The 113,968-nt window shown below is 71.0% G+C and carries 102 protein-coding genes and 1 pseudogene (1 of these 103 cut by a window edge); 47 read left to right on the forward strand and 56 right to left on the reverse strand.

Going from position 1 to position 113,968, the window contains the following annotated elements:
* Positions 1-128: 128 nt before the first annotated feature.
* Positions 129-1,535 carry a MocR-like pyridoxine biosynthesis transcription factor PdxR gene (gene pdxR / locus GQQ95_RS07200; RefSeq protein WP_157426994.1) on the reverse strand — a complete coding sequence of 469 codons (1,407 nt, stop codon included), beginning with the start codon at positions 1,533-1,535 and terminating at the stop codon, positions 129-131.
* Between the two features lie 46 nt (positions 1,536-1,581).
* On the opposite strand from pdxR (GQQ95_RS07200), the gene GQQ95_RS07205 reads away from it, so the two are divergent.
* Entirely contained in the window at positions 1,582-2,067 is a 486-nt protein-coding gene (locus GQQ95_RS07205; protein WP_157426995.1) for a carboxymuconolactone decarboxylase family protein, read from the forward strand.
* A 117-nt stretch (positions 2,068-2,184) separates the two neighbouring features.
* Positions 2,185-3,642 carry an amidophosphoribosyltransferase gene (purF, locus tag GQQ95_RS07210; protein WP_157426996.1) on the forward strand — a complete coding sequence of 486 codons (1,458 nt, stop codon included), beginning with the start codon at positions 2,185-2,187 and terminating at the stop codon, positions 3,640-3,642.
* Positions 3,643-3,740: 98 nt separating this feature from the next.
* Here purF and GQQ95_RS07215 read toward each other — a convergent pair whose 3' ends face one another.
* The 3 genes from GQQ95_RS07215 to GQQ95_RS07225 all read right to left on the reverse strand — a co-directional run bounded on the left by GQQ95_RS07215 (position 3,741) and on the right by GQQ95_RS07225 (position 5,233).
* The gene (locus GQQ95_RS07215; protein WP_157426997.1) at positions 3,741-4,166 is read right to left on the reverse strand and encodes a hypothetical protein; all 426 of its coding nucleotides are present in this window, start codon (positions 4,164-4,166) and stop codon (positions 3,741-3,743) included.
* A gap of 63 nt (positions 4,167-4,229) precedes the next feature.
* The gene (locus GQQ95_RS07220; RefSeq protein WP_157426998.1) at positions 4,230-4,613 is read right to left on the reverse strand and encodes a sterol carrier family protein; all 384 of its coding nucleotides are present in this window, start codon (positions 4,611-4,613) and stop codon (positions 4,230-4,232) included.
* Between the two features lie 59 nt (positions 4,614-4,672).
* On the reverse strand, positions 4,673-5,233 hold the full coding sequence (locus GQQ95_RS07225) for a signal peptidase II (protein ID WP_246205241.1): 561 nt from the start codon (positions 5,231-5,233) through the stop codon (positions 4,673-4,675).
* Positions 5,234-5,330: 97 nt separating this feature from the next.
* Here GQQ95_RS07225 and purD point away from each other — a divergent pair, with 97 nt between their 5' ends.
* The gene (gene purD / locus GQQ95_RS07230) at positions 5,331-6,638 is read left to right on the forward strand and encodes a phosphoribosylamine--glycine ligase (RefSeq protein ID WP_157427000.1); all 1,308 of its coding nucleotides are present in this window, start codon (positions 5,331-5,333) and stop codon (positions 6,636-6,638) included.
* A gap of 11 nt (positions 6,639-6,649) precedes the next feature.
* A complete protein-coding gene (locus tag GQQ95_RS07235) occupies positions 6,650-7,597 on the forward strand; it encodes a phosphoribosylaminoimidazolesuccinocarboxamide synthase (protein ID WP_157427001.1) in 948 nt (315 codons plus the stop codon).
* Positions 7,598-7,681: 84 nt separating this feature from the next.
* Here GQQ95_RS07235 and GQQ95_RS07240 read toward each other — a convergent pair whose 3' ends face one another.
* Positions 7,682-8,209: a DUF1269 domain-containing protein gene (locus GQQ95_RS07240; protein ID WP_157427002.1), complete on the reverse strand. Its 528-nt coding sequence runs from the start codon at positions 8,207-8,209 to the stop codon at positions 7,682-7,684.
* Between the two features lie 197 nt (positions 8,210-8,406).
* Between GQQ95_RS07240 and GQQ95_RS07245 the strand changes: the two genes are divergently transcribed.
* On the forward strand, positions 8,407-9,258 hold the full coding sequence (locus GQQ95_RS07245) for a VOC family protein (RefSeq protein ID WP_157427238.1): 852 nt from the start codon (positions 8,407-8,409) through the stop codon (positions 9,256-9,258).
* 47 nt (positions 9,259-9,305) lie between these two features.
* Here the strand turns inward: GQQ95_RS07245 and GQQ95_RS07250 are convergent, their stop codons facing one another.
* Complete coding sequence (locus GQQ95_RS07250) at positions 9,306-9,956, reverse strand: TetR/AcrR family transcriptional regulator (RefSeq protein ID WP_170297003.1); 651 nt, start codon at positions 9,954-9,956, stop codon at positions 9,306-9,308.
* A 226-nt stretch (positions 9,957-10,182) separates the two neighbouring features.
* Between GQQ95_RS07250 and kynA the strand changes: the two genes are divergently transcribed.
* From kynA to GQQ95_RS07285, 7 genes and pseudogenes are all read left to right on the forward strand, one after another.
* A complete protein-coding gene (gene kynA, locus GQQ95_RS07255; RefSeq protein ID WP_157427004.1) occupies positions 10,183-11,061 on the forward strand; it encodes a tryptophan 2,3-dioxygenase in 879 nt (292 codons plus the stop codon).
* A gap of 3 nt (positions 11,062-11,064) precedes the next feature.
* The gene (locus GQQ95_RS07260) at positions 11,065-12,072 is read left to right on the forward strand and encodes an amidohydrolase family protein (protein ID WP_157427005.1); all 1,008 of its coding nucleotides are present in this window, start codon (positions 11,065-11,067) and stop codon (positions 12,070-12,072) included.
* Positions 12,073-12,104: 32 nt separating this feature from the next.
* Entirely contained in the window at positions 12,105-13,328 is a 1,224-nt protein-coding gene (locus tag GQQ95_RS07265) for a kynureninase (protein WP_157427239.1), read from the forward strand.
* A gap of 159 nt (positions 13,329-13,487) precedes the next feature.
* The gene (locus GQQ95_RS07270; protein WP_157427006.1) at positions 13,488-13,871 is read left to right on the forward strand and encodes a hypothetical protein; all 384 of its coding nucleotides are present in this window, start codon (positions 13,488-13,490) and stop codon (positions 13,869-13,871) included.
* Between the two features lie 197 nt (positions 13,872-14,068).
* Positions 14,069-14,341, forward strand: coding sequence for a phosphoribosylformylglycinamidine synthase subunit PurS (gene purS / locus GQQ95_RS07275; protein ID WP_170297004.1), 273 nt, complete (start codon positions 14,069-14,071; stop codon positions 14,339-14,341).
* Between the two features lie 4 nt (positions 14,342-14,345).
* The gene (gene purQ, locus GQQ95_RS07280; protein ID WP_157427007.1) at positions 14,346-15,044 is read left to right on the forward strand and encodes a phosphoribosylformylglycinamidine synthase subunit PurQ; all 699 of its coding nucleotides are present in this window, start codon (positions 14,346-14,348) and stop codon (positions 15,042-15,044) included.
* A gap of 382 nt (positions 15,045-15,426) precedes the next feature.
* Positions 15,427-15,522 (forward strand): annotated as a pseudogene (locus tag GQQ95_RS07285) (phosphoribosylformylglycinamidine synthase subunit PurQ); the annotation flags it as partial.
* A gap of 255 nt (positions 15,523-15,777) precedes the next feature.
* On the opposite strand, the gene GQQ95_RS07290 reads toward GQQ95_RS07285, so the two are convergent.
* Positions 15,778-17,043 carry a mechanosensitive ion channel family protein gene (locus tag GQQ95_RS07290; protein WP_157427008.1) on the reverse strand — a complete coding sequence of 422 codons (1,266 nt, stop codon included), beginning with the start codon at positions 17,041-17,043 and terminating at the stop codon, positions 15,778-15,780.
* Between the two features lie 140 nt (positions 17,044-17,183).
* Positions 17,184-18,329: a M14 family zinc carboxypeptidase gene (locus tag GQQ95_RS07295; RefSeq protein ID WP_157427009.1), complete on the reverse strand. Its 1,146-nt coding sequence runs from the start codon at positions 18,327-18,329 to the stop codon at positions 17,184-17,186.
* Between the two features lie 244 nt (positions 18,330-18,573).
* Here GQQ95_RS07295 and GQQ95_RS07300 point away from each other — a divergent pair, with 244 nt between their 5' ends.
* Positions 18,574-20,169: an AMP-binding protein gene (locus GQQ95_RS07300; RefSeq protein ID WP_157427010.1), complete on the forward strand. Its 1,596-nt coding sequence runs from the start codon at positions 18,574-18,576 to the stop codon at positions 20,167-20,169.
* 141 nt (positions 20,170-20,310) lie between these two features.
* Complete coding sequence (locus GQQ95_RS07305) at positions 20,311-21,333, forward strand: DUF389 domain-containing protein (RefSeq protein ID WP_157427011.1); 1,023 nt, start codon at positions 20,311-20,313, stop codon at positions 21,331-21,333.
* Positions 21,334-21,370: 37 nt separating this feature from the next.
* Here GQQ95_RS07305 and GQQ95_RS07310 read toward each other — a convergent pair whose 3' ends face one another.
* The 3 genes from GQQ95_RS07310 to GQQ95_RS07320 all read right to left on the reverse strand — a co-directional run bounded on the left by GQQ95_RS07310 (position 21,371) and on the right by GQQ95_RS07320 (position 24,035).
* Entirely contained in the window at positions 21,371-22,867 is a 1,497-nt protein-coding gene (locus GQQ95_RS07310) for a catalase (RefSeq protein ID WP_157427012.1), read from the reverse strand.
* 125 nt (positions 22,868-22,992) lie between these two features.
* Positions 22,993-23,436 carry a Fur family transcriptional regulator gene (locus GQQ95_RS07315; RefSeq protein ID WP_157427013.1) on the reverse strand — a complete coding sequence of 148 codons (444 nt, stop codon included), beginning with the start codon at positions 23,434-23,436 and terminating at the stop codon, positions 22,993-22,995.
* A gap of 65 nt (positions 23,437-23,501) precedes the next feature.
* Complete coding sequence (locus tag GQQ95_RS07320; RefSeq protein ID WP_157427014.1) at positions 23,502-24,035, reverse strand: adenine phosphoribosyltransferase; 534 nt, start codon at positions 24,033-24,035, stop codon at positions 23,502-23,504.
* Positions 24,036-24,138: 103 nt separating this feature from the next.
* On the opposite strand from GQQ95_RS07320, the gene GQQ95_RS07325 reads away from it, so the two are divergent.
* Positions 24,139-24,606, forward strand: coding sequence for a DUF3817 domain-containing protein (locus GQQ95_RS07325; protein WP_246205243.1), 468 nt, complete (start codon positions 24,139-24,141; stop codon positions 24,604-24,606).
* Positions 24,607-24,655: 49 nt separating this feature from the next.
* Here the strand turns inward: GQQ95_RS07325 and GQQ95_RS07330 are convergent, their stop codons facing one another.
* Positions 24,656-25,855, reverse strand: a complete 1,200-nt coding sequence (locus GQQ95_RS07330; protein ID WP_157427016.1) for an MFS transporter — start codon at positions 25,853-25,855, stop codon at positions 24,656-24,658.
* 258 nt (positions 25,856-26,113) lie between these two features.
* Here GQQ95_RS07330 and purL point away from each other — a divergent pair, with 258 nt between their 5' ends.
* Together purL and GQQ95_RS07340 are read left to right on the forward strand one after the other, a co-directional pair.
* Complete coding sequence (gene purL / locus GQQ95_RS07335) at positions 26,114-28,456, forward strand: phosphoribosylformylglycinamidine synthase subunit PurL (protein ID WP_246205245.1); 2,343 nt, start codon at positions 26,114-26,116, stop codon at positions 28,454-28,456.
* Positions 28,457-28,505: 49 nt separating this feature from the next.
* Entirely contained in the window at positions 28,506-29,072 is a 567-nt protein-coding gene (locus tag GQQ95_RS07340; protein WP_343032762.1) for an NUDIX hydrolase, read from the forward strand.
* A 9-nt stretch (positions 29,073-29,081) separates the two neighbouring features.
* On the opposite strand, the gene erm is transcribed toward GQQ95_RS07340, so the two are convergent.
* On the reverse strand, positions 29,082-29,930 hold the full coding sequence (gene erm / locus GQQ95_RS07345) for a 23S ribosomal RNA methyltransferase Erm (protein WP_157427019.1): 849 nt from the start codon (positions 29,928-29,930) through the stop codon (positions 29,082-29,084).
* 302 nt (positions 29,931-30,232) lie between these two features.
* Between erm and GQQ95_RS07350 the strand changes: the two genes are divergently transcribed.
* Positions 30,233-30,493, forward strand: coding sequence for a hypothetical protein (locus tag GQQ95_RS07350; RefSeq protein ID WP_157427020.1), 261 nt, complete (start codon positions 30,233-30,235; stop codon positions 30,491-30,493).
* A gap of 45 nt (positions 30,494-30,538) precedes the next feature.
* Here GQQ95_RS07350 and GQQ95_RS07355 read toward each other — a convergent pair whose 3' ends face one another.
* The gene (locus GQQ95_RS07355) at positions 30,539-30,802 is read right to left on the reverse strand and encodes a hypothetical protein (protein ID WP_157427021.1); all 264 of its coding nucleotides are present in this window, start codon (positions 30,800-30,802) and stop codon (positions 30,539-30,541) included.
* 98 nt (positions 30,803-30,900) lie between these two features.
* Between GQQ95_RS07355 and GQQ95_RS07360 the strand changes: the two genes are divergently transcribed.
* Positions 30,901-31,080, forward strand: a complete 180-nt coding sequence (locus GQQ95_RS07360) for a hypothetical protein (RefSeq protein WP_157427022.1) — start codon at positions 30,901-30,903, stop codon at positions 31,078-31,080.
* A 186-nt stretch (positions 31,081-31,266) separates the two neighbouring features.
* Here GQQ95_RS07360 and GQQ95_RS07365 read toward each other — a convergent pair whose 3' ends face one another.
* From GQQ95_RS07365 to GQQ95_RS07395, 7 genes are all read right to left on the reverse strand, one after another.
* On the reverse strand, positions 31,267-31,737 hold the full coding sequence (locus GQQ95_RS07365; RefSeq protein ID WP_212275338.1) for a GNAT family N-acetyltransferase: 471 nt from the start codon (positions 31,735-31,737) through the stop codon (positions 31,267-31,269).
* Positions 31,738-31,830: 93 nt separating this feature from the next.
* The gene (locus GQQ95_RS07370; protein ID WP_157427023.1) at positions 31,831-32,322 is read right to left on the reverse strand and encodes a hypothetical protein; all 492 of its coding nucleotides are present in this window, start codon (positions 32,320-32,322) and stop codon (positions 31,831-31,833) included.
* Between the two features lie 146 nt (positions 32,323-32,468).
* Complete coding sequence (locus GQQ95_RS07375) at positions 32,469-34,085, reverse strand: MFS transporter (protein ID WP_157427024.1); 1,617 nt, start codon at positions 34,083-34,085, stop codon at positions 32,469-32,471.
* Between the two features lie 5 nt (positions 34,086-34,090).
* Positions 34,091-34,603: a DUF1003 domain-containing protein gene (locus GQQ95_RS07380; RefSeq protein WP_343032764.1), complete on the reverse strand. Its 513-nt coding sequence runs from the start codon at positions 34,601-34,603 to the stop codon at positions 34,091-34,093.
* Positions 34,604-34,643: 40 nt separating this feature from the next.
* Positions 34,644-36,173 (reverse strand): carboxylesterase/lipase family protein, encoded by a 1,530-nt coding sequence (locus GQQ95_RS07385; RefSeq protein WP_157427025.1) that lies wholly within the window; start codon positions 36,171-36,173, stop codon positions 34,644-34,646.
* Positions 36,174-36,206: 33 nt separating this feature from the next.
* Entirely contained in the window at positions 36,207-36,728 is a 522-nt protein-coding gene (locus GQQ95_RS07390) for a hypothetical protein (RefSeq protein ID WP_157427026.1), read from the reverse strand.
* A 79-nt stretch (positions 36,729-36,807) separates the two neighbouring features.
* Positions 36,808-37,275 carry a hypothetical protein gene (locus GQQ95_RS07395; RefSeq protein WP_157427027.1) on the reverse strand — a complete coding sequence of 156 codons (468 nt, stop codon included), beginning with the start codon at positions 37,273-37,275 and terminating at the stop codon, positions 36,808-36,810.
* 133 nt (positions 37,276-37,408) lie between these two features.
* Between GQQ95_RS07395 and GQQ95_RS07400 the strand changes: the two genes are divergently transcribed.
* The 3 genes from GQQ95_RS07400 (at position 37,409) to GQQ95_RS07410 (ending at position 41,246) form a co-directional block, all read left to right on the forward strand.
* Positions 37,409-38,473 (forward strand): alpha/beta hydrolase, encoded by a 1,065-nt coding sequence (locus GQQ95_RS07400; RefSeq protein WP_157427028.1) that lies wholly within the window; start codon positions 37,409-37,411, stop codon positions 38,471-38,473.
* A gap of 155 nt (positions 38,474-38,628) precedes the next feature.
* Positions 38,629-39,276, forward strand: coding sequence for a CPBP family intramembrane glutamic endopeptidase (locus tag GQQ95_RS07405; protein WP_157427029.1), 648 nt, complete (start codon positions 38,629-38,631; stop codon positions 39,274-39,276).
* The gene (locus tag GQQ95_RS07410; RefSeq protein WP_157427030.1) at positions 39,273-41,246 is read left to right on the forward strand and encodes an ABC1 kinase family protein; all 1,974 of its coding nucleotides are present in this window, start codon (positions 39,273-39,275) and stop codon (positions 41,244-41,246) included. Before GQQ95_RS07405 ends, GQQ95_RS07410 begins: the two co-directional genes overlap by 4 nt.
* A gap of 156 nt (positions 41,247-41,402) precedes the next feature.
* Here GQQ95_RS07410 and GQQ95_RS07415 read toward each other — a convergent pair whose 3' ends face one another.
* From GQQ95_RS07415 to GQQ95_RS07455, 9 genes are all read right to left on the reverse strand, one after another.
* Entirely contained in the window at positions 41,403-42,569 is a 1,167-nt protein-coding gene (locus GQQ95_RS07415) for an IS30 family transposase (protein ID WP_425482562.1), read from the reverse strand.
* Positions 42,570-42,833: 264 nt separating this feature from the next.
* Positions 42,834-43,253 carry a pilus assembly protein CpaE gene (locus tag GQQ95_RS07420; RefSeq protein WP_157427031.1) on the reverse strand — a complete coding sequence of 140 codons (420 nt, stop codon included), beginning with the start codon at positions 43,251-43,253 and terminating at the stop codon, positions 42,834-42,836.
* Positions 43,254-43,343: 90 nt separating this feature from the next.
* Positions 43,344-43,961, reverse strand: coding sequence for a hypothetical protein (locus GQQ95_RS07425; protein ID WP_246205249.1), 618 nt, complete (start codon positions 43,959-43,961; stop codon positions 43,344-43,346).
* 39 nt (positions 43,962-44,000) lie between these two features.
* Positions 44,001-45,167 carry an alcohol dehydrogenase catalytic domain-containing protein gene (locus GQQ95_RS07430; RefSeq protein ID WP_157427245.1) on the reverse strand — a complete coding sequence of 389 codons (1,167 nt, stop codon included), beginning with the start codon at positions 45,165-45,167 and terminating at the stop codon, positions 44,001-44,003.
* Between the two features lie 12 nt (positions 45,168-45,179).
* Entirely contained in the window at positions 45,180-46,121 is a 942-nt protein-coding gene (locus GQQ95_RS07435; RefSeq protein WP_157427032.1) for a phosphonatase-like hydrolase, read from the reverse strand.
* Entirely contained in the window at positions 46,118-47,275 is a 1,158-nt protein-coding gene (locus tag GQQ95_RS07440) for a TIGR03364 family FAD-dependent oxidoreductase (protein WP_157427033.1), read from the reverse strand. Before GQQ95_RS07440 ends, GQQ95_RS07435 begins: the two co-directional genes overlap by 4 nt.
* Positions 47,272-48,993, reverse strand: coding sequence for a phosphonate ABC transporter, permease protein PhnE (gene phnE / locus GQQ95_RS07445; protein ID WP_246205253.1), 1,722 nt, complete (start codon positions 48,991-48,993; stop codon positions 47,272-47,274). The genes GQQ95_RS07440 and phnE overlap by 4 nt, the downstream gene beginning before the upstream one ends.
* Positions 48,994-49,085: 92 nt before the next feature.
* Positions 49,086-49,910 (reverse strand): phosphonate ABC transporter ATP-binding protein, encoded by an 825-nt coding sequence (phnC, locus tag GQQ95_RS07450; protein WP_157427035.1) that lies wholly within the window; start codon positions 49,908-49,910, stop codon positions 49,086-49,088.
* 82 nt (positions 49,911-49,992) lie between these two features.
* Complete coding sequence (locus tag GQQ95_RS07455) at positions 49,993-50,922, reverse strand: phosphate/phosphite/phosphonate ABC transporter substrate-binding protein (RefSeq protein ID WP_157427036.1); 930 nt, start codon at positions 50,920-50,922, stop codon at positions 49,993-49,995.
* A gap of 240 nt (positions 50,923-51,162) precedes the next feature.
* Between GQQ95_RS07455 and GQQ95_RS07460 the strand changes: the two genes are divergently transcribed.
* Entirely contained in the window at positions 51,163-51,918 is a 756-nt protein-coding gene (locus GQQ95_RS07460; protein ID WP_170297005.1) for a GntR family transcriptional regulator, read from the forward strand.
* A complete protein-coding gene (locus tag GQQ95_RS07465) occupies positions 51,915-53,276 on the forward strand; it encodes an alpha-D-ribose 1-methylphosphonate 5-triphosphate diphosphatase (protein ID WP_246205254.1) in 1,362 nt (453 codons plus the stop codon). Before GQQ95_RS07460 ends, GQQ95_RS07465 begins: the two co-directional genes overlap by 4 nt.
* Here the strand turns inward: GQQ95_RS07465 and GQQ95_RS07470 are convergent.
* The 9 genes from GQQ95_RS07470 to GQQ95_RS07510 form a co-directional block, all read right to left on the reverse strand.
* A complete protein-coding gene (locus tag GQQ95_RS07470) occupies positions 53,198-53,431 on the reverse strand; it encodes a hypothetical protein (protein ID WP_157427038.1) in 234 nt (77 codons plus the stop codon). The genes GQQ95_RS07465 and GQQ95_RS07470 overlap by 79 nt on opposite strands.
* Positions 53,428-54,348: an SDR family NAD(P)-dependent oxidoreductase gene (locus tag GQQ95_RS07475; protein WP_157427039.1), complete on the reverse strand. Its 921-nt coding sequence runs from the start codon at positions 54,346-54,348 to the stop codon at positions 53,428-53,430. Before GQQ95_RS07475 ends, GQQ95_RS07470 begins: the two co-directional genes overlap by 4 nt.
* Complete coding sequence (locus tag GQQ95_RS07480) at positions 54,345-54,698, reverse strand: chorismate mutase (RefSeq protein WP_157427040.1); 354 nt, start codon at positions 54,696-54,698, stop codon at positions 54,345-54,347. The genes GQQ95_RS07475 and GQQ95_RS07480 overlap by 4 nt, the downstream gene beginning before the upstream one ends.
* A 97-nt stretch (positions 54,699-54,795) precedes the next feature.
* Positions 54,796-56,121 carry an FtsX-like permease family protein gene (locus GQQ95_RS07485; RefSeq protein WP_157427041.1) on the reverse strand — a complete coding sequence of 442 codons (1,326 nt, stop codon included), beginning with the start codon at positions 56,119-56,121 and terminating at the stop codon, positions 54,796-54,798.
* A complete protein-coding gene (locus tag GQQ95_RS07490; protein WP_157427042.1) occupies positions 56,118-56,834 on the reverse strand; it encodes an ABC transporter ATP-binding protein in 717 nt (238 codons plus the stop codon). Before GQQ95_RS07490 ends, GQQ95_RS07485 begins: the two co-directional genes overlap by 4 nt.
* A gap of 157 nt (positions 56,835-56,991) precedes the next feature.
* The gene (locus GQQ95_RS07495; RefSeq protein ID WP_157427043.1) at positions 56,992-58,365 is read right to left on the reverse strand and encodes a lytic polysaccharide monooxygenase; all 1,374 of its coding nucleotides are present in this window, start codon (positions 58,363-58,365) and stop codon (positions 56,992-56,994) included.
* A 230-nt stretch (positions 58,366-58,595) separates the two neighbouring features.
* A complete protein-coding gene (locus GQQ95_RS07500; protein ID WP_157427044.1) occupies positions 58,596-59,363 on the reverse strand; it encodes a hypothetical protein in 768 nt (255 codons plus the stop codon).
* Positions 59,360-60,265, reverse strand: a complete 906-nt coding sequence (locus tag GQQ95_RS07505; RefSeq protein WP_157427045.1) for an ABC transporter ATP-binding protein — start codon at positions 60,263-60,265, stop codon at positions 59,360-59,362. Before GQQ95_RS07505 ends, GQQ95_RS07500 begins: the two co-directional genes overlap by 4 nt.
* The gene (locus GQQ95_RS07510) at positions 60,262-60,621 is read right to left on the reverse strand and encodes a GntR family transcriptional regulator (RefSeq protein ID WP_157427046.1); all 360 of its coding nucleotides are present in this window, start codon (positions 60,619-60,621) and stop codon (positions 60,262-60,264) included. The genes GQQ95_RS07505 and GQQ95_RS07510 overlap by 4 nt, the downstream gene beginning before the upstream one ends.
* A gap of 183 nt (positions 60,622-60,804) precedes the next feature.
* Between GQQ95_RS07510 and GQQ95_RS07515 the strand changes: the two genes are divergently transcribed.
* From GQQ95_RS07515 to GQQ95_RS07525, 3 genes are all read left to right on the forward strand, one after another.
* Entirely contained in the window at positions 60,805-62,109 is a 1,305-nt protein-coding gene (locus GQQ95_RS07515; protein ID WP_157427047.1) for a cation:proton antiporter, read from the forward strand.
* 9 nt (positions 62,110-62,118) lie between these two features.
* Positions 62,119-62,415: a Dabb family protein gene (locus GQQ95_RS07520; RefSeq protein ID WP_157427048.1), complete on the forward strand. Its 297-nt coding sequence runs from the start codon at positions 62,119-62,121 to the stop codon at positions 62,413-62,415.
* 81 nt (positions 62,416-62,496) lie between these two features.
* On the forward strand, positions 62,497-63,933 hold the full coding sequence (locus GQQ95_RS07525) for a DUF1254 domain-containing protein (protein ID WP_212275340.1): 1,437 nt from the start codon (positions 62,497-62,499) through the stop codon (positions 63,931-63,933).
* Between the two features lies 1 nt (position 63,934).
* On the opposite strand, the gene GQQ95_RS07530 is transcribed toward GQQ95_RS07525, so the two are convergent.
* Complete coding sequence (locus GQQ95_RS07530) at positions 63,935-64,834, reverse strand: DMT family transporter (RefSeq protein ID WP_157427248.1); 900 nt, start codon at positions 64,832-64,834, stop codon at positions 63,935-63,937.
* Positions 64,835-65,314: 480 nt separating this feature from the next.
* Between GQQ95_RS07530 and GQQ95_RS07535 the strand changes: the two genes are divergently transcribed.
* The 3 genes from GQQ95_RS07535 to GQQ95_RS07545 are packed head-to-tail and all read left to right on the forward strand — an operon-like array spanning position 65,315 to position 67,868.
* Complete coding sequence (locus tag GQQ95_RS07535; protein ID WP_157427049.1) at positions 65,315-66,214, forward strand: carbohydrate kinase family protein; 900 nt, start codon at positions 65,315-65,317, stop codon at positions 66,212-66,214.
* 9 nt (positions 66,215-66,223) lie between these two features.
* Positions 66,224-67,624 (forward strand): dihydrolipoyl dehydrogenase, encoded by a 1,401-nt coding sequence (gene lpdA, locus GQQ95_RS07540; protein WP_157427050.1) that lies wholly within the window; start codon positions 66,224-66,226, stop codon positions 67,622-67,624.
* A gap of 46 nt (positions 67,625-67,670) precedes the next feature.
* Positions 67,671-67,868 (forward strand): hypothetical protein, encoded by a 198-nt coding sequence (locus GQQ95_RS07545; RefSeq protein ID WP_157427051.1) that lies wholly within the window; start codon positions 67,671-67,673, stop codon positions 67,866-67,868.
* Positions 67,869-68,052: 184 nt separating this feature from the next.
* On the opposite strand, the gene GQQ95_RS07550 is transcribed toward GQQ95_RS07545, so the two are convergent.
* Together GQQ95_RS07550 and GQQ95_RS07555 are read right to left on the reverse strand one after the other, a co-directional pair.
* Positions 68,053-69,684, reverse strand: coding sequence for a solute symporter family protein (locus tag GQQ95_RS07550; RefSeq protein ID WP_157427052.1), 1,632 nt, complete (start codon positions 69,682-69,684; stop codon positions 68,053-68,055).
* The gene (locus tag GQQ95_RS07555; protein ID WP_157427053.1) at positions 69,681-70,052 is read right to left on the reverse strand and encodes a DUF485 domain-containing protein; all 372 of its coding nucleotides are present in this window, start codon (positions 70,050-70,052) and stop codon (positions 69,681-69,683) included. Before GQQ95_RS07555 ends, GQQ95_RS07550 begins: the two co-directional genes overlap by 4 nt.
* Positions 70,053-70,253: 201 nt before the next feature.
* On the opposite strand from GQQ95_RS07555, the gene GQQ95_RS07560 reads away from it, so the two are divergent.
* The 5 genes from GQQ95_RS07560 (at position 70,254) to GQQ95_RS07580 (ending at position 75,053) form a co-directional block, all read left to right on the forward strand.
* Positions 70,254-71,483, forward strand: coding sequence for a sensor histidine kinase (locus GQQ95_RS07560; RefSeq protein ID WP_157427054.1), 1,230 nt, complete (start codon positions 70,254-70,256; stop codon positions 71,481-71,483).
* Positions 71,480-72,229 carry a LytR/AlgR family response regulator transcription factor gene (locus GQQ95_RS07565; protein ID WP_157427055.1) on the forward strand — a complete coding sequence of 250 codons (750 nt, stop codon included), beginning with the start codon at positions 71,480-71,482 and terminating at the stop codon, positions 72,227-72,229. The genes GQQ95_RS07560 and GQQ95_RS07565 overlap by 4 nt, the downstream gene beginning before the upstream one ends.
* Positions 72,230-72,363: 134 nt before the next feature.
* Positions 72,364-72,714 carry a DUF485 domain-containing protein gene (locus tag GQQ95_RS07570; protein ID WP_157427056.1) on the forward strand — a complete coding sequence of 117 codons (351 nt, stop codon included), beginning with the start codon at positions 72,364-72,366 and terminating at the stop codon, positions 72,712-72,714.
* On the forward strand, positions 72,711-74,303 hold the full coding sequence (locus tag GQQ95_RS07575; protein ID WP_157427057.1) for a sodium/solute symporter: 1,593 nt from the start codon (positions 72,711-72,713) through the stop codon (positions 74,301-74,303). The genes GQQ95_RS07570 and GQQ95_RS07575 overlap by 4 nt, the downstream gene beginning before the upstream one ends.
* Positions 74,304-74,312: 9 nt before the next feature.
* The gene (locus GQQ95_RS07580; RefSeq protein ID WP_157427058.1) at positions 74,313-75,053 is read left to right on the forward strand and encodes a sulfite exporter TauE/SafE family protein; all 741 of its coding nucleotides are present in this window, start codon (positions 74,313-74,315) and stop codon (positions 75,051-75,053) included.
* 12 nt (positions 75,054-75,065) lie between these two features.
* On the opposite strand, the gene GQQ95_RS07585 is transcribed toward GQQ95_RS07580, so the two are convergent.
* Positions 75,066-75,701 (reverse strand): GNAT family N-acetyltransferase, encoded by a 636-nt coding sequence (locus GQQ95_RS07585; protein WP_157427059.1) that lies wholly within the window; start codon positions 75,699-75,701, stop codon positions 75,066-75,068.
* A 132-nt stretch (positions 75,702-75,833) separates the two neighbouring features.
* On the opposite strand from GQQ95_RS07585, the gene GQQ95_RS07590 reads away from it, so the two are divergent.
* Positions 75,834-76,052 (forward strand): hypothetical protein, encoded by a 219-nt coding sequence (locus GQQ95_RS07590; protein WP_157427249.1) that lies wholly within the window; start codon positions 75,834-75,836, stop codon positions 76,050-76,052.
* Positions 76,053-76,139: 87 nt separating this feature from the next.
* Here the strand turns inward: GQQ95_RS07590 and GQQ95_RS07595 are convergent, their stop codons facing one another.
* The 3 genes from GQQ95_RS07595 to GQQ95_RS07605 form a co-directional block, all read right to left on the reverse strand.
* The gene (locus tag GQQ95_RS07595; RefSeq protein ID WP_157427060.1) at positions 76,140-87,164 is read right to left on the reverse strand and encodes a DUF5979 domain-containing protein; all 11,025 of its coding nucleotides are present in this window, start codon (positions 87,162-87,164) and stop codon (positions 76,140-76,142) included.
* A 210-nt stretch (positions 87,165-87,374) separates the two neighbouring features.
* Entirely contained in the window at positions 87,375-88,661 is a 1,287-nt protein-coding gene (locus GQQ95_RS07600; RefSeq protein ID WP_157427061.1) for an adenylosuccinate synthase, read from the reverse strand.
* Between the two features lies 1 nt (position 88,662).
* Entirely contained in the window at positions 88,663-89,208 is a 546-nt protein-coding gene (locus tag GQQ95_RS07605; protein ID WP_170297006.1) for a DUF3151 family protein, read from the reverse strand.
* 163 nt (positions 89,209-89,371) lie between these two features.
* On the opposite strand from GQQ95_RS07605, the gene argG reads away from it, so the two are divergent.
* The 5 genes from argG to GQQ95_RS07630 all read left to right on the forward strand — a co-directional run bounded on the left by argG (position 89,372) and on the right by GQQ95_RS07630 (position 95,958).
* Entirely contained in the window at positions 89,372-90,799 is a 1,428-nt protein-coding gene (argG, locus tag GQQ95_RS07610) for an argininosuccinate synthase (RefSeq protein WP_157427063.1), read from the forward strand.
* A 310-nt stretch (positions 90,800-91,109) separates the two neighbouring features.
* Positions 91,110-92,591, forward strand: a complete 1,482-nt coding sequence (gene cls, locus GQQ95_RS07615) for a cardiolipin synthase (RefSeq protein ID WP_157427064.1) — start codon at positions 91,110-91,112, stop codon at positions 92,589-92,591.
* A gap of 84 nt (positions 92,592-92,675) precedes the next feature.
* Entirely contained in the window at positions 92,676-93,353 is a 678-nt protein-coding gene (locus GQQ95_RS07620) for a TetR family transcriptional regulator (RefSeq protein WP_157427065.1), read from the forward strand.
* Complete coding sequence (locus tag GQQ95_RS07625; protein WP_212275342.1) at positions 93,350-94,018, forward strand: hypothetical protein; 669 nt, start codon at positions 93,350-93,352, stop codon at positions 94,016-94,018. The genes GQQ95_RS07620 and GQQ95_RS07625 overlap by 4 nt, the downstream gene beginning before the upstream one ends.
* Complete coding sequence (locus GQQ95_RS07630) at positions 94,015-95,958, forward strand: YhgE/Pip domain-containing protein (protein ID WP_157427066.1); 1,944 nt, start codon at positions 94,015-94,017, stop codon at positions 95,956-95,958. The genes GQQ95_RS07625 and GQQ95_RS07630 overlap by 4 nt, the downstream gene beginning before the upstream one ends.
* 272 nt (positions 95,959-96,230) lie before the next feature.
* Here GQQ95_RS07630 and GQQ95_RS07635 read toward each other — a convergent pair whose 3' ends face one another.
* From GQQ95_RS07635 to GQQ95_RS07645, 3 genes are all read right to left on the reverse strand, one after another.
* The gene (locus tag GQQ95_RS07635) at positions 96,231-96,599 is read right to left on the reverse strand and encodes a nuclear transport factor 2 family protein (RefSeq protein WP_157427067.1); all 369 of its coding nucleotides are present in this window, start codon (positions 96,597-96,599) and stop codon (positions 96,231-96,233) included.
* A 180-nt stretch (positions 96,600-96,779) separates the two neighbouring features.
* Positions 96,780-97,796 (reverse strand): magnesium/cobalt transporter CorA, encoded by a 1,017-nt coding sequence (gene corA / locus GQQ95_RS07640; protein ID WP_157427068.1) that lies wholly within the window; start codon positions 97,794-97,796, stop codon positions 96,780-96,782.
* A 51-nt stretch (positions 97,797-97,847) separates the two neighbouring features.
* The gene (locus GQQ95_RS07645; RefSeq protein WP_157427069.1) at positions 97,848-98,486 is read right to left on the reverse strand and encodes a TrmH family RNA methyltransferase; all 639 of its coding nucleotides are present in this window, start codon (positions 98,484-98,486) and stop codon (positions 97,848-97,850) included.
* A 68-nt stretch (positions 98,487-98,554) separates the two neighbouring features.
* Here GQQ95_RS07645 and GQQ95_RS07650 point away from each other — a divergent pair, with 68 nt between their 5' ends.
* Both GQQ95_RS07650 and GQQ95_RS07655 read left to right on the forward strand, forming a co-directional pair.
* Entirely contained in the window at positions 98,555-99,850 is a 1,296-nt protein-coding gene (locus GQQ95_RS07650; protein ID WP_157427070.1) for an Nramp family divalent metal transporter, read from the forward strand.
* A gap of 56 nt (positions 99,851-99,906) precedes the next feature.
* A complete protein-coding gene (locus GQQ95_RS07655) occupies positions 99,907-100,800 on the forward strand; it encodes an alpha/beta hydrolase (protein WP_157427071.1) in 894 nt (297 codons plus the stop codon).
* Positions 100,801-100,998: 198 nt separating this feature from the next.
* Here the strand turns inward: GQQ95_RS07655 and GQQ95_RS07660 are convergent, their stop codons facing one another.
* Positions 100,999-103,563: a rhamnogalacturonan lyase gene (locus GQQ95_RS07660; protein ID WP_157427072.1), complete on the reverse strand. Its 2,565-nt coding sequence runs from the start codon at positions 103,561-103,563 to the stop codon at positions 100,999-101,001.
* 199 nt (positions 103,564-103,762) lie between these two features.
* Here GQQ95_RS07660 and GQQ95_RS07665 point away from each other — a divergent pair, with 199 nt between their 5' ends.
* Together GQQ95_RS07665 and GQQ95_RS07670 are read left to right on the forward strand one after the other, a co-directional pair.
* Positions 103,763-104,425, forward strand: coding sequence for a metal-dependent transcriptional regulator (locus GQQ95_RS07665; protein WP_157427073.1), 663 nt, complete (start codon positions 103,763-103,765; stop codon positions 104,423-104,425).
* Between the two features lie 76 nt (positions 104,426-104,501).
* Positions 104,502-105,299, forward strand: coding sequence for an HAD-IIA family hydrolase (locus GQQ95_RS07670; RefSeq protein WP_157427074.1), 798 nt, complete (start codon positions 104,502-104,504; stop codon positions 105,297-105,299).
* 31 nt (positions 105,300-105,330) lie between these two features.
* On the opposite strand, the gene GQQ95_RS07675 is transcribed toward GQQ95_RS07670, so the two are convergent.
* Positions 105,331-106,338 carry an aldo/keto reductase gene (locus GQQ95_RS07675; RefSeq protein ID WP_157427075.1) on the reverse strand — a complete coding sequence of 336 codons (1,008 nt, stop codon included), beginning with the start codon at positions 106,336-106,338 and terminating at the stop codon, positions 105,331-105,333.
* A gap of 124 nt (positions 106,339-106,462) precedes the next feature.
* Here GQQ95_RS07675 and pdxR (GQQ95_RS07680) point away from each other — a divergent pair, with 124 nt between their 5' ends.
* A complete protein-coding gene (gene pdxR, locus GQQ95_RS07680; protein WP_157427076.1) occupies positions 106,463-107,929 on the forward strand; it encodes a MocR-like pyridoxine biosynthesis transcription factor PdxR in 1,467 nt (488 codons plus the stop codon).
* A 12-nt stretch (positions 107,930-107,941) separates the two neighbouring features.
* On the opposite strand, the gene GQQ95_RS07685 is transcribed toward pdxR (GQQ95_RS07680), so the two are convergent.
* Positions 107,942-108,121, reverse strand: a complete 180-nt coding sequence (locus GQQ95_RS07685; RefSeq protein WP_157427077.1) for a hypothetical protein — start codon at positions 108,119-108,121, stop codon at positions 107,942-107,944.
* Between the two features lie 158 nt (positions 108,122-108,279).
* Here GQQ95_RS07685 and GQQ95_RS07690 point away from each other — a divergent pair, with 158 nt between their 5' ends.
* On the forward strand, positions 108,280-109,308 hold the full coding sequence (locus GQQ95_RS07690; protein WP_157427078.1) for a hypothetical protein: 1,029 nt from the start codon (positions 108,280-108,282) through the stop codon (positions 109,306-109,308).
* A gap of 4 nt (positions 109,309-109,312) precedes the next feature.
* Here the strand turns inward: GQQ95_RS07690 and GQQ95_RS07695 are convergent, their stop codons facing one another.
* The 4 genes from GQQ95_RS07695 to GQQ95_RS19615 form a co-directional block, all read right to left on the reverse strand.
* Positions 109,313-109,981 (reverse strand): DUF4166 domain-containing protein, encoded by a 669-nt coding sequence (locus tag GQQ95_RS07695; protein ID WP_157427079.1) that lies wholly within the window; start codon positions 109,979-109,981, stop codon positions 109,313-109,315.
* A complete protein-coding gene (locus tag GQQ95_RS07700; protein ID WP_212275344.1) occupies positions 109,978-110,604 on the reverse strand; it encodes an SRPBCC family protein in 627 nt (208 codons plus the stop codon). The genes GQQ95_RS07695 and GQQ95_RS07700 overlap by 4 nt, the downstream gene beginning before the upstream one ends.
* A gap of 17 nt (positions 110,605-110,621) precedes the next feature.
* Positions 110,622-111,554 (reverse strand): nucleoside hydrolase, encoded by a 933-nt coding sequence (locus tag GQQ95_RS07705; RefSeq protein WP_157427080.1) that lies wholly within the window; start codon positions 111,552-111,554, stop codon positions 110,622-110,624.
* 94 nt (positions 111,555-111,648) lie between these two features.
* Positions 111,649-113,968 carry the 3' portion of a hypothetical protein gene (locus GQQ95_RS19615; protein WP_157427081.1) on the reverse strand. Its footprint extends 812 nt past the window's final position, so only the last 2,320 of its 3,132 coding nucleotides appear in the window; its start codon lies beyond the right edge, outside the window; it ends in the stop codon at positions 111,649-111,651.

Below are 113,968 nucleotides of genomic sequence, written 5' to 3' on the forward strand. Positions count from 1 at the left end.
CGGCCGGAGTCAGCCGGGCATTAGCGTGAGACAAGAGAGACCTCCGTGCGTTCGAGCTGAAGAACTAGACAGCTCCAACTCGACCCCGGAGGTCTCTCCTACGTCAACAACGATCCGGGTCAGTACAGCTAGCGCGCCGCGTCGATGGCCGCGATGACCGCCGCCACGGCCTGCTCGAACCTGAGGTCGGGCGGCGCACCGAAACCGACGACCATGGTGGGCGGGCGGCTCGATGCCGTCTCGCCGTCGGTCGCGTACGCCGCGAGGCCGTCGAAGCGCAGCCCGCGTTCGGCACCGGCTTCCACGACCTCCGCCTCCCGCACGCCTTCCGGGAGCTCCAGGAGGCAGTGGATTCCGGCGACGAGTCCGAGCACCCGGGTATCGGGGGCCCCTACGGCGAGCAGTTGCTCGAATCGTTCCCGCCGCGCGCGGTAGCGCCCGCGGAGGGTCCGTACGCTCCGGTCGTACCCCCCGGAGGCGATGAGCACGGCGAGCGCCGACTGCGTGAGCGCATCGGTGGCCGACCCGGAACGGCGACGCTGCGCGAGCACCTCGTCGCGGAGGCGCGGCGGCAGGACGCCCCATCCGATGCCCACCGCCGGCGAGAGCGCCTTGCTGGCCGTGCCGCCGTAGACCGTGGAGTCGGGCGCGAGCGACTGGAACGCGCCGATCGACCGGCCGTCGAAGCGGAACTCGCCGTCGTAGTCGTCCTCGATCACGAGGCCGCCGGTCGAGTCGGCCCACTCCGCCAACAGGGCCCTGCGCCGGGAGGAGAGCGGCACGCCCGTCGGGAACTGGTGCGCCGGCGTGAGCAGCACCGCCTCGGCCCCGAGACCGTGGAGCCGGCTCACGTCGGCGCCCTCGGAGTCGACGGCGAGCGGGACCGGCTCGAGCCCGGCCGCCGCGAACACCTCCCGGTGCGAGGCGTGTCCGTACGCCTCGACCGCGATCCGGCGGCGGCCGCGCGCCGCGATCGCCCGTGCGACGAGACCGAGCAGTTCGCCGAACCCGTGCGTGACGACCACGTCGTCGGCGTGCGCCCGCACGCCGCGAGCGCGGCCGAGGTACTCGGCGAGCGCGAGGCGCAGCGGTGCGACACCCTCGGGCGGCCCGTAGGCCAGGGCGGCGTTCGAGGCCTCGGCGAGGGCCTGGCGCATGGCGGCGAGCCAGGCCGAACGCGGGAACGCGGAGGCATCGGGCAGTCCGCCCCGGAGGTCCAGTTCGAATCGCGTCGATCGGTCCACGCGGGCCGGCGCCGGCCGAGAGGGCAGCGCCAGTTCGCGGACCCACGTGCCCGAGCCGACCCTCGCCTCGAGGCGACCCTCGGCGAGCAGGCGCTCGTAGACCTCGACCACGCTGTTGCGGGCGATGCCGAGATCGGCGGCGAGTGCGCGGGACGCCGGCAGGCGCGTGCCCGCGGCGAGCGTGCCGTCGTCGATCGCGGCCCGGAGCGCGCGCTCCAGGGAGTGCACCTTGCGTCGTGGGTCGAGCCGGAGGTGCAGGTCCAATCCGGAATTGGCCCAGTTCCGCGCCATGCGAATGGACGTTACCAGCGCCCGCTGCCATTCGTAGCGTGGAGGCATGACCACGACGACCACCATCACCCCCGCCCGCCGCCTCGACGTCGACGGCGTCGCGCCCGCCTTCACCCGGGCGGTCAGCGCCCTCGACGACGCGGCATCCGCCGAAGCAGACCGTGCCGGCATCGAGCAGGGCCTGCGCGACCTCATGAAGCTGCGGGCCTCGCAGCTCAACGGCTGCGCCTACTGCGTCGACCTGCACTCGCACGACGCGCGCGCCGCCGGGGAGTCCGACCAGCGGATCTTCGCCGTCGCCGTGTGGCCCGAGGCGAACTTCTTCACCGCGCGCGAGCGGGCCGCCCTCGCCCTCACGGACTCGGTGACCCGCCTGTCGGAGACGCATGTGCCCGACAGCGTGTGGAACGAGGCATCCGCCCACTTCGGGGACGACGAGCTCGCGGCCCTGCTCGCACTGCTCGTCTCGATCAACGCATGGAACGAGATCTCGGTCGCGACTCGCGGCTGGCGCGCGAAACTGCGCGGCTGACGCGGCGAATGCTCAGCTGAGCAGCAGCCCACGTCCAGTCGGCTCACACGCGCGCATGTGGGAGGATTGAACGTCCGCTCGGACGCATCCCCCCACCTTCGAGGAGCCATCGCTCGCATGTGCGGCATTGTCGGAATCGTCTCGACCGAACCCGTCAACCAGCAGGTCTACGACAGCCTGCTCCTCCTGCAGCATCGCGGGCAGGACTCGACCGGCATCGCCACCGCCGACGGCCCCGTGTTCCACATGGCCAAGGCGCGCGGCCAGGTGCGCGAGGCGTTCCGCACGCGCGACATGCGCTCGCTCATGGGCAACATCGGCCTCGGCCACGTGCGCTACACGACGAAGGGCGCCGCCGAGCGCGAGGAGGAGGCCCAGCCGTTCTACGTGAACGCGCCGTACGGCATCATCCTCGTGCACAACGGCAACCTCACGAACACGCGCGAGCTGAGTGAAGACCTCTTCCGCATCGACCGGCGGCACGTGAACTCCACGAGCGACACCGAGATGCTCCTGAACGTGCTGGCCACCGAGCTGCAGGGCCAGATCACCGGCCTCGACCTCGACCCCGATCAGGTCTTCGCCGCCGTCGAGCAGGTGCACGAGCGCGTCGAGGGCTCCTACGCGGTCATCGCGCTCATCGCCGGCCACGGCCTGCTCGCGTTCCGCGACCCGTTCGGCATCCGCCCGCTCATCCTCGGTCGGCGCCTCACCTCGAAGGGCAAGGAGGAGTGGATCGTCGCATCCGAGTCCCTCGTGCTCGAGAACGGCGACTACGAGATCGTGCGCGACGTGCTCCCGGGCGAGGCGATCTTCATCACGCTCGACGGGCAGATGATCTCGCGCCAGTGCGCGAAGAACCCGCGGCTCGTGCCCTGCTCCTTCGAGTACGTCTACCTCGCCCGGCCCGACTCGGTGATGAACGGCATCTCGGTCTACGAGTCGCGACTGCGCATGGGCGACCGCCTCGCCGACACCATCGCGCGGCACATGCCGCTCGGCGACGCCGACGTGGTCATGCCGATCCCCGACTCGTCGCGCCCGTCGGCCATGCAGGTCGCGCAGAAGCTCGGCATCGAATACCGCGAGGGCTTCTACAAGAACCGCTACGTCGGCCGCACGTTCATCATGCCCGGGCAGTCCGAGCGCAAGCGCTCGGTGCGCCAGAAGCTGAACGCGATGGGCACCGAGTTCCGGGGCAAGAACATCCTCATCGTCGACGACTCGATCGTGCGCGGCACGACCTCGCAGCAGATCGTGCAGATGGCCCGCGATGCCGGCGCCAACAAGGTGACCTTCGCCTCGGCCGCTCCCCCCGTGCGCTTCCCCCACGTCTACGGCATCAACATGCCGAGCCGTCAGGAGCTCATCGCGCACGGGCGCAAGATCCCCGAGATCGCCGCCGAGCTCCGCGCCGACCACATGATCTACCAGGAGGTCGCCGACCTGCAGGCGGCGATCACCGAGGGCACCTCCATCGATGCGCTCGACCTGTCGTGCTTCACGGGCGACTACGTCACCGGCACGGTCACCGAGGAGTACCTCTCCTGGGTGGAGCAGACCCAGCTCAGTTGATCGGCGATCGGCACGCGACATCCGGATGCCGCGTGCCGATCACGCACGAAGGGCCGCCCCGTGTTCGGGGCGGCCCTTCGGCATGTGCGGGGCGAGCGCTACGGCGTCTCGTCGGCGCGGTGCGCGACCTCGTGCTCGACGGCGACGGATGCCGCGCGCTTGGCCAGCGACCGGTCGAACGCGAGCGCGACGACGGCGCCGATCGCGAGCCCGACCGAGCCGAAGATGAGCAGGAGGAACCCGAAGACCTGACCGCTGTCGAAGCCGAGCTGCTGCTGGAGCATCGTCGGGTTGGGCGTGAACGAGAGCGTGAGCACGAGGGCGACGACCGCGCCGAGCGCAGCCCCGAGGGTCATGAAGCGGCCGTACCTCGGCGCGCGGCGCACCGTCACCGTGTCGCTCGTGACCTCGGTCTCGATGACGGACTCGACGACGGGTTCGGATGCCGCGGCCTGCACGGGTTCGGCCTGCACGGGCACGACGGCGGCCTCGTTCGCCTCGCGGGGGGTGGGGGTGTCGCTCACCCCTCCATTGTCGCGCATGTGCCTGAATGCCCGGCGCGAGCCCTGGACGGCCACGGCCTCAGGTCAGCGCACGATCGGCAGCAACCCGGCGAGGTCGGCGCGCTGGCCAGAGGCGTGCACGCGCCCGGCCGTGCGGGCGTCGGCCCACGACAGCTGCCCCGTGGCGAGGGCGAGCCAGGTCGAGGCATCCGTCTCGATGACGTTGGGCGGGGTGCCGCGGGTGTGCTTTGGCCCCTCGACGCACTGCACCGCGCCGAACGGCGGGACGCGCACCTCGACGGTGCCGCCGGGCGCCTGCTCGGCGAGCAGCTGCAGCGAGTACCGCACCGCGAGCGCGAGCGTCGAGCGATCGACGGATGCCGCGGCTTCCGCCCCTCCGGCCGTCAGCGATCGCACGACCTCGACCGCCGCCCGCCCGACGTCGTCGCCGATCCTCACCCGTGCCATGCCGTCCATTCTCCCATCGGCGACGCAGGGTCGGCCCGCCGGGGTCGACGTGCGAACGGTCAGGAGGCGGAGCGGCCGCCCTTCGGCGAGACGCCGGCGAACGAGAGGACCAGGATCATGACCGCGCCGGCGAAGATCGCGATGTCGGCGACGTTGCCGACGAACCAGTCGCCGTAGCCGATGAAGTCCACGACGTGGCCGCGGGCGAAGCCCGGCTCGCGGAACAGGCGGTCGCCGAGGTGGGTCACCGCACCGCCGAGCAGGAGCCCGAGAGCGATCGTCCACGCGACCGATCGCACGCGCCAGGCGTACCAGGCCACCGCGACCACACCGACCGCCGCGAGGATCGCGAACACCCACGTGAACTCGGTGCCGATCGAGAACGCCGCACCCGGGTTGTAGACGAGCACGAAGCGGATGAGGTCGCCGATGACGGGCACGACCCGCCCGTCGCCGAGCTCCGCCTCGGCCCACCACTTGCTGCCCTGGTCGAGCAGCACGATGACGGCGGCGATCGCGAGCACCCAGCCGAAGAGCCGGGGTCGCTCAGCGGCGGGATCGGTGCTCGCCGCGTCGGCGCGATCGGGCGCGCCCTCGGGGCCGGTGCTGTCTTGGCTCACGGGCACCATTCTCGCAGCCGGGCACCCCGGCCGGAGCGAGGTCTCCGACGACCGCTCGGGGCATGATCGCCGAGGCTCGACGGGGTACCCTGAACCGGTGAGAATCCTCATCCTCGGTTCGGGCGCGCGCGAGCACGCCATCATCCTCGCGCTCCTCGAAGAGGAGGCCGGACACGAGATCATCGCCGCACCGGGCAACGCCGGCATCGCAGCATCCGCGACCTCGTCGGCCCGCGGCAGCGTCACGACGATCGCCCTCGACCCGACGGATCCCACCATCGTCACGGCGTACGCCCTCGACAACGCCATCGACCTCGTCGTCATCGGCCCCGAGGCGCCGCTCGTCGCGGGCGTGGCCGACGCGCTGCGCCGCCGTGGCGTTCCCGTGTTCGGCCCGGGCAAGGCGGCCGCGGCGCTCGAGGGCTCGAAGACCTTCGCCAAGCGTGTCATGGAGGCCGCGAACGTGCCGACGGGCCGCGCCCGACTGGCCGAGCACCTCGCCGACGTCGAGGCCGCGATCGACGAGTACGGCGCGCCCTACGTCGTGAAGGCCGACGGCCTCGCCGCGGGCAAGGGCGTCCTCGTCACCGAGGACCGCGACGCGGCGCTCGCACATGCGACCCACTACCTGCAGCAGGGGCCGGTGCTCGTCGAGGAGTTCCTCGACGGCCAGGAGGTCTCGCTGTTCCTGCTCGCCGACGGCACGAACGTGCTGCCGCTCTCACCCGCGCAGGACTACAAGCGGCTCCGCGACGGCGACCAGGGCCCGAACACCGGCGGCATGGGCGCGTACTCGCCGCTGCCCTGGCTCGACGCCGACTTCGGCAGCGAGGATGCCTTCGTCGACGAGGTCATCCGCACGATCGCGCTGCCGACCGTGAAGCAGCTCGCCGACGAGCAGACCCCCTTCATCGGCCTGCTCTACGCGGGACTGATCCTCACGACCCGCGGCATCCGCGTCATCGAGTTCAACGCCCGCTTCGGCGACCCCGAGACGCAGGTCGTGCTGCCGCGCCTCGAGACCCCGCTCTCCGGGCTCCTCCTCGCGGCCGCGAGCGGCGGGCTCGGCGAGCTGCCCCGCCCCGTGTTCCGGCCGGATGCCGCGGTCACGGTCGTGCTCGCGAGCGAGGGGTATCCCGAGGCGCCCGAGACCGGCCGCGTCATCGAGGGACTCGACGCCGCGGCATCCGTGCCCGGCGTGCACATCGCGCACGCGGCGACCGCCGTGGGCGCCGCGGTCGACGGCGCGTCACCGCTCGTCGCGACCGGCGGGCGGGTGCTGAACGTCGTCGCCGTGGGCGACGACTTCGGCGACGCACGCCGCCGCGCGTACGAGGCCCTCGGCCACCTCCGCCTCGAGGGCGGCCAGTACCGCACCGACATCGCCGCGCGCGTCGCGGAGTGAGTGAGCGACCGATGAACGAGCAGGAACACCCCGGCTGGACCCACGTCTACTCCGGCAAGGTGCGCGACCTGTACGTGCCGACCTCGCTCCTCGTCGACGACGACTCCTGGACCGGCGATCCGCTCCGGCTGTCGCCGGTCGTGCTCGTGGTCGCGAGCGACCGGGTCAGCGCGTTCGACCAGGTGCTCGAGCCGGCGATCCCCGGCAAGGGCGCGATGCTGACCGAGCTCACCCGGTGGTGGTTCGAGCAGCTGCCCGACATTCCGAACCACCTCGCCTACCCCGAGGACGATCGGCTCGAGTCGCTCGACCTCCCCGAGGTGCCCGCCGTGCTCGCCGACCGTGCGACGCTCTGCCGCACGCTCGACATGTTCCCCATCGAGTGCGTGGTCCGCGGCTTCATCACGGGCGGCGGCTGGAAGGAGTACCAGGCGACGGGCGCCATCGGCGGCATCCCCATGCCCGAGGGGCTCTCCAACGGCGACCCCCTGCCCGAGCCGATCTTCACCCCGGCCTGGAAGGCGCCGATGGGCGAGCACGACGAGAACATCTCGTACGAGCGCACGGTCGAGATCGTGGGCGAGACCGTCGCCGCGCAGCTGCGCGAGCTCTCGCTCGAGATCTTCGCGCGGGCGTCGGTGCTCGCCGAGGCCCGCGGGCTCGTGCTCGCCGACACGAAGTTCGAGTTCGGCGCCGACCGGGCGACGGGCATCGTGACGCTCGCCGATGAGGTGCTCACGAGCGATTCGAGCCGGTACTGGGATGCCGCGACCTACGCCACGGCCGCGACGCCCGAGCAGCGCATGGCGAGCTTCGACAAGCAGATCGTGCGCGACTGGCTCGCCGCGAACTGGGACCAGGACGACACCGAGGTTCCGCCGACGCTGCCGCACGAGATCGTGGAGCAGACCGCGGCGAAGTACCGCGAGCTGCTCGATCGGCTGACCACCGGCGCCTGACGGCCATCGTCGACGGCCGACCGCCGGCGCCTGTGCGCCGGCCGCGCCGCGGCATCCGCTCGCCTGCGAGGCGATGACGAGGAACTACGAGGCGATGGCCTTGGCGATCTTGTCGCCGCCCTCGCTGATCGCCTTCTCGAGCGCCTCGTAGTCGTCGCGGTCGATCGCCTTGTCGACCTTCTTGACGGCCTTGCCGAGCGCCGCGTCGATGCGGTCGAGGTACCGGTCGTCGAGGACGGCCACGATGGCCGACGAGCCCTTCGGCAGGTACTCCTCGAGTTCGAGGCCGACCTTCTTCTCGTCGCGCTTCTTCGCGATCGCGCCGGAGATCGCGCCGACGCCGGCGCCGATGGCCGTCGCCGCGAGCAGCGGTGGCGCGAAGAGCCCGACGACGAGGCCCGCGGCACCGCCGATCCAGGTGCCTGCGGCGACCTGGCCCGTGCCGTGCTCGTCGACGGCGACCCTGCCGTCCTCGCCACGGCGCATCACGACCGAGGACACGACCTCGAGATCAGATGACGCCTCGGCATCCTTGAGCGACCGGTACTGGTCGGTGGCCGTCGCATCGTCGTCGTAGGTCGCGACGTACAGCACCAGGTTGTCCATGCCCATGAGTTCCCCCTCTGAATGGGCTCCCGTACTGCCCCCGAGAGCCGACGTGCCTCAACCTTAGGGACTGCGGCGACACGTCGACAAGGTGGATTGCGGCTGCCTTCGGAATAGCGGCCGAGCCCTCGGGGTTATGATTAGTTGTGCTTACAACCAATGGGACTCCTCAGGGCTCCGGCCTGCTCGCGGCCGACACCGGCATGGGCGCCGTGACCCTCCGCGTCGGCGACCTCGACGGCATGATCGGCTACTACCGCGACGCCGTCACGCTCGAGCTCCTGAGCCACGACGGCCCCGTCGCGGTGCTCGGCCGGGGCACCACCCCCGTCATGATCCTGCAGCACGCGCCCGAGCTGAAGCACGCGTCGCCACGCGACGCCGGGCTGTACCACACGGCCATCCTCTTCGACACGCGCGAGGCGCTCGCGACCGCGATCTACGCCGTCGCGTCGCGGCATCCGGGCTCGTTCACCGGCAGTGCCGACCACCTCGTGAGCGAGGCGTTCTACTTCACCGACCCCGAGGGCAACGGCGTCGAGCTCTACTTCGACCGCGACCGCTCGCAGTGGAGCTGGGTGCACGGCCAGGTCGAGATGGCGACGATCTTCCTCGACCCCAACGCCTACCTGCGCGACCACCTCGGCCAGGCGGGCGCGGATGCCGCGGCATCCGGCACCGGCCTCGGCGATGCGGTCGTCGGGCACGTCCACCTGTCGGTGGGCGACGTCGCGAGCGCGCGGGAGTTCTACGTCGACCGACTCGGATTCGAGACGACCGCCGCCATGGGCGACCAGGCGCTCTTCGTCTCGGCGGGCGGGTACCACCACCACATGGCGATGAACACGTGGGGCAGCCGGGGCGCCGGACGTCGCGGCCTCGCGCTCGGACTCGGCAAGGTCGAGATCGTGGTGCCGACCGCCGACGACCTCGGCGAACTCGGCGAGCGCATGACGCACTTCGGGGTCCCGACGCGCGACGACGGCCGCGCCCTCGCGTTCGAGGACCCGTGGGCGAACCTCGTCGAGGTGCGCCCCGCACCGGCGGCCGACTGACGCGTGCGGCCGCCGCTCCCGCTCCGGTGGTGGGCGGCCTGCCCGCGTCAGCCCTGCGGGTGGCTCGGCCCCTTGGCGTGCGACATGTCGTGGAAGTCGCCGAACGCCTGCCCGTCGCCGCTGATGGGAGAGTTGCCGGGTCTCGCGCGGAGCCCGTCGAGCACGACCGTCAGCTGTCGCCGCCAGAACGGCAGGTACGCCCCGCCGTACTGCCCGAGGCTGCCGAGCATGTCCACGAGCACGCTGAGGTCGACGGCCGTGACGTCGGCCCGCAGGCTCCCCTCCGCCTGGGCGCGCGCGACCATGCCGTCGATGACCTCGGCGAACTCCACGCCCGGTCGGTGGGTCGGGTCGAGCTCTGCGACGCGGCGCATCACGGCAGGAACGTAGGGCGACTCGGCCAGCCAGCCGGCCAGCAACTCGAGGTACAGCTCGATCGAGCGCCATCCGGTCTCGGCGCCGAGGATCTGCGGCGCGAGCTCGTGCAGGTCGGCGACCGACGCGTCGTAGAGCTCCCGGATGAGCGCGTCCCGGTTCGCGAAGTGCCGGTAGACCGTGCCGGCTCCCACCCCTGCCCTCGCGGCGAGGTCATCGAGCGGCGCATCGATACCGCGCTCGGCGAACAGCACCCTCGCCTCGGCGAGAAGGCGCTCATGGTTTCGTCGCGCATCGCGGCGCGGCGACGCGCTCGAGTTCACGGGGTTCACCCTACGCCCGTTGTGGACTATCATTCGGAGGGAAGTCTCCGTTTCATCGAAGCGGGGACGACCGGCCTTCTTGGGGGAGAAGGATGCGGTGCGGCGGGCGGCTGATCGGTTCATCCGTTCGGGGGGACAGCCCGCCGCGCCGGGCCCGGTTCGGCGCCCGACGTCGCGCCTCCTCGTCCGCCTCGATGGCCCGAAGCACACGGCATAGGCTGGACGGGTGAACGCACACGAGGGCACGGACGACGGCGTCGAAGCCAACACACGCCGCATCGAGGCCTCCGTCGTCACGGATTTCAGCGATCGCATGAGCTATGCCGGATACCTCGACCTGCCCACGCTGCTCAGCGCGCAGCGACCGATCTCCCGGCCCGAGCATCACGACGAGCTGCTCTTCATCGTCCAGCACCAGACCACCGAGCTCTGGCTGAAGCTCGTGCTGCACGAGCTCCAGAGCGCGCGCGACCTGCTGAGGGCCGATGAGCTCGCGAGGGCGCTCAAGTGCGTCGCCCGGGTGAAGCACATCCAGAAGACCCTGACCGAGCAGTGGTCGGTGCTCGCGACGCTGACACCCGCCGAGTACGCGCAGTTCCGCGGCGTGCTCGGCAACGCGAGCGGGTTCCAGTCCTTCCAGTACCGGGCCGTCGAGTTCGTGCTCGGCAACAAGAACCCGCGCATGCTGACCGTGTTCGAGTCCGACCCCGAGGCCTCCGCCGTGCTCACGGCCGCGCTCGAGTCACCGAGCCTCTACGACGAGTTCCTCCGCCTGCTGGCCCGTGCCGGCTATCCGATCCCCGAGTCGGTGCTCGAGCGCGACGTGACGCAGGCGTGGACCTTCGTGCCGGAACTCGTTCCCGTGTTCGCGCAGATCTACGCCCATACCGACCAGCACTGGGCCGCTTACGAGACCTGCGAGGAGCTCGTCGACCTCGAGGACAACTTCCAGCTCTGGCGGTTCCGGCACCTGAAGACGGTCGAGCGCATCATCGGCAGCAAGCCGGGCACCGGCGGGTCGAGCGGTGCGAGCTTCCTGCAGCGGGCGCTCGAGCTCACGTTCTTCCCCGAGCTGTTCGCCGTGCGCACCGAGATCCCGGGATGACGGATGCCGCGGCACGATGACTCCCGCGACGCCGACGCCTCGCTCGGCGCGAACGCCTCGCCCGCTCGCCGTTCGCTGAACGGCGAGCATCCGGGCGAGCTCGGCACGCGACTGCCTCCGCTCGTCGACCACCACGTCCACCTCATGATCATCGGCGCCGACGCGCTCGCGGAGTCCGGGCTCGCGGGCGTCGTCGACCTCGGCGCGCCGCTCGACCTCGTGGCCGCGCTGCACGCGCGAGACGGGTTCCCGCGCGCCGATTTCGCCGGCGCCTTCCTCACCGCCCCGGGAGGCTATCCCTCCGACCGCGACTGGGCGGCCCCAGGCAGTGTGCGAGGGGTCGAGGCCGACGACACCGGCGACCGCGCCTCGCTTCCAGGGCCGGCCGAGGCGGCCGTGGCCGAGCAGCAGGCGTTCGGGGCATCCGTCATCAAGGTCGTGCTGAACGTCACGGCCGGGCCCGTGTTCGACGCCGCGACCCTCGCCGCGATCGTGCGCGCCGCCCGCGAGCGCGGACTCCCCGTCGTCGCGCACGTCGAGGGCGAGGGCATGACCCGGCTCGCCATCGAGGCCGGCGTCGACGCCCTCGCCCACACGCCGTTCACCGAACGCGTCGACGACGGGCTGATCGCTCGCGCCGTCGCGCTCCGGCAGCGGTGGATCTCCACGCTGGTCGTCACGGGGTACGGCGAGCGCACGCCCGAGACCGAGTACGCGATCGACAACCTCCGCCGCTTCCACGCCGCGGGCGGACGCGTGCTCTACGGCACCGACCTCGGCAACGGCGAGCTGCCGCTCGGCGTGAACCCCGACGAGCTCGCACTGCTCCTGGAGGCCGGGCTCGCGGCATCCGACGTGCTCGACGCCATCATCGACCCGTGGCCGCGACGCGATCGCGACGACGCCGTGGCCACCTTCGTGCCGGGGGCGCCGCCCGCAGACCTGGAGACCCTGCCGACGTGGCTCGCCTCGGCCGTCGTCGTGCCCGCAGAAGAGCTGGAGATCCCGTGACCCTCGACCCGCAACTCGCGTTCGCCCGCCGAATGGACCGCTCCGACGGGCTCGCCCACCACCGCACGCGATTCGAGGGTGCCGAGACCGACCTGGTCTACTTCGACGGGAACTCGCTCGGCCGGCCGCCGAAGTCGGCGATCACCCGCGTCGAGGAGTTCCTCCGCGAGAGCTGGGGAGGCCGACTCATCCGCGGTTGGGACGAGTCCTGGCTGCGACTGCCGAACGAGATCGGCGACCGCATCGGGCGGGCGGTGATCGATGCGAAGGCCGGCCAGACGATCATCGGCGACTCGACCACGGTACTGCTGTACAAGCTCGCGCGCGCCGCGGTCGACGCGCAGGTCGCCCGCGACCCCGCCCGCACCGAGATCGTCGTCGACACCGACAACTTCCCGACCGACCGGTACGTGCTCGACGGCATCGCGAAGGAGCGCGGCCTGACCCTCCGCTGGATCGAGGTCGACACCACGGCCGGCGTCACCCCGGAACAACTCGCCGCCGCCGTCGGGCCGCAGACCGGACTCGTCGTCGTCTCCCACGTCGCCTACCGGTCGGCCTACCTCGCGGATGCCCCGCGCCTCACCCGCATCGCACACGACGCCGGTGCGCTGATCCTCTGGGACCTCTGCCACTCCGCCGGCTCCGTGCCGGTCAAGGCCGACGAGTGGGGCTTCGACCTGGCCGTCGGATGCACCTACAAGTACCTCAACGGCGGGCCCGGCTCGCCGGCCTTCGCGTACGTGCGCGAGGACCTGCAGGCCGCCCTCCAGCAGCCGATCCAGGGCTGGTGGGGCACGCGCGACATGTTCCTCATGGGCCCGGAGTACCAACCGGCGCCCGGCATGCAGCGCTTCGTCAGCGGCACGGCCCCGATCGTCGGCATGCTCGCGATGCAGGAGACGCTGGGCATGATCGAGGATGCCGGCATGCCCGCCATCCGCGCGAAGTCGGTCGCCCTCACCGAGTTCGCCATCTCGCTCGCAGCCGAGTGGCTCGCGCCCCTCGGCGTGGCCCTCGCGTCCCCCGACGACACCGAGCGACGCGGCGGGCACGTCACCTTCCTCCATCCCGAGATGCGCGAGGTGGTCGCGCGGCTCTGGCAGCAGGACGTCATTCCCGACTACCGGGATCCCGGCGGCATCCGCATCGGGCTCTCGCCGCTGTCGACGAGCTTCGAAGAGGTGCACCGCGGCATCGCCGCCACGCGCGACGTGCTGAAGCAGGTCCTGCTCGAGCGGGCCGGACTGGCCTGAACGCGGCCTCGGCCTGCGCCGCTAGCACCCCGGCCGGGTCCTGACAACCCCACCGCTGCGATCGGGTGTTCCGAAGATGCCCGACATAGCATCGAGGCATCATCGGACAGGTGAGCGCCCCCACGGGCCGCACCCCGTTCCCGACGTCAGGAGCACAGCATGACGGACACGAATCGAACGAACACCGACACGACCGACGCGGCCCGCGACGCCGCCGAGCAGGCGACCGAGGCGGCCGGCCGCGCGGGCGAGGCGGCGGCGGACGTCACGTCGGACGTCGTCGACCAGGCCGAGGACATCCTCGACGACATGCGCGACGACCTCGCCTCGGCCGCCTCGCAGGCGAAGGATGCCGGCACCGACGCACTCGCGGCCGCGCAGGCCCAGGCCCAGCAGGCCTACGAGACCAGCCGCGAACTCGTCGACGACGGCGTCGGCTTCGTGAAGGCCAAGTACCGGGAGAACCCCGGCCTCGTGATCGCGGTGGGCGCCGCGGCCGTGGTCGCCCTGGGCCTCATCGTGCGGGCGATCGGGCGCCGCTAGCGGCGACCCATCGGCCCGCCCGGGCTCGGCGAAGGGGAACACGCCGGACAGACGACGGAGCGCATCGAGACCTCACGGGTCTCGATGCGCTCCGTTCCCGGTTCCGGGCGCCCGGATCCGGACCGTGGCCGCGCAGCCGCACGCACCCCGGTAGAATCGAAGGCATCCACACCCTCGACACCGGACGGAGAACCGCGGTGCCCACCATCGTCGTCGACGTGATGCCCAAGGCCGAACTGCTCGACCCCCAGGGGAAGGCCGTCGCCGGCGCCCTCTCGCGCACCGGACGTACGGGCTTCAGCTCCGTGCGCATCGGCAAGCGCTTCGAACTCACCGTCGACGGTCCGGTCGACGACGAGCTGCGCGCGAGCGTGCAGCAGATCGCCGAGGAGATCCTCTCGAACTCGGTCATCGAAGACGTCGTCAACATCGACTTCGGCGACGAGGCCGACGAGTCCACGGAGGGCTGACGTCATGCGCATCGGCGTCATCACCTTCCCGGGCTCGCTCGACGACCGCGACGCGCAGCGCGCGGTGCGCCTCGCCGGCGGCGAACCCGTCGCACTCTGGCACGGCTCGCACGACCTCGAGGGCGTCGACGCGCTGATCCTGCCCGGCGGCTTCAGCTACGGCGACTACCTTCGTTGCGGCGCGATCGCCTCGCTCTCCCCGATCATGACCGAGGTCGTCGACGCCGCCAACGCGGGCCTGCCCGTGCTCGGCATCTGCAACGGCTTCCAGATGCTCGCCGAGGCGCACCTGCTCGAGGGCGGCCTGATCCGCAACGACCACGGCTCCTTCATCTGCCGCGACCAGGTCCTCACCGTCGAGAACACCGAGACGGCCTGGACCTCCGACTTCGAGGCCGGCCAGCAGATCACCATCCCGCTGAAGAACGGCGAGGGCGGATTCATCGCCGACGCCGACACGCTCGACCGCCTCGAGGGCGAGGGCCGCGTCGCCTTCCGCTACGTCGACGTGAACCCCAACGGCTCGATGCGCGACATCGCCGGCATCACCAACGCCCGCGGCAACGTCGTCGGCCTCATGCCGCACCCGGAGCACGCGGTCGAGCCCGGCTTCGGCCCCGACACCGCTGCCGCGATGCGGTCGGGCGTCGACGGACTCGGCTTCTTCACGAGCGTCATCCGCAAGGCCCTCGTCGAGGCATAGCCCCGCAGCGAAAACAGGAACGGGCGGCCGGCGACGGTCGTCCATTCCTGTTTTCGGCCGGTGCACGCATCCGTTCCTGTTTTCAGGCGCCGCGGTACGCCGATGCGAGCGGATGCCGCGGCCGTTCGGGGTGGACCTCGACGTGAGCGGATGCGATCGGGCGTCGACGGCCTCGGCTTCTTCACGAGCGTCATCCGCAAGGCCCTCGTCGAGGCGTAGCCCCGCACGGAGACAGGAATGGGCGACCGGCGATGGTCGTCCGTTCCTGTTTTCGGCCCGGTGCACGCATCCGTTCCTGTTTTCAGGCGCCGCGGTGTGCCGATGCGAGCGGATGCCGCGCCGCGGTGCCGCGATGCGGGCGGATGCCGCGCCGCGGTGCGGCGGCTTCGGCCCCGACACCGCCGCCGCGATGCGGTCGGGCGTCGACGGCCTCGGCTTCTTCACGAGCGTCATCCGCAAGGCCCTCGTCGAGGCGTAGCCCCGCAGCGAAAACAGGAACGGGCGACCGGCGACGGCCGTCCATTCCTGTTTTCCGTGCGGTGCACGCATCCATTCCTGTTTTCAGGCGCCGCGGTACGCCGATGCGAGCGGATGCGGCGCCGCAGTGCCGATACGAACGGATGCCGCGCCGCAGTGCCGATGCGAGCGGATGCCGCGCCGCGGTGCGGCGAGGCAGGGATCGTCGAGGGCCCGGGCCTCCGCCCGGGGCCCCGCCGGGGCCGCGCCGTCGCCGTCAGGATTCGTCGCCGCCGTCCGGCCCGTGCGCGGGACGCGTCTCCCCCGCGACATCCGCCTCACTCGCGTCGCCGATGCGCTGCACCGGGATCGCCGCGGTGAAGGTCGACGCCCGCTCCTCCGCGTCCGGGGTTCCGGAGAAGAGCCCGGCGCGCTCCGGGACGGCCTCGGTCGCGGTATGCGGAGCGGCCGTCGTGCGCGCGGCGGGCGCCGCGGCCTCGACCGCGTCCCCGATGAGCACGCGTTGGCGCGGCAGGGCGGCGGCATCCGTCTCGCGAACCCACTCGACGAGGCGCTCTCGCACCACGCACCTGAGGTCCCACAGGGCCGCCGAGTCGTTCGCGCTCACGAGCACGCGGACGCGCACGAAGCCGCCGGTCGCCTCGGTGACCTGCAGCACCGACGTGCGCCCATCCCAGAGCTCGGTGTCCGCGAGCACGAGGTCGAGCTCCTCGCGCATGCCGTCGGTCGAGACGCGCCAGTCGACGTCGAACTCGACCGAGCCGATCAGGGCGCTGCCGTACTTGGTCCAGTTCTCGAACGGGGTCGTCGTGAAGTACGTGCACGGCAGCACCACGGTGCGTTCATCCCAGGTGACCACGACGACGTAGGTGAGCGTGATCTCGCGGATGCGACCCCATTCGCCGTCGACCACGACCACGTCGTCGACGCGGATCGCCTCGCTGAACGCGATCTGCACGCCGGCGAAGACGTTCGCGAGCACCGTCTGCGCGGCGAGGCCGGCGACGATCGACGCGATGCCGGCCGAGGCGAGCACGCTGGCGCCGACGGCCCGGACCTGGTCGAACGTGAGCAGGATCGAGCCGAGTGCGACGACGATGATGACGACCACCACGAGACGGCGCACGATCTGCATCTGGGTGCGCACCCGCCTGGCGACCCGGTTGTCGGCGACGTCGACGTCATAGCGGGAGACGCTGATGTCGACGAGGAACAGGAACACCTGGCAGACGAGCCATGCGCCGACGGCGATGACGAGGATGAGCGCGAGGTGCTCGAGCGCCGGCAGCCACGCCTGCTCGGGGAAGGCGACGCGCACCGCGATCCAGAGGCCGATGACGAGCAGCAGGCTCCGGAACGGCCATCGCGCCCGTCGGATGAGGATCGCGGCCCAGTCGCGACGGCGTGCGATCGCCCTCACGACGAGCGAGGCGATCGCCGAGATCACCAGCACCGCCGCAACGACGATCGCGACCGCGACGACGAATCCGATCCAGGAATGGGTATCGAGCAGGTCCTGCATGCAACTCCCTTCGGCGTCGTCCCAGCCTAGGAAGGCAATCGCAGAGGGACCTGAGCGCACGGCACCCGCACGACGACGGCGGCAGGACACCCGGGATCGGGCATCCTGCCGCCGCTGGTGTTCCGCGCCGGCGCGTCAGCTCAGAAGAGCGGGGTGACGCCGGTGTCGGTCTGGTAACCGGTGACCGGTGCGTGGGGGATCTCCTCCCAGCGCGCCGGGTCCTCCTGCTGCACCTCGCCCGTGGCCATGCCGAGCAGCACCTCCTGCAGTGCGAGCACGTTCTGGCGGATCGACTTGCCGCGCGCCTTCTGGCCGAGGCTGCCGTCGCTCGTGTTGCCACTCGTCTCGAAGAAGATCGCGGGGTTGCTGTGACCCTCGGGGTTCAGGCCCTTGTAGTCGTAGCCGAGCATCATCGCCGAGACGACGCCGCCCTTGATGTCGATCTCGAGGCTGCCGCCGACCTGGTAGCGATCCATGTTGATGTTGCCGTACTTGGCCAGCTCGTCGTAGACGTGCACGTGCATCTGGCGCGTCAGCACGTCGTAGGCGCCACCCTCGATGCCGGGCAGCGTCGGTCCGCCCGGGGCCAGGGAGATGCCGAGCGACAGCGTCACGTCATCGCCCGTGCCGTACTCCGTCTTGAGGCCCTGGTGGTGGATGTCGATGGCGAACGCCGGGTCGACCATCGTCCAGTACTCGTAGAAGGCCTCCGACTCGTCGGCCACGAACTTGCCGTCGCCCCAGTCGCGGTTCAGGTCGATGCGCTGGTTCGAGCCGTCCTGGAGCACCGTCTGGCGGATGTTGAGCTCCGAGCCGTCGGGGTTGTACATCGGGATGACGTGGAACGTGTAGGTCTCGCGCAGCAGTGACCAGTCGGGCGAGCCGTTCGTGCCGAGCTCCTTCAGCACCGACAGCAGCGACTCGGTGCCATAGGGCTCGTTGCCGTGGATGCGCCCCTGCAGCCAGACCGCCTCGGGTCCGTCGCCGACGGTGGCGACGTAGAGGTCGCGCCCCTGCTCGGAGGTGGAGACCTCTGTGCCGACCTCGGCGAGCGTCGTGACGTCGACGCCGAACCGCGACGTGCGTTCGAGGCGTTCGAGCTGGGCGACGAGGTCTGCGTACGTCGCGATGCTCGAGATGTTGGTGCTGCCCTCGGTCGACGGGAAGTTCGGGTCGGCGAGGGCCGGTGATCCGGCGGTCAACGGGATGGCGACGGCGAATGCGGCCGCGGCCGCGATGGCCCTGGTGCGACGACGGCGGTTGGACGGCTTCAGGCCATGGGTCATGCGGTAACTCCCCCTCGAGTCGGATGCGCCGCGTAGGGCGGCGCACGGCCCTCGGATCTGTGCCGGAAGAGGCTTTCCCCGAGTGCTTGCATGCAGCCTAGGGTTCGACCATGGATCGATTCAAGGGACGCCCGTCCGGCGCTTCCGTCGATGTCGCACCGAACGTCCCCTCCGGACATCCGCCCTTCCGCCGTCGTCGGCGATGACGGATGATGGGCTGCATCCGTTGATCGAAGGAGATCCGATGGCCCGCAGTCCGCGCCCCGATGCGACCGTTCCCGATGCGTCCGTGTTCGAGTACCTGTTCGGCGGGCTGGGCGAGGGGGAGCTCGACGCCGTCGCCATCGTCGACGGCACGAGCGGCGCCGAGACCACCTACCGGCAGCTCGTCGGCCAGGTCTCGCTGCTGGCCGGTGCGCTCGCCGCCCGTGAGGTCGCGGTCGGCGACGTCGTCGCGCTGCTCTGCCCGAACGTGCCCGCCTTCGCGACCGTGTTCCACGGCATCCTGCGCGCCGGCGCCACGGCGACCACCGTGAACTCGCTCTACACGCCCGAGGAGATCGCGAGTCAACTGACGGACTCGGGGGCCACCTGGTTCTTCACGGTGTCGCCGCTGCTGCCGGGTGCGAAGGCCGCCGCCGAACAGGTCGGCATCGCCGACGACCACCTCGTGGTGCTCGACGGGGCCGAGGGGCATCCATCGCTCCGCGACCTGCTCGGCGAGGGTCGGCCCGCGCCCGACATCTCGTTCGACCCGGCCGAGCACCTCGCCGTGCTGCCGTACTCCTCGGGCACGACCGGTCGGCCGAAGGGCGTCATGCTCACCCACCGCAACCTCGTCGCGAACGTGACGCAGAACATCCAGGCGATCGGCCTCGAGCGCGAGGACCGGGTGCTCGCGGTGCTGCCGTTCTTCCACATCTACGGCATGACGGTGCTGCTGAACTACGCGCTGAAGTGCCGGGCGAGCCTCGTGACCATGCCGCGGTTCGACCTGGCCGAGTTCCTGAGGGTCATCGGCGAGTACCGGGCGACCTGGCTCTTCATCGCGCCGCCCATCGCGGTCGCCCTCGCGAAGCATCCGCTCGTCGCCCAGGCCGACCTCTCGAGCGTCAAGGTGGTCTTCTCGGGCGCGGCGCCGCTCGACGGCGCCCTCGCGGAGGCCGTCGCCGACCGACTCGACTGCATCGTGTGCCAGGGCTACGGCATGACCGAGACGAGTCCGGTGACGCACGTCATCCCCGTCGACCGGCCCGAGTTGGACCGCTCGAGCATCGGCCACCTGCTGCCGAGCACCGAGGCCCGCGTCATCGACGTCGAGACTGGGAGCGATGTCGAGGTGCCTGCGGAGGGCGCGAGCCGCCCGGGGGAGATCTGGATCCGCGGCCCGCAGGTCATGAAGGGCTACCTCGGCAACCCGGAGGCCACGGCCGAGATGCTCGACGCCGACGGCTGGCTGCACACGGGCGACATCGCGACCGTGACGGCCGACGGCGTCTATCGCATCGTCGACCGGCTGAAGGAGCTCATCAAGTACAAGGGGTACCAGGTCGCGCCCGCGGTGCTCGAGGCCGTGCTGCTGGCGCATCCGAGGATCGCGGATGCCGCGGTGATCGGCGTGCCCGACGAGGACGGCCAGGAGATCCCCAAGGCGTTCGTCGTCGTCCAGGCCGGCGCCGACCTCACGGCCGAGGAGGTCGTCGCCCACGTCGCCGAACACGTCGCACCGCACGAGAAGGTGCGCGCGGTCGAGTTCATCGACGTGGTGCCGAAGTCCACGGCGGGCAAGATCCTGCGCAAGGACCTGCGCGCCAGGCAGGCGGCCGCGTCGGGCGCCTAGCGGCCGACCGCGGTGCCGGATGACGCGTCTGCGGCGCGGCCGCGGCATCCGGCGTGTCCCTCCGCACTGCGGATGGGCGGGTCCGCCACGCCGATATGATCGGCGCGCACACCTGCCGACGGCGGGAGCGAGGGGGCCGAGATGAGCGAGACCGCGCGGACCAGACCGCAGCTGAACGACCTGGCGCACATGCGCGACGCGGTGCTGTTCGACGGACCGGAGGCGCCGCACAAGCTGAGCCGGTTCTGGATGCTGCTGATCCTCTCGTCGATCATCGCCGCGGCCGGCGTGGTGGCCGACTCCACCGCCACCGTGATCGGCGCGATGATCGTCGCCCCGTTGATGCTGCCGATCCAGGGCACCATGCTGGCGACCGTGCTCGGCGACCGCGACGCGCTCATCCGTTCGCTGCTGCTGCTCGTCGCCGGTGCCGCGACGGCCGTCGGCATCGGCTTCCTCGTCGGCATCGTGGTCGTGAACGAGGTCGTCGCGTCGAACAACTCGCAGGTTGCGAGCCGCGTCTCCCCCGGGCTCATCGACCTCCTCGCCGCACTCGCGACCGGCATCGTGGGGTCCATCGCGCTCGTGCGGCGGGACATCTCCGACGCGCTGCCGGGTGTCGCGATCGCGATCTCGCTCGTACCGCCGCTCTCGGTGGTCGGCCTCACGCTGCAGTCGGGCGCCCCCGGCGAGTCGCTGGGTGCCCTGCTGCTGTTCCTGACCAACGTGGCGGCCATCATCGGCACCGGCATCGTGGTCATGGCCGTCTACGGAGCGGGACGGGTCGCGGCGCCTCCCGCCAATGCGCGGCAGATCGCGCACAAGCGTCGCAACACGGCCATCGCGCTCACCGTCATGGGCGTCATCGTCATCGTGCCTCTCACGATCACGAGCGTGCAGACCGCCGAGAACTCCACCAGGGAGTCGACCGTGCACGGCGTCGCCGACGCGTGGGGCACCGAGGTCGGCTGGGCCCTGACGACCGTGAAGACGGAGAACGGCATGATCGTCGCCACGTTCGAGGGCGACAGCAGCGACCCCGACACGGCGACGCTCGAGAGCGACCTGCGCGATGCGGGCATCGATCCGAGCCAGGTGCAGGTCGAGCTCATCCCGACCTACGTCGTCAAGCTCGGACCCGCCGAGGGCACGGGCCAGGGGTAGCCGGCAGCGCCGGCACCCCCGACCCGGTGGCCTCCGGCTAGGCTGCGGCGCCGTCGGCCTCGGGCTGCTGCGGGGCATCCGCGTTCACGCCGGCCGCGTACGCGGCGCGAAGCGAGTCGCCGAGCGTCCGGTCGACGTTCGTCCAGTACTGGAAGAAGCGCTCGCGGATGTCGTCGACCGTGATCGCGCTCGCCTGGCCGGCGAGGGTCACCAGGAACCGCGCCTTCGACTCGTCGGAGAAGACCTCGCGGTAGAGCGTGCCCGCCTGGCCGAAGTCGCTGTCCTCGGCGTGCAGGGTCGCGGCGGCGCGCACGAGCACGCCGTCGTTCTCCCACGAGCCCTCGGCCGTGCGCGAGGCATCCGCCGCCGGACCGCCGACGCTGTTCGGCGCGTACACCGGCGTCGTGGGGGCGTTGAAGGCGTGGCGCTGGGCGCCGTCCTGCGAGTAGTTGTGCACGGGCGCGGCGTGCGGCGCGTTCACGGGGATCTGGTTGTAGTTGGTGCCGACCCGGTAGCGCTGCGCGTCGGGGTAGCTGAACACGCGCGCCATCAGCATCTTGTCGGGGCTGATGTCGGTGCCGGGAACCTGGTTCGCGGGCGAGAAGGCGGCCTGCTCGATCTCGGCGAAGTGGTTCTGCGGGTTGCGGTTGAGCGTGAAGTGCCCGACCGGGATGCGCGGGTAGTCGCCGTGCGGCCACACCTTGGTGAGGTCGAACGGGTTGAAGCGGTACGTCTTCGCGTCGTCGTAGGGCATGACCTGCACCTCGACGTCCCAGGTCGGGAAGTCGCCCTGCTCGATCGCCTCGAACAGGTCGCGGCGGTAGAAGTCGGCGTCGGCACCGGCGATCGCCTCGGCCTCGGGGGCCTCGATCGTCTCGACGCCCTGACGCGCGATGAAGTGGTACTTCACCCAGAAGCGCTCGCCCGCGGCGTTGATCCACTGGTACGTGTGCGAGCCGTAGCCGTTGACGTGGCGCCACGACCGGGGCAGGCCGCGGTCGCCCATGAGGTAGGTGACCTGGTGGGCCGACTCGGGGGAGAGGGTCCAGAAGTCCCACTGCATGTCGGCGTCGCGGAGGCCGGAGCCCGGAAGGCGCTTCTGCGAGTGGATGAAGTCGGGGAACTTGATGGCGTCGCGGATGAAGAACACCGGGGTGTTGTTGCCGACGATGTCGAGGTTGCCCTCGGTCGTGTAGAACTTCAGCGCGAAGCCGCGCACGTCGCGCCAGGTGTCGGGCGAGCCCATCTCGCCGGCGACCGAGGAGAAGCGCAGGAGCGTCTCGGTGGTCGCGCCGGGCTGGAACACGGCCGCGCGGGTGTACTGCGAGACATCCGCCGTGATGACGAGCTCGCCGAAGGCGCCGCCGCCCTTCGCGTGCACGATGCGCTCGGGGATGCGCTCGCGGTTGAACTGGGCGAGCTTCTCGACGAGGTAGCGGTCGTGCAGGACCGTCGCCCCATCGGCGCCGACGGTGAGCGAGTGCGCGTCGCTGGCGACGGGCGTTCCGGTCTGGGTGGTCGTGAACTCGTGCATGTGTTCCTTCTCTGTAGGGGTGACGGATGCCGCGGCGGCACGCCCGCGCACCCGCAGGCGGGGACGACGAACGGCGCCGGTTCGCGGCGGGTGGCACAGGCGTGCCGGGACGGAGGCGGCACGGGCTAGGCCGCTGCCTCCCCCTGCTGGCAACTCGTGCAGAGGCCCCAGAAGGTGACCTCCGCGGTGTGGACGACGAACCCGCTGGTGTCGGACGGCGAGACGCAGGGTGCGTGCCCGACGACGCAGTCGACGTCGGCCACCGCTCCGCAGCGGGTGCAGACGACGTGATGATGGTTGTCGCCGGTGCGCCGCTCGTAGAGCGCCGCCGAACCCGCGGGCTCGATGCGGCGGAGCAGGTGCGCCGCGCTCAGGTCGCCGAGCACGTTGTACACGGTCTGCAGCGGGATTCCCGGGTGCTCGACGCCCACGCGCGCGTGGACGGCCTCGGCGTCGAGGTGCTCGCTGCCGGTGACCACCGCGAGCACCGCGAGACGCGGCTCGGTGACCCGGAGCCCCGCCGAGCGGAGGCGCTCGGCCTCCGCCTCGCGGATCTCATCGGTGGTCATGACTCAAACCTAGCGGGTTTTTTTGAGTCATTCAAAATAACTCCGGCGGATGTCGGCAGCCGGGATCAGTACTGCAGCAGCGAGTACGTCTCGTAGCGGTCGTCGATCGCCGCGCGCCCGCCGAGGTCGACGAGCTCGATCGCGACGGAGATGCCGGCCACGTGCCAGCCCGCGCGTTCGACGAGCCGCGCCGCAGCGGCGACCGTGCCGCCCGTGGCCAGCACGTCGTCGACGATGAGCACGCGCGTGCCCGGCGGCAGTTCGCCCTCGTGCACCTCGAGCGCGGCCGTGCCGTACTCGAGCGCGTACTCCTCGCGGAGCACCGCACGGGGCAGCTTGCCGGCCTTGCGGATCGGCAGCAGTCCCGCCCCGCACAGCGCCGATGCGGCGCCGGCCAGGAGGAAGCCGCGCGCCTCGACGCCCGCGAGCACGTCGAACCGACCGGCGAAGGGCTCGGTGAGCGCCTCGGACAGCGCATGGAAGGCCGGTCCGTCGGCGAAGACCGGGGTCAGATCGCGGAACAGCACCCCCGGCTCGGGGAAGTCGGGAATCGTCGCGAGGTTCGATTCGACAAGGTCGCGCACATGCTGCTCGGTCACCGGTCAAGGCTACTCCGGGCGAGTTCAACCGTTCGGAGGAGGCATCCGCTCAGGGGCGCCTGCGAGCATGGAGCCAACCCCTACGATCCTTGGAGCCTCCCCCGTGTCACCGAAACGCCTGTACCGTGCCTTCGCCATCGCCGAGGCGATCACGTGGACCCTGCTCATCGCGGGCATGATCCTGAAGTACGGGTTCGGACTCGACCTCGCGGTCACGATCGGCGGCGGCATCCACGGCTTCGTGTTCCTCGCCTACGCGGTCATCGCGGTGGTCGTCGGCGTGAACCAGCGCTGGAACGTCGGGCGCATCGCGTTCGCCCTGCTCACGGCGGTCGTGCCCTACGCGACCGTCCCGTTCGAGCTGTGGCTCGTGCGGAAGGGCCACCTCGAGGGCGGATGGCGCCGCGAGGCCGGCGATCACCCCGACGACGGCTCCTTCGCCAACCGGGTCCTGCGGCTCGTGCTCGCCCGGCCGGTGCTGTCCGTCGCCGTCGGCGTGCTCGCGGTCGCGGCCGCCTTCACGGTGCTGCTCGTGATCGGCCCGCCCGTGCCGCCGCCCGCGGCGGGCTAGCCGTTCCCGCGGCCCTGCGGCAGCCAAGCCGTTCCCGCGGCCCTGCGGGCTAGCGACCGACGCGGTTGACGAGCGCCGTCCAGACGAGTGCCGTCGTGGAGCACACCAGGAGCGCGATGAACACCCACGGCAGCGCCGAGAGCCCGATCAGGCCGTAGAGCACGGCGCCGAGCAGCGCGCCGCCGCCGATGCCCGTGTTGAAGGCGGTCGTGTAGAACGAGGCGGCCGCGTCCCGGATGCGTGCCGACGCCGTGTGCAGCAGCCGGGTGTTGAGCATCGTCGGCAGGGCGCCGAACGCGGTTCCGAAGAGCAGGAAGCTCGCGATGCCGGCGACCGGCACGTCGGGGAAGACCGCGAGTCCCGCGACGCCGAGCCCCGTGCCGGCGAGGGCGACGACGAGCCCGACCGTCGGCCGGCGACCGAGCACCGCGCCGGCGAGCACGAGGCCGACGGCGCCCGCGATGCCGTACGCCAGGAGCATGGGGCTGATCGCGCTCGACGGGAGGCCCATGACCTCCGTCATGTACGGCGCGATGTAGGTGTAGAAGGTGTACATGCCGATCATCGTCACGGCGGTGATGACGCACACGACGAGCACCGGCACGAACGTCCGGTCGCTGCGCAGGCGCAGCGGCGCGGCATCCGCTTCACCCGCGTGATGGCGCACGGGCGGAAGGAACCGCCAGACCAGCAGGGCGCCGAGCAGGGTCAGCACGCCCATCGCGGCGAACGCGAAGCGCCAGCCGAGCGCCTGGCCGAGCGCGGTGCCGAGCGGCACGCCGAGCACGAACGCGGCCGAGCCCCCCGCGACGCTGATCGAGACGGCTCGCGCGAGCTGCTCCTTCGGCACGAGGTGCCCCGCGTACGCACCGACGACCGACCAGAACACGCCGTGCGCGGCCCCGCCGATCACGCGCGTGGCGAGCACGGTCGGGTAGTTCGGCGCGAGCGCGCTGAGCACGCAGCTGAGGGCGAGCACGGCGAGCGCGATGACGATGAGGCGCCGACGCGGCACGCGCTTGGTCAGCGAGGCGAGCGGCACGGTGAGCAGCACGACCGTGCCGGCGAACACCGTCACGAGCAGGCCGACGAGCGGTTCGCCGACGCCGAGCTCGCGACTCATGTCGGGCAGCAGGCCGGTCGGGAGCATCTCGATCGTGACCGAGAGGAAGACGGCGGCGGCGAGCACGACGAGCCCGAGCCAGGGGAACGGCGGCGCAGGATGCACCGTGGGAATGGAAGAAGTCATGTGGATTGCCCGAACGAGCGTCGACCGTGGGGGCGCGGGCGGGGCTCCGCGAGTGCGCACCATGCCACGGTGACTGCGCGCCGTTGTGCGCGCCCAGGGCCGACGCGAACCGTCGACCGCGACCAGTCTACCGAGCGGATGCCGCGCGCAGGCTGGACGAATCGCGCCCGCCCGCGGAAGGTAGACTCACTGGGTCAGGCATCCGCCCGGGGCATCCGCTCGCATCTGTGCCGTCCACACCACTGGAGCTCGCCACTCGTGACCATCGAAACCACCGCAACGACCGCTGCCGAATCGTCGAAGCCGGCGCCGGTGCTCGACACCGTCGAGGTCGCCGCCGCCACTCCCGAGAAGGAGCAGCCGTACGCCGCGCTGGGCCTGAAGCCCGACGAGTACGAGCGCATCCGCAACATCCTCGGCCGGCGCCCCACGAGCGCCGAGCTCGCGATGTACTCCGTGATGTGGAGCGAGCACTGCTCCTACAAGTCGAGCAAGATCTACCTGAAGCAGTTCGGCAAGAAGGTCACGCCCGCGATGAAGCAGCACCTGATGGTGGGCATGGGCGAGAACGCCGGCGTGCTCGACATCGGCGAGGGCTGGGCCGTCACCTTCAAGATCGAGTCGCACAACCACCCGAGCTACATCGAGCCCTTCCAGGGCGCGGCCACCGGCGTCGGCGGCATCGTGCGCGACATCATCTCGATGGGGGCGCGACCCGTCGCCGTCATGGACGCCCTGCGCTTCGGTGACATCAACCACCCCGACACCGCACGCGTCGTGCACGGCGTCGTCTCGGGCATCAGCTTCTACGGCAACTGCCTCGGGCTGCCGAACATCGGCGGCGAGACCTGGTTCGACTCGGTCTACCAGGCGAACCCGCTCGTGAACGCGCTCGCCGTCGGCGTGCTCCGCCACGAGGACCTGCACCTGGCCAACGCCAAGGGCGCGGGCAACAAGGTCGTGCTCTTCGGCGCCCGCACGGGCGGCGACGGCATCGGCGGTGCCTCGATCCTCGCGTCCGACACGTTCGCCGAGGGCGGCCCGACCAAGCGCCCCGCGGTGCAGGTCGGCGACCCCTTCGCCGAGAAGGTGCTCATCGAGTGCTGCCTCGAGCTCTTCGCGGGCGACCTCGTCGAGGGCATCCAGGACCTCGGTGCCGCCGGCATCTCCTGCGCGACCTCCGAGCTCGCCTCCAACGGCGACGGCGGCATGGCGATCGTGCTCGACGACGTGCTGCTGCGCGACCCCACGCTCACGCCCGAAGAGATCCTGATGAGCGAGAGCCAGGAGCGCATGATGGCCATCGTGCGCCCCGAGAAGCTCGACGGCTTCCTCGAGGTCGTCAAGAAGTGGGACGTCGAGACGAGCGTGCTCGGCGAGGTCACCGACAGCGGTCGCCTGAGCATCATGTGGCACGGCCAGGAGATCGTGAACGTCGACCCGCGCACCGTCGCGATCGACGGCCCCGTCTACGAGCGCCCGGTCGCGTACCCCACGTGGATCGACGCCCTCCAGGCCGACACCGCCGCGAAGCTCGACCGTCCGGCCACGCCCGACGAGATCCGCGAGCAGTTCCTGAAGCTCGTGGGCTCGGCCAACCAGGCGGATGCCGCGTGGGTCACGAACCAGTACGACTCCTACGTGCTCGGCAACACCGCGCTCGGCGCCCCCGACGACGCCGGCATGATCCGCGTCGACGAGGAGTCCGGCCTCGGCGTCTCGGTCGCGACCGACGCGAACGGCCGCTACTCCTACCTCGACCCGCGCCAGGGCGCGAAGCTCGCCCTCGCCGAGGCGTACCGCAACGTCGCCGTCACGGGCGCCAAGCCCATGGGCGTCTCCGACTGCCTGAACTTCGGCTCCCCCGAGAACCCCGAGGTCATGTGGCAGTTCTCCGAGACCGTCGAGGGCCTCTCTGACGCGTGCCTCGAGCTCGGCATCCCCGTCACGGGCGGCAACGTCAGCTTCTACAACCAGACCGGTGACGTGCCGATCCACCCGACGCCCGTCATCGCCGTGCTCGGCGTCATCGACGACGTGGCCCGCCGCATCCCCTCGGGATGGCAGGACGACGGCCACAACATCTACCTCCTCGGCGACACCGCGCTCGAGCTCGACGGGTCCGCGTGGGCCGGCACCGTGCACGGCCACCTCGGCGGCCTCCCGCCGGCCGTCTCGCTCGAGGGCGAGAAGACGCTCGCCGAGCTGCTCGCCGCGGCGGCGCTCGAGGGCCTCATCGACTCCGCGCACGACCTGAGCGACGGCGGCCTCGCGATCGCGCTGGCCGAGGCGGTCACCCGCTTCGGCGTCGGCGCCCGCGTGTTCCTCGGCGAGGTCACCGCCGACGCCGGCATCGACGTCGCGACCGCGCTCTTCTCCGAGTCGGCCGGCCGCGTCATCGTCTCGGTCCCCCGGGAAGACGACGTGAAGTTCCGCGGCCTCTGCGACGGACGCGGCTACCCCGTGCGCCGCATCGGCGTGACGGATGCCGCATCCGGCTCGCTCGAGGTGCAGGACGCCTTCACCGTCTCGATCGACGAGCTGCGCAGCACCAACCGCGCACCGCTCGCCGACGCGTTCGGGCCCGTCGTCGGGTACTGATCGTGCTCGGCGGTCGAGGAGCGACGCAGGAGCGTATCGAGACCCGTTCGTGTTGGTCTCGATACGGCGCAGGGGCGCCTACTCGACCGCCGAGCTCGTGACCGAGCCGAAGTCCTACTCGAAGGCCTACGGCGCCGCGCACGGCGGGTTCAGCCTCGTGCCGGCCGCCTACGTCTTCCTGGTCGACGATGACGGCCGGGTGCTGCTGCAGCGACGGGCGAACACCGATTACTACGACGGGTGGTGGGCGGCCGGCGCGGCCGGACATGTCGACGCGGGCGAGTCCGTGCACGCGGCATCCGCCCGCGAGGTCCTCGAGGAGCTCGGCGTCGTCGTCGATCCGCTCGACCTCGAGCCACTGACGGCCATGCACCGCACGGCACCGACCGGGCTGCTTGTCGACCAGCGCCTCGACGTGTTCTTCGCCTGCCGCCGCTGGGCGGGCGAGCCCGCGCTGCAGGAGGACAAGGCCAGCGATCTCGCCTGGTTCGACCTCGGCGCCCTTCCCGAGCAGGTCGTGCACCACGAGCGGTTCGTGCTCGACGGCTGGCGCGATGGAACCCTCTCGCCCATCTCGGCGTTCGGCTTCGACACGGCGCCCGAGCCCTCGAACTGACCGGCGGCATCATCGCCCTCGGACCTCCCGCCAGAGGTCTGCCCAGTCCTCGGCCGTCAGCCGGCCGGGGAGCGCGTCGGCCGCGAGCCCGCGTGCGGCGAGCCAGCGCTTGGCACGAGCCGAGGGCAGCGGATGCCGCGTGCGCGCCAGCACCTGCGCGAGTCCGCGTCCGCGACCCCGGAACACCTCCGCGACGAAGGCCTGGTAGGCCCGGCGCTCGGCGTCGGGCACGAGCGGAGCCGGCCTGCGAAGGATCGTGAACAGCCCGCCGTCGACCGACGGCACCGGACGGAACGCGTGCGCCGGGACCCTCCGGTCGAGGGCGAACTCGTACCACGGCGCCCACTGCACCGTGAGCTGGCTCGTGCCCCCGACCCCGCACCGCCGCCGGGCCGCCTCCCACTGGGTGAGCAGCACAGCGGTACTCCAGCTCCGCTCGGCGAGGAGCTTGCGGAGGATCGCGGTCGTCAGGTGGAACGGCACATTGCCGACGACGACGTGCGGATGCGACGGATGCCGCCACGCCAGCACGTCGGCGTGCACGACCTGCGCCGAGCCCGCGAGGTCGCGGCGCAACGCGTCGGCGCGCCTCGGGTCGAGCTCGATCGCGGTGAGCGGGCGTCCGAGCCCGGCGAGGGGGCGGGTGAGGGCCCCACCGCCCGCGCCGAGCTCGACGATCGGTCCGGGCGCCGCGTCGACGAGGGCGAGGATGCACCCGATCACGCGGCGGTCGACGAGGAAGTTCTGGCCGAGTTCATGGCGCCCGCCGGCCGGCGGACCGGACGGTCGGCGGGTGGGATCCGAGGGAGGACGGGTGGGATCTGGGGATGGACGGCTCGGGGTTCGATGGGTGCGCACTGCGACTCCGCTGCTGAGGGATTCCTGCAGCCGGGCACGCCGAAGGTGCACCGGCCATGGTCAGGGGCCGAGGCGGAGACTCGCGGAAGGAAGCCGGCGCTCCGCCTCAGGCGGTGCGGGGCCGAATGATCATCGCGGAGAACGTGCACATCACGATGGTCGAGCGTACTCAACGAACGGAGCGGAGTCGACCCCACTGCTCCGGTCGAGCCGGCTCCTCGCGAGCGTCGAGCCCGGTCGTGAGCCCGGGCGCGAGGACCGCCGGCACCGGCGCGGCATCCGCGGCGCGTAGGCTTCCCCACATGATGGGAGTGCTCTCGACCGGCATCGCGATCGCCGTGGGCGCGTTCGTGCTCGCGCTGGTCATCGGCATGACCGTGCGCGCGGTGCGTGCCGGACCCGGCCGGCGACTGCGCGCGGCGTTCAGCCCGCTCATGAGTTCGCTCGAGGTGCACCAGGAACTGCACACGGGGCAGAAGGGCCTGCAGGAGAGCGTCATCGAGACGATCCAGGAGCAGTCGACACATCCGTCGCGCACCGATCGCGACCCGACGCGCAACTGAGGCGATCGGCGACCGGTGCGCAGCTCGTGGCCGGAAGGCCGCGGCTCAGCGCTGCGCGGGCTCCAGCGCGCGCGTCACGAGGGAGGCGCCGACGAGCACGGCACCGACGACGAGCGAGAACTCGCCGACGAGGCCGAGGAACGGCACGCCGGAGGGTCCCTGCGCGAACCACGGCATCGACGAGACGACGAAGCCGATGAAGCCGATCAGCACCTGCACGGCGAGCCAGACGCCCAGCAGGACGAGGCCGGAGAGGAACATCGTTCGGGCGGACAGGCGCGGGGGAAGGGTCGACGTCTTGAGACTCACCGGGGAAGCCTACCGGCGCGACGCCGGTCCCCCTGACGCCCGGGTCCCGCCGGCGCAACCCCCTGGGACGCCGAGCCCGGCGGTCGTACCGTGGCAACATGCCACGAGACGGAGACAAGTCAAGGATCGGGGAACGTCTGACAGGGGTCCGCGACCCACAAGATCCGGACGGCCTGCTGACGGTCGAGCAGGCCGAGAACCCCCCGGACCCCTTGGCGTTCGGGCATGAGGAAACCGACACGCTCGAGAACGAGAAGAAGCGACGAGCTCAGCATTGACGAACCGCTGTGGCTGCGCTTGCCCAGCGGGTTCGGTCTGTCTCTCGACACGACCGTCAATGAAGCACGCCCTGACTGAATAATGACGCGAGCCTAGATGCACTCACGACCAGCATCTGGTTGTGTGGCACCGTTCTCGCAGACGGATCCGCTTGTGCGGCACGACCTGTCACGGTGACGGTCGGCTTAGAGAGACTTCGAGTACCAGACCTCGGCGTACGCGTCGGAATTGAACGCCTCCACGCGGGCGAACCCGAGGCTTTCATAAAGTGCATGGGCTTCGACGAGGTCACTCCGTGTATCCAGACGAACCACGTCAACGCCGCGTGCCCGGCAGACATCCTCGACTCGCCGAAGCAGGCGCTTCCCCACACCCTGACCGCGATACTCGGGCAGAGTGAAGACTTTGGTCAATTCAGCGACAGCGCCGTCGAATCGAGCGCCCGCACACGCGATGGGCTCGCCGTCCTGCATCGCGATGAGAAGAACACCGGTCGACCCAGTCAGGTCGTCGTATGGCTCGTCGCGAAGGGCCTGCTCCACCTCGTCCGGAGTCGCCGGGCGGCCGTAATACCGAGATGCCAGCTCGAACATGTAGGACCGAATGATCGCGTGCGCATTCGGTGCCTCCGGAGTCAGGGCTTCAATGGTGAACACGGTCTCCAACCCTATGTCTGCATGTGAAGTCCCTCGCAGAGGTCATCGCAGGTCCACCGGGGTTCCCACATGCGGATCGGCTTGCAGGCGGCATCAACGACTTCCTGGATCCCGATTCGCGAAAGCTCCTCCCTCGGCCGCCTTGCTTCGAGCCCGATGTTCTACCCACACCATCACGGTGCTGTCGCGGCGGTCGAAGAGCTGAGCGCCGACTTCAAGATCTGAGTGGTGCCAGAACACTGGTGTGGTCTCGTCCGCCCAGAATCGTTGTGGCGAGTCCAGAGTCATGGCGAGCGAGGCGAGCAGGTTTTCGTATGCCAACCTTGTCGCTGCGTTCTCACGCTCGGGAGCGGAAGCGATGAAGAAGGTGATGTTGGTGGGCGCGCTGCCCAGGATCGACAACGAGGCGTGATCGATCCCGGTTGCCGGCATCAATTCGCGCTGCCGAGAACCAGACGGCGGTACCGTGCCGTCGTCAGGCATCACTGTGAACCCAAGTCGTTGCAGCGAAGCGACTGCTGCCTCTTCGCTCTCGAGCCAACGCCCGTCCAATAGCGACAAGACGACGCCGGCAGTCCGCTGCATAGCCATATCATCAGCCTCCACTACGCGGAGTGGATGTGCACCGCAAGCGGATCCGTCAGCGGGCACTCTGCCAAACGCTTCTGGTGCCCGGCTGCGTCAGAGATGCTGGAAAAGGAGCGAACTCATGGGGCCGAGTCCGGCGCCTACTATGCCGAAGAGTTCGTGAGCACGGGCTCGCGTCCGGGTGCCGTCGTGGGTAGCCGATGTACGAGGAAGAGCGAGAGGAGTGCGGCAGCGACGAGGGCGGCGAGCGGGGCCTTCAGGGCGGTGATGCGGGCGTCGTCGTAGGAGCGTTGAACGGATTCCGCGGCTTCGTCGTCGAGGTTGAGAGTGACGCGCGCGTCGTCCACCTCGGCGTCGGACACGAATGGGACGCCTTGGACGAGTCGTTCTGCGACGGCCGATTTCGCGTTCTCGTCGAGCACCGGATCTCCCACGATTCCGCTCAGGAAGACGGTGCTGAGTGTTGCGGTGACGAGCGCGCCGGAGATCGCGGTGCCGAGGGACGAGCCGAGGTTCAGCATTGTGTTCTGCAGGCCGCCGACCTCAGCGGCCGATTCAGCGGGGACGGAGGTGGTGGTCACGGCTCCGAGTTGTGAGGCGATGGCGCCGATCGCGAGTCCGACGATGATCATCGGCACGATGGTCGCGAAGGAGTTCGAGTCGACGTCGAGCGTGACCAGGAGGATGAGCCCGGCGATGATGAGGCCGAAGAATCCGGCGCGGACGATGGCCCGTGGTGAGCCGTTGGGAAGGAGCTGGGGTATGAGAACCGCGGCCAGGAAGAGCGAGAGGGAGAGTGGAAGCAGACCGAGGCCGGTCTCAAGTGGGGTCTTGCCGAGCACGACGGCGAGGTAGACCGGGACGACGAAGAAGAAGCCGGCCTGGATCAGGTACTGGGCGAAGAAGAGGCCGAGTCCTGCTCGAAGCGGGCGGCTCGCGAGGAGCTTGGGGTTCAGTAGCGGCTCGCTGCCGTGTCGTTCGACGCGGGCTTCCCATCGGAAGAACAGCCACACGAAGAGGATGCCGGCCAGGAGCAGCCAGATGCTCGGTGAGAGTCCGAGCCAGGATGGTGCGCCCGGGTGCGGGAGGAGGAGTCCCCATTCGCCGGTTCGGATGACGCCGAGGACGATGAGTGATAGACCGATCGCGGAGAGGCCGACGCCACCCCAGTCGAGACGTGCCGCGCCCGTGCGCACGGTCTCGGGTACCCGGGTGAGGAGCAGGATCAGGAGCAGTGCCAGGGCGGCTTCGCCGAAGTACATGTAGCGCCAGGATGCGTAGGTGGCGACGGCGCCGCCGAGGAATGGGCCGAACCCGCCGGCTAGCGCGGCGGACGCTGCGACGACACCGAAGGCGAACGTGCGACGCTCCGGTGGGAAGTTCGCGGCGATGAGGGCCACCATCGATGGCAGCATGAGTGCGGCTCCGATGCCCTTGATGATCGACCATCCCACGATCAGCAGAACGAGGTTCGTCGCGGCGGCCGCGATCGCGGCGCCGGCAGCGAAGAGCAGGCATCCGAGCATGAACATCCTGCGGCTGCCGAACTTGGCGCCGAGTCGGGCGCCGGTGATCATGAACGCGGCCATCACGAGTGCGAACAGCGAGATCGCGGTCTGGATGTCGGTGGCGGAGATGTCGAGGTCGGTCGCGACGGCAGCGACGGAGACGGCCATGACCGCGCTGTCCTGGGTGATGAGGAACTGACCTGCGCCAAGCGTGATCAGAATCAGCAGCCCACCAGTCCGCGCAGTGTTCACGGCATTCACGCTTCGCTGGATGTTGAAGCGCTGGAGCTCGAACGTGCGGTGCCGAGCGAGGATGCCACGCTCTGCTCTTTGAGGATGCGCTGCAGCTCCGCGATGAGCTCCAATTGGGTTCGGTTGATCTCGAGCAGGGCGGTGACGTCGTCGCGGGCCGCGCTGTCGGTCTCGAAATCATGCTGAGCGAGCGCCGCCGAGATGGCGTCCTGCCGCTTCGCGGCGATCAGCAGGATCGCGCCTTGCAAGCCGGCGAGCATACTGAGGAAGAGGTTCAACAAGATGAACGGATACGGGTCCCACGGCGTCGCGAACGTGTTCAGGATCGACCACACGATCATCACGCCGATGAAGATCCCGACGAATGCCCAGCTGCCCATCGCGTTGCGAAGCACGTCGGCTGCCCGTTCACCGAATGACAGCTCGGACTCGTGCTGCTGATGCCAGGTCTTGATCGGGATGGGTCGGAAACTGATCGCCGGGAGTGACTTCAGGAGCTTCTGAATGGGGTCGGACATGATGTGGCCTCGTCGTCCTGTCTCTGGTCGTGTCGTCGGCTCACCGGAAGGAGAGCACGTGGTCGCCCCATCCGGAGCGGAGGTCGCGATCGAGGTCCTCGACCGACCGGTCGGCAGCGTCGATGACCAGCGTCGAACGATGCTCGAGCTCGTAGGCAGGCCAGGCCGATGACCCGTCGGGCCCATCAGGTGGGTTGCCGTGGGCGAAGGCCGCCCATCGCGACTGCATCCGATGGGACACCCGCTGCGCCCTCCGCCTGCCGCCGAGACGAAAGGTGGGGTCCTTCGGCATCGTGTCGAAGTTGCTCCACACGTACGGCAGCTCCATCGCGTGCGTCGCGCCGAGGTGCAGGACCTCCAGCATCGGAGTCGCGAAGTCGAACCGATAGAGCCAGACCGGCGCGACAGTGCACTGCCCTTCGGCCGCCCAGATCGAAGGCATCCGGAACGCGATATCACGGGTAATGCCGAGCCCGACCGAGCGACGCCGGATGCCCTCGTACACGTCGAGCACCTGCGCGTTCGATGGGAAGGCGACATCCGGTTCGTCTCGGCGCATGTCCTCGAGCATCCGTTCGACGCCGTCGGTCGTGATCGGAAGCAACGGCGAATCCCAGTACCGGAAGATCGCCGCCTCATCGCGGTTGGTGCCGATGAGCAGCGGCACGGCGGCAGCTCGCCCCTCGCGGAGCACGTCGGTGGGATGCTCCGGAATGAGATCTCCGTCGACGACCGGAGCGAACGCGAGCGTGCCGGGCGCCTCCGTCGGGATCGCGGTGTAGAGCGCTGCGGCTGCCTGGACGATCCGATCGATCGGCGCACGACGCGCCTCGGCCACGGTGGTGACACCGAGTTCGTCCAGGAACCGGGCGGCGACCCTTCCTGCGCGTTCGCGGTCGTACACGGAGCTGACCGGGGAACTCTGCGCGACCGCTCGGTGGAAAAGCCCTCGAGCGCTCGGGACCGTGAGCAGCGTCGTGACCAGGCCACCGCCTGCCGATTCGCCGAAGATCGTGACCCGGTCAGGGTCGCCGCCGAACGCGGCGATGTTGTCATGCACCCACCGCAGCGCAAGCATCACATCGGAGATACCGGGATTCGGCGAGACCCCGTGAGCCCCTGGTGCGCCCGACAGGTCGAGGAATCCGAGAGCACCCAGGCGGTAGTTCACCGTGACGACGATGACGCCGGCGTTCGCGGCCAGCCGCGCTCCGTCGAAGAGCGGCTCACGGGAGGAGCCGTACATGTACGCCCCGCCGTGAAGCCAGACCATGACCGGCGCACGTGACGTGATCGTAGACCGCGGACTCCACACATTGATGGTCAGGCATTCCTCGCTGACGACCCCGCCGATCACGATCGTTGGATCAAGAGGCTGAGGTGCGGCAGGCCCGAAATCCGTGGCGTCGAGGACTCCCGACCATCCCGAATGGGGGGTGGACGCCGACCACCGCCGTTCCCCGGTCGGCGGAGCACCGTACGGAATCCCCTTCCATGCCCTGACCGCACCAATGCTCGCCCCGCGTACTTGCCCTGACACGGTCGGGACGACCGAATCCGATGGCTCCATGTGCTCCCCCGGAAGTCCGTCTGCCGCCGACGCCTATGCCTTCGCCTCGTCCTCCGGTTCGGCGGTGGTGCCGTGATGGACGAGGAAGTCGAGCAGGTCGTTCATGTGGTGCACGCCGAGGCGTTCGCCCTCGAACCCGAACTGCCGGCCCGTGGATTCGTCAGTGATCTCGACCGTGCGGGTCATCAGGCGCTGCTTGAATTCGAAGCTCAGGTGCTCGAGCGCGAGCTCACCGAACGGCACGAGCGGGCCGGGGTTCGCAGCCCCGTTGTGGCGGTTCTCGGGGCTGAGCAGGTAGAGCGTCTGCTCGGTTGCGGCGAGGATCACCACCGGTGGCAGCTGACTGCTCTGCGCGTACGTGCCCAGCGTGCCGCCCGCGGCTGCACCGACCGATGCGGCCTCGGTGCCGGCCTGACCGCCGACGAGACCGCCCGCTACGGCGCCGGTCATGCTCTTCCAGTAGGTGCCCTTCGGTGAGAAGTCACCGGCGACGATGATGCCGTCATCGCCGGTGGCGTCCCGCGACAGGTCGATCAGTCTCTGCTTGCGGTCCATAATTTCCCCCTTATTCAGCGCATCACGTTCGAATTACGGCCGTTCGCGCACCCCTGCAGTCGTCTCTGTCCTTGTCCTGTCAGCTCGAGGGTTCACCCGCGTCGGCCGCGTCGGCATCAGCTCTGGCGACCACGGCCGCGAGCACGTAGTACTCCGCCTCCTGTAGCGCGTAGACCGCCCACTCGATGGCATCGGCAGCGTCGGCCTCGGCTCGATCGGCGGCTCGGTCCACCCGCTTCACCTCGCGGTCGGCGGCACGGTCTGCACGCTTCGCCTGACGCTCGGCCTGGCGGGCCTCCTGATCGCTCTTCAACGATGCGAACCCGTCGGTGACCGACTTCTGCAGGTTGGCCCACCCATCGGTCAGGTCTGCGACATCCGCTTTCGCCTTCGCGTCGACGTCACGCTGCGCGTCGTCGAGCGAGCTACGCAACTCTGTCAGGCGGGCGTCGACCTTCGCCTTGTCCTGGGTGTGAATCTCGCTCGCCGACTGTTCGAGCTGCCTGGTTTGGTCTTTGAGCTTGTCCAACTGTTCAGAGAGTGCCACGTGCTCGTCCTTCCCCTTGATTCATGAACCATTCAGCGCGAACGGTACGGGTGCATCGGGACTTCCGGCAGGGGTTGCAAGAATACGCTAACTAAGTTAGTGAATCTATCCCTGCCGGTGTTAGCATCCGTCGATGGAGGGCAGCGCAGTGGGCGCGACATCGTCACCGGTCGGAACCGACCAGGTGGCGCGAAAGCACGTTCGCGTTCGGAGAGCACTCCTCATCACGGCCGCCACGGTCGCGACCATCGCGGTCGTCTTCGCCATCTTCCAGTTCTCTCCGTCACCACGGCCGCGCGCTGTCCAGAGCATTCAACTAACCGACAAGATGGCCGAATCGGCATTCGCCGCCCTCATCGCTTCGGACCTCGCCGACCAGAGCTTGTTTGCGGAGTGCCGGGCCCGACGTGTGGACCCGCCCGGCGATCCGGTCGGAGTCGTCGTGCTCTTCCACGGATATACGAGTTGCCCGAACCAGTTCACCGGTATGGCGAACCGGCTCGCCGACGCCGGATACACGGTCCTGTTGCCTCGGATGGCCGGTCACGGACTCGCAGGCCGGATCATCGAAGAGGGCCTGGTCGATCTCGACGAGTTCGCGGCGTGGGGCCATAGCATGCTCGACATCGCGAGCGCGATGAACAAGACCGTGATCATCGGGGGCCTCTCGGCCGGCGCAACCCTCGCTCTCTGGCTCGCTGAGGAACGCGACGACATCGACCGGGTCGTCGCGATCGCCCCCATGCTCAACCCCCTCCTGGTTCCGAGCCCCGTGACCTCAGCCGCGGCGAACCTGCTCAACGTGGTGCCCTCCATCCCGATCTGGTGGGATGCCGGGCTTCGCGAGCGCGCCCAGGTGCCGAGGTACTCGTACGCCCAGTTCCAGACACGTTCGCTCGGTGCGGTCGTGACCATGGGCATGGCGGTCTCCGACGATGACGACGGCACGCGCGGCGAGGTCGCCCTGATCATCAATCCGAACGACGAGTCCGTCGACAACGACCGCATCCTGCAGCTCGCCGTCAGAGAACGTGCGGATGGCGCGAACGTGACGGTCTACACGATCCCAGCGTCCCTCGGGGCCGGACACGAGTACATCGATCCCGGCAACCCGGAGAACCGGGCGGCGCAGACGGTGCCCGGGCTGGTCGAGCTGCTCACCACCGGGTCCACCACATCGTTGGGAGAGCGGTCGTGAATCGGTCGGAACGAGCATCCCGTTACGGAATCGGCGCGCTGATCGCCGTGTTCGCAGGATGGTTCATCCTGCCGATCCTGATCGGACTGGGGCTTCCCGGCCCAACCGATGCGGATCGGACCGCGGACGGGGAATTCTACCGAACGGTCCGCGGCGTGCTCCTCGGCGAGGTCATGCTGGTGTCCATCTCGCTGCTGTGGTGCATCGCCGTCATCACCTTCCTCGCCCTGTGGCCGCGGGTGCTCGTGGACTCCAAGCCCACCCGCCGCTGGGTCGTGATCGTGCCGATCATCACGGTCATCCCATGCCTGCTGTTCACCCGCTACGACGCGTTCCTCGACATCGGGCCGGGCTTCTTCGCCGCGACCGTGCTGATGGTCCTGGTCATCGGCGCATCCGAGGAGCTACTGTTCCGCGGCATCACCGTCGAACTGCTCCGCAATCGCGTCTCGGAGGGATGGGTCGCGTTCATCTCCACGATGCTGTTCGGCCTGGCGCACCTGATGAACTCGCTCGCGGCCGGCGTGCTGAATCTGCCGCAGGTGCTCAGCGCGATCGTCGTCGGCTACCTGCTGTACCTGACGAGGAGGTCGCTCCGACTGATCATCTTCCCGATCCTGCTCCACGCGATCATGGACCTGTTCGAGTTCTCCCACATTGGCACGGCTGATGGAGCGAGCTTCTACAACTTCCTCTTCAATCTCGCCCTCGTCATCGTCGTCCTGGCGTGCGGCCGGCTGATCTCGCCGCGCCGACCCTCTACGCTGAACGCACCGGACTCGGACCAGCGACTGGGGGCATGATGCTGGCAGCACTGGCGGTCGGACTCGCCGCGATCCTCTACATCCTGGTCGTCGGGCTGCTCGCCCGTCGCGTGCTCGAGACGCCCATCGGGTGGCCGCGCGCGATCATCGTCGGCCTCGTCGTGTTCGTCGCGAGCGTGTCGCTGCTTCGCGCCGTCGAACTTGGTTCCGGCCTGCTTGCACCCGCGGGGTCGCTCGCCGTGGACCGCGTGATCTTCGTCCTCTTCATCACGGTGGCGGCAGGGTGGACCGTCGCGTGCGGCATCGGAATCCTGGTCGCCCTCGAGCTGGTCTGGCCCACCCGCCATTTCGGAGGCCCAGTCGCGGCGGTGAAGGCGTTCCGTGCCCGTCGCCGCCGGGCACGCCGGTACGCGCAGGTGCTCGCGATCGCCTCGCGGCACGGCCTCGGTCCGCTGGTCCACGGCGGCAAGGTGTCGGATGCCGCCGCGTGGCTACCCGGAGCGCTCGTCGACGCCCTCAACGAGGCCGGCGTCACCTTCGTCAAGTTCGGGCAGGTGCTCTCCACCCGCGACGACCTCGTGCCACCCGAATACACGCGAGCCCTCGCGACCCTCCAGGCGGGGTCGAGCACAGTGGCGTGGGATCGCATCCGCACGGTGATCGAGCAAGAACTCGGGGGCCCGATCGATGCCACCTTCGCCTCGATCGACGAGCAGCCGCTCGCCGCAGCATCCGTCGCACAGGTGCACACGGCCACACTTCTCGACGGCACCGAGGTCGTCGTGAAGGTGCAGCGACCGGATGCCGCAGCGCAGGTACGCGCCGACGTGGACATCATCCTGCGACTCGCCGCCCGTATCGAGGAACGCACCGACTGGGGAAGCGAATACGGCGTCGTCGACCTCGCGGACGGGTTCGCCGCCGCACTGAACGAGGAGCTCGACTACCGCATCGAAGCGGCGAACATGACCGCCCTCGGGCGAATCGCTGACGAGTCCGAATCCGCGGCCATCCGGATCCCGCGCGCGTTCGAGGCGGTGAGCACAGCACGCATGCTCGTCATGGATCGCGTCGACGGCGAACCGATCGGAGCATCCGCAGACCGACTGTCCCAACTCGACCCCGAGCTGCGCACCGAACTGGCAAAGGGCGTGCTCGACGCCGTGCTCGAGCAGGCGCTCGTGCGCGGCATGTTCCACGCCGACCTGCACCCCGGCAACTTGCTGCTCACGGCCGACGGCGACATCGCCCTCATCGACTGCGGTTCGGTCGGCGTACTCGAGCGCAGCCTGCGTGAGCGCATCGCGGCGTTGCTGCTCGCGGTGATCAACGACGACGACATCGGCACGACCGACGTCGTGCTGCTGGTCGCCGAGGCGGCCGACGACACCGACCGCGTCGCACTGCAACGCGACATCGGCCGCGTGCTCACCCGCATGCAGGTGTCCACGCAGACCGGCAGGATCTTCATGCAACTGCTCGACGTGCTCCGCGATCACCGCCTCGCGGTGCCGCCGGCCATGACCCTTGCCTTCCGCACGATCGTCTCGCTCGAGGGCTCGCTACGGCGTATCGACCCCGACTTCGACCTGGTCGAAACAGGTCTCGCGAGAGTCCCTCACTTCATGCGCCGCATGCTCGCGTGGCGCCGTGTGCTCGGCGCGGCCGAGGCGACCGCGGCCGTCGCAGCGGTGCAGGCCAGGACCATGCCCCGGCGCATCGACGCGATCACCTCGTCGCTGGAGCGCGGAACCCTCGGGGTGCGCGTGCGCGCATTCGAAGGCACCGACGAACGCTCGTGGATCGGGTCGATCGTCGCGCAGTTGACGACGACCCTCATCGCGATCGCCGGCATCGTCACGGCCGCGATTCTCGTGGTCTCGGACGCGGGTCCGTTCCTCACCGCGAACGTGCGGACCACGGCGTTCGTCGGCGTCGTGATCGGCCTCGCGGCGTTCCTGCTGCTCTTCCGGTCGTTGCGTGTGGCGTTCGTACGCCGTCGGCGCTGAGAACCCATTTGAGAATGTCAACTGAACTCAGGACCAGGATGGAAATCTAACGGGACCCACCGATTGGTTACTGCGGGTAGCCGACGCCGCAGAAACGGTCGGGCCGCGTCATAGCTTTCGAACAGCGCCCGCAAGCCGGTCGGCGGATTCAAGCGGTCATCGCAACAGGACGTTCCCGATGACTTCGTTCGGGGTTTGGAACTCTAACCGTTTCCGGGGTCGGTCGTTCAGTTCAGCGGCCACGGCGTCCAGGTGAGCCTCGCTGAAGCCAGCGAGCGGGGTGCCCTTCGGGAAGTACTGCCGGAGCAGCCCGTTCGTGTTCTCGTTGATGCCCCGCTGCCACGGCGAATGCGGGTCGCAGAAGAACACCTCGATGCCCGTGTCGATGCGAACCTGTTCCCAGTCCCGCATCTCCGGTCCCTGGTCCCACGTCAACGTGCCCCGCAGCTGCTCGGGCAACTGTTGGATCTTTCGGGTCAGCGCCGGCGCTACCTGGTCGGGCTTGTACCCGTCTGGAAGCGGTACGAGCATCGTGAAGTTCGAGGACCGCTCCACCAACGTCCCGATCGCGGACTGGTTCCCCGCCCCGATGATGAGGTCGCCTTCCCAATGCCCGGGCACGGCACGGTCCAAGGCCTCAGCGGGCCGTTCGACGATGTTCACCATGTTCGGGATCCGGTTCTTCCGCTGCCCGGCCTTGCGTGACGGATGCCGCAACGCCCGCCCGGTCCGTAAACACCGGACCAGTTCCTGCTTCAACGCGCCACGAGACTGCACGTAGAGCGACTGGTAGATCGTTTCCGCGCTCACCTGCATCTCCGGATCCTCGGGGAAGTCCCGACGCAACCGACCGGCGATCTGCTCCGGCGATCGGCGCTTCGCCAGGTCCGCTTCCACTCTCGCACGCAGCCTCGCGTTGGTGGCCAGCTTCGCCGGCTTCGGCCTCACCGCCCGCCCCATCGCCGTCACCTGCGCGACCGAAGCCCGATACCGGCCCCGCACCGTGTTGCGGGTCAGCTCCCTCGACACCGTCGACGGCGCCCGCCCGATCCGCGCCGCGATCGAGCGCACCGACTCACCCGCCGCGACCCCGACCGCGGTCTCTTCCCGCTCCGCGAACGACAGATACCGGCCCTGCAAATTGCGACCGCGTCGTGGCCTGACACCGCCAGCAGCGACCAGCATCCGCTTCGCGGTCGTGCGATCCACACCGATCCGCTCACCGACCTCACTCGCGAACTGGCCCGCCTGAAACCCATCCCACGCCTGCTGGACCAGATCCAGACGAAACCTCAACGCCAAGCCCGCCACAACACACTCCATTCAGTAAGTGTTGCGACCACCGCAAGAACCCAAGGGTCGGGCAGCGGGCAGCAAGTCGATCGACGAGCGGTCTCGCCGGGCCTGCCGAACGAGGTGTCCGTTGACCCGGCCCGGTGAAAACGCCGCAGGGGTACGGCTACTGCAACGACCCGGGCAGGTCTTCGAGAAGAACGCGACGACCGCGCAGGACTCCTCCGCCCGACCCTGGCTGACGGGCCGAGCGCTGGGCACCCATCGAACCGGCCATCGTCACGCGCAAGCGCGTCAGCGGGACCTGCCGACGAGGCCGAGCAGCGCCAGGCCGTAGGCCTCCGCCACGTCGGGATGCTCGAAGCGCATCAGTTCGCCGTCGAGCCGGATCTCGACCGCGAAGGCGTCCTCCAACCTCGTGAGCGAGCGGAAGGTCGCACGCAGCAGCTCCCGGAGCTGGTCCTCCCTTGGCAACCACACCGCGTCGGCGAGTTCGACCGAGTCGAGCGCCCACTCGGTCGTGCCGTTGAAGGCCAGGATCGTGCCGGTCGGATGGCGCCGGGCCTCGATCGTCATCTCGCTCACGGTGAAGACGTCGGCCTCCGCCTCGGCCTCGACATCGGACGGGAGATCCAGCTGGAAGCGGTCGCCCGATTCGGGATGCCACACGAGTCCGGCGTCACGGAGGGCGAGCGCGAGGTCGCGGCTGATCATCTCCCCATCGTGCCCCGAACCCCGCGCCGCGTCACGCCGTACGGCGGTGCACACTGCGGATCCACAGGGCGCCTCGGGGGAGCTTGCGCCTCAGGCCCGCTCGGGCGGATGCGCGAGCAGCTCGACGCGCTCGGCCAGGTACCGCTCGAACGGTGCGAGGGCGTCGGGCTGCGACGGGCTCCACCGCACGAGCACGGCTCCGTCGCGAACGACGAGCGGGCCGGATGCCGCGTCCCGGGCGAGCTCGTCGAGGTCGACGGGTCTCGCGTCGAAGTCCACCGTCTCCCCTTCGGCGATGCCGCCCTTCACGGCCGCCGCGCGGAGCGCGCGCTGCTCGGCGACCGACTCGGCGGTGATGCTGCGGCGCGCGGCGCGCTCGGCGCGTACGACGCGGCCGGTGCCGTGCAGCCCGCCGTCCTCGGCGACGAGCAGCACGCCGAGCCGCCAGACGCGGGCGACCGGCGTCATCCGCGCGGCGCGCGGGAAGCCGAGCACGCGCCGCTCGGCGATGTACTCGGCGAGCGTCTCCCGACGCGCGTCCGCCGCCTCGAGCTCCGTCGCGGCCTCGGCGACGAGCCGGCGCACGAGCGCCGCAGCGGCCTCGTGCGGGCGTCCGGCGACCGGCCGGCTCGGAGCGGACGACGACGCCGCCGCCGCGGCATCCGGTCGGTCGGCGCCGCTCCCGTCGAGGGCGGGGTTCGGGGTCATCCCCCAATGCTCCCCCGAACCCGCCCCCGGTGGAAGCGATCAGCCGGTGACGCGCCGCCCGGGCGCCACGCCCACCCGGATGTGCTCGCCGCTCGCGGCCTCCTCGAGGGCGAGGTCCAGCATGGCCAGCGCATGCGTCGGGCCCACCATCTCGTCGAGCGGCAGGATCCGCCAGGACCGTTCGAGGAAGGCGACCGCCTGTTCGAGATGGCTCGCGGTGTAGTTGTGCACGCCCGTGATCGTGAGCAGGCGCCGCACGATCGACTCGGGGTCCACGCACAGCTCGGTGCCGCCCGACACGCTGCCGACCAGCACGGCCACGCCGCCCGTGGCGACGGTGGAGACGACGGTGCGCACGCCGGCGGCCGATCCGGAGGCCTCGATCCCGACGAGCACCTCGCGGGGCGGCTCGCCGTCGTCCGCGAGGGCGGCGAGCACGGTGCCGAGGCGGTCGGGCGTGCCCGCCCTGGCGCGCGGGTCGACCGTGTGCACGCCGAGGCGGCGCGCGAAGGCCCGGCGTGCGGCATCCGGTTCGGAGACGATCACGACGGCGCCGGCCTCGGCCGCGATGACCGCCGAGCTCAACCCGATCATGCCGCCGCCGGTCACCAGCACGACGGCGTCCTCGAGGTCGACCCGGGCGGATGCCGCGTCGACGGCCGCGACGGCGGTCGCGGTCGCGCACGAGGCGGGCGCCGCGACGGTGGCCGGCAGGTCCTCGTCGACGCGGACGGTCGCGGTGCCGGCGCGGAGCTGCACATGCGTGGCGAACCCGCCGGAGAGCTCCCAGCCGCGGTGCACGCGCTCGTGGCCGTACTTCGCGAGCCTCCGGCACTTCTGCGTGAGGCCGCGGGCGCAGCGGTCGCATTCGCCGCAGCTGACCGTGACCGACCAGACGACACGGTCGCCCAGCTCGAGCGGGCTTCCGTCGGCGCGCACGGCGCCGGGTCCGAGGGCGACCACCCGGCCGACCTGCTCGTGGCCGAGCACGAGCGGCGTGGGGGCGGGGCGATGGCCGAGCACCGTGTGCACGTCGGAGCCGCAGACCGTGGCGAGCTCGACCTCGACGAGCGCCTCACCGGCACAGAGGTGCACGCCCGGGACGGCGAGCGCCTCGAGCGGGCGCCCCGGCTCGTTCCAGACCATCGCGACCGGGGAGGGCTTCACGAGCACGTCGGTGTCGGTGAGGCGGGCGACGGTGTGCATGGTCACGGCCGCCTACTCGTCGCCGGCGGATGCGTCGCCGGCGCGGTCGGCAGCGCCCGCCGCAGCGCCGTCGGCGCCCTCGGCGGTCGCGACCCGACCGAGGCCGAGCAGCAGCGGCAGCTGGCCGATGTGGTCGATGACCTCGTCCGCTCCCGCGGCCTCGAGCACCTCGCGGTCGTGGGCGCCGGTGAGCACGCCGACCACGAGCCCGGCGCCCGCGTTCACGCCGGACTCGATGTCGCTCACGGTGTCGCCCACCACGACCATGGACTCTACGGAGCCGGTCGCGGTGCGCAGGAGTGCGGTGAGGGCCATGTCGGGTGCCGGGCGACCGCGACCCGCGTCCGCCGGGGAGAGCACGACGTCGGCGAGGCCCTGCCACCCGAGCGCGTCGATGATCGCGTCTCGCGTGACCGGCGCGAAGCCCGTGGTGAGGGCGACGGAGGCGCCGGCGGCGCGGAGCTGCTCGATGACGGTGCGCGCGCCGGGGATCTCGGACACGCCCACCTCCCCGACCAGTTCGGCGTAGGCGCCCTCGAACTCGGCGTTCGCGCGCTCGGCCGCGGCGACGTCGCCGTCGGCGAGGGCGGTGAACACCTCGATCTTGGACTGTCCCATGGTGTCGCGCACGTACTGGAGGGCCGCGTCGAACTCGTCGCCGACCGCGATGCCGCTGCGCTCGGCGGCGAGGGCGAAGGCCCGCTCGACGAGTCCGTCGTCCGAGACGGTGGTGCCGGCCATGTCGAGCACGATCAGCTCGATGAGGACCTCGCCGTCGTCATCGTCGTCCTCGTCGTCGTCGAAGTCCTCGCCCGGTCGCTCGTCGTCGAGGTCCCACGCCTCGGCGCGAGGGGATTCGAGGTCCTCACGGCGTCGCTCGATGGCATCGAGGGCGTCGAGCTCCTCGACGTCGTCGAGGACTCCGGATGCGGTGTTCGGATGGTCGGTGCTCATGATGCGCCTCTCTGCAGGGTGGTCGTCGCGGTGCCATCGGCGATGGCGGAGATGAGGTGTTCGGCGAGGCCGAGGCCGGTGGTCATGCCGATGCCGGTCGTCGCGGCGGCCAGGTGCACGCCTGGCTCGACCTCCTCGATGAGGAAGTCGTCGGGTCCGCTCGCGTAGACGCCCTGCCAGCGCTCGAGGACGCGCGGCGCCCCGATGCCGAAGAGCTCGCGGGCGAGCCCGAGCAGCGCGTCGAACGCGACCTCCGGCTGGAACGGCGCGACCGTCGCGCCCCGGTAGTGCGTGTCGCCGACGATGAGCGAGCCATCGGGCAGCTGCGTGTACATCTGGTTGAGGTCGAGGGCGGCGAGCGCCGGATGCTCGGCGTGCAGCCGCTCGCGGAGGGCGGATGCGGCGTCGGTGGCCGCGAATCCGCCGTAGCGCACGAGCGACCAGCCGGTGAGCAGCGGCGCGGCGAGCGGCATCCGCAGGTCGGGTGGGACGACGCGCATCATGTCCAGGCCGCAGCGCACGATGCCGCGCTGCTCGGCGAGGTCGGGGAAGAGCAGGTCGAGGTCGTGGTTGGCCGCGACGACGACGGCGGCCGCGTCGATCGGGCCGCGGCTCGTCTCCACACGGCCGGGTCGAACCCCGGTGACGGCCGTCCGTGTCCGGAACTCCACGCCCATGCGCGCCAGGTGCGCCGTGAGGGCGGCCACGGCCTGCCTCGGGTCGGCCTGGAGGTCCCTCGGCAGGAAGGCGCCGCCGACCGCGGCACCAGGTGCGAGCGGCATCCGCGCCTCGGCCTCGTGGGCGTCGAGCAGCTCGACCTCGTCGCCCCGCGCGAGCGCGAACTCCTCGAGCACGGCGAGCTCGTCCTCGTGACGGGCGGCCACGAGCGTGCCCGACTCGCGGAGCCACACGTCGGCGTCGCGGGCGAGCTGGATCCAGCGCTCCCTGGCCACGAGGGCGAAGTCCCGGGCGAGGCCCGTCTGCGGCGTGATGCAGAGGTGGCCGAAGTTGCGGATCGAGGCTCCGGATGCCTCGCTGCCGCGTTCGATCACGACGACGCCGAGGCCCAGGCGGCGAGCGGCGAGCGCCGTGCCGAGCCCGACGATGCCGCCGCCGACGACGGCCACGTCGAAGGTCGTGCGCGCGCCGCTCATCGGAAGACCCGCCGCATCCACACGGCGATGCCCTCGACGATGAGCACGGTCACGAGGATCATGAACACGATCGACGTGACGACCTGGTAGTTGGAACCCTGCCCGGCGTTCAGGAGGTAGTAGCCGATGCCGCCACCGCCGACGATGCCGAGGATGGTGGCCGCGCGGATGTTCGTGTCGAGCAGGTAGAAGCTGTGGCCGATGAGGGCTCGCGTCCCCTGCGGCACCGTGGCCGACGCGTAGACCTGCGCACGTGTCGCGCCGGTCGCGCGCACGGCGCGCTCGGGGCCCGCCGAGACCTCCTCGAGCGAGTCGGCGATGAGCTTGCCGAGCAGCCCGATGCCGCCGAAGGCGAGGGCGAGCGTGCCGGCCTGGGCCCCGAGGCCGGTGATGACGATGAGCACGATCGCGAGGATCAGCTCCGGGATGCCGCGGACCACGAGCAGGAGCAGGCGGAAGCCGCCCCGCACGGTGCCGTTCGGCGCCACGTTGCGGGCCGCGAGCGACCCGACGACGATCGACACGATCACGGCGAGCAGGGTGGCCGCCAGGGCGATCATGATCGTCTCGCCCATGGCGGAGAGCATCGTCTCGGCGTCGTAGCTCCCGAAGTTCGGGGGCCAGAACTTCATGGCGATCTCGGGCACCTTCGCCCAGAAGGTGACGAGGTCGCCCCACGCGATGTCGCAGACGGCGACGCTCGCGACGACCACGGCGAGCGCGGTCCAGCCCCACGCGGTGTCGCGGATGTGGGTCGAGGTCCACGGGCGGCGCAGCGCCGCATGCAGGTCGGATGCCGCGTGCGGCTCGTTCCCCGACGGGCGCGGCGTATCGAGGCCGGCACGGGTCTCGATACGCTCGCCGGCGCTCACTCCTCGACCACCGGACCGGCGGGCCCTGGCGTTCGCGACGCCCCGCACCATCCGGTCGCCGAGGCCGCGCCCGCTCGGGGCGACCCCGAGCATCGCCGTGCGGATGACGCTCGAGACGATCTCCATGAGCACGCAGAGCACGAACATGACGACCGCGATGCCGAGGCCCTCCGAGTAGTTCAGCGACTTGAACGCGAACGACATCTCCATGCCGAGCCCGACGATGCCGACGTACCCGAGCACGACGGACCCGCGGAGGTTGATGTCGTTCCGGTGCAGCACGGTGGCCACCCACGAGGGCAGCACCTGGGGCAGGATCCCGCTCGTGAACTCCTGCAGCTTCGAGCCGCCGGCGGCGCGGATCGCGAGGCGCGGGCCCTCGTCGACCTGCTCGATGGCGTCGGCGAACAGCTTGGAGATCATGCCGATCGAGTGGATGCCGATCGCGAGGATGCCCGGGAGCGCGCCGATCGTGAACATGAGCACGAAGACCATGGCGAGCACGACGTCGGGGATGGCGCGGGTGAGCACGGTGACGAACCGGCCGAACGCCTGCCAGCCGCGACCCGGCGTCGTGTTCGACGCGGCGAGGTAGGCGATGGGCACCGAGAGCACCGCCGCGAAGACCGTGCCGCTGATGACGATGCCGAGCGTCAGCGCCGTGAGCTGCGCGAGCTCGGCGGCCGGCGGGAACTCGATGCCACCGACGCGTTCGAAGAAGCGCTCGGCGTTGCCCCAGCTCTCGAAGAGGGCCGGGATGGAGATGCCCGATTCGGCGACCGCGTACGCCGCGACGCCGACGATGAGCACGAGCGTGAGCGACGCGGCGATGCGCTCGGGCGACACGACGCGCCTCGGTGCGCGGTCGGCGACCGTGGCGGGAGCCGGTCGTTCCGGCGCATCCCCCCGCGGTCGTGGTTCGGTGAGCACGGGGGCCATCAGCGCACCGGCTCCACGACGGATGCGGCATCCGTCAGCTCGTCCTCGATCGCGGACAGCTCGGTGGTCGAGGTGACGACCTTGCCGTAGATCTCCATGACCTCGGCCTTGGACAGCCCGGAGGCCTGCGTGTCGAGCACGACGGCGCCGTGGCGGAGGCCGACGATGCGGTCGCCCCACGAGAGCGCGAGGTCGACCTGATGCAGGCTGCAGACGACGGTGAGCCCCGCGTCGAGGGCGATCTCGCGGATGAGGGCCATGACCTGCGCGCTCGACTCGGGGTCGAGCGAGGCGACCGGCTCATCGGCGAGCAGGATCTCGGGTTCCTGCATGAGGGCGCGGGCGATCGCCACGCGCTGCTGCTGGCCGCCCGAGAGCGTGTCGGCGCGTTGGTAGGCCTGGTCGAGCAGCCCGACCCGGTCGAGGTGCCCGAGGGCGGCGAGCTTGAGGCGCTTCGGATAGGACCAGAGCCCCAGGCGGGGTCCGCGGAGCTCCGCGAGCGACCCGGTCAGGACGTTCTCGAGCACCGTGAGCGACGGGACCAGCTCGAACTGCTGGAAGACGAAGCCGATGCGACCGCGCAGGGCGCGGAGGCGCCGCCCGGTGAGGGACGGCACCTCCTCGCCGAGCACGCGCACGGAACCGGAGGTGGGCGTCTCGAGGCCGTCGAGGTGCCGGAGCAGCGTCGACTTGCCCGACCCCGAGCGACCGAGCAGCACGACGATCTCGCCGCGGTCGACCCGCAGGGCGGCGTCCCCCAACGCCACCGTGTCGCCGAACCGCTTCGTGAGGCCCTCGACCTCGATGACGGATGTCTCGCTCATGTCCCTCTCCTGTGGATTCCGTGCGCCCGACCCGGCGGAGGCCGCCGGGCCGGGCTGGTGGGGCGTCAGCCCCTGGCGGGCGTCAGCCCTGGCACTGCTCCGCGTTCGTCTTCTCGCAGATGTCGCGGATGGTGTCGTAGTACGCGTCGTCGACCGGCGACGTGGCGAAGAAGACGCTCCGGAAGCCATCCGAGTCGGCCGACTCGATGCCGGCGGCGATGATGTCGTCGATGCTGACCTCGCCGAGGATGTCGGTCAGCTGCGCCGTCAGTTCCTCGGGGAGCGTGTCGGACACGACGATCGGGGCGCCGGGCACCATGGTCTCCGCGATGACGGTGACCTTGTCGCTCTTGGCGACCTCGCTGTCCTCGGCGAAGCCGGCCTCGCACTCGACGCCCTCGCCGACCTTGGTCACCGAGACGTCGTGCTTGCCCGCGAAGACCGGCGTGACGTCGGTCTCCGGGTCGATGCCCTCCTCGAGCAGGTTGTACGACGGGAAGAGGTAGCCGGAGGTCGAGGACGGGTCGACGAAGCAGACCTTCTTGCCCTCGAAACCGGCGAGGTCGGTGATGTCGCTGTCCGCGGGCACGATCGCCTGCGAGTAATAGCCGGGCTCCTGGCCCTCGGCCGTGATGATCGAGGAGACGGGCGTGATCGCGGCGCCGTTGTTCTTCGCCGTGACGTAGGTGAAGCCCGAGAACGACGCGACGTCGATCTTGCCGGCCACGGCCGCCTCGATGAGGGCCGCGTAGTCGGTCGACTCGTGGTATTCGACGGTCTTGCCGGTCTCCTGGGCGATGTAGTCCATGAGCGGCTGGTAGTTGGTCTCGGTGTCGACCGAGTCGGGGACCACGCCGAAGACGAGGGTGTTCTCGTCGACCGCGAAGGTGGCGCCGCTCGCGTCGGCAGTGGCGTCGTCGGAGTTGGCGCTCGCCGAGGAGCAGGCCGCGAGGCCGACGGTGAGCAGCGCGGCGGCGGCGATCGCAGCCATGCCCTTGGGGGTGAATCGCATCGGAAGCCTTTCATGACATCTGCGCCCGGTTGGCGCATGCTGTGGTGTTCCGTATGGTCACGCTAAGCAGGGGGCGCCAACGGGGAGGGGCAGCACGGTTACCGGAAGGTGAACCGCCGACGGCGGACCGGCGCGCCTGTTCGAGCAGCCGCCGCCGGGTGCGATCGTGGCCGGCGAGCCCCGGAGCTGCTTCGGGTGCGCTTCACCCGTCGTTCACCCGGGTGGGCGAGACTGCCCACCGTGCCGGAGACCAAGTTCCGAGAGATCGCCGACCAACTGGCGGCGGAGTTCGGCGCGCTGCCACCGGGCTCGAAGGTCGCCGGCGAGCATGAGATCGCCGAGCGGTTCGGCGTGGGCCGGGCGGCCGCCCGTGCCGCCCTGCAGGAGTTGCAGCGCCGCATGCTCGTGCGCCGCATCAAGGGCGACGGCACGTACACGGCCAAGCGCATCGACTACGTCATCTCGTCGGGGCGCGCGCCCTCGTGGAGCCGGACGGTCCGAGAGGCGGGTTCCGTGCCGCGCAGCGTGGTGCGGTCCTGCGAGGTCGTCCCCATGCCCGAGCTCGTCGCCGACCGGTTGGGGCGGCAGGTCGGCGAGCCGTGCTTCCGCCTCCGCCGGCGGTCGTTCACCGATGGGCTGCCGGCGTCGTGGGGCGACGAGTGGGTGCCCGTCGACGTGGTGCCGCAACTCGCCACGGCGATCCGTCACGAGCCGTCGCTGCATGAGATCCTCCGCCAGATGGCGGAGGCCGAACCCGAGCGCGCGTCGTCGCGCGCGAGCATCGAGGTCGCGACCGACGAGGTGGCCGACGAGCTCGAGTGCACGCCCGGCGACCCCGTCTGGCTGGTCGAGAGCGTGAACCGCGATGCGCGTTCGGGCCGCCTGCTCTGCTTCACCCAGCGCTGGATCCGCTCCGACGCGATGCGGGTGCTCTTCGAGCTCGTCGCGCCGGCTGCGGCGACGGCGGCCGCGACTCCGACGGAGGCCAGACGATGACGACCACCATGCACGGGCTCGCCCGCGTCTCGACGCTTCCGCTCCCCGCGGCATCGTCATCGACCCCAGCGGATGCCGCGTGGCCGCTCGGCCGCGCGCCCGAGGACTACGTGCTCGGCCATGTCACCGCCGTGCTGCCGGATTCCGTGATCGACGACGCCCGGGTGGTCGTGCGGTCCGGGCGCATCGTCGAGGTGTCGCGGCATCCGTCGGGTTCCCGCAGCGACGTCGACGGTCGCGGGGCGATCTGCCTGCCCGGCATCGTCGACGTGCACGGCGATGCGCTCGCGCGCGAGCTCCGACCGCGACCCGGCGCCTCGGTTCCCGTCGGCTTCGCCCTCGCGTCCCTGGAGGGGCGCCTCGGGGCCGCCGGCATCACGACCGCGTTCCACGGCATCGCCTACCAGGCCCGCAGCGCCGTCGGCCTGCCGATCGGCTCGCCCGGCGCCGAGGAGCTCGTGGCCGACCTCGAGCTGCACGCCGCCGTGCCACGCGTGCTGCACCGCCTCGACGTACGGTGCCCCGACGGCGTGGCCGCGTTCGAGGCCCGACTCGCGAGCCGGCCCGACGAGGTGCTCGTCGTCTCGCACGAGGACCACACCCCCGGCCAGGGGCAGTACGCCGACCCCGCGACCATGCAGCGCTGGCTGATGGAGGGCGAGCGCCTCGACGAGGCGGAGGCCGCCGCGCATGTCGAGTGGTGGCGCGCGTCGCGCGACGAGCGCATCGCGCTCCGGGACGCGACGCTCGACCGGCTCGGCGAGCTCGCCCGCGCTGGACGCATCCGGCTGTTCGGCCACGATCCCGAGACCCGTGAGGACGTCGACGGACTCGCTGCGCGGGGCGCGGCGGTGGCGGAGTTCCCGACGACCCGCGCCGCAGCCGAGCGAGCAAGGGAACTCGGCCTGCTCGTCGTCGCCGGCGCGCCGAACGTGCTGCGCGGAGGCTCCCACGCCGGCAACGTCTCCGCCGGCGAACTGGTCGACGCGGGGCTCGTCGACGCCCTCGCCTCCGACTACCTGCCCTCGGCCCAACTGGCCGCCGCCTTCATGCTCGCGCGGGCCGGGCGCTGCACCCTGGCGCGCGCCGTCGAGCTCATCACGGCCGGACCCGCGAAGGCGGTCGGCCTCGACGACCGGGGTTCGCTGCGGGCGGGGCAACGCGCCGACCTCGTACTCGTCGATGCCGACGGCCCATGGCCGCACGTCATCGCGACGATGCGCACGCCCGACGATGCGCCCGCCCCTCGGGACGAGGCACCCATCAGGCGGCGGCCCGCCTACTCGCGCCTGATGCGCCCGGGCCCGAGCGCGGCGCCCAGCCCGATCACGATGATGCCGACGACGAGCAGGCCGTAGCGCGCCGAGAGCACGCCGAGCAGCGCGAGCACCGCGCCGACGACCACCACGACGCGGGAGATGACGCGCCGCACCGCCGGGCGTCCGAAGATCCGCGGCCGCGCACGGCCGTCGCCGCGCTCGCCGCGCTCGGCGCCCGGCTCGTCGCGGGTCATCCGCCGACCGGGAACGCCCGCCCGGTCGTCTCCTCCGCGAACGTCCAGACCTTCTCGCCGATCGCCGGCTTCAGCGTGACGCGTGCCGGGACCTGGATCGAGGGCCGCCCGCGGGTCAGGTGCCTCGGTCCCCAGAACTGCCCGCCCGTGACATCCGCCGCCGTGAGCGCGTGCAGGGGGACCTCGGCGCCGCGGTGCTTGCCCTGCGCCCAGGCGCCCTGCAGGGCGTCGGCGAAGCGGTCTCCGCGGCTCGGCTCGTTGACGCCGGGAACGGTGGGCGTGCGCCCGCTGATCGAGTAGCCGGGCTGCGCGACCACGCTCGAGACGGCCACGCCCGCCGCCCGGAGACGTCGGTCGAGCTCGAACGCCAGCGCCTGCGTCGCGATCTTCGACTGCGCGTACGCACGCCAGGAGTCGTAGCCCCGCTCGAGCTGCAGGTCGTTCACGCGGAACGTCGAGAGCAGCGTCGAGAGCGAGCCGAGCGAGACGATGCGCGCGCCGAGCGTGAGGTGCGGCAGCAGCCGGCCGAGGAGCGTGAAGTGGCCGAGCACGTTGGTCGCCAGCACGAGCTCGTCGCCGTCGACCGACACCTCACGGGCCTTCGGCGTGTGCACCATGCCCGCGTTCGCGACGATGCCGTCGAGCGGGGGCGCGGCGAGCAGCACGTCGGCGCCGGCGAGCACCGACGCCTGCGACGACAGGTCGATCACGATCGACTCGACGGATGCCGCGGGCCGGACGGCGCGGATCGCGGTCGTCGCGGCATCCAACCGCTCGGCGCTGCGTCCGGCCAGGACGACGTGTGCACCGGCGGCGGCCAGCCTCGCGGCGGTGAAGAACCCCAGCCCGGCGTTGGCGCCCGTGACGAGGAAGCGGTGACCCGCCTGCGGCGGCAGCGCGAGCGGGTACCAGGTCATGCGCGGGCGGAGCCCTCGACGTCGGCCACCCTCGCCGGACCCGAGCCCGCGATCTCCTCGTGGTGCTGGATGACCTCGGCGACGACGAAGTTGAACCACTTCTCGGCGAACGCCGGGTCGAGGTGCGCGTCGACCGCGAGGTCGCGCAGGCGGGCGATCTGGCGCTTCTCCCGATCGGGGTCGGTGGGCGGCAGGCCGTGCTCCGCCTTCAGCCGGCCGACCTTCTGGGTGAACTTGAAGCGCTCGGCGAGCAGGTGGATGAGGGCGGCGTCGATGTTGTCGATGCTCGAGCGGATGCCGAGCAGTTCGGTCATCGCGGCATCACGTTCGTCGATGGGCCCGTCAGTCATGCTTCGACCCTACCCGCGCTCGAGGGTCGCCCGGCGGTCGGGTGCGCGCCTGCGCCGGATCCGGCCCGGGCGCGCCGTGTCCGACCCGACCCGCCGGCTACCCGACCGCCGGCGCGGCGGCGCGCGCGAGCACGGGGCGCGTCACGACGAGCCCGAGCCAGACGATCCCGACGCCCGCGGCGAGCACCGCCGCGACGGTGACCAGCGACAGCGGCGCGATGATGAGCGCGATGCCGGTCAGCGGCAGCAGCACGACGGCGGCGATGACGGCCGACCCGACCGAGGTGAGCAGGAGCGGGGACATGACCGCGCGGCGGCGCGCGGCATCCATCGTGGTGATCGGCATGCCGAGCATGTCCAGGCTCCGGTAGAGGTCGGCGCGGTCGAGCGTCGCCGCGGCCTGGTTCACCCCGACCGAGCACGCCACCATGAGGAACGAGCCGACGACGGTGATGAGGATGCCGGTGCGGATGTCCTCGAGCAGCAGCTGCGACTCGGCGTCACCGCCCGTGCCGGCGGCATCGAGGAGTCCCACGCCGACGCCCGCGAAGACCGCCATGAAGCTCGTCATCGCGACCCCGCCCACCTGACGCCAGGCGGCCTTGGGCGATTCGAGCACCGATCTCGCGGCGAGCAGTCGCGCGGGCGTCTTCGCACGGCGGGCCTGGGCGGTCGCGACGAGCCGCAGCACCCAGGGGCCGACGAGGTTCAGCACGGCGAGGGTCCCGCCGAAGGCGAGCGCGAGCATCGTGACGAGCAGGATGGCCGCCTGGGCCACGCCGATCGCGCTCGTGATGCCGTAGGCGAGCGCGACGACGCCCACGCCGACGAGCACCCGCACCCAGTGCAGGCGCGGCGCGTCCTGCCTCGTGCGCACTCCGAGCGGCGAGATGACGACCTGGCGGAGGCCGAGCACGGCGCTGGCCGCGGCGAGCGCGGCGACGGCGAACGGCGCGGCGACGAGCACGTACCAGGGCAGCACCACCGCGGAGGTGCCGAGCGCCTCGCCGCGGAAGTGGATGAGCCCGATCGCCGGCGCGACGGCGAGGGACGCGAGCACCCCGGCGACGGCGCCGACGAATGCGAGCACGGATGCCTCGAGCACGGCGAGCGTGCGCACGGTCGCCGGGGTGGCGCCGAGCAGCCGCAGGGTGGCGAGCCGGTCGTCGCGTCGGCGGGCTGAGAGCCGGGCCGCCGCACCGCCGAGCGAGACGAGCGGGACGACGAGCAGCACCAGCGCGATGACCGCGAGGACCTGGTAGATCAGCGCGGTGTCGTCGTTCCAGGTGAAGAAGGTCTGCGCTCCGCCCGCGACGATCGCGAGCAGTGCGGTCACCACGCCGAAGGCGACGACCGGCAGCACGGTCGGCGCAATGCCGCCCGAGCCCGGTCGCGCGAGCAGCCAGGCCACCCGGGCGATCACGCCGTCACCTCCGCCTCGGGAGACCGGCGCAGCCGTTCGCCGACGATGCGCCCGTCGCGCATGTCGACGATGCGCGAGCAGCGAGCAGCGACCTCCGCGTCGTGCGTGACGACGACGAGCGTGCGCCCCTGGCCCGTCGTGGAGTCGAGGAGGGCGGTCATGACCTCGGCGCTCGTGTGCGAGTCGAGGGCACCGGTCGGTTCGTCGGCGAAGACGACGCTCGCACCGGTGACCTGCGCGCGGGCGATCGCCACGCGCTGCGCCTGCCCGCCCGAGAGCTGGCCGATGCGACGCTCCTCCATGCCGGCGAGGCCGAGCGCGGCGAGCCAGCCCCTGGCGTACCCCTCGGCGGCGGGCCGCGGCATCCCGTTCAGCATGAGTGCGAGCGCGACGTTCTCGATCGCGGTGAGCTCCGGGATGAGGAGCCCCTGCTGGAAGACGAACCCGAACGCCTCCCGGCGGAGTCGGGAACGCTCGCGCTCGCTGAGCCCGGTGACCACGACCGCCCCGGCGCCGGAACGGAAGCCGACCGTTCCCGTGTCGGGCGCGGTGATGCCCGCGAGGCAGTGCAGCAGCGTCGTCTTGCCGGATCCCGACGCGCCCATGATGGCGAGCGACTCGCCGGTGCGCACCGAGAGGTCGACCCCCGCCAGGGCGGTGGTCGATCCGAAGGACTTGCTGAGGCCCGATGCCTCGATCACGTACGAACTCATGCTCCAAGCCTCGCTGGGCGGAGGTTCGCGCGCGTCGGGCCGGCGGATGATCTCCGCGTCCGCGGCATCCGACTGCAGATGTACGGGACGCGCACGCGGCGCGGCACCCGGGTGAGCGGATGCCGCGCCGCGGCGATGATGCGCGTGGAGCTGCGGGTCAGCCCACGGGCTTCCAGAGCGACGCCGCCGTGATCCAGCTCGGGTCGCCGACGCCCTGGTGCGTCTGGACGGCCTCGTAGACCGTGCCGCCGTGGCTGACGCGATCGCCCTTCGTGTACGCGCCGCTCGGGTTCCACGCCGGCGCGGTCGGCTGCGAGCCTGCCGACGTGGTAACTGAGAAGACGGCGCTGAAGGCCGACACGTTGCCGGCCGCGTCCACGGCGGCGACCCGGTAGCGGTACGCGGTCGACGCCGTGAGGCCGGTGTCCATGCGGGTCGTGCCCGTGACCTGCGCGACCTGCGCGAACGCGCCCGTCGCGGTGGCCCGCTCGACGCGGTACGCGCTCACGCCGCGATCATCGGCGGAGGCGGTCCACATCAGGTCGACGCTCGAGGAGGTGGTGGCCATGCTGTGCACGCCGGCCGGCGCCGTCGGCGCCTGCGTGTCGGGCTGCGACGAGCCGCCCGTCGTGACCGTCAGCACCTGGCTCCAGGCCGAGACGTTGCCCGCCGCATCCACCGCGGCGACCCGGTAGCGGTACGCCGTCGAGGCGGCCAGGCCCGTGTCGAGGTGGCTCGTGCCGGTGATCTGGGACACCTGGGCGAACGCGCCGCTGCCCGTCGCACGCTGCACGCGGTAGGACGCGACCCCGCGGTCGTCGGTCGAGGCCGACCACCCGAGCGTGGCGCTCGACGAGGTCGCGGTGCCGGCCAGCCCGCCGGGTGCGGTCGGCGCCTGCGTGTCGGCGGGCCCGCCCGAACCCGAGATGTTCACGTCGACCACGTTGTAGAACGCGTTCGTCGTGTCCCAGACCTCCCAGACGGCGAGCACGACGTGGTACCCCGAGTGGTCGCTCGGGATCGTGATCGTGTGCACCGGGTTCGTGTTCGCGGCGGTGTGGTCGTGGGCCACGACCTGCAGGAGCTCGAACGACGAGCGCTTCAGCGGCTCGTTCGGGTTCCAGCCGTTCTTCGTGATGTAGTACCGCCACTGGTCGGTGTTGTGCGGCGCGGTGTACGTCCACCCGAACCGGTGCGGACCGGGCGCGATCTCGTTCTTCGCCCACCTCGTCGCGGTCTGCGCGTCGAGTTCCGAGAACTGGGCGATGCCGGCCGAGGCGATCCTGCCGTCGGCCGGCCCCGTCGCGGGGAACCCGCCCGGCGCCTCGAGGCTCTGCGGTTCGTAGGCCACCGCGCCGAGTCCCGTGTTGCCCGGCATCACCTGCCGGGCGATGAGCTCGGAGCCCGAGCCGCCGATCCATCCATGGGCGAACGCCGGCGCGGCCACGCCGAGCATCGCGAGCGCCGTGGCCGTCGCGAGGACGACCAGGGCCGTCGGCCTCCGCCGCAGCCTCCGTGAAGTGGTGCTCATCCCTGATCCTCTCCGCGACGCGGTGCGCCGCCCGTCCGGGGCACGGCGGGCTCGCCCTGCCGACACCCGGACGCTACCCAGCGGCCCGCGTCGCGGCATCCGTAGTTCCACCTACGCGACGGCCGACCCCTGCCCCGCGATGCGGGCGGGCATGCGGATGCGGCGCGGCATCCGCTCCCCCGAACGGATGCCGCGCCGCGGCCTGGAGACGCCCCGAAACGGGGCGGGGATCAGCGGGGCGTCGCCCGCCGGATCACGAGGTAGCCGCCGACCGCGCAGACCAGCGCAAGGCCGAGCACGATCGTGAAGCCGCCGACGATGCCGATCGAGGCGAACCACTCCCAGAGGCCCATCCACCCGTCGGCGGCGGTGATGGCCGCGATCGCGCCCAGCAGGATCACGATGACGGATGCCACGAGCGTGAGCATGCCCCGCATGCGCCACCGCATGTAGATCGTCGTCACGCCGGCTCCGACGAAGAGCACGAACATCTGCAGCGCGAAGGACGTGTAGAAGTCGACGAGCCAGCCCTCCTGCCCGTACCAGAGCGTGTCGAACATGCCCGCGCCGACCCACCAGCCGTTCGTCGCCTTCTCGATCTGCACGAGCGTCGCGATGGCCGCGGCCATCTCGACCGCCACGAACATGAACATCGCGCTCGTTCCGAGCCAGAAGTCGCGACGCGTGGTGCCGAAGCCGAGGGCGAACGAGAACGTGAAGGCGATCGCCTGCACGCCCACCGCGACGAGGTACCACTGCGGGGAGAGCACGGCCCAGCTGTAGCGGAAGCCCTCGAGCACCTGGTCTACCGGGGCGCCGGCACTCGTGAGGATGATCGCGATGACGACCGTGATCGCCCACGCGCCGCCGAGGATGATCCACGGGACGCCGAAGAAGATCGACGGGTTCACGCAGTGCAGGCGCACGATGCGCCAGATCTCGTTGAGGCGCGACCTGCCCTCGGTGCGCACCGGCGACGTGGCGGTTGCGGTGGTCATGCTGCCTTCTCCTGTTCGGTCGAGCCGGCGAGGTCGGTGCCGGTGAGGTGCACGATGAGCTGCTGGAGCGAGACGGGCGCGAGTTCGAGGCCGAGCTCCGCGGCCCGGATGCGCTCGGCCTGGTCGAGCCGGCCGTCGATGGTGACGGAGGCGAGCCCGCCCAGGCCCTCGCGGCCGATCACCGGCCGGTCGGCCGTGAACGCGTCGACCGCGGCGCGGGCCCCGGCGACCGTCGTGGCCGACCCGCGGACCTCCTCGGCGTCGCGGTCGAGGAGGATGCGGCCCTGGTCGATGAGGATGACGTGCTCGAGCAGGTTCGCGACCTCGTCGATGAGATGCGTCGAGAGCACGATGGTTCGGGGGTGCTCGGCGTAGTCCTCGAGGAGCCGGTCGTAGAAGATGTGGCGGGCGACGGCGTCGAGGCCGAGGTAGGGCTCGTCGAAGAACGTCATGGGTGCTCGGCTCGCGAGGCCCACGATGACGCCGACCGCGCTCAACTGGCCGCGCGAGAGCTTCTTGATGCGGCGCTTGAGCGGAAGCCGGAAGTCAGCGACGAGGCGCTCGGCGAACGCGGCATCCCAGTTCTCGAAGAACCACGGCGCGGCCTTGAAGACGTGCGCGGGCATGAAGTCCTCGGGGTACCGCTGGGACTCTGCGATGAAGCAGAGCCGGCGCAGCACGTCGGCGTGTTCGGCCGGGGCGCGGCCGAAGACCTCGAGCTCTCCGGCGTTCGGGAACAGCTGGCCGGTGAGCAGCTGCATGATGGTCGTCTTGCCGGCGCCGTTGCGACCGAGGAGGCCGTAGATGCGGTTCTCCTCGAGCGTGAAGTCGACGGCGTCGACGGCGGTGAACGAGCCGTAGCGCTTGGTGAGCCCCTTCGCGCTGGCGACGGTGGCGGTCATGATTCGATCCTTTCCGAGCGGATGAGTGCGGCCAGCTCGTCGATGTCGAGTCCGAGCTTCTCGGCCTCGACGATGAGCGGCCTGATGTACTGGGCGGAGAACTCTGCGCGTCGCCGTTCGACGAGTCGCTCCCTCGCGCCTGCGGTGACGAACATGCCGATGCCCCTTCGTTTCTCGACGATCCCGTCGTCGACGAGTCGATTGACGCCACGCAGTGCGGTGGCCGGATTGATGCGGAGGAAGGCCGCGAACTCGTTGGTGGACGGGATCTGCGAACCCTCGGCGAGCGTGCCCTCGATGATGTCGTTCTCGACCTGTTCGGTGATCTGGATGAAGATCGGCCGCGATTCGTCCATGCGCCCCGCCTGCTTGGTTTGTTGGTTAGTTACTTCACTGACTAACCAACCATGCTTTCCGACCGCTGTCAAGGGTTCACGTAGACGGGATTGTCGGCGGGGGTGTCGCCGCGCGCGGCGCGGGGCCTAGGTTGGAGGGCATCACGGCACCCGGCGGCATCCGGCGTCCGGGAGGGGGTCCGCATGACGGCGGTGGCGATGGTCCTCGTGCTCATCATCGTGTGGAGCGCCTTCTCCCGCCCGCTCGACCGGCATGGGATCACGTCGGCGCTGTTCCTCGCCACGGCCGGCCTGGTCGTCGGCCTCGTCCTGCCCGGCGCGCTCGACATCTCGATGGAGACCATCGTCGCCGAGCGCGTGGCCGAGATCGCGCTCGTGCTGCTCCTGTTCAGCGACGCAACGCGCCTGGACCTTCCGGCCCTGCGCCACCAGATGTCGTGGCCCGGCCGACTCCTGCTGATCGGCCTTCCGCTGACCATGCTCCTCGGCGTCGGAGTCGGCGTGCTCGTGTTCCCCGACATGGCCCTCGCCTCCGTGGTGCTGCTAGCGACGATGCTCGCCTCCACGGATGCGGCGCTCGGCCAGAAGGTCGTCTCCGATGAGAAGGTCCCCGGTCGGGTCCGGCAGGCGCTCGACGTCGAGAGCGGCCTCAACGACGGCCTGGCCGTCCCGTTCTTCCTGGTCGCCCTGTCGATCGCCAACGCCGAGCTCGAGACGGGCATCACCAGCGCGGTCGCGGCCAGCATGGCCGCGCAGATCGGGTGGGGCCTCGTCGGCGGGGCAGGGGCCGGGATCCTCGGCGGGCTGCTGTTCCGGATGGGCGATGGGCGCCAGTGGGTCGGGCGGGAGTGGCGCCAGATCCTGCCCCTGGCGGCGGCGCTGCTCTCATTCGTGATCGCGGACGGCCTCGGTGGAAGCGGGTTCATCGCGGCGTTCGTGGGCGGGGTCGTGTTCGGGCGCCTCGCCGGCCCGGCCCGGTCCACCGTGGGCATCTTCGCCGAGCAGACCGGCGAGGTGTTCGCCGCGATCACCTGGATCGGGTTCGGCGCCCTCGCCCTGACGCGCGCCATCCCGCACATCACCTGGCAGGTCGTGCTCTATGCCGCCCTCAGCCTCACGATCGTGCGCATGGTCCCCGTGGCGATCGCCCTCGCCGGGCGAGGAGCGCGGCTCCCGACCATCGCCTTCATGGGCTGGTTCGGGCCACGCGGGCTGGCCTCGCTCGTCTTCGTGCTGCTCGCGGTCGAGGAGGGCGTCCCCGAGGGCGACGTCGTACTGTCCACCGTGGTCGTCACCGTCGCGCTCAGCGTGCTGCTGCACGGCCTGACCTCCGTGCCGCTCGTCGCCGCGTACCACCGTTGGTACACGGCGCACGCGAGCGCAGGGCCCGCCTCGGGCGAGGCGAGGCCGACGACGCTGCCCCGGCGCCGACGCCAGTTCCCGAGCCCGACGCCGCGCACCGACGCATCCGAGGACATCCGCCCCTAGGCTGAGGCGATGATCCGACACACGGTTGCATTCCGCCTGCACCACGCCGCCGGCTCGGCCGAGGAGCAGGACTTCCTCGCCGCGAATGCCGCGCTCGGGAGCATCCCCGGCGTCGAGCGGTTCGAGCTGCTGCGACAGGTGAGTCCGAAGAACGACTTCACCTACGGCGTCTCGATGGAGTTCGCCGACCAGGCCGCCTACGACGCGTACAACACCCACCCCGACCACGTCGCGTTCGTGCGGGACCGCTGGGTTCCCGAGGTCGCCGACTTCCTCGAGATCGACGTGGTGCCGCTCGGGGGCTGACCCCCCGTTCGCGTGGGGGCGCTTGCCCCGGCACGGTGCGCGCTGCCAGAGTGAGGCCACGAACATCACCTGGGGGGATGCATGTCCGATCGGAACCGTACTGGGCTCAGCACCGACGAGATGGCGCAGGCGGTGGCCTCGCTGAGCACGCCGGACACCGTGGCCTCGCCGTTCGGGGAGCTTCGCTTCTTCGACGGACTGCCGCTGCCCGAGACCGTCGCGACCGCGTACGACGCGCTCGACCTCATGCGGGCGATCGAGGTGTTCTTGAACGCCGTGCCCGGCGCCTCGCTCGTGGCGTTCCGCAACGGACTCCGAGCTGCCGGGATCTCCACGGCCCGCCAGATCGGCATCACCGACCCGCGGGCGACGTCGAAGGCGCTCTACCTGACGCCCAACACGGAGACCACGTACGGCGTCACGATGCTCGACCTGCAGGCCTGGGGCCCCACCGTCATCGAGGCGCCGCCCCAGTCCCTCTGCGTTGTGGACGACTTCTGGTTCAGGTACGTGGCCGACATGGGCATCGCGGGCCCCGACCGTGGTGCGGGCGGCAAGTACCTGTTCCTGCCGCCCGGCTACGACGGCGACGTGCCCGACGGCTACTTCACCTATCGCACGCCCACGTACACGAACTTCGTGGTGCTGCGTGCCCTCGGCGGGGTCCCGGCCATGAAGCAGACGCGCATCTATCCGCTGGCCCAGGCCGAAAGCCCGGACGAGAACGAGTTCATCAATCTCTCCGAACTCGCGATCAACACCGTGCACGCCAATGACTTCTCGTTCTACGAGGAGGTCGCCGAGCTCGTGCAGGAGGAGCCGGTCGAGGCGCTCGATGCCGAACGGGCAGGCCAGCTCGCCGCCATCGGCATCGTGCAGGGGCAACCCTTCGCCCCCGACGCCCGGCTCAGGGGCATCCTCGAGCGGGCCGCCCCGGTCGCCGCCGGCATCGCGCGCGTCATCGCGTACGCACCCCGCGACCCCGATGCGGTGCTCTACGGCTCCTGGCGCAACGGCTTCGTCGGCGGGAGCTACGAGTTCCTCCGGAACGGTGCGCGGCTCCTCGACGCCCGCACCCAGTTCCACTACCTCGCCACGGTCATCACGCCCGCGATGGCGCACGCCCAGGTCGGCGCCGGCTCCGCGTACGCCTACACGGTGCACGACGCGAACGGCGACCTGCTCGACGGTGCCCGCACGTACCGCCTGCATGTGGACGCGAACCCGCCGGCGAAGAACTTCTGGGCCGTCGACGTGTACGACACGCAGACCAGGTCACTGCTGGTCGTGCCGTCGACGCCGTATCCCGCCGTGGCCAGCAACGACGGCAAGGTCCAGGCCAACGCCGACGGCTCCTACGACCTCTACTTCGGCCCCACCGCGCCCGAGGGGCGGGAGTCGAACTGGGTCGAGACGGTCCCCGGCAAGGCCTGGTTCCAGCTCTTCCGCATCTACGGGCCGCTCGAACCATGGTTCGACCAGACGTGGCGCCTGAACGAGTTCGAGCCGGTCGACTGAGTCAGGCGCGGGCGCGCCGCCGCGGCATCCGGAGACGGCCCTGCGCCAGCAGGATGCCGAGCAGCACGAGCAGTGCACCGATCGGCTCGTGCCAGGAGAAGCGCTCGCCGAGCAGGATGAAGCCGAGCGCGACGCCCACCAGGGGCGTCACGTAGGTCACCGTCGACGTCGCGGTCGGCCCCCACTTGCGCAGCACGTTGATGTTCCAGATGTACGCCAGGCCCGTGCCGAGCACGCCGAGCGCGAGCAGGGAGGCGACGACGGGCAGGTCGAGCTCGACGGGTTCGAGCGCGAGCCAGGGCGTGAGCGCGAGCATCACCACGGCCGAGACGCCGATCGAGAGGAACGCGAACGTCGCCGGGGCGATCGGCCGCTGGCTGAGGAAGCGTCGCTGGTAGCCGAACGTGAAGCCGTAGCAGAGGGTCGCGACGAGGCAGGCGAGCTGTCCGGCGAGCGAGCCCGTGAGTGCCGAGTACTGCCACGGCCCGATCACGACGACGACCCCGAGGATGCCGACGCCGACGCCCGCCCACCTGCCGAGCCCGAGGCGCTCGACGCGGAACACGAGCGTCGCCATGAGGGCCGTCATGATCGGCGTCGTCGCGTTGTAGATCGAGGCGAGGCTCGACGACACGTACTGCTCGGCCCACGCGAAGCAGAGGTACGGGATGACGCAGGTCGTGAGCGAGACGACCAGGAAGTGCAGCCAGACGATGCGCTCCCGGGGCAGCACCGGGCCCGGAGTGCCGTCGGCCGCCGTCACGCGGGGCCGCATCACCAGCACGATCGCCCCGAGCGCGAGCGCGCCGAGCAGGGTGCGCGACCACGCCACCTGCCCGAACGAGACGCCGTCGAGCGCGACCTTCATGAAGAGGAAGCTCGCGCCCCACACGAGCCCCATCGCGATGAACTGCAGCAGCGTCGACAGGTTGCCCGCCTGGCGAGGGCCGGATGCCGCGGGCGCACCGCCTCCGGAGGAGACGGGCGTCGATGCGGGGCTGGTGGTGCCGGATGCGGGGGTGGTGCTCGAACTCACATCGCGAGCGTACGCGCGGTCGGAGCCCGCCATGACCGCCCGCGGACTCGATGTCCGGATCCCGCCGAAGTTCGGCAGTCGTTCACCCGTCCCAGGCACCTGCATCCCCTCGCGCGCTCGCGGAGCGCTCTCGCTCGCGCTCGCACTCGCACTCGCACTCGCACTCGCACTCGCACTCACTCACTCACTCACACGCACTCACTCACTCACTCACACGCACGGTCGCAAACGGTCGCATACGCGACGCCGAAGCGACCATTCGCGACCGAACCGCCGCGTGCGAGACCGCGACTCTTCCTGCAAACGCTTGCACTCGGCTACTCCGGGAGCCCTAGGCTGGCCCGCATGACCGCTCCCATCGTGATCGTCGGCCCCGCCGCGTGGAACCGCATCGTGCTCCTCGACCGCCTCCCCGAGCCGGTGCCGCACATGCAGTTCGCCCGCTGGGACCAGGAGACGGTCGGGGGCACCTCGGCGGGCAAGGCACTCGGGCTGGCCGGACTCGGCCGGCCGGTCCGGCTGCACACGCTCATCGGGACGGACGCCGACGGCGAGCGCGTGCGGCGCCTGCTCGCGGCATCCGGCATCGAGCTCGACGCCCTCCCCGCCGAGGTCACCGAGCGCCACCTCAACCTCATGACCGAGGCCGGCGAGCGCGTGTCGATCTATCTCTCGTCGCCCGCCGACCCGGGCACGCCGGCCTCCCCCGACCTCACGCACGCGATGGCGGATGCCCCGGCGATCGTGCTCGACCTCGCGGGACGTTCGCGCGAGCTGATCCCGACCGCCCGCGCGGCCGGGCGCCCGATCTGGACCGACATCCACGACTACGACGGCACCGCCGAGTTCCACCGGCCGTTCATCGAGGCCGCCGACTGGATCTTCATGAACGCCGACCGCATCGGCGAGGACCCGGTCCCCTTCATGGAGGCGTGCGTGCGGGGCGGGGCATCCGTCGTCGTCTGCACGCTCGGCGCCGAGGGCGCGATCGCGGTCGACGCCGCCCTGGCCGTGCACCGCGTGCCCGCCGCGCCGGTCGAGGTCGTCGACACGAACGGCGCCGGCGACGCGTTCATGTCGGGCGTGCTCGATGCGCACCTGGCCGGCGCCGACCTCGACGCGGCACTCGGAGCCGGCGCCGCGCACGCCGCGACGGTGCTGACAACGCGTCACCTGCACCCGTCGCTCGACGTGCTGCTGCAGGAGGAGAAGGCGACCACCCCGCATCGACCCGCGAGTGCCTAGGCTGGAGGCATGAGCACGAACTTCGATGTCATCGTCCTCGGCGCCGGCCCCGGCGGCTACGTCGCCGCCATCCGCGCCGCCCAGCTCGGCCTGAAGGTCGCCGTGATCGAGGAGAAGTACTGGGGCGGCGTCTGCCTCAACGTCGGCTGCATCCCCTCGAAGGCGCTCCTGCGCAACGCTGAGCTCGCCCACATCTTCCACGACCAGGCGAAGACGTTCGGCATCACGGGCGACGCGCACTTCGACTTCGGCGCGGCGTTCGACCGCAGCCGCCAGGTGTCCGACAAGCACGTCAAGGGCGTGCACTTCCTCATGAAGAAGAACGGCATCACCGAGTTCGACGGCCGCGGTACCTTCCGCGACGCGAACACGATCGACGTGACCAAGGGCGACGGCTCGGTCGAGACGCTCACGTTCTCGAACGCGATCATCGCGACCGGCTCACGCGTGCGCCTGCTGCCCGGCGTGCAGCTGTCGCAGAACGTGGTCACGTACGAGACCCAGATCCTCACGCGGGACCTCCCGCGCTCGATCGCGATCGTCGGCGCGGGCGCCATCGGCATGGAGTTCGCCTACGTGCTGCGCAACTACGGCGTCGAGGTCACGGTCATCGAGTTCCTCGACCGCGCCCTGCCGAACGAGGACGCGGAGGTCTCCAAGGAGATCACGCGCCAGTACCGCAACCTCAGCGTGCCGATCCTCACCTCGACGAAGGTCGAACAGGTCGTCGACAACGGGGCATCCGTCACCGTCTCGTACACGGGGGCCGACGGCCAGCCGGGTTCGCTCGAGGTCGACCGCGCGCTCATCTCGGTCGGCTTCGCGCCGAACGTCGAGAACTTCGGGCTCGAGAACACGGGCGTCTCGCTCACCGAGCGCGGCGCCATCGCGATCGACGAGCGCATGCGCACGAACGTGCCGCACATCTACGCCATCGGCGACGTCACCGCGAAGCTCATGCTCGCCCACGTCGCCGAGGCGCAGGGCGTCGTGGCGGCCGAGACCATCGGCGACGCCGAGACCATGGAGCTCGGCGACTACCGGATGATGCCGCGCGCCACGTTCTGCTCGCCGCAGGTCGCGAGCTTCGGCCTCACCGAGCAGCAGGCGCGCGACGAGGGCTACGACGTCGTCGTCTCGAAGTTCCCGTTCACCGCGAACGGCAAGGCGAACGGCCTCGGCGAGCCCGTCGGGTTCGTGAAGCTCGTCGCCGACGCGAAGTACCTCGAGCTCCTCGGCGGCCACATGGTCGGGCCGGATGTCTCGGAGCTGCTGCCCGAGCTCACGCTGGCCCAGAAGTGGGACCTCGGCGCGCACGAGCTCGCCCGCAACGTGCACACGCACCCGACGCTCTCGGAGGCGCTGCAGGAGGCGTTCCACGGCCTCACCGGCCACATGATCAACATGTAACGGCAGCTGCCCGGAGACGGGCGGATGCCCCTGAAAGGCGGATCCCGTGAACTGGTTGCTCATCGTGCTCGGAGGCCTGCTGACCTTGTCCGGCCTGATCTGGACGCTGCAGGGCGTGGGCATCCTGCCCGGCTCGGCGATGAGCGGCGTCACGCTCTGGGCGATCGTGGGCCCGATCGTCGCGGTCGTCGGCATCGCCCTGCTCGCCTGGGGCATCGCACGCCGCCGCCGCGCGCGGCCCTGACGCCGCCCGGCACGCGAGAACGGGGCGGATGCCGCGACCGACCGGTCGTGACATCCGCCCCGCTTGTTCGTTCGGCGCGGTACGGGCAGGCGTTCCCACCGCGCCGAAGCGTCGTTCCGGTGACGGCGTGTTCCCGTCACCGGAACCCTGATCGGCCGGCGGTCCCCCAACCGCCGGCCGGGCTTCAGTGCTGCGTCGCCTTCTCGGCCCCCACGCCGGTCAGCGAACGCACCTCCATCTCGGACTGCTTCTTCGCGTCCTCGACGGTCTTGTCGAAGATCGTCACGATCCAGCCGAGCAGGAACGCCAGCGGGATCGAGACGATGCCGGGGTTCGAGAGCGGGAAGAACGCGAAGTTGATGTCCGCGGTCTTCAGCATCGACGTCTCGGAACCCGAGACGACCGGCGAGAAGATGATCAGCACGATCGCCGAGATCAGGCCGCCGTACATGCTCCAGAGGGCGCCCTTCGTGGTGAAGCGCTTCCAGAAGAGCGAGTACACGATGGTCGGCAGGTTGGCGGATGCCGCGATCGCGAACGCCAGGGCGACGAGGAACGCGACGTTCTGGCCGTTCGCTCCGATGCCGCCGAGGATCGCGACGACGCCGATGACGAGCACCGTGCGGCGCGCGACCTTGACCTCGGCTCCGGGTTCGGGCTTGCCCTTCTTGATGACGCTCGCGTAGATGTCGTGCGCGAACGACGCCGCGGCCGTGATCGTGAGTCCAGCGACCACCGCGAGGATCGTCGCGAAGGCGATCGCCGAGATCAGGCCGAGCAGGAGCGGCCCGCCGAGCTCGAACGCGAGCAGCGGGGCCGCCGAGTTCGCGGCGCCGGGAGCGGCTGCGATCACCTCGGGACCGACGAGTGCGGCAGCACCGTAGCCCAGCACGAGCGTGAAGACGTAGAAGATGCCGATGAGCCAGATGGCCCAGACGACCGACTTGCGCGCCTCCTTCGCCGTGGGCACCGTGTAGAAGCGCATGAGCACGTGCGGCAGGGCGGCGGTGCCGAGCACGAGCGCGAGTCCGAGCGAGACGAAGTCGATCTTCGAGATCTCGGAGACGCCGTACTTGAGGCCCGGATCGAGGATCGCCGGGTTGCCGGCCACCTCGACCGCGCTGTCGAGCAGGCTCGAGAAGTTGAAGCCGTAGATCGCGAGGACCCAGACCGTCATGACGCCGGCACCGGCGATGAGCAGGATCGCCTTGATGATCTGCACCCAGGTGGTGCCCTTCATGCCGCCGATGAGCACGTAGAGGATCATGAGCGCGCCGACCACCGTGATGACGAGCGACTGGCCGAGCTGGTCGCCGATGCCGAGCAGCAGCGACACGAGTCCGCCGGCACCCGCCATCTGCGCGAGCAGGTAGAAGAAGCAGACCACGAGCGTCGTGATCGCCGCGGCGATGCGCACGGGGCGCTGCTTCAGGCGGAACGAGAGCACGTCGGCCATCGTGTAGCGGCCGGTGTTGCGCAGCAGCTCGGCGACGAGCAGCAGGGCGACGAGCCAGGCGACGAGGAACCCGATCGAGTACATGAACCCGTCGTAGCCCGTGATCGCGATGGCGCCGACGATGCCGAGGAACGACGCCGCCGAGAGGTAGTCGCCCGCGATGGCGGAGCCGTTCTGGCCTCCGGTGAACGAGCGGCCGGCCGCGTAGTAGTCGGCGGCGGTCTTGTTGTTGCGGCTCGCGCGGAACACGATGATCATCGTGATCGCCACGAACGCGCCGAAGATGGCGATGTTCAGCCAGGGCTCGCCGACCTGGGTGGATGCCGCCTCCGCGACGACCACGGTGTGCACGGCGCTCATCGGGCCACCGCCTCGGAGCCGGCGACGGTGCCCGACTCGATCTCGTCGCGGATCTCCGCGGCGATCGGGTCGAGTCGCCGGTTGGCGTAGCTGACGTACCACATGGTCACGGCGAAGGTCGTGACGACCTGGGCGAGGCCGAGCACCATCGCGAGGTTCACGCTGCCCCACACGGGCGTCGACATGAAGTCGTGCGCGTAGATCGCGAGGAGCACGTAGGCGAGGTACCAGACGAGGCACGCCGCGAGGACGGGGAACACGAACCGGCGGTGGCGACCGCGCAGCTCTTGGAATCGGGGTGATGCTTGCACCGCGGTGAAATCGACGTCGGGTTGCGTCGTCTCCGCGCTCAGGGCCTCGTTGCCCATGGCGTCTCTCCTTCGAGGGGGTCCGGCACGGGGGATCGTCCGCGCCCGCTGCCGAGGGCGAGGGGTCGCCGTCGACAGTGGCCCCATGCTGCCGCGTGGCCCGCGCCGCCGGAACGGATCGCCGTTCGTCGTCGCTGAACGGCGCCCCTCGTGCGACGAACGGTTGGAAGGCGTCGACGGGCGACGGCTACGCTTTCGTGCATGCCCGAGTCGATGCTGCTCGCCGCCGCCGCAGGCGTCGTCGCGGGCGCGCTCGCGCTCGGGGTCGTGCTGCTGCTGCGCCGCCTCGTGCTCGCCCAGCGCGAGCTCGGCACGGACGCCGAGCAGGCGACCTACCAGACCCTGCACCTCGCCAGCCGCGCGGCCAAGCACGTGCGCGCCGGGCTCGACGGGGTCGACGCGGCGAGGGCCGGCCGCTCGCTGCGGGCCCTGCTCGGCTGCGAGAGCCTCGCGATCGTCGATCTCGCGGGCCACGTCACCGTCGAGGGCGACGACGCCGTGCGCCGCATCGCGGGCGAGCTCGCCGAGACGGCCTGCTCGACCGGCAAGCCCCACGTGCAGCGCCGCATCGCGATCGGCTCGCACGAGACGGATGCGGTGGCCGCGCCGATCCTCACGGGCGGACGCCCGGTCGGCGCGATCGTCGCGTTCTCCGCGCCGGTCCGCGCGGGCCTCATCCGGGCGACGGGCGAGGTGGCGTCCTGGGTCGCGTCGCAGGTCGAGCTCGGCGAGCTGGACGCCTCGCGCGCCGCACTCGCGGAGGCCGAGGTGCGCGCCCTCCGCGCGCAGATCAGCCCCCACTTCATCTACAACGCACTGAACGCGATCGCCTCGTTCATCAACACCGACCCGGCGAAGGCGCGGGACCTCGTGCTCGAGTTCGCCGACTTCACGAGGTACTCGTTCCGCCGCCACGGCGACTTCACGACCGTCGCCGAGGAGCTGCGCTCGATCGACAGCTACCTCGAGCTCGAGCGTGCGCGCTTCGGCGCTCGCCTCACGGTGACGCTGCAGGTCGCGCCGGAGGTGCTCTCGACGGTCGTCCCGTTCCTCTCGATCCAGCCGCTCGTCGAGAACGCCGTGCGCCACGGCCTCGAGTCCAAGGAGGGCGGCGGTCGCATCACGATCACGGCGACGGACTCGGGCGCCTTCGCAGAGATCACCGTCGAGGACGACGGCGTGGGCATCGACCCGGTCGTGCTCGAGGAGGTGCTCGCCGGTGCGGCCACGGGCGAGCACGTCGGCCTCCGCAACGTCGACGCCCGGCTCCGCCAGGTCTACGGCGACGAGCACGGCCTCGTCGTCGAGACGAACGTCGGCGCAGGTACGCTCGTGCGCATGCGGGTGCCCAAGGCCCATCCTGGTCCGAACCCCAACGCGGGCCCGGCGGCCGGGCCGACCACCGCGAGAGACGGGAGCCCGAGCCGATGATCTCCGTCCTCATCGCCGACGACGAGCAGCCCGCGATCGACGAGCTCGCGTTCCTGCTCTCGCAGGATCCGCGCATCGGCACCGTGCACCAGGCGTCCTCGGGGTCCGAGGCGATCCGCCTGCTGACCCGCGAGCCCGTCGACGCCGCGTTCCTCGACATCCACATGCCCGGCCTGAACGGCTTCGACCTGGCGCGGGCCCTGCAGCGATTCGAGCACCGCCCCGCGCTCGTCTTCGTGACCGCCGACGAGGAGGGCGCGCTCGAGGCGTTCGACCTCGCGGCCGTCGACTACCTGCTGAAGCCCGTGCGCACCGAGCGCCTGCAGCGCTCCGTCGGGCGCATCGTCGAGGCCATGAAGGCGTCCGCGGCCCACACCGGCCCGGTTCCGACGGCCGCGAGCGCACCAGAGATGATCGCCGTCACCCTCGGCTCGACGACGCGCATGATCCGCCGCGACGAGGTGCGCTACGTCCAGGCGCAGGGCGACTACGCCCGGCTGCACACCGAGGAGGCGAGCTACCTCGTGCGCGTGCCGATGGCCGACCTCGAGCGGCAGTGGGCCGATGCGGGTTTCGTGCGCGTGCACCGCTCGTACCTCGTCTCGCTCGCCCACCTCTCGCGCATCCGCCTGGGTGCCGACCGCCCGAGCGTGACCGTCGCGGATGCCGAGCTCCCCGTGAGCCGTCGCCTGCTGCCCGCCCTCCGCGAGCGCCTCGAGTCGGCGACCCTGCGACCGCGCCCATGACGGATCGGTCGGATGCCGCGGGCCTGTCGCCTCACGGCGGTCGAGGAGCGGAGCCTCTCGAGACCAGCGGAGCCCAGGAGGGTCTCGATACGGGCGCTGGGCGCCCTACTCGACCACCGGTCCCGCCCGCCCGCGTGCGGGTCACCGCCCCGCGCACCGGCTCGACCGCGGCATCCGCTCGATCACTGCCGACCAGGGGCGCGACGACCAGCGAGCCGGCGAGCGTGTACGTGCGCTCGCTCATCCGCTCGCAGCTGCGGCTCGGCATCACGTACGCCCTCGGATTCGTCGGCGCGACGGCCGCCTTCGTGCTCGCGATCGTCCTGACGCCGGTGCTCGACGAGACGTTCGTGTGGGGCGTGCCCCTGTCGTGGCTGCTGCTCGCGGTCGGCATCTATCCGCTCGCGATCACGGTCGGGGTGCTCTACGCGCGCGCCGCGGCGCGCAACGAGGCCAGGTACCGCGCCCTCACGGAGGCCCCGTGAACGCCGCGATCAGCTACGCCGCGATCACCGCGGTCGCGCTGGCATCCGCCCTGATCGGCTTCTACGGCCTCCGCGTCTCGCGCACGACGAGCGACTTCTACGTCGCCTCGCGCACCGTACGGCCATGGTGGAACGCCTCGGCGATCGGGGGCGAGTACCTCTCGGCGGCGAGCTTCCTCGGCATCGCCGGCCTCATCCTCACGACCGGATCGGCCGGGCTCTGGTTCCCGATCGGGTACACCGCCGGATACCTCATGCTGCTGCTCTTCGTGGCCGCCCCGCTCCGACGCTCGGGGGCGTACACGATCCCCGACTTCACCGAGGCGCGGCTCGAGTCGCGCGGCGCGCGCCTGGTGACGAGCACGCTCGTGATCGTCATCGGCTGGCTCTACATCGTGCCGCAGCTGCAGGGCGCCGCATTGGCCGTGCGCATCACGACGGGGTTGCCCTCGTGGGCGGGTTCGCTCGCGGTCGCCGTCATCGTCGCCGTCGTCGTCGCGGCGGGCGGCATGCGCTCCATCACGTTCGTGCAGGCGTTCCAGTTCTGGCTGAAGCTCACCGCCATCGCGGTGCCCGCCGTGGTGCTGCTCATCTTCGTCGGCGGCGTCGAACCGGCGCTGCCGCCCGTCGAGGCGTTCCCGGCCGCGGCCGGCCCGGGCGACCACGACCCCTATCGCACGGTCTCGCTCATGGTCGCGCTGCTGTTCGGCACCCTCGGGCTCCCGCACGTGCTCGTGCGCTTCTACACGAACCCCGACGGCGGTGCCGCGCGGCGCACGACCGTGCTCGTGCTCATGCTGCTCTCGGTGTTCTACCTGTTCCCGACCATCCTCGGCCTCCTCGGCCGGGCGTTCGCACCCGACCTCGCGGCCACCGGGGACGCCGACGCGCTCGTGCTCGTGCTGCCCGACCGACTCGTTCCCGGCTGGGCCGGGGACCTGCTCACCGCACTCGTCATCGCGGGCGCATTCGCCGCGTTCCTCTCGACCTCGTCTGGCCTCGTTGTCTCGCTCGCGGGCGTGATCAGCCAGGACCTGCTCGGCGGCAGCGTGCGCGGGTTCCGGATCGCCGCCGTCGCGTCCTCGTTCGTCCCGCTGATCGTGGCGCTCGCCACCGATTCCACCGGGCTCGCGGGCAGCGTCGGGCTCGTCTTCGCCTTCACCGCCTCCACCCTCTGTCCGATGCTGCTGCTCGGCATCTGGTGGCGCGGGCTCACCGCGCGCGGCGCGATCGCGGGCATGCTCACGGGAGCCGTGCTCTCGGGCTCGGCCATCCTCGGCGGCGGCATCATCTCGGCCGCGGTGCCCGCGATCCGTCCCTTCCTCGAGCAGCCGGCCGCGTGGACCGTGCCCCTCGCCCTGCTCGTGACGGTGCTCGCCTCCGTCGCCGACCGACGACGTCGACCGCGGGGCGTCGACGCCTTCTTCACCCGGCTGCACGTGCCGGAGCCGACGGGCCGCGCGCTCCCGCAGGCCGGGGCGGTGTCGGGGCCCGCTGCCTCGGGCGCGGCGGCCGGCACCAGCGACCGCGGGGCGTCGAGCGCAACTGCGGGCCCCGGCGGCCCGGCCTCGCCCGACGCCCGCGGCTAGACTGCCCCGGTGCTCCTCGCCGTCGCCCTCTCCGTGCTCGTCGGCGCGATCGCGCAGCGGGTCACGGGCATGGGCTTCGCCCTCGTCGCCTCGCCGGCCCTCGTCATCCTGCTCGGCCCGTTCGACGGCGTCATCGTCGTGAACCTCTGCGCCGTGATCTCCTCGCTCATCATCCTGCCGCGGGTGTGGCGCTTCGTCGAGTGGCGGCGGTTCGGGCTGCTCGTGGCCCCGGCGCTCGTCGGCACGCTGGTGGGCGCCCTCATCGCCGCCCACGTGCCCGGCGCCCCCCTCCAGGTGGTCATCGGCGTGCTCGTCATCGGAGCGCTGACGACCTCCCTCCTCGTGACGCGCGCCGAGCACGTCGCCCGCGGCTGGCCGCCGGCCGTCATCGCGGGCGGGGCATCCGGGGTCATGAACGCGGCGGCCGGCGTCGGCGGCCCCGCCCTCAGCGTCTACGCCGTCGCGACCCGGTGGTCGCAGGTCGGATTCGCCGCCACGGCGCAGCCGTACTTCGTCGTCATCGGCGCGGCATCCCTCGCCCTGAAGCTCGGCCAGACCGGCTGGGCGGTGCCCGAGCTCGAACCCGGCGCCTGGCCGTGGATCATCGCCGCACTCCTCGTGGGCCTCGGCATCGGCGAACTGCTGCACCGCCGCATCCCGCACCATGCGGCGCGCACGGCGGTGATCGTGATCGCCTACCTCGGCGGCGCCGCGGCCCTCATCGACGGCGCGATCGAGCTCTGGGGTTGACGCGGGCGGCGATCAGCGCAGTTCGACGGGCCCGTCGCCACGCGCGGCGAGCCGCGCCTCGAGGCCGGCTCGCACCCCGGGCCACTCGTCGATGACGATGGAGTAGATCGCGCTGTCGCGCCAGCTGCCGTCGGCCCGGCGCTTGTGCCGGCGCGCGATGCCCTCGAGGCTCGCCCCGAGTCGCAGGATCGCCGCACGCGAGCGCTCGTTGCGACTGTCGGCCTGCAGCTTGACACGTCCGAATCCGTGGTCGAACGCGAGGCCGAGCAGCAGGAGCTTCGTCTCCACGTTCACGCCGGAGGCCCAGACCCGCGGGTCGTACGCCGTCCAGCCGATGTGGCCCGACTCGTTCGCGAGGTCGAGGTCGGCGAACTTCGTGGCCCCTACGACGCGGCCGTCGTGGTCGCCCCCGTGCAGCCGAACGGTCCATGGAAGCGCGAGTCGGCCGCCCTCGTAGTAGCCGAGCGCGAACCGGGCGAACGCCTCGTCGTCGGCGGGCAGCCCCTCCGGGCCGCCTCCGTATCCGCCGGCGAACACCTCCGGATGGCGAAGGGCCTCGGCGAGCGCGGGAACATCCGCGGGCACGAACGGTTCGAGACGGATGATTCGGCCGACGATCGGCTCGGCCGGGGGAAGCGCAGCGGTCACCGCACGAGTCTGGCACACCGCATCCGCCGGACCCATGCCGTCGCCCGGGTCGCCCTTCCACCGCGTCGGGCGCCGACGTAGGCTGGCCTCAGGCGGGCGACGACGCCCGTGGATGAGACGAGGGACACGCACATGGCCGGTTTCGACGACATCGCCAAGCAGGCGGGCGACTTCATCGAGCAGAACAAGGACAAGATCCACGAGGTCCTGAAGAGCGAGCAGGCCGAGGACATCAGTGACAAGGTCCTCGACGGCATCGGCGAAGCGGTCAAGAAGATCGCGCCCGACGAGCACGACGGCACGATCGACGACGTCAAGGCGAACATCGACAAGTCGGTCGGCAACCAGTAGCCGAACGCGAACGACACGGCGCCCCGCCCGGATGGAACCGGGCGGGGCGCCGTGTCGTTCAGGCGGCGGGCGGCGCGGCTGCCGCCATCACGCCTGCCGGCGTCGCCTCGCGAGGAGCACCATGCCCGCGCCGAAGGCGATGAGCAGGGCGCCGTATCCGATCCAGGCCCAGACGGCCGCCCCATCGACACCCGTGACCGGCGGCGCTGCGGCGAACTCGTTGTCGACCGTGATGGTCGCCGTCTCGTCGAGGCCGACGACGACCGGGGTGTCCTCGGTCGCGCTGACGGTGACGCCGATCGCGCCACCCGCGTCGGTCTCCTCGGCCCAGCACTCGGTGCCGATCGGCAGGTCGGTCAGCGTCACGGTCTCGCCGGCGGCGATGGGCACCGACTCGGCGTCGAACGCGACGTACGGGTCGTTGCCCTCGCCCCGGTCGAACGTGCAGGTCACCGCGAGCATGAACGTCTTGCCGGCGGCCTGGTCGACCGCACCGCTGACGGTCTTCTCGAGGTCGACCGTTCCCTCCTCGAAGGTGTTCGTCGCCGTGAGCTCGAGCGTCTGCGGCTCGTCCTCGACGTCCACCACCGCGGCGTTGTCGTACGAGTCGAAGTCGATCGTGCTCTCGGTCGCGCCGGCGGCATCCGTCTCCTCGCCGAAGCAGTGGGTCTGGTACGGCAGCTTCAGCGGATCGCCGTCTTCACGGAGCACCGGCACCGTCTCGTCGGCGCCCACCTCGACCGGCCCGGAGAAGACCGTGACGATCGTGCCGAACACGTCGAGCTGGCAGGTCACCTGCACGGTGAAGGTCGCGTCCTGCACGTAGGACTCGTCGGCCGCTGAGCCGTCGACTTCCTTCGTCAGGTCGATCGTGCCCAGCGAGAACACGTTGAGGAAGACGGCCGTGACCACGGTCTCGACGCCCTCTGTCGCCTGGTCCTCGATCGTGACCGTGACCGGCGGCGGCGTGGTGTCCGCATCCGCATCGAAGGTCTCGGTCACGACGCAGACCGACCCGACGGGGATGCCGCCGATGGTCTCGCTCGTGAACGGCCCCTCGGTGCCGTCGCCCACGACCACGAGCTCCTGATCGACGACGGACTGCCCGTCGTAGGTGCACTCGACCTGGAACAGGAAGGGCCCGTTCGAGAACTCCGGCACGCCGGGTCCGGTGACGGCCTTCAGCACGTTCAGGCCGCCGGTGCGGAACTCGTTCTCGACGGTCACCGCCACGGGGTCCTCGGTCGTGTCATCGCCGATGACGAACTCGGACGGCGTCACGGTCGACTCCGTCGCCTCGCCGTCGTCGAGCTCTGCGACCGTGCAGTCCGCGCCGGTCGGCAGGTTCTCGACGAGCCAGACGTCGCCGGGGGCGTCCTTCGTGAGCGTGCGCGTGTCGCTGTAGACGACGTCGGGGTCCGCGCCCTCGAGCGTGCAGACGAGCTCCACCTCGAAGTCGCCGAACGTGCCGCCCCACGCGTCGGCGCCGGTGCCGGTCACGGCCTTCGTGATCTCGACCGTGCCGACCGTGAAGGTGTTGGTCACCGCGACGGTCGTCACGATCACGCCCTCGATGTCGGGCAGGAGGGTGAAGACCGCCTCGGATGCCTCGCCCAGGTCGGTCTCGGTTCCGCCCTGCTCGATCACGATCGACGTGGATGCGCCGCCCTGGTCCGTCTCGGTGACCGTGCACTCGCTTCCCGCCGGGAGGGTGTCGTACGTCTGCTCCTCGCCGTCGGCGAGGTCGAAGGCCTCGTCGAGCACCGTTTCGCCCTCGAACTCGCAGGTCGCGGTGAACGAGAAGACCGTGTCGTAGGCGATCGGGTCGCCGCCCGCGTTCTCGGCACCGCCGTTGTCGACGTCCTTCGCCACGATGAAGGACGCATCGGGGAACTCGTTCGTCACCGTGATGGCGACCGGCTCCTCGACATCGCCGGTCACCGGAATCGGGTTGTCAGCCGTGTTGCTGATCGTGATCTCGTACGCACCCTGCCCATCGGGCTCCTCGGCGTAGCACTCCGAGCCCACCGGGATATCCGTCAGCGTCTCCGACTGGCCGCCCTCGATCGTGACCGGCTCCTGGTCGTAGATCACGATCGGCTCGTTGCCGTCGCCACGATCGAACGTGCAGGTCACGAGGATCTCGAACGTCACGCCCTCCGCGTGATCGGGGTTCCCATCCAACGCCTTCGCAACCACGAGCTCGCCGTACTCGAACGTGTTCGTCGCCGTCAGCACAAGCGCCTGCGGCGCCTCCTCCTCGGACGCGACCACGATCACCGCGTTCTCGAACGAATCGAAGTCAACGCTCGAGGACGTCGCGCCCGCGGCATCCGTCTCGACGCCCCAGCAGTGCGTTCCCAACGGCAGCAGCAACGGCTCACCCGTCGCTGCATCGAGCACCGTGGTCGTCTCGCCGCCGACCACCTCGACATCACCCTCGAACACCGGGTCGCCCTCAGCCGTGAACGAGCAGGTCACCTGCACCGTGTACGTCGCACCCGCGATCTCCGGAATCTCGGATGCCGCACCCTCGACGACCTTCGACACCGCGATCGTGCCCGCACTGAACGGGTTCACGAAGTCCACGTCCACGACCTGGGGAGCGCCCTGCTCGTCCACGTCGGGGATAACGACCGTGACCGGATCGGGCGTGGCATCCGCCCCGCCGTCATCGGTTTCGGTGACCGCGCAGGAGCTGCCGACGGGGAGGCCGGTCACCTCCTCGGAGAGGAGCGGTCCGGCCGTGCCGTCGCCCGTGATCGTCAGTTCGCCCTCGCCGACGACCGCGCCCAGGTAGGTGCACGTGTACCCGTAGACGAAGTCGACGCCGTCGGTGAACTCGGTCCCGGGTCCGGTGATGTTCTTCTGGATCTGGAAACCGCCGACCCGGAAGTCGTTCGTCACCGTGACCGCGACCGGGTCGCCCTCGTCACCGACGACACCCACGGTGACCGACTCGGGGTCGATCGTGACCTCGGTGGCGCCGGCGGTGTCGGGCTCGGTCACCGTGCAGTCGGCACCGGTCGGCAGGTCGCCGACGGTGACCGTCTCACCGGCGCCGATGGTGACGATGTCGTCGTAGACCGTGTCGGGGTCGGCCGCCTCGAGCGTGCAGACGAGCTGCACGTCGAACTCGTCGGGCGCCCACGCTTCGGCACCCTCACCCGTCACGGCCTTCGTGATCGCGATCGAACCGACCGTGTACGCGTTCGTCACCGCGACGCTCGTCACCGTCGTGCCCTCGGCGTCGGGCAGCAGCGTGAAGGACGCCTCGGATGCCTCGCCCAGGTCGGTCTCGGCACCGTCCTGCGTGAGGACGATGGAGGTCGCCGCACCGCCCTGGTCGGTCTCCGTGACGGTGCACTCGGCGCCGGCCGGGAGACCGTTGAAGGTCTGCTCGCCACCGTCGCCCAGCGCGAACGACTCGTCCAGCACGCCGGTGCCCTGGAACTCGCAGGTCGCGGTGAACGAGTAGACCGTGTCGTAGTCGATCGGCTCGCCGTCCTGGTTCTCGGCCCCGCCGTTGTCGACGTCCTTCACGACGGTGAAACTCGCGTCGGGGAAGTCGTTGGTGACCGTGATGGTGTCGGGGTCCTCGACGTCGCCGGTCACCGGAATCGGGTTGTCAGCCGTGTTGCTGATCGTGATGTCGTACGCGCCCTGGCCGTCGGGCTCCTCGGCGTAGCAGTCGGATCCCACGGGGATGCCGTCGAGGGTCTGCGACTGGCCGCCCTCGATCGTGACGGGCTCCTGGTCGTAGATCACGACCGGCGGGTTGCCATCGCCGCGATCGAGCGTGCAGGTCACGAGGATCGTGAACGTCACGCCCGCGGCGTGGTCGGGATTGCCGTCGATCGCCTTCGCCACCACGAGGTCGGCGGCGGCGAATGTGTTCGTCGCCGTGATCTCGAGCGGCTGCGGCTCGTCCTCATCGGAGGCGACGACGACCGCCGCATTCTCGAACGAGTCGAGATCGACGCTCGAGGACGTCGCGCCCGCGTCATCCGTCTCCTCCCCCCAGCAGTGCGTGCCGAGCGGCAGCAGCAGGGGCTCGCCCGTGCCCGGGTCCGTGACCGTGACCGTCTCGCCGCCGATCACCTCGACATCGCCGTCGAAGAGCGGATCGCCGTCCTCCGTGACCGCGCAGGTCACGTGCACCGTGTACGTGGCCCCGGGAATCCCCGGAATCTCGGATGCATCGCCCTCGACGACCTTCGTCACCGCGATCGTGCCCGCGGTGAACCGGTTCTCGAACTCGGCGACGCCGACCTGGGCGACGCCGTCGGCCTCGTCGGGGATCGTCACGGTCACGGGTTCCGGCGTGGCATCCGCCCCGCCGTCGTCCGTCTCGGTGACGACGCATTCGGCGCCGACCGGCAGCCCGGTCACGGCGTCGGAGTCGAGCGGGCCGGCGGTCCCGTCGCCCGTGATCGACAGTTCGCCCTCGCCGACGGTCTCGCCGGCGTACGTGCAGGTGTAGGCGTACGTGAACGCGACGTCGTCACTGAACCCGACACCCGAGCCGGCGACGGTCTTCTCCACCTGGAAGCCGCCGACGCGGAAGTCGTTCGTGACGGCCACGGCGATCGGTTCCTCGCCGGCGTCGGTGTCGCCGATCGTGACGGGGTTCGGGCTGAACGTGACCTCGGTCGCGTCGCCGTCCTCCGGCTCCGTCACCGTGCAGTCGGCGCCGGTCGGCAGGTTGTCGACGCTCCAGGTCTCGCCGTCGGAGATCGTGAACGTGTCGTCGTAGACGGGGTTCGTCGTCGCCTGGTCCCACGTGCAGACGAGCTGCAGGGTGAAGTCGTCGGGCGCCCACGCGTCGGCGCCCGCCCCGGTCACGTCCTTCGTGATCTCGAGGCCGCCCACCGTGTAGGCGTTGGTCGCGGTGAGGGCGGTCAGGTGCGTGCCGTCGGCCTCGTCGGGCAGGAGCACGAACTCGACCGGCGTCGTGACGTCGACCGGATCGCGGTCGACGCCGTCCTCGGTCACGACGACCTGCGACGTGGTCGCGCCCGCGACATCCGTCTCCTCGACCGAGCAGTCGGCGCCGACGGGCAGCGGACCGAAGTCCACCGTCTCGCCCTCGCCGATGGTGAACTCGCGCTCGTCCTCGGGGATGATCTCCTGGCCGAGCCAGATGCAGCTCGCCACGAACGTGAACTCGGGGTTGTAGGCGATCTCGTTGCCGTCCTGGTCGACCGCGGTGCTGCGTTCGACCTCCTTCGTGACGCTGAAGCCGCCGATCTCGTATGTGTTCGTCACCTGCAGCGTGACGTCCTCGACGGGGTCGGGCGGGAACGGGTGGTGGATGTCGGTGCGGCCGGTCAGGTCACGGGTCGCGACGACCTCGCCCGAACGGTCGGCCGTGCCCTCCGGGTCGTACGTGACCGTCGAGCCCTGCGCGAAGAGCTCCTGCACCGTGCAGTCCGAGAAGAGCGGAAGGTTGGTTCCCGTGCCGACCTCGACGAGCGAACCGTCGGCGGGCACGTCGAGGGGCGAGACGTCGGCACCATCGGTGTCGACGAGGTCGACGGGTTGCTCGAGCGACTCGCATTGCACGTCGAACTCGTAGGAGTCGGGGAGCGGGAAGGTCCAGGTGTCGGGTGCGACCTGTTCCTTCTGCAGCTGCACCTGGCCGGTGGGGACGGCGACGCCGGCGCGAACCGGCTCGACCGGGCCCTGGTAGATCGGGGTGCCCTGGAACGTCGCACGCGAGCCTGCGGCGACGGTGTTCCACGCGACCGGCAGTCCGTCGTCGTAGGCATCGGGCACGACCGCCGGCGTCTGCGTCTCGTACGTCACCGAGCCGGTGATTCCCGGCGGCAGTCCGGTTCCCGCAGGGTAGCTGAACACGAGCTTGAGCGCTCGTGCGGTTGCCAGCTCCGCCGCCGGCGTCGAGTCGTCGTAGGCGATCCATTGCCTCGTCGACACGTCCGCGAAGCAGGGATCGGAGTCGGGGACCGGCACTCCGAGGGTGCTGTACTGGATGTCGGTGGCGTTGCACGCCTGGTTCGGCACGCTGGCCATGTAGTACGCCTCAGCCGTGCCTGCGGCGGGAACCGAGAGGTTGCCGATGAAGATCGGCGCCCACTCCGATCCGCGCTGCGAGCCCACGACGACGCCGGTGTCGCCGACGGCCGGCAGCACGTCGATGCCGGCGATGCGGTCGGCCGGCACGTTGCCGCGGTTGGTGAAGCTGATGCGCCACGTCTCCACGCCGCCGGGGCGCGTGATCGGCACGCACTGGTTCACGTAGTACCCGCCGCCCGCATTGGGTGCCGCACAGGCGGCCGCCGACGGGTTCGCCGCCGTGTTCAGGACGCCGAGGTCGTCGTAGTTCGGGTCGGCCGGGTCGACGCCCGGCACGCCGGCGGCGTTGCCCTTGACCGCCTTGACGATGCTGATGGGTGCGGCTGCGGCCGGTGTCACGGTGGTGTCAGCGGCACAGTCGGCGACATCCTCGGTGTCCGGCGTCGGCACGTTGTTCGAGGAGTGCGCGCACGTCTCGAAGTCGCGGTCGCTGGTGGCCGAGATCGTGTTGCCCACCGGCGTTCCCGGCGCGAGGCCTGGACGGAAGATCAGGTTCGCATCGATGACGAGCACGTCGCCGGGGTTGAACACGAAGCCGTCGGGCACCGTGATCGTGACTAGGCCGGTGGCCTCGTCGAGCTCGCCGGTGAACCCGTCGGTCGGCAGCGACGCCCCCGACGAGTCGGTCAGGGTGAACTCGAAGACCTCGTCGGCGTCGGGGTCGGCCACCAGCAAGGAGCCGGATGCGTCCGTCGCGACCTGGTCGGTCAGCTCGAGGCCCGTCATCGCCCAGGCGCCGGTGTTCGTGATGGTCATCGAATAGGGGATCGTCGACGCCGGCGGGAACTGCTGCGCGAGCGAACCGCCCGACCCGTTGCCGGGTGACTTCACGACGCTGATCGCATTCACGCGGTGCTGCAGGATCGTGGTGTCCGACGCGATCGCGTCGGCCTCCCAGGTCACGCCGTCGGGCGTCTCCCACGATCCCGTGCCGTGCACGTCGACGTCGTCGGTCGTCGTGCCCTGCACGGTCTCGCCGGGTGCGGTCGCAAGTCCCGGGAGTGTCGAGGGCACCGGGTAGCTGTCGATCACGCCGTCGGGTCCGTAGTGCAGGTTCTCCAGCCGATCGGCGAGGAACCTGACCGACACGATCGGGTTCCGCGGCGACTCCCAGTTCGTCTCGTCGGCATCCTTGCGGATGTCGAAGCGCAGGCCTCGCACGTCGCCGGCGGCCACCCCGTCGGGGAGCACGGGCGTGACGACGTTGGAGACGGCGTCCTGCCAGTCTCCGACGACCCAGCAGTCGGTGAGGTCGGTGTCGCCCGCACAGGTCTGGACGAGCGGTGCACCGGCGCCCGCGGCGGAGTATTCGACGCCCACGAGGGCGGACACGCGCAACTGGCCGATGCCGGCGGGAAGGGTCGTCGCCGGGAACGACGCGAACTCGAACGCGTTCCAGAACGTCGGGGTGTCGTCGGTCAACGTGAGGACCGTCGTGCGCACGTTGCCCGTCGGCTGTCCGCCGATCGTCACCGTGTACCCGTCGGGCGACTCGTCCTCGTACCGCGACGGCGGGTCGATCGACTTGCCCGCATTGACGCCGTACGTGGCGTCGGCGAAGGTCAGCGAATCGTCGTCCGTGGCGTACGCCTCGTCGATCTCGGGATCGCCGCCGGGACGGGTCGCGGTCGAGGATGCCACGTTGGTGACCGTGTCCGCGGTCGTCGGCCGAACGCCGGGCTGGCCGCGCAGGAACTCGCGCAGCTGGAACGTGAGCACGACCGACGTCGTCTCCTCGGACTGGATCGAGACGCCGTCGGGGTCGGTGTGCACGACGCTGAACCCGATGACGTCCGCCAGGTCGGTCGGGCTCAGCGCGAGGGCCTCCTCGATCGTGAAGTCCTCGGTGCCACCGCCCTCGCGCGTGAGCGTGACCGTCGAGACCGTTGCGGCCTCCGGGACGCTGATGAGGTCGATGCCGTAGAGGTTGAGGTAGTCGTACGTCGTCGTGGTCGCGGGCGTCGGGGCGGGATCGTCGAGGCGGAGCTCTCCGATGTTCGCCTCCGTCTGGTTGACGGCCGTCATCGTCGAGGACACGAGCGGGTAGTCGGCCTGGTCGGCGGTGTCGGGCGGCACGGGCAGGCTGTCCTGGTCGAAGGCCTTCGAGACCGAGGTGTTGATGACGGTGTCGAGGATCGTGATGTCGTCGGAATCGTCGTGCGTGACCGGCTGGGGACCCTCGCCCTCGGCCCGCGCCGTGTTGGTCACGACGCCGGCGAGGCCGGAGTTGTAGGTGTCGTCGTGGAGCGTGCCGACGACGGGCCCACCGCTGCGCTTCTCATCGCGGAGTTGGAAGGTCAGGTCGAGGTTGCGTTCGAAGTCGTAGGATGCCGCGACTCCCGACCCGGCGGCCGGCCCGCCGCCGCCGCGGTTCGACCCCTCGACGTAGGTCAGGCGCACGCCGAGCGTGGACTCCTGCTCGGCGTCACTGAGCTCGTACCCGGGGAAGCCGCCATCGCAGTCGGTTCCCGTGGTGTCCACGGCGCCGCACGCGGCGGCCGTGATGTCGACCCAGGCATCGGCGGTGTCGTCGAAGAGCTCGACGGTCGCGATGCGGTCGTACTGCATCTCGGGGTCGAGGGCCCCGTCGATCGGTTCGATGACCGCGAGGTTCCACGCGTCGAAGGCAGATGCCGCGATGTTCGAGAAGTCTTCGCCGGCACTCGGGTCGTCCGTGATCGCGACCGAGTCGAAGGGAAGGCCCTCGGTCGCCCACGAGATGCGGGCACTGCGCTGATCGCCGCTGAAGGCGTTGACGTTCTCGTCGAGCCACTGCTTCTCGAGCAGGTCGACCCCCTCGTCGGGGTCGAGCGGGTTCACGTCGACCTGGTCGCCGTCGGTGGCGGTGTTGTCTTCGGGCGACGTGTCGTCGGGGTTCATGACCGTCGACGACGCCGTGTTCTCGGCCACGAGCGGGTCCGCGGCCACTGCGGCGTCGTGCACGCTGCCCGATCCGTCGCGGAGCTGGTCGCGGGTCGCCACCGAGATGCGGGGCGCGACCTGGAAGCCCGGAGGCAGCGTCTCGCCGGGCTTCGGCGTGTAGACGAAGCGGATGCCCTGGATGTCGTCCTGCAGGTCGGCCGGCACGTTCGTGTTGAACGTGGCCGGTCCCTCGATGAGCTCGGCGCCCGGGAGCGTCACCCATTCCTCGCCGTCCCAGTACTCCACGGTGAGGTTCGCGTCGGCCGGGACGCCGGCGCTGATCTGGCGGAGGTCGAACACGTTCCAGAAGGTGCTCGGCGGGTCGCCGGGCTGCGGGTCGGCGGGGTCGCTGATCACGAGTTGGTCGGCGCCGACGGTCGAGGCGTTCTCGCCCTGGTCGTTCACGGAGGCGAGGAACGTCACGTCCGTCGTGCTTCCGGGCACGTCCCAGACCTCGTCGCGCACGATGTCCTTGTCGATGACCGTCGACACGCGAGCGGGCTGCCTGGTGATGTCCGCGGCATCCTCGTCGGTGCCGGTCTGGCCCGTGGAGTCCGTGACCGTGGAGGTCGTGTCGTTCGTGCTGACGATGTCGGCCTGGCCGTCGACGCTCTGCGCCGTGACGTCGAACGGGATCTGCGCCGACGCGTTCGGCAGGATCGGTCCGGTGAACGTCACCGAGAAGCCGACGACGTCGCCGGTCGGATCGGGCAGCGTGTCGGGCGTGGTGGTGTCGAGCGTCTCGGTCGTGCCGTCGGCGTAGGTGTAGGTGATGGACGCACCCGTGGCGTTCTGCGGCCATGTGATGTCGCCGAAGCCGTCGAAGGTGAGCCCCTGGTCGGCGAGGTTCGGCGAGCTTGTGGTGGGTTCGTCGATGGTCATCGAGGTGACGGGCCGCGGGCCGTTCGCCGACTCGATCGTGGCCGTCGTCGAGTCTCCGGCGAGCAGCACGGGATCGGCGAACGACTTCTCGATGTCGACGGCCGGGCCGGTGTTGCTGATGACGACATCGCCGTCGGCCGTGTTCGGGTCGGTCGTGACGTCGTCGACGACGACGTTCGAGGACGCCGTGTTCGGCACGTCGACCGACTCGCCGAGGGGGATGTCGAGCACGGTGTCGTTCGTCTCGGCCGAGATGCCGATCGTCCCGTTCTCGCCCGGCGGGATCGGATCGCCCGTGCTGGACGTGAAGGTGAACCGGAGCCCCTTCACGTCGGATGCCGGGTCGACGCCGGGGATGTCGGTGAAGTCGGTCGGGATCGGGCCCGTGGGGTAGGCCACCACCCAGTTGCCGTCGGCGTCCCGGTATTCGATCTGCACCTGGTCGGCCCCCGGCGGCGGCGTGATCGAGGTGATGCCCGTGAAGTCGAGGTAGCCATCGAACGGACTCGCGACCCCTTCGGCCGGGTCCTGCACGACGACCGCGTCGACGGACTGGTTGGACGCGTTGCCGCCGCCGATCGTGTAGTCGACCGGCTGGCCCGGGAGCGAGGGAACGCTCTGCCCGTCGGCCACGTGGTCGTCGACCGTCTTCACGACGGTCGAGTCGAGAAGCGACGGGATGTCGAGCTCGACCGGCACCGTCGCGTCCTTGGGGAGGGCGTTCTCGGCTGAGGCCGTCGCGGTGTTGACGATCTCGCCGTCGTAGTCGGCGCTGGCGTCGGCGGGCACCTGCACGAAGACGGTGATGCTCACCTGCTGGCCGGTCGCGAGGCCGGTGCCCGCCGTGCCGGTCTCGGTGAAGTCCACCGTGAAGTCGGTGTCGCCGGTCGTGACGGTGGCGTCGCTGCCGGCGGACACCACGACCGGGTTCGGCACACTCGGGTCGAACACGAGCGGCGCTGGCAGGGCGTCGGTCACCTGGGCGCCGACGCAGATGTCGACGATGGGACTGTTGCACGTCAGGGTGATCGTGTAGCTGAACTGCTCGCCCGCCGCGTAGGGCGACGTGTCGGGCGGCGTCACGACCTTCGTGAACGTCGTGAACTCCGCGTCATCCGGAGCGGCGGACGCCGACAGCGCCCCGGGCGTCACGAGCGCCCCCGTCAAGATGATCGCGCCGATTCCGGCGAGTACGCGTCGAACGACCGACATCTCTTCCCCCAGCCCCCACGGCCGAAGGCCGCCGCGGGCGCGCGGTAGGTGAGACGCCCACGCGTTCGACCCTACCGAGGAGGAGGGACCGGATGGAAGGGTCGGACGAAGGCCGGGCCAGGCCGGGATTCATCGATACCGCTCGTCTCGCGCGTGTTCACGCGGGAGACGAGCGGAAAAGGCGGATCGCGTCCGGTCGCCGAATGGGGTTCAGCCGAGCAGGTCGTGCAGCTGCACGATCTCCTCGCGGCCGGGGCCGACGCCGATCGCCGAGATGCGCGAGCCGCTCATCGCCTCGAGCTCGCGCACGTACGTCTGCGCGTTGGCCGGCAACTCCTCGAAGGAGCGGGCGCCGGAGATGTCCTCGGTCCAGCCGGGGAACTCCTCGTACACGGGGGTGGCGTGGTGGAAGTCGGACTGCGACACCGGCACCTCGTCGAAGCGCTGCCCGTCGACCTCGTACGCGACGGCGACGGGGATGCGCTCGATGCCGGTGAGCACGTCGAGCTTGGTCAGCACGAAGTCGGTGACGCCGTTGATGCGGGCCGAGTAACGGGCGATCGGGGCGTCGTACCAGCCGGTGCGCCGGCGGCGGCCGGTGGTCGTGCCGTACTCGTGCCCCTTGTCGCTCAGGAACTCGCCCCACTCGTCGAACAGCTCGGTCGGGAACGGGCCGGCGCCGACTCGCGTCGTGTACGCCTTGACGACCGCGATGACCCGGTCGATGCGGTTCGGGGCGATGCCCGACCCGGTGACCGCGCCGCCGCTCGTCGCGTTGGACGAGGTCACGAACGGGTAGGTGCCGTGGTCGACGTCGAGCATGGTCGCCTGGCCGCCCTCGAAGAGCACGGTCTCGTCGCGGTCGAGCGCCTGGTGCAGCAGCAGCGCCGTGTCGGTGACCATCGGCCGCAGCCGCTCGACGTAGCCGAGCAGGTCGTCGACGATCTCGTCGACGGCGATCGCACGTCGGTTGTAGACCTTGACCAGCAGGTGGTTCTTCTGGTCGAGGGCGCCCTCGACCTTCTGGCGCAGGATGTTCTCGTCGAAGAGGTCCTGCATGCGCAGGCCGACCCGGTTGATCTTGTCGGCGTACGCCGGGCCGATGCCGCGACCGGTCGTGCCGATCTGGCGCTTGCCGAGGAAGCGCTCGGTGACCTTGTCGAGCGTGCGGTGGTACTGCGTGATGAGGTGCGCGTTCGCGGAGACGCGGAGCCTGGAGACGTCCACGCCACGGCTGGAGAGCGCCTCGAGCTCTTCGAAGAGCACCTCGACGTCGACGACCACGCCGTTGCCGATGACCGGAGTGACCCCAGGGGTCAGGATGCCGGAGGGCAGCAGGTGCAGCGCGTACTTCTCGCTGCCGACGACCACGGTGTGCCCGGCGTTGTTGCCGCCGTTGAACTTGACGACGTAGTCGAGACGCGGACCGAGCAGGTCGGTCGCCTTGCCCTTCCCCTCGTCGCCCCACTGTGCACCGATCAGGACGGCTGCGGGCATGTCAGTCCTCTCCTGCCGCGTCGTGCGCGGCGGGTTCGGCGACCTGGTCGCCGGTGGTTGCCGCGACGTCGCCACGCTGCTCGAGGAGCTGCGCGGACGTCACGATGGTGATGACCTGGGTGGGCGTGTACTCCGACGCGATGCGCGCCGGTGCCGATGCGTCGGCCGAGGCGAGCTCGTCGGCGAGCCTCCCGACCAGTTCGTCGAGCCCGAGCTGCGTCGCGGCGCGACGCTTGGCGTCGAGGGCGCGCAGGTAGGCCCGGTTCGGCTCGTCGGACCAGGGCACGGCTGCGCCGGGCTCCCATCCGGATGCCGCGAGCTGCTCCTGCGCGAGGTCGACGGCGACGCTCGCATAGGCGAAGGCGCCGATGGCGTTGCCCTCTGAATCGGCGAGGTCGGCGAGCTCGGCCCACGCGAGGGGGGACGACGGATGCTCGGAGACGACGGAGGCGACGGCCCCTCGATCGGCGGTGGCGAGCGCCTCGCGAACCTCTGGTTCGTCGACCAGGCCGGCCTCGCGCTCGGGTACTGATTCGTCTGCGGTCACACTCAACCTTATCGCGGCCCCCGTTCGGCGCCTCGGTGATCGAGGAGCCGACGAAGGAGGCGTCTCGAGATTCCGAGCGGCGGGACTCGAGACGCTCCGCTCCTCGACCGGCGCCACGGGGCGACGCCGTCACGCGGCATCCGCCCCAAGTAGGCTGGAGGGCATGTCGAAAGTCCTCTCCAGCCTGCCCGTCGGCGAACGCGTCGGCATCGCCTTCTCCGGCGGCCTCGACACCTCGGTGGCCGTCGCGTGGATGCGCGAGAAGGGGGCGATCCCCTGCACCTACACGGCCGACCTCGGTCAGCCCGACGAGCCCGACGTCGAGGCGGTGCCCGGCCGCGCCATCGAGTACGGCGCCGAGCTCTCGCGCCTGGTCGACTGCCGCGCGGCGCTCGTCGAGGAGGGCCTCGTCGCGCTGCAGTGCGGCGCGTTCCACATCCGCTCGGGCGGCAAGGCGTACTTCAACACGACCCCCCTCGGCCGCGCGGTCACGGGCACGCTCCTGGTGCGCGCCATGCTCGAGGACGGCGTCGACATCTGGGGCGACGGGTCGACCTACAAGGGCAACGACATCGAGCGGTTCTACCGCTACGGCCTGATGGCCAACCCCCGCCTGCGCATCTACAAGCCGTGGCTCGACGCCGACTTCGTCACCGAGCTCGGCGGTCGCGCCGAGATGAGCGAGTGGCTGCAGCAGCGCGACCTGCCGTACCGCGCCTCCGCCGAGAAGGCGTACTCGACCGACGCGAACATCTGGGGCGCGACGCACGAGGCGAAGGTGCTCGAGGAGCTCAGCGAGGGCATCGCCACGGTCGAGCCGATCATGGGCGTGAAGTTCTGGGACGAGTCGGTCGAGATCGCCGCCGAGGACATCACGGTGACGTTCGAGCAGGGTCGGCCGGTCGCACTGAACGGCACCCGGTTCGACGACGCCGTGGCCCTCGTGCTCGAGGCGAACGCGATCGGCGGCCGTCACGGCCTCGGCATGAGCGACCAGATCGAGAACCGCATCATCGAGGCGAAGTCGCGCGGCATCTACGAGGCGCCGGGCATGGCGCTGCTGCACATCGCCTACGAGCGCCTCGTGAACGCGATCCACAACGAGGACACGATCGCGAACTACCACAACGAGGGTCGCCGCCTCGGGCGCCTCATGTACGAGGGCCGCTGGCTCGACCCGCAGTCGCTCATGCTGCGCGAGTCGATCGTGCGCTGGGTCGCATCGGCCGTCACGGGCGAGGTCACGCTGCGCCTCCGCCGCGGCGACGACTACACGATCATGAACACGACGGGGCCCTCGCTCAGCTACCAGCCCGAGAAGCTCTCGATGGAGCGCGTCGGCGACCAGGCGTTCGGCCCCGAGGACCGCATCGGGCAGTTGACGATGCGCAACCTCGACATCGCCGACTCGCGCGCCCGCCTCGAGCAGTACGCGCACCTGAACCTGGTGGGCAGCGCGACCGCGGCACTCGTCGGCGACCTCTCGGTCGGCGACGCGGCGCAGATCCTCGCGGGTCCGGGCGAGACCGACCTCGAGGCCGCGACGGACGCGGCGAACGAGGCCTCCGCCTTCGACCTCGGCACCGACTGAGGCGCGAGCCGGTCACGCCGACGCCGAAGGGCGACGACACGCAGAAGGGCGGATGCCGCGGCATCCGCCCTTCGTGCTGTCAGCGTTCGACGCGTCGGTCGTCGCTGATCAGCCCAGGCCTCCCCCATAGCCGGCGGAATCCTCCGCCGGTCGGGCGTGCCAATCGTCCCGCCCCCAAAACGGGGGCGCGTGCCCGCCGAAACCACCCCGGTCGATGCGATACTCAGGCATCGCCCGCAGCCGGCTGACCGGCTCCGACTCGAGGAGTGCCGATGAGCCACGCACCACAGTTCGCCCCCGGAGCCGCCCGATGAGCGCCGAACTCGCGACCCTCATCGGCTGGCTGCTCGTCGCCGCCGACCTCGCGATCCGGATCGCCGCACTCATCATCGTGCCGCGCGACCGCAAGCCGACGGCGGCCATGGCGTGGCTGCTCGCGATCTTCCTGATCCCGTTCGTGGGCATCATCCTGTTCCTGCTCATCGGCAACGTGAAGCTCTCCAAGCGGCGGCGGCAGCGCCAGGTCGAGATCGACCGCATCCTCGCGGAGCACGAGGAGGACCTGCTGCCCGCCTCGGATGCCGCGAGCTGGCCGACGTGGTTCCGCACGGTGGTCGAGCAGAACCGCCGCCTGGGTGCGTTGCCAGCCGTCGCCGGGGACTCCGCGCAGCTCATGGGCGACTACGAGGCCTCGATCGCGGCGATGGCCGCGGACATCGACACCGCCGAGCGGTACGTGCACGTGGAGTTCTACATCATCGGACTCGACGACACGACGAAGGGGTTCTTCGCCGCCATGGAGCGGGCCGTGGCGCGCGGGGTGACGGTGCGGGTGCTGCTCGACCACGTGGCGTCCAAGCGGGTCAGCGTGCACGAGGCCACGTTCGCCGAGCTCGACCGCATCGGCGTGCAGTGGCACTTCCTGCTGCCGCTGAAGCCGTTCACCGACCGGTACGAGCGCCCCGACCTGCGCAACCACCGCAAGCTCGTCGTCGTCGACGGGCGGGTGGCGTTCACGGGTTCGCAGAACCTCATCGACCGGAGCTACGACGCACCGAAGAACCTCAAGCGCGGCCTCAAGTGGCAGGAGCTCGTGGTCCGCACGACCGGTCCCGTCGTCCGCTCGATCGACGCGGTCTTCCGGTCTGACTGGTACGCCGAGACCGACGAACTGCTCGAGGCGCCCGCCGAGCGCGCGGCGACGGCGAGGGTCGGGGGCGGCTCGCCCGAGGCATCCGCCGGCCTGGTCTGCCAGGTCGTGCCGAGCGGCCCCGCGTACGCCACCGAGAACAACCTGCGCCTGTTCCTGTCGCTCGTGGCGTCGGCGCAGGAGCGCGTCATCATCACGAGCCCGTACTTCGTGCCCGACGAGGCGATGATCTACGCGATCACGTCGGCGAAGCTCCGCGGCCTCGACGTGCAGCTCTTCGTCTCGGAGCTCGGCGACCAGGGCTCGGTCTGGCACGCGCAGCGCTCGTACTACGGCACGCTGCTGCGGGCGGGCGTGCGCATCTGGCTCTACCCGGCGCCGTACATCCTGCACGCGAAGCACCTCTCGATCGACGACGACGTCGCGGTGATCGGGTCGAGCAACATGGACATCCGCTCGTTCAACCTGAACTTCGAGATCTCGCTGCTCGTGCGCGGCGCGTCCTTCGTCGCCGGCATGCGCGAGGTCGAGCAGGGGTACCGCGATGCCGGGCGCGAGCTCACGCTCGAGGAATGGGAGAAGGAGCCCGCGTCGGCCACCTTCCTCGACGGGGTCGCGCGGCTCACGTCGGCGCTGCAGTAGCCCGCGGCCACGGCGACCGCGCCGGTCGCTGTGAGCTCGCCGAGATAACTTGCACACACGTGTGCAAGTTCGTACGATGGACGCATGCCGACCATCACCGAGGAGGTTCGCCGCGCCCCTCGCCGGGATGCCGCCGCGAACCGCGAAGCCCTGCTCGCCGCCGCATCGGCGACGCTCAACGAGCACCCCGACGCCGGACTCGAGGCGATCGCGGCGGCCGCCGGCCTCTCGCGCCGCGCCGTGTACGGCCACTTCGCCGGGCGTGACGAGCTCATCGCGGCCCTCATCGATTCGGGCGCGGTCCGGCTGAACGACATCGCGGCGAACGTCGACCATCCCGATACGCCCACCGCGATCGCGCTGCTCGGCGCACGCCTCTGGCACGCCGTCGAGCACGTGCAGCTCCTCGCCGCCATGGCGGTGCGCGAACCCCACGTCGACCTCGTCGCCGGTGCCCTCGCACCCGTGCGCGAGCGCCTCGCCGCCCTCGTCGAGCGCGGCATCGCAGACCACGGCATCCGTTCGGACATGCCGGCCGAGACGCTGGCCCGCCTCATCGAGCGCGCGGCCATCGCCGTGCTGCACGAGGCATCCGTCGCCCGACTGACCGACGCCGAGGGCCACCGCCTGGTGATGCTCTCGGTGCTCGGCACGGCCGGCCTCGGTTGGCAGGAGGCCGGCGCGCTCATCGCCACGGCGCCCGAGCTGGCCTTCCCGCCGGCACCGGCGGACCCTGCCGCAAGCGAGGGGGCCCGGGCGTGAGGGTCGACCTGCACAACGTCTCGAAGGGCCGCAGGGGCCAGTCGCTGCCGAGCACCACCATCGGCTTCGAGTCCGGTCGCGCCACGCTGACCCGCGCCGAGACCGAGCAGCGGCCGACAGTGCTCGGGCTCCTCGCCGCCGGCCGCATGCGCCCGGACACCGGCACGGTCACGATCGACGGACGAGCGGATGCCGCGAGCATCCGGCGGCGCGTCGCCCTCGTCGACGCCCCCGGCGTCAGCGACCCGGCGCCCGACGTCACCGTCGCCGGCGTCACGGCCGAGGAGCTCATGTTCGCCGGCATCCCGTCGCACCCCGTGTCCGTCGCGAATTGGCTCAACGACCTCGGGCTCGCGGCATCCGCGCGGGTGCCCATCGGCGACGTCGACCCGGAGGACCGGTTGCGCCTGCTCACCGAGCTCGCCATCCTGCGGGACGGCATCGAAGGGCTGGTGCTCGTCTCCCCCGACCGCCACGGCGGCGACCCGATCGAGTGGTGGGAGCTCGCGAGGGGCCTCGCCGATCGGGGCTTCGCCGTGCTCGTCATCGCTGGCGACGCCTCGGCCGCCGCCATCGCGGCGACATCCATGCTCGCCCGCATGCAGGGCGACGAACCAGACGAGGCCGTCGAGCACGACGTCATCGCCGAAGGAGGCCTCGCATGAAGGTCCCGCAGATGATCGCGGCGGAGTTCCGCCGGCTCTTCTCCACCCGGATGTCGGTGATCGCGCTCATCGCGCTCGTCGCGGTGCCCGTGCTGTACGGCGGGCTCTACCTCTGGGCGAACCAGGACCCGTACGCGAAGCTGCCCGAGGTGCCCGTCGCGCTCGTGGTCGACGACCAGGGCACGACGGCGACCGATGACGCCCCGGCGCGCAACGTCGGCGACGAGGTCGCCGACGAGCTCATCGCCGACGGCGCCTTCGACTGGCACCGGGTCTCGGCCGAGGATGCCGCCGACGGGCTCGCCGACTCGAGCTACGACTTCGTGATCACGCTGCCCGCCGACTTCAGCGACGCACTCGCCTCGATCCAGACGGATGCCCCGCGCCAGGCGGAGATCATCCTCGAGACGAGCGACGCGAACAGCTACCTCGCCGGCACGATCGGCGAGCAGGCCGTGAAGACGATCCGCACCACGGTCGCCGAGCAGGTCGGCCAGGAGGCCGCCTCGCTCCTGCTCGACTCGATCTCGACCATCCGCGGCAAGATCGTCGAGGCCGCCGACGGCGCGCAGCAACTCGTCGACGGCACGGCGACGGCGATCGACGGGGCGGGCCAACTGGGTTCCGGGGCGTCGCAGCTCGCCGACGGCACCGCCGCGCTCGCGACCGGCACCCGGCAGCTCGCCGACGGCAGCGCGACCCTCACCTCCGGGGCGCAGCAGGTCGCCGACGGCAGCGCGACCCTCGCCGACGGCGCGCAGCAGGTCGCCGACGGCAATGCGCAACTCGCGGATTCCGCCGACCGCGTGGGGTCGGCCGTGGGCGAGGCCGCCGCCGCCGTGCCGGAGGCGCGCGCCGACATCGCGGCTCGCCTCGCCGCCGCGGGCGTCGACCAGGCGACCATCGACGACGTGCTCACGCGCCTCGACCCGCTCGGCGACGACATCGCCGCCGGCAATGCCCGCGTGCAGGAGGTCGTCGGACAGATCGACCAGCTCGCCGCCGGCAGCGCCCAGGTCGCGAGCGGATCCGCCGACCTCGCGGCGGGCAGCGCCCAGGTCGCGAGCGGATCGGCCGACCTCGCCGCCGGGGCCGCCACCGCGGCCGACGGCGCCGACGCCGCGGCATCCGGCGCCTCGACCCTGCGCGACGGCATCGGAACGCTCGGCGACGGGCTCGGCGAGCTCGAGGCGGGAACGCAGACCCTGCAGTCGGGCCTGTCCGACGGCGCGGCGTCGATCCCCGACTCCGACCAGGCGACCCGCGACGCGCAGGCGAAGACCATCTCGGACCCGGTCTCCCTCGAGACCGACGCCCTCACCGAGGCCGGCAACTACGGGGCGGGCCTCGCGCCGTTCTTCGCCGCGCTCGCCGGGTGGATCGGCATCTACGCGCTCTTCCTCATCGTGAAGCCCATCTCGCGACGCGCGGTGACGGCGCTGCACTCGCCCATCCGTGTGACGCTCGCGGGCTGGCTGACGCCCGGCATCCTCGGCGCCGTGCAGATGGTCGGCCTGTTCACGGTGCTCGCGGTGACGCTCGGGTTCCCGATGACGCATCCGCTCGGCACCCTGGGCGTCATGGTGCTCGCCTCGGCGACGTACGCGGCGATCATCCTCGCTTTGAACGTCTGGCTCGGCTCGGTCGGCCAGTTCCTCGGGCTCGTGCTCATGGTGCTGCAGCTGGTAACGGCGGGCGGCACGTTCCCCTGGCAGACACTGCCCGCGCCGCTCGCCGCGCTGCATCACGTGCTGCCGATGGGCTACGTCGTCGACATGATGCGGCAGGTGATGTATGGCGGCGACCTCGGCCGCGCCGGCTCGGACGCGATCGTGCTGCTCGTCTGGCTCGGGGGCGCGCTCGTGCTCGCGGCGATCGGCGTGACGCGCATGACCCACTTCCGCACCCTCCGCGACCTGCAGCCGAGCCTGATCGGCTGAGACTCGCGTCCACCGGCGCATGCGTTCGAATGCTCGGGCAGCCGGGGCTCGGGCCGCCGGGGCTCGGCCCCGGGGGAGAGTCCGAATTCGCGTATGCCAGTTTCCCCTCAACGATGAGGGGGAACTGGCATAGCGATGCGGACACCCGGAGATCGCCGGCGGTCGAGGACCTGAATCGTCCACTGCAAGAGGGCGCACAGCACGTCGCGCACCGGCACGCGCGAGGAGCGGATGCCGCGGCATCCGCCCCTCCTGCGCCCGATCAGCTGAACCTATGCGGGCGTCTGCTGGTGGGCCGCCACGTGCCAGGCGCCGTCGTCGTAGACGTACGTGGTCGACATGCGCAGGTTCGCGGTGTCGTCGCCACGCCGCGCGATCGCACGGTAGACGACCATGCCGGCACGATCGCCGAGACGGATGACGGCGGGCTCGTGCAGCTCGTAGGACTCCCACGGCGGCGTGCTGCGGAAAGCGGCGAGGATCTCGTCGCGGCCGAGCATCGCCCCCTCGACGACCATGAGCGCGTCGCGGGTCATCGCCCGCTGGTAGTGCTCGCCGCCGCGACCGTCGAGGATCGCCTTCCATCCGGCGTGCTCCTCGTGCAGCAGACGGGCGGGCAGATCGTCCGTGATCTCGGTCATGGCCCAACCGTAATCGCGATCGGATGCCGCGGCTAGGGCTTGCCGGGATCGGCGCGAACCCCGTGACGCAGCAGCGCCGCGACGCAACTCCGGAGCGCTGGGGCGACACGCCGGCTCAGGCGGCGCGGTGCCCCGCGTGTCGGGGCGCGGCTCCGGAGTTCCGCCGCGGCATCCGCTCGGTCAGAGCCAGCCCTTGCGCTTGAAGAGGCCGTAGAGCACGCCCGCGAACGCGAACATGAGGGTGAGGGCGAACGGGTACCCCCACGGCTTGTCGAGTTCGGGCATGTGCGTGAAGTTCATGCCGTAGATGCCGGCCACGAGCGTCGGCGCGAAGATGATGGCCGCCCAGCTCGAGACCTTCTTGGCCTGCTCGCTCTGGGCGACGGCGGCCTCGGAGAGCACCTTCGTCTCCTCGTTCTGGCGCTGCGCGACGAGCGTGGAGTGCACCTGCAGGGCGTTCTGCAGCAACTGGCGGAACGTGTCCCCGCGCTCGACGATGCGGATGACGTGATCCTTCACGTCCCGCAGGTAGCGCTGCAGCTCGAGGTCGACGGAGTACTTCTCGAACCCGCGCTCGAGCCCCTCGAACATGCCGACGAGCGGCCGGGTCGCGCGCTGGAACTCCATGACCTCCGCCGCGAGGTCGTAGATGCGGCGGGTGACCTCTGGGTCGCCGGAGAAGAGCTGCTCCTCGATCTCGTCGATGTCGTTCTCGAGGCCCGCGTCGACGGGCGCGTACTCGTCGACGACCTCGTCGAGCACGGCGTACAGCACCGCCTCCGGCCCCTTCGCGAGCAGGTCCGGCGAGGACTCGAGCCGCCGCCGCACGCGGGTCAGGTCCGGTGATTCCGCGTGCCGGATGGTGATCGCGAAGTCGGGTCCGATGAACACGTGCAGCTCGCCGAACTCGACCTCCTCGGCCTCGTCGAGGTACCGGGCCGGGCGCAGGACGATGAAGAGCGTGTCGCCGTAGCGCTCGAGCTTGGCCCGCTGGTGCCCCTTGCGGGTGTCCTCGACCGCGAGCGGGTGCAGTCCGAACTCCGCGGCGAGCGCGGCGAGCTCATCGCCGGTCGGCCGGTAGAGCCCGATCCACGCGAAGCCGCCGTGCTCCTCGCGGGTCTCGAAGGTCTCCTCGAGCGAGGAGGGGGTGGCGACGCGACGGCCGCCCTGGTAGATCGCGTTGTCGACGACGGGCACCGGCACAGTCTGCCACCGCGCGGACGCCGCGCCGCGGTCGGCGCGCGCTCGTCAGCGGCGTGCGTGCCTCCGCACCCACTCGTGCATGACGATCGCGGCCGCGGCGCTCGCGTTGATCGAGCGCGTCGAGCCGTACTGCGTGATCTCCACCACCCGGTCGGATGCCGCGATCGCCTCGTCGCTCAGCCCCGGACCCTCCTGGCCGAAGAGCAGCACGCAGCGCTCCGGCAGTTCGGCGTCGTCGACCGGGATGGACCCCTCGACGTTGTCGACCGCGATGATCGGGAGCCCCTGCGCCTCGGCCCACTCGACGAAGTCGGCGACATCCGGATGGTGCAGCACGTGCTGATAGCGATCGGTGACCATGGCGCCGCGCTTGTTCCAGCGGCGTCGGCCGATGATGTGCACGGTCTCGGCGGCGAACGCGTTCGCGCTGCGCACGATCGAGCCGATGTTCAGGTCGTGCTGCCAGTTCTCGATCGCCACGTGGAACGGATGCCGGTGCAGGTCGAGGTCGGCCACGATGGCCTCCATGCGCCAGTACCGGTACCGGTCGATGACGTTCCGGGTGTCGCCGTTCGCGAGCAGCTCGGGGTCGTAGTGCGGATCGGCCGGCCACTCGGCCTCGCCACCGGGCCACGGCGGGACGCCGTGCGGCAGGGTGGGCTCCGGATGCTCGGGCTCGGTCACAGGCCAACGCTACCCGGCAGTCACGACAGGGGCTTTTCGGTATGCCTAAATCTTGCTACGGTTTCGGCATGCCGAAAACGCTCGAGGATGAGACCGACGCGAACGACGCTCCCGCTTCGACGGACCGTCGCGCCGCGGCATCCGGCCCACGCCTCGTTTGGTTGATCGGCCCAGCGCTCGTCGCGGGAGTCGCCTACCTCGACCCGGGCAACGTCGCGAGCAACATGACCGCCGGCGCGCAGTACGGGTACCTGCTCGTGTGGGTCGTCGTCATCGGCAACGTCATGGCCTGGCTCATCCAGTACCTCTCGGCCAAGCTCGGCGTGGTCACCGGCAAGAGCCTGCCCGAGGTGCTCGGCGAGCGCATCGGCAACCGGTGGGGCCGTCGCGCGTACTGGCTGCAGGCCGAGGCCGTGGCGATGGCCACCGACATCGCCGAGGTCATCGGCGGCGCCGTGGCGCTCAACCTGCTCTTCGGCGTGCCGCTCGTCTGGGGCGGCCTCATCACCGGCACCGTGTCGCTCGTGCTGCTCGTGATCCAGTCACGACGCGGCGCGCGCCCGTTCGAGTTCGTCATCATCGGGCTGCTCGTCATCATCGCCGTCGGCTTCAGCGTCGGCGTGCTCGTCGCGCCGCCCGACCCGGCCGGCGTGCTCGGCGGACTGGTGCCGCGCTTCGAGGACGCCAACTCGGTGCTGCTGGCCGCGTCCATCCTCGGCGCGACGATCATGCCGCACGCGATCTACGCGCACTCGGCGCTCGCGCGCGATCGCTTCGCCCCGAGGCACCGCACGGCGGCGCGCAGCATCCCGACCTCGCGCCTGCTCACCGCCACCCGCTGGGACGTGACGATCGCCATGGCCATCGCCGGCACCGTGAACCTCTGCATCCTGCTGCTGGCGGCGGCGAACCTCGCCGGCGTCGAGGGCACCGACAGCCTCGAGGGCGCCTACGCCGCGCTGCAGGTCTCCCTGGGGCCGGTCATCGCGACGCTCTTCGCGGTGGGCCTGCTCGCGTCGGGACTCGCGTCGACCTCGGTCGGCGCCTACGCGGGTGCCGAGATCATGCACGGGCTGCTGCGCGTGCGCGTGCCGCTGCTCGCCCGGCGCCTCGTGACGCTCATCCCCGCGCTCGCGATCCTGGCGCTCGGCTTCGACCCCACGCTGTCGCTCGTGCTGAGCCAGGTCGTGCTGAGCTTCGGGATCCCGTTCGCGCTCATCCCCCTGATCTCGGTCACGGCCAAGCGGGGGGTGCTCGGCCGGTACGCCAATCATTGGGCGACCACCGGGGCAGGCATCGCGGCATCCGTGTTCCTCATCACGCTCAACGGGGTGCTGCTCTGGCTCGTGTTCACGGGGGCGTGAGGCCTGCCCTGCGACGAGGGCTGCGACCAGTCGTCGGCGCTCGCTATCGTGAGCGGATGATCGATCGAGCGCCGACCCAGGCCGATCTCGTCGCGATGCTCGCGAGGGGCGACGACCTGCCGCCCGAACTCGCCACGCAACAGGAGCCCGACGCGGCATCCGGCCTGGAGTCGGACCTCGACGCGCGCGGCGACCTGGTGTACACCGACATCGCATACGCGAGGCCCGGCGGCTTCCGCCCGCTCGTGCTGGACCTGCGCGTGCCGCCGGGCGACGGCCCCGTTCCGGTCGTGCTGTACCTGCACGGCGGGGCCTTCCTCTGGGGCAGCCACCACGGCCCGCTCTTCGGTGTCGCCGAGGCGCTGGCCGACAAAGGCATCGCGACGGCGAGCGCCCAGTACCGACTGTCGGGCGAGGCGCCGTTCCCCGCGAACCTGCACGACGTGCATGCGGCGCTCCGCTGGCTGCGGGTCGTCGGGCCGGAGCTCGGACTCGACCCCGACCGCATCGGCGCCATGGGCGAATCCGCCGGCGGGTTCCTGGCCTGCTTCGCCGGCATGCGCCTCACGGACCCCGCTCTCGTCGGCCGGGTCGGCCTCCTCGGAGTCGAAGCCCGCGTCGAGGCGGTCGTCGGTTGGTACTCGTACACCGGGTCGGCGCTCGAGGAGCACCCCGATCCGGCGGTCGCCTCGTGGGCCTCGCCGCGAAGCCATGTCACGCCGGATGCCGCACCCATGCTCCTTCTCCACGGCGACGCCGACGGCATGGGCATGGAGCACAGCTCCGACCTCGTCGAGGCGCTCACCGCGGCCGGGGTCGAAGCGGAGTTCTCGCCCGTGGCCGGTGCCGATCACGTCTTCGCCGGCGTCGATCCGGCACCGGTCGTCGCGGCGACGGCCGCGTACTTCGCCGAGCGACTCGACGCCCGCCCTCGGTCGCGCTCGAACTGAGGCGGCGGACGCCCATCGCTCGGGTCCGACGGGCCGGCAGCGAGGCGGCGGTGAACCGCGCTGAGCCGGCAGTGCGCCGCCCGCTGGTCGTGTCCGCCGGGCGCATCGCCGGGCATGGGACCACCCCGGGTCGCCGGCACGGAAATGCGGCGCCCGGGGCGGTCGTCTCTCATCCGCGACGACGCCGCGGACGGTCTCTCAGCGACGCGTGAAGTCGTGCGTCCAGACGGACGTGGCTCCTTCCGCGATCGCATGGCCGGGGGTCGGCACGGCGGTCACCGTGACGGTCCCGTCGACGGTGACCTTGCCGTTGGGCGAGGTCACGAGCACGCCGTCGACGTAGTAGTCGATCCCCGCGACGTCCTTCGGGACCTGCACCTCGTCCTTGCCGGACTTCGGGCGGTCCTTGAACTTCGGCTCGCCGGGTACGACCGGGGTCGTCGCGATCGGCACGTCGGCCCAGTCGAGATCGCTCGCGAGGTAGTACGACGTGTACGCGGGCTGGTTGTACGTCGTCTGCTGACGCGCGGTCTCGACGCGGTACTGCGGGTCGTGCATGAGCGTCGTCAGCTTGTGCGTCGTGAGCTCGGTCGTCGTGTAGATGCGCAGCGCGCTCGAGTCGGCGGTGCGCACGAAGAGCTCCTCGCGCCAGTCGCCGAGCACGTCGGCGACGAGCGACGGGTTGCCCTTGGTGCCGTTGTTGGTGAGCGTGCCCGTCGCCGTGAGCAGGTTGCCACGGGTCCATTCGTCGATGGTCGGCGTCTGGGTGCCGCTGCCGTTCACGATCTGCGTGGTGAGGTCGCCCGTCCAGCGGATCGACATGTTCGTGCCGGGCGTGGCAGTCGAGAGGATCTCGCCGGTCGCGCTCAGGAGGCCGCTGGCCTCGGTGCCGCCCGGCATGCTCGACCAGACCTCGATTCCGGGCACGTCGGCCCGGACGTCGCCGATCATCGCGCGGCCGGTGTCGCGCCCGGAGTACGCGCCGAAGATCGCCTCGCCGCTCGCGGCATCCCGCAGTACCGAACCGTAGGGGGCGGACGTGCCGCCCTCGTGCGCGGTCCAGATCTCGACGCCCGCCCGCGCCGGGTCGATGTCGGTGACGTGCATCGCGTCGCCGTGGCCCAGGCGCACGGTCGCGCCGGGGCTCGCGCTGCCCGCGGGCAGCTCGTCGAACGAGCTGTAGAGCAGGCTGCCGTCGTCGTCGATCGTCGCCGAGCCGTAGACGAGCTCCTGCTTCCCGTCGGCATCGACGTCGGCGAAGCTGAGGGAGTGGTCGCCCTGCGTGGTGAGGGTCGCGAACTCGGGGTCCGTGCCGTCGCGCCCGTGGGGCGAGTCGTTGAACGGGTTCGTCATCGGCACGTGCCCGCTGTCGACGAGCCATCGCTGGCTCAGGCTCTCGCCGTCCCAGTCGTAGGCGGCGACCGTCGAGCGGGTGTAGTAGCCGCGGGCGAACACCGCCGAGGGGTGCTCCCCGTCGAGGTATCCGACGCCGGAGAGGAACCGGTCGACGCGGTTGCCCGGCTCGATGCGGGCCATGGCGTAGTCGCCCCAGAGCAGGCCGTCGTCGCCGCGACCGGGCTCGTAGTCGACCGTCTGCAGCTCCTCACCCGTGGCGCTGTCGAAGACCGTGAGGTACTCGGGCCCGTCGACGATGAAGCCCTCGAAGTTGCGCAGCACGTTGCGGGTGCTGCGGGCCGGGGCGTAGACGTCGATGAAGTGGTCGACGAGCTCCTCCGCGCTCTCGCGCGACAGCGGGTACTCGTGCGTGACCGGGATGCCGAACGCCTGCTCGAGCGTCGCGGGCCAGTTGCCCGCGACGACCTCGGGGTGCTCGGTCCAGCCCTGGAACATCTCGACGAGGTGCTCCTCGTAGTCGGCCGCGCTGAGACGGTAGTCGTCGTCGTTCGCGTAGCCCGCCGCGACGTCCTCCTCCGGCAGCGTGACGTAGGACTCGCTCGCGACCGAGCCGTCGGCCGCGTAGCGGATCGACTTCGTGCCCGGTGCGGTCTTCAACATCGTCTCGGACCGGCCGTCGCCGTCGAAGTCGTAGACGAGGAACTGCGTGTAGTGCGCACCCGCACGGATGTTCACGCCCAGGTCGAGGCGGTTCAGCAGCGTGCCGTCGAGCTCGTACGTGTCGAGGAAGACCGTGCCCGTGTACCCGACCTGCGAGACGTCCTTCGAGTTCGACGGGTCCCACTTCACGACGACCTCGTAGGCGCCGTCGCCGTCGACGTCGCCCACCGAGACGTCGTTCGCCGCGTACGTGAACGCCTCCCCCTTGGGCGTCACGCCGTCGGCCGGCTTCTGCAGCGGCAGGTCGTGGAAGCCCTGCGCCCACGCGGACACCGCAGCGGATGCCGCGAGCTCGATGCCGTTGACCACGGGGGCGACGGTGTACTCGGCGTCGGCCGTGCCCGCGGCATCCGCGTAGTTCGTGCTGTCGGTGACGACGGCGATGCGCTCCCCGTCCCGATAGACGGCGAAGTCGGGGCCGGCGAGTCCGGTGTCGGTGGCGCCGGTCGCCTCCGTCGTGAGGAGGCGCCAGCTGAGGAACACGCCCTCGTCCGTCGAGACGGCGACGAGGCCGCGGTCGAGGGCCTCGAGCTGCGGGGTGCCGTGGGCGCCGGCGGCCTGCGCGCCCTGCACGTGCGCGGCCTGCGCTTTGGGCTGCGCCTGCGCGGGCTGGGCGACGCCGACGGCCAGGCAGCCCGCGGCGACGACCGCCAGCGCAGCGCGGAACGGATGGGTACCGAGATTCATCTTCGAATCCTTCTCTGGGCCGAGGCCCGTTGGGATAACGCTTTCCGTGCGTGACCGAACCTAACCCCCGTTCGAGGGAGGGTCAAGACGAAACGGTCAAATTGACACGATTCAGTGCCTGCTCGGGCGTGGTCCGGTGCCGCCGCCCGGCCGCCGCACGGCAGCGGACGCCGCCGACCCGCCCGGTATCCTGAACCCGATGCCAGCCACCAGCAGCCCCGCGATCGAGGACTACCTCAAGACGGTGTACGCCCACACCGAGTGGCAGCCCGACCCGATCACGCCGAAGGCGCTCGCCGACAAGCTCGGCATCGCCCCCTCGTCGGTCACCGAGATGGTCAAGAAGATGGCGGCGCAGGGCCTCATCTCCCACGTTCCCTACGGTCCGCTGCGTCTCACGGATGCCGGGCGCGTGCGCGCGCTCGCCGTCGTGCGCCGGCACCGCCTCATCGAGACCTGGCTCGTGAGCGAGATGGGCTATCGCTGGGACGAGGTGCACGACGAGGCGGAGGTCCTCGAGCACTCGCTCAGCGACCGGCTCCTCGAGGCGATCGACGACCGCCTCGGCCGCCCGACCCGCGATCCGCACGGCGACGCGATCCCCGGCGCCGACGGCGCGGTGCCCAGCGAGCCGTTCCTGCTGCTGGCCGATGCGCAGCCGGGCCACGCCGGACGCGTCATCCGCATCAGCGACCGCGACCCCGAGGTGCTGCGCGAGGTCGAGGGCCGCGGCATCCGCCCCGGAGTCGAGGTCACGGTGACGGATGCCGCGGCCGAGCGCGTGCGCGTGCGCGTGCGCGTCGACGGCGACGACGCCGACCTGTCGGGCGTGGTCGCCCGCGCCATCTGGGTCACCGCCTGAGCCGACGGGACGCGTGGCATCCGCTCGCCCGGCGGCCGTCATCGATCCGTGACCTCCGCCGCCTAGGGTGGGACGCATGGGACGACGTGAAGAGGTCGAGTGCTGGCTGACCGACATGGACGGCGTGCTCGTGCACGAGAACCACGCGCTGCCGGGCGCCGCTGAGCTGCTGCAGCAGTGGGAGGACGCCGGCACCCCCTACCTCGTGCTCACGAACAACTCGATCTTCACGGCGCGAGACCTGTCTGCGAGGCTGCGCTCGAGCGGGCTCAACGTGCCCGAGGATCGCATCTGGACCTCCGCGCTCGCGACGGCCGACTTCCTGAAGTCGCAGCTGCCCGGCGGCACCGCGTTCGTCATCGGCGAGGCCGGCATCCTCACCGCGCTGCACGATGCCGGGTTCATCATGACCGAGACCGACCCCGATTTCGTCGTCGTCGGCGAGACCCGCAACTACTCGTTCGACGCGATCACGAAGGCGATCCGCCTCATCGGCAACGGCGCCCGGTTCATCGTCACGAATCCGGATGCCACGGGGCCGTCGGCCGACGGCCCCCTGCCCGCGACCGGGGCGATCGCCGCGCTCATCACGAAGGCCACCGGCAGGGAGCCCTACGTCGTGGGCAAGCCGAACCCGATGATGTTCCGGTCGGCGCTGAACAAGATCGGCGCGCACTCCGAGAACACGGCGATGATCGGTGACCGCATGGACACCGACATCGTCGCGGGCATCGAGGCCGGCCTGCACACGATCCTCGTGCTCACGGGCATCAGCGATCAGGCGGAGATCCAGAAGTATCCTTTCCGCCCCGACGAGATCCTGAGCGGCGTGCACGAGCTGTTGGGCGCCGAGCCGGTCGAGGTCGAGCTCTAGCGAGCGGGTCGCCCGACCCGGCCGTGTTCGCTCAGGCCGCGGCGCGCGCCTCCTCGGGCTCGGCGTCCAGCCGCTCCCGCAGCACCGGGTCGAGGTCGAGGTCGGCCGCGCCGAGGACCTCCTCGAGCTGCGCCATGGTCGACGGCCCGGCGACGGGGATGGCGGGCACCTCGCGCCCGAGCATCCACGCGAGGGCGACCTGGTTCGGTGTCGCGCCGGCCTCGCGGGCGACCTCGTGGAGCAGGCGGATGCGCGCGTGCGTGGTCGGGTGGTCGACGCCGCCCCAGAGCGTCTTGTCCGACCGGGTGAGCGCACCCTGGTGCAGCGGCGAGTACGCGGTCACGGCCAGGGGCGGACGACCGTCGACGCCGGTGGATGCCGCGTACGAGAGCAGCTCCGGCGTGACGAAGTTCTGCCGGCCGAGCTTGGGCGCGGGGTAGATGTAGCTGTACTGCTGCTGCACGAGCCCGTACGGCGCGACGCCCTGGCGGATCGCCTCCTCCCGCGCCTCGACGATGCGCCAGAGTGCGACGTTGGAGATGCCGGAGATGCCGATGAGGCCCTCGTCCTGGAGCGCGCCGAACGCGCCGACGGTCTCGGCCAGCGGGGTCTCGAGATCGTCGACGTGACCGTAGACGACGTCGAGGTGGTCGACGCCGAGGTGCCGGGCGCTCTCGCGGACCTCGCGGTCGACGGTCGCGGCGCCGAGTCCCTCGAAGTTCGTCGGCGGCGTGTTGGACAGCGGCAGCTTCGGGTCCGCCTTTCCGGCGCCCACCTTGGTCGCGATGCGCAGCCCGCCGGGGCGGCCGCGGCTCGCGAGCCAGCGGCCGATGACGTCCTCGCTGTCGCGGCCGTAGCCGAGGCCCCAGTGGTTGTAGTTGTTGGCGGTGTCGATGAAGGTGCCCCCGGCCTCGACGAAGCGGTCGAGGAGCGCGAACGAGGTCGCCTCGTCGATCCTGGTTCCCATGTACATGGTCCCGAGGCAGATGGTCGAGACGTCGAATGCCGTGCGGCCGTTGCCGATGGTGCGGTATCGCATGTGGTTCCTCCGTGATGTCCGATGACGCGTCGGCGTCCTCTCACGGTCGAAGGTATGCGGGGATCGGCCCGGGCGTACACTCCAATCAAGCCCCATCCGACCAGACCAATCGAGGAGTGAGCGGATGCCCCGTCGCCCTGCGCCCCGCACCGGCCCGACGCTCGCCTGGGAGACGCTGCTCCCCCTCGGCGACGCACCGACGCCGCTCCGGGACCGGCTGGAGCGCAGCATCCGCGACGCCGTGCACCGGGGCGTCGTGCCGCCCGGGTCGGCGCTGCCGCCGAGCCGGGTGCTCGCCGAGACGCTCGGCGTCTCCCGCTGGGTGGTGACGGAGGCGTACGGCCAACTCGTCGCGGAGGGCTTCCTCGAAGCCGTGGTCGGATCGGGCACCCGCGTGCCGCATCGGCCCGCCCGAGGACCGGATGTCGCCGCCGGACGGGCCGCAGCGCCGCTCCGCGCCGAGTACCGGCGGCCGAGGTTCGACCTCGGACCCGGCATTCCCGACCTCCGCCACGTGCCCCGCGCACGGTGGGCCGAGGCGGTTCGACGAGCGCTGGACGCCCTGCCGGACGGCGAGCTCATGGTCGTCGATCCGCTGGGACATCCGCTCGCCCGCACCGCCGTCGCCGAGTACCTCTCGCGCTCGCGTCGTGCCGCGGTCGCACCCGACGACGTGGTCATCACGCACGGGGCGACCGACGCCATGGCGGGCGTGGTCGCCGGACTTCGCGCGGCCGGGCATCGGAGCATCCTCGTCGAGGACCCGAGCTGGGGACGCCTCCGCGAGGTCGCGGCATCCGCGGGGCTCACCCCCGTACCGGTCCCGGTCGACGCGTCGGGCGTCGAGGTCGACCGCCTCGTCGAGGCGGCCGCCCGGACCGGCGCGCGCGCCGCCCTGCTGACCCCGGCCCATCAGTTCCCCCTCGGCGCCGCGCTCTCGCCGGCCCGACGGGAAGCCGTGGTGCGATGGGCGCACGACGTCGATGGCGTGCTCATCGAGGACGACTACGACGCCGAGTTCCGGTACGACCGCCGCCCCGTCGCCGCCCTCCAGGGCCTCGCCCCCGAGCGCGTGATGCTCGTCGGTTCGCTCTCGAAGTCGTTGTCGCAGGCGTTCGGACTCGGCTGGGCGGTCGCCCCGTCGAGCCTGCGGAGCCGGATCGGCCTCGTCGAGCGGGCACGCCCGTCGGTGCTCGACCAGGTCGCGCTCGCGCACTTCATCACGGCGGGCGACCTCGAACGGCACCTCCGGTCGGCGCGCGGGCGGTTCCGTCGACGTCGCGCCGCGCTGCTGGACGCGCTGGCACGCGAACTCCCGGGCCTCCCGGTGACCGGCATCGCCGCCGGCATGCACGCGATGCTCGGGCTGCCGCCCGGCGTCACGGCGCGGGATGTCCGGCACGCGGCATCCGGACTCGAGGTCGCCGTCTCGGACCTCGCCCGGTATCGCGCGACCGCGGCGAGCGCGGTGGGCGCGGGCGTCGGCGAGGCGCTGGTGCTCGGCTACGGCAATCTCTCGGACGCGCTCGTCGACGAGGCCGTGGCGCGCCTCGCGGTCGCGATCAGGACTGCGCAGGACGGGCGGGCATGACCCGAGGCGCCCTTAGAGGCCCCGCCAGACATCGGACTGCGACCGGCCGCGGTCGACGTCGATCATCGCGTCGGCCGATTCCGGGTCCCGATGCCGGGTCTGCTCGGAGTGCCGACGATTCGAGAAGGCCCACTGCGTGCCGATCCAGAGGGCGAGGATCGCGGCACCGCCCACCCAGAACGTCCAGTCCATCGCGGCCACCTCCTCCGTCCACGGTAACCCCCCCGTCGGCGGATGCCGCCATCCACCGGTTCCTCCGGGAACGTCGTCCGCATCGCGTAGCCTGACTCGGACGCCGGCCCTCACCCGGCCGGAGCAGGAGATCCACCGATGGATGCAGAGGTCGAGCCATGACGGACGCCGGAGACCGGTCCGAGCCGCAGACGGAGCCCGGGCGCGATCCGGGGGCGCATGGTCCCGCGCGGCCAGCCCTCGTGGAGGAGCAGCCGGATTCCGCCCCTGCCGTGCGGACGCTGCCCGCATGGGCCGGCGTGCTCGTCGGGCTCGGCGCCGCCGTGGTCGGCCTGCTCCCGTGGCTCGTCGCCGGCATGCGCCTGCCGCTGCAGAACCTCTGGGCGTTCGAGACGATGCCCGACCGCATGCCCCTCGTCCTGCTGCCGTTCAGCCAGTACGCCCTGACCTCCATCGTCGGCCTCATCGTCACCGGTTCCGTGGTGGCCGGCCTGCTCGCGCGCATCCTGCGTCCTCGGATGCCGCGACTCGGCTTCGCCGGGCTGGTCGTCGGGCTGCTCGCGACGCAGGGCGTTGCCGTCCTGCAGACCGCCGTCACCGTGAACGGCGGGCTGAGGGGTGGCGCCGAATCCGCGCTCTACCTCACCGGCCTCGTCGCGCTCAGCGTCTTCTCGATGCTCATCGGCCTGCTGATGTTCTGGCTGGTCGCCAGGGCGCCGCGCGCGGGAGCACTCATCGGCCTGAGCTTCGGCGCGATCGCCGTCGGCTTCTGGCTGGGCACCCTGCTGCACCCCATCGGCTCGGTCATCACGTACGACACGGCGTGGATCTCGGCGGTCCTGCGGTGGACGCCGGCGATCCTGGTCGGCGCGTCGATCGCGTGGTGCGGCCTCGGCACGGCGGGACGCGTCATCGCCGCGATCGCGAGCCTCGTCGTGCTCTGGATCGCCCCCGCGCTCGCGACCGCCGTCAGCGCCGCCGTCGGAAGTCGCGTGCTGGCCCGGCGGCTCGACGAGATGCTCGACTACGGCATCGGCGTGTTCACGGCGGCGTCAACCATCCCCGAACTCGTGTTCCCGCCGCTCATCGTCGCCGTGGTCGTGGCCGCCGTCGGCCTCGTCGCGCGAGCCCTGCTGGCTCGGCGGAGCCGCGGTCGCGAGCGGGAACCCGGGGACGAGCTGGGCTAGCGGCTCAGGCACGCGCCTCTTGGCGTACGGGCTTGACCCGGTCGGGAACCTCGACCGTCGGGAACCATTCGCAGGTGAAGGTCCCGCGGTAGCCGAAGAGGAAGCCGAAGCGGTCGTTGTGCACCTCGAGCTCGACGCGGAACGCCCCGAGCTCCTCGTCGTACTGCTCACGGAGCAGGGCGCGCCCGCTGAAGAGCATCGGGAAGCGGAACGCGACCGGGCCCTCGTAGAAGCGCTGCGCCTCGGATCGGAGAACCAAGCCGCCCCGCGCGTCGACGGCGACGTCGAGGTCGACGGCGAGGTGCTGGTGGGTGCCGAGGTAGTCGACGATCCTCCCGTCGGCGAGGATCATCGTGGCGTCGAAACGGCGGCGCCTGCCCCGGATCTCGTACTCCCGCACGAAGGTCACCGTCTCGCGACCGAAGGGATCGATGTACGGATGGTTCTCGATGCTGAACGGCACGTCCGTGCCGACGTCGGGCACCAGGATGTTGCGCAGACGCCCCACCTGCAGAAAGGGGACGGTCCACCACGGCCCGCGTCGCACCTCGGTCATCACGCCGCGGCCGATGCACGTCTCACCGGCGTCCATCCCGACGCCGAACCTGCGCTGCAGCATCGGATGCAGGCGCAAGAAGTCCTCGCCCATGGCGCGGGCGAAGATCGAGGTCATGAATCAGCTCCCGGCTCGGGCAGCGTCGCGAGCATGCGCGGGGCAGCGACGAGGTGGTCGGCGCGTCGCCGACCGCCCTCGGGAGCACGACGACAGCGGGCAGCACGCGGCCGGTCGGCTCGCCAGAACCACAGGACGCTCCGCAGGGGCCACCGCTCCGGCGCCTCGCCCCGCTCGATCCAGATCCGCAGCCGGTCGAAGCTCCATGCCGTCGCCCAGCCGAGTACCGGGCGGACGAGCATGTCGAGCGGCCCCCAGCCCGGGTCATAGTCGTACCCCGTGATGAAGCGCGTGCGCGTGACATCCGGCAGGTAACGCCAGTACCCGCGCCCCGCGCGGATGGGCGACATGGGGTCGTCGGTCGAGAACCGCAGCGCCGAGGTGCGCGTGCCGTCGGGGCGGCCGCTCTCACCGAGACTCGCCCCGACCCCGTGCACCGTATGGAAGGGCACGCCGCGCGTGTAGGTGAAGCGCTGCACGCCGTCCTCCGAGGGCGGGTCGGCCACGATCGCCGTGAAACGGAGGTCCCACCTGGCATGCTCCGTCGGGTCCTGGCTCAGGTGCCAGACGCGATCGAGGCTTGCGGCGATCGTCGTCTCGACGTAGATGCCCGCGCGTGCCACGAGTCGAGGCTAGCGGCTCAGGCGAGGCGCGAGACGGCGTCGACGACGCCCGCCCAGAAGCGCTCGACGTCGAGGTCGACGGCGACCCACGCGTTGGGCTCGCGGCCGAGCATGCCGTCGAAGTCGACGCTCGTGGCCCCGAGCGTCTCGGTGCCGGCGAGCTCGACGTCGAGGCGCGTGCGCCGCAGCCGGACGCAACCGGGGTCCGCGAGCACGGCGACGGCCACGGGGTCGTGCAGCGGCCCGTCGGGCATGCCGAACACCTCGGCGTTCGTCCGGCAGAAGAAGTCGAGCAGTTCGTCGCCGAACGCGGCCGTGCGGGTTCCGGCGGCGGCGAGTCCGGCGCGCACCGAGGGCGTGACGAGCGCGAGGTGGGTGACGTTCAGCCCGACCATCGTGAACCGGATGCCGCTCGAGAGCACGAGGGCGAGCGCCTCGGGGTCCACGAGCGCGTTGAACTCGGCGTACGGGGTCGCGTTGCCGCGCTCGGTCGAGCCGCCCATCCAGACGATCTCGCGGATGCGCGGAGCGAGGTCGGGCCGGTCGCGTAGCAGGACCGCGACGTTGGTGATGGGGCCGGTGGCGATGATCGCGACGGGCTCGGCGGAGGCCTCGAGGGTGTCGGCCATCAGCTCGGCCGCCGGCCGCGGATCGAGCGGGATCGTGGGCTCGGGCAGCTCGGGGCCGCCGAGGCCGTTCGCCCCGTGGATCCACTCGGCCGTGACGAGCTCCCGCGCCAGCGGCCCTGCTGCCCCGGCGGCGACCGGCACGCCCTCAACGCCGGCGACGGAGAGCACGATGCGCGCGTTGCGGCTCGTGTGCTCGAGCGGCACGTTGCCGCCGACCGTGGTCACCGCGAGCAGGTCGAGCGCCGGATGCCCCGCCGCGAGCCACAGTGCGACCGCGTCGTCGTGGCCCGGATCGCAGTCGACGATGACCGGGATGCTCACGAACGTGCCGCCTCGGCGACGGATGCCACGGGAAGCGCGATGCGCGCGGCATCCGCAGGGCTCTGGAGCGAGCGGATGCCGCGTGCGCGACGCATCACGCGGCCGGGCCTGGACCCGCGAGCGAGCCGGTCAGCGGCTCGCCGCCCGCGCGGTTGACGAAGCAGTAGTAGGTGCGCTCGCCCTCGGCCCACTGGGCCTCGTCCGCCGGGTAGCTGCCCTGCACCTGCAGGTCGGGGATGCCCCCGGCCGCCGCGACGTCGACGATGCCGGCAGCCGTGCAGAGCGTTCCGATCTGCGTCGCGAGCTCGGACTCGCCCGGATACGGCGCAGCCTCGTCGCCGGGAAGCGTGCCGCGGTAGACGAGCTGGGCGGCGTGCGCCACGCCGCAGTCGACGACCGTGTACTCCTGGTCCCAGGCTGACGTGAAGGGATCGACGCACTCGCCGCCGAAGAGGGTGTTCCATGCGTGGACGCCCATCGGCTGGGGCGCGGTCGGGGCGACGCTCGGCGTCTCTTCGGCCGTCTCGCTCTCACTGGCGGACAGGTTCGCCGTGCCACCGGAGGAGCCGCCGCCCATGAGCTGGGACCCGAGGAAGAACAGCCCGACGAGCACGAGCACCGCGACGAGGCCGCCGGCGATCCAGATGAGGGTCTTCACGGGGCGGCGGTCGGAACCAGAGCCGCCGGAGCCGCCCTTGCCCGATCCGCCCGACCCACCGGGACCGCGTCCGTTGCCGCCGCCGCCCGAACCGCCGTTGCCGCCGCCGCCCGAACCGCCGTTGTTCCCGGTGCCGCCCGCGCGGCCGCTGCCGGTCGTCGATGCACCGGATGACGCGCTGAACGCGACGCCGGCACCTGCGCCAGCGCCGTACGCACCAGCGCTGTACGCACCTGCGCCGTACCCGCCGGCCGCTGCGGCCCCGGCGCCCGCGCCGCCACGGACGGGTCCGGGGAACGCCGCGCCGGCACCGATCGGCGTCACCGCGACCGGTCCGGTCGGCGTGAAGAGCGAGGCGAACGGATCGTCGAGGTCGGGTTCCTCGGGAGCGACCGCCGGGGACCAGGCGGCCGGCGTGCGGGGCATCCGCTCCGTGGCCGGCTGAGGGAACTGGCGCGTCGGCGCCGCATCGGCGAACGGGTCGGAGGCGACTTCGTCGGCCGGCGGCGCGGTCCGCAGCAGCGCCGTCTGCGCGGACGGTTCGTCGGACTCGAACCCGGCGAACGGGTCGAGCTCAGCCCCGTCATCGGACGGGACGAGATCGGCATCGGCGAGCCCGCCGGTCGCGGGCGCCTGGGCCGCCGCCGCGAGTGCGACCAGCATCGACCCGGCGGGAGCGTCGGCGCGCGGGTCCTCGGCCATCGGGTCGGGCATCAGCCCCCACTGGTAGCCGAGGTCCTCGGCTTCGGGCTCCTCGGCCTCGAGCGAGGCGTCCTCGGCGGGAACCGCCGACCAGGCGCGCGCCGCGTGCACGTACTGCGGAACGTCCCGTGACTCGTCGTCGACGGGACTCGCGAAGCGATCGCGGGTGACTTCGGGCTCGTGCTCGGGCTCACCGAACGAGAGTCCCAGGTCCGCGAGCCCGTCGGAGGCGCCCTGCGGTACCGGGGTCGGGGCGAGCGGGGCGGCCGCCTCGGGCATCCCGACCGGTGCCGCGAACGCGGTCGACGCCGACGCCGGGCCTTGGGCGGGAGCGAAGCTCGGGGCGGCGGGCTGCCGCGAGGGTGCCGCCGTCTGGCCGAGTGCCGTGTCGGCGGCGAACGAGGCGAAGCGACTGGTCTGCGGGCTCGGGGTGTCGTAGGGGCGACCGAACAACTGGCCCTCGGGGCCGCCGGCCGGTTCGTCGCGTCGGGGCCGGGCCGGACCCGGCGCCTGCGCGCCTCCGAGCGCCGCGAGGAGGTCGTCGACCGGCTCGACGCGCTGGTCGACGGGAGCGGGAGGGGCGGATGCCGCGGCGAACGCGGGGAACGGCGTGCGCGGGGCTTCGGCGGCGGGCGGCACCTGCGGTGCCGGCATCTGCAGTGCCGGCGTCTGCCAGATCGGGTCGGCGGATGGTACGGCAGGCGTACGCGCGTCCGCGGTCGGGGCAGTCTCCGCCCCTGAGTTCCACGGCGACGGGGATGCGAACGGCGACTGCGCAGGCGGGGTGCCCTGAGGAGCGGCAGGGGGCATCGCCGTGAACGCGGCGGCATCGCCGCCCTCCTGGCCCGCCTCGGGCCCCGAGGTCTGCTGTTCGAGGGCCAGGCGCTCGCGGCGCGTCAACTCCTGCGTGGGAATCGGGACGGGGTCGGGTTCCTGGAGCGCGGACCACAGGTCGGCACCGAAGTCGGTCGTCGCGGCACGCGGCGTTCCGGATGCCGGGGTGAAGGAATTGCGCGCGACGGGAGGCAGCGCGAAGTCGGCGAAGGGATCGGCC

Source organism: Agromyces salentinus (genome assembly GCF_009749395.1).
In the GTDB taxonomy this organism is placed as follows: Bacteria; Actinomycetota; Actinomycetes; order Actinomycetales; family Microbacteriaceae; genus Agromyces; species Agromyces salentinus.

What these genes read in the sequence shown, in the direction of transcription:
- pdxR (WP_157426994.1), bottom strand. Translation starts at nt 1,535, where the DNA reads ATGGCGCGGAACTGGGCCAATTCCGGATTGGACCTGCACCTCCGGCTC.
- GQQ95_RS07205 (WP_157426995.1), top strand. Translation starts at nt 1,582, where the DNA reads ATGACCACGACGACCACCATCACCCCCGCCCGCCGCCTCGACGTCGAC.
- purF (WP_157426996.1), top strand. Translation starts at nt 2,185, where the DNA reads ATGTGCGGCATTGTCGGAATCGTCTCGACCGAACCCGTCAACCAGCAG.
- GQQ95_RS07220 (WP_157426998.1), bottom strand. Translation starts at nt 4,613, where the DNA reads ATGGCACGGGTGAGGATCGGCGACGACGTCGGGCGGGCGGCGGTCGAG.
- GQQ95_RS07235 (WP_157427001.1), top strand. Translation starts at nt 6,650, where the DNA reads ATGAACGAGCAGGAACACCCCGGCTGGACCCACGTCTACTCCGGCAAG.
- GQQ95_RS07240 (WP_157427002.1), bottom strand. Translation starts at nt 8,209, where the DNA reads ATGGGCATGGACAACCTGGTGCTGTACGTCGCGACCTACGACGACGAT.
- GQQ95_RS07245 (WP_157427238.1), top strand. Translation starts at nt 8,407, where the DNA reads ATGGGCGCCGTGACCCTCCGCGTCGGCGACCTCGACGGCATGATCGGC.
- GQQ95_RS07260 (WP_157427005.1), top strand. Translation starts at nt 11,065, where the DNA reads ATGCCGCGGCACGATGACTCCCGCGACGCCGACGCCTCGCTCGGCGCG.
- GQQ95_RS07265 (WP_157427239.1), top strand. Translation starts at nt 12,105, where the DNA reads ATGGACCGCTCCGACGGGCTCGCCCACCACCGCACGCGATTCGAGGGT.
- GQQ95_RS07270 (WP_157427006.1), top strand. Translation starts at nt 13,488, where the DNA reads ATGACGGACACGAATCGAACGAACACCGACACGACCGACGCGGCCCGC.
- purQ (WP_157427007.1), top strand. Translation starts at nt 14,346, where the DNA reads ATGCGCATCGGCGTCATCACCTTCCCGGGCTCGCTCGACGACCGCGAC.
- GQQ95_RS07290 (WP_157427008.1), bottom strand. Translation starts at nt 17,043, where the DNA reads ATGCAGGACCTGCTCGATACCCATTCCTGGATCGGATTCGTCGTCGCG.
- GQQ95_RS07295 (WP_157427009.1), bottom strand. Translation starts at nt 18,329, where the DNA reads ATGACCCATGGCCTGAAGCCGTCCAACCGCCGTCGTCGCACCAGGGCC.
- GQQ95_RS07300 (WP_157427010.1), top strand. Translation starts at nt 18,574, where the DNA reads ATGGCCCGCAGTCCGCGCCCCGATGCGACCGTTCCCGATGCGTCCGTG.
- GQQ95_RS07305 (WP_157427011.1), top strand. Translation starts at nt 20,311, where the DNA reads ATGAGCGAGACCGCGCGGACCAGACCGCAGCTGAACGACCTGGCGCAC.
- GQQ95_RS07310 (WP_157427012.1), bottom strand. Translation starts at nt 22,867, where the DNA reads ATGCACGAGTTCACGACCACCCAGACCGGAACGCCCGTCGCCAGCGAC.
- GQQ95_RS07315 (WP_157427013.1), bottom strand. Translation starts at nt 23,436, where the DNA reads ATGACCACCGATGAGATCCGCGAGGCGGAGGCCGAGCGCCTCCGCTCG.
- GQQ95_RS07330 (WP_157427016.1), bottom strand. Translation starts at nt 25,855, where the DNA reads ATGACTTCTTCCATTCCCACGGTGCATCCTGCGCCGCCGTTCCCCTGG.
- GQQ95_RS07350 (WP_157427020.1), top strand. Translation starts at nt 30,233, where the DNA reads ATGATGGGAGTGCTCTCGACCGGCATCGCGATCGCCGTGGGCGCGTTC.
- GQQ95_RS07360 (WP_157427022.1), top strand. Translation starts at nt 30,901, where the DNA reads ATGCCACGAGACGGAGACAAGTCAAGGATCGGGGAACGTCTGACAGGG.
- GQQ95_RS07370 (WP_157427023.1), bottom strand. Translation starts at nt 32,322, where the DNA reads ATGCAGCGGACTGCCGGCGTCGTCTTGTCGCTATTGGACGGGCGTTGG.
- GQQ95_RS07380 (WP_343032764.1), bottom strand. Translation starts at nt 34,603, where the DNA reads ATGTCCGACCCCATTCAGAAGCTCCTGAAGTCACTCCCGGCGATCAGT.
- GQQ95_RS07385 (WP_157427025.1), bottom strand. Translation starts at nt 36,173, where the DNA reads ATGGAGCCATCGGATTCGGTCGTCCCGACCGTGTCAGGGCAAGTACGC.
- GQQ95_RS07390 (WP_157427026.1), bottom strand. Translation starts at nt 36,728, where the DNA reads ATGGACCGCAAGCAGAGACTGATCGACCTGTCGCGGGACGCCACCGGC.
- GQQ95_RS07400 (WP_157427028.1), top strand. Translation starts at nt 37,409, where the DNA reads ATGGAGGGCAGCGCAGTGGGCGCGACATCGTCACCGGTCGGAACCGAC.
- GQQ95_RS07410 (WP_157427030.1), top strand. Translation starts at nt 39,273, where the DNA reads ATGATGCTGGCAGCACTGGCGGTCGGACTCGCCGCGATCCTCTACATC.
- GQQ95_RS07415 (WP_425482562.1), bottom strand. Translation starts at nt 42,569, where the DNA reads ATGGAGTGTGTTGTGGCGGGCTTGGCGTTGAGGTTTCGTCTGGATCTG.
- GQQ95_RS07420 (WP_157427031.1), bottom strand. Translation starts at nt 43,253, where the DNA reads ATGATCAGCCGCGACCTCGCGCTCGCCCTCCGTGACGCCGGACTCGTG.
- GQQ95_RS07425 (WP_246205249.1), bottom strand. Translation starts at nt 43,961, where the DNA reads ATGACCCCGAACCCCGCCCTCGACGGGAGCGGCGCCGACCGACCGGAT.
- GQQ95_RS07430 (WP_157427245.1), bottom strand. Translation starts at nt 45,167, where the DNA reads ATGCACACCGTCGCCCGCCTCACCGACACCGACGTGCTCGTGAAGCCC.
- GQQ95_RS07435 (WP_157427032.1), bottom strand. Translation starts at nt 46,121, where the DNA reads ATGAGCACCGACCATCCGAACACCGCATCCGGAGTCCTCGACGACGTC.
- GQQ95_RS07440 (WP_157427033.1), bottom strand. Translation starts at nt 47,275, where the DNA reads ATGAGCGGCGCGCGCACGACCTTCGACGTGGCCGTCGTCGGCGGCGGC.
- phnC (WP_157427035.1), bottom strand. Translation starts at nt 49,910, where the DNA reads ATGAGCGAGACATCCGTCATCGAGGTCGAGGGCCTCACGAAGCGGTTC.
- GQQ95_RS07455 (WP_157427036.1), bottom strand. Translation starts at nt 50,922, where the DNA reads ATGCGATTCACCCCCAAGGGCATGGCTGCGATCGCCGCCGCCGCGCTG.
- GQQ95_RS07465 (WP_246205254.1), top strand. Translation starts at nt 51,915, where the DNA reads ATGACGACCACCATGCACGGGCTCGCCCGCGTCTCGACGCTTCCGCTC.
- GQQ95_RS07470 (WP_157427038.1), bottom strand. Translation starts at nt 53,431, where the DNA reads ATGACCCGCGACGAGCCGGGCGCCGAGCGCGGCGAGCGCGGCGACGGC.
- GQQ95_RS07475 (WP_157427039.1), bottom strand. Translation starts at nt 54,348, where the DNA reads ATGACCTGGTACCCGCTCGCGCTGCCGCCGCAGGCGGGTCACCGCTTC.
- GQQ95_RS07480 (WP_157427040.1), bottom strand. Translation starts at nt 54,698, where the DNA reads ATGACTGACGGGCCCATCGACGAACGTGATGCCGCGATGACCGAACTG.
- GQQ95_RS07490 (WP_157427042.1), bottom strand. Translation starts at nt 56,834, where the DNA reads ATGAGTTCGTACGTGATCGAGGCATCGGGCCTCAGCAAGTCCTTCGGA.
- GQQ95_RS07495 (WP_157427043.1), bottom strand. Translation starts at nt 58,365, where the DNA reads ATGAGCACCACTTCACGGAGGCTGCGGCGGAGGCCGACGGCCCTGGTC.
- GQQ95_RS07500 (WP_157427044.1), bottom strand. Translation starts at nt 59,363, where the DNA reads ATGACCACCGCAACCGCCACGTCGCCGGTGCGCACCGAGGGCAGGTCG.
- GQQ95_RS07505 (WP_157427045.1), bottom strand. Translation starts at nt 60,265, where the DNA reads ATGACCGCCACCGTCGCCAGCGCGAAGGGGCTCACCAAGCGCTACGGC.
- GQQ95_RS07510 (WP_157427046.1), bottom strand. Translation starts at nt 60,621, where the DNA reads ATGGACGAATCGCGGCCGATCTTCATCCAGATCACCGAACAGGTCGAG.
- GQQ95_RS07515 (WP_157427047.1), top strand. Translation starts at nt 60,805, where the DNA reads ATGACGGCGGTGGCGATGGTCCTCGTGCTCATCATCGTGTGGAGCGCC.
- GQQ95_RS07520 (WP_157427048.1), top strand. Translation starts at nt 62,119, where the DNA reads ATGATCCGACACACGGTTGCATTCCGCCTGCACCACGCCGCCGGCTCG.
- GQQ95_RS07525 (WP_212275340.1), top strand. Translation starts at nt 62,497, where the DNA reads ATGTCCGATCGGAACCGTACTGGGCTCAGCACCGACGAGATGGCGCAG.
- GQQ95_RS07530 (WP_157427248.1), bottom strand. Translation starts at nt 64,834, where the DNA reads ATGGGGCTCGTGTGGGGCGCGAGCTTCCTCTTCATGAAGGTCGCGCTC.
- GQQ95_RS07535 (WP_157427049.1), top strand. Translation starts at nt 65,315, where the DNA reads ATGACCGCTCCCATCGTGATCGTCGGCCCCGCCGCGTGGAACCGCATC.
- lpdA (WP_157427050.1), top strand. Translation starts at nt 66,224, where the DNA reads ATGAGCACGAACTTCGATGTCATCGTCCTCGGCGCCGGCCCCGGCGGC.
- GQQ95_RS07550 (WP_157427052.1), bottom strand. Translation starts at nt 69,684, where the DNA reads ATGAGCGCCGTGCACACCGTGGTCGTCGCGGAGGCGGCATCCACCCAG.
- GQQ95_RS07555 (WP_157427053.1), bottom strand. Translation starts at nt 70,052, where the DNA reads ATGGGCAACGAGGCCCTGAGCGCGGAGACGACGCAACCCGACGTCGAT.
- GQQ95_RS07560 (WP_157427054.1), top strand. Translation starts at nt 70,254, where the DNA reads ATGCCCGAGTCGATGCTGCTCGCCGCCGCCGCAGGCGTCGTCGCGGGC.
- GQQ95_RS07565 (WP_157427055.1), top strand. Translation starts at nt 71,480, where the DNA reads ATGATCTCCGTCCTCATCGCCGACGACGAGCAGCCCGCGATCGACGAG.
- GQQ95_RS07590 (WP_157427249.1), top strand. Translation starts at nt 75,834, where the DNA reads ATGGCCGGTTTCGACGACATCGCCAAGCAGGCGGGCGACTTCATCGAG.
- GQQ95_RS07595 (WP_157427060.1), bottom strand. Translation starts at nt 87,164, where the DNA reads ATGTCGGTCGTTCGACGCGTACTCGCCGGAATCGGCGCGATCATCTTG.
- GQQ95_RS07600 (WP_157427061.1), bottom strand. Translation starts at nt 88,661, where the DNA reads ATGCCCGCAGCCGTCCTGATCGGTGCACAGTGGGGCGACGAGGGGAAG.
- argG (WP_157427063.1), top strand. Translation starts at nt 89,372, where the DNA reads ATGTCGAAAGTCCTCTCCAGCCTGCCCGTCGGCGAACGCGTCGGCATC.
- cls (WP_157427064.1), top strand. Translation starts at nt 91,110, where the DNA reads ATGAGCGCCGAACTCGCGACCCTCATCGGCTGGCTGCTCGTCGCCGCC.
- GQQ95_RS07620 (WP_157427065.1), top strand. Translation starts at nt 92,676, where the DNA reads ATGCCGACCATCACCGAGGAGGTTCGCCGCGCCCCTCGCCGGGATGCC.
- GQQ95_RS07630 (WP_157427066.1), top strand. Translation starts at nt 94,015, where the DNA reads ATGAAGGTCCCGCAGATGATCGCGGCGGAGTTCCGCCGGCTCTTCTCC.
- GQQ95_RS07635 (WP_157427067.1), bottom strand. Translation starts at nt 96,599, where the DNA reads ATGACCGAGATCACGGACGATCTGCCCGCCCGTCTGCTGCACGAGGAG.
- GQQ95_RS07650 (WP_157427070.1), top strand. Translation starts at nt 98,555, where the DNA reads ATGCCGAAAACGCTCGAGGATGAGACCGACGCGAACGACGCTCCCGCT.
- GQQ95_RS07655 (WP_157427071.1), top strand. Translation starts at nt 99,907, where the DNA reads ATGATCGATCGAGCGCCGACCCAGGCCGATCTCGTCGCGATGCTCGCG.
- GQQ95_RS07660 (WP_157427072.1), bottom strand. Translation starts at nt 103,563, where the DNA reads ATGAATCTCGGTACCCATCCGTTCCGCGCTGCGCTGGCGGTCGTCGCC.
- GQQ95_RS07665 (WP_157427073.1), top strand. Translation starts at nt 103,763, where the DNA reads ATGCCAGCCACCAGCAGCCCCGCGATCGAGGACTACCTCAAGACGGTG.
- GQQ95_RS07670 (WP_157427074.1), top strand. Translation starts at nt 104,502, where the DNA reads ATGGGACGACGTGAAGAGGTCGAGTGCTGGCTGACCGACATGGACGGC.
- GQQ95_RS07675 (WP_157427075.1), bottom strand. Translation starts at nt 106,338, where the DNA reads ATGCGATACCGCACCATCGGCAACGGCCGCACGGCATTCGACGTCTCG.
- pdxR (WP_157427076.1), top strand. Translation starts at nt 106,463, where the DNA reads ATGCCCCGTCGCCCTGCGCCCCGCACCGGCCCGACGCTCGCCTGGGAG.
- GQQ95_RS07685 (WP_157427077.1), bottom strand. Translation starts at nt 108,121, where the DNA reads ATGGACTGGACGTTCTGGGTGGGCGGTGCCGCGATCCTCGCCCTCTGG.
- GQQ95_RS07690 (WP_157427078.1), top strand. Translation starts at nt 108,280, where the DNA reads ATGACGGACGCCGGAGACCGGTCCGAGCCGCAGACGGAGCCCGGGCGC.
- GQQ95_RS07695 (WP_157427079.1), bottom strand. Translation starts at nt 109,981, where the DNA reads ATGACCTCGATCTTCGCCCGCGCCATGGGCGAGGACTTCTTGCGCCTG.